Source organism: Pseudomonas cichorii (genome assembly GCF_003700275.1).
GTDB lineage: Bacteria > Pseudomonadota > Gammaproteobacteria > Pseudomonadales > Pseudomonadaceae > Aquipseudomonas > Aquipseudomonas cichorii_B.
Window position 1 is genome coordinate 57,672 of record NZ_RBRE01000103.1, and the last position, 86,617, is coordinate 144,288.

General features: G+C 58.6%; 78 protein-coding genes, 2 tRNA genes and 1 pseudogene (1 of these 81 running past the window's edge). 46 read left to right on the forward strand and 35 right to left on the reverse strand.

The window, feature by feature from the left end:
- The 7 genes from ALQ04_RS26250 to ALQ04_RS26280 form a co-directional block, all read right to left on the reverse strand.
- Positions 1-265: the 5' portion of a DUF4197 domain-containing protein gene (locus tag ALQ04_RS26250; RefSeq protein ID WP_122318696.1), read on the reverse strand. 425 nt of this gene lie to the left of the window's left edge; 265 of the gene's 690 nt are visible here — the first part of the coding sequence; it begins with the start codon at positions 263-265; the stop codon falls past the left edge of the window.
- A gap of 96 nt (positions 266-361) precedes the next feature.
- A complete protein-coding gene (gene plsB / locus ALQ04_RS26255; protein WP_122318697.1) occupies positions 362-2,860 on the reverse strand; it encodes a glycerol-3-phosphate 1-O-acyltransferase PlsB in 2,499 nt (832 codons plus the stop codon).
- A 166-nt stretch (positions 2,861-3,026) separates the two neighbouring features.
- Positions 3,027-3,404 carry a hypothetical protein gene (locus ALQ04_RS26260; RefSeq protein ID WP_122318698.1) on the reverse strand — a complete coding sequence of 126 codons (378 nt, stop codon included), beginning with the start codon at positions 3,402-3,404 and terminating at the stop codon, positions 3,027-3,029.
- 18 nt (positions 3,405-3,422) lie between these two features.
- Positions 3,423-4,232, reverse strand: a complete 810-nt coding sequence (locus tag ALQ04_RS26265; protein ID WP_122318699.1) for a putative RNA methyltransferase — start codon at positions 4,230-4,232, stop codon at positions 3,423-3,425.
- Entirely contained in the window at positions 4,232-5,383 is a 1,152-nt protein-coding gene (gene dapE, locus ALQ04_RS26270) for a succinyl-diaminopimelate desuccinylase (RefSeq protein ID WP_122318700.1), read from the reverse strand. Before dapE ends, ALQ04_RS26265 begins: the two co-directional genes overlap by 1 nt.
- A 135-nt stretch (positions 5,384-5,518) precedes the next feature.
- Complete coding sequence (locus tag ALQ04_RS26275; RefSeq protein WP_259645094.1) at positions 5,519-7,132, reverse strand: MFS transporter; 1,614 nt, start codon at positions 7,130-7,132, stop codon at positions 5,519-5,521.
- Positions 7,133-7,168: 36 nt separating this feature from the next.
- A complete protein-coding gene (locus ALQ04_RS26280) occupies positions 7,169-9,670 on the reverse strand; it encodes a glycosyltransferase (RefSeq protein WP_122318702.1) in 2,502 nt (833 codons plus the stop codon).
- A gap of 281 nt (positions 9,671-9,951) precedes the next feature.
- Between ALQ04_RS26280 and tcdA the strand changes: the two genes are divergently transcribed.
- A complete protein-coding gene (gene tcdA, locus ALQ04_RS26285) occupies positions 9,952-10,782 on the forward strand; it encodes a tRNA cyclic N6-threonylcarbamoyladenosine(37) synthase TcdA (RefSeq protein WP_122318703.1) in 831 nt (276 codons plus the stop codon).
- Here the strand turns inward: tcdA and ALQ04_RS26290 are convergent.
- The 8 genes from ALQ04_RS26290 to map all read right to left on the reverse strand — a co-directional run bounded on the left by ALQ04_RS26290 (position 10,773) and on the right by map (position 19,752).
- Positions 10,773-11,180 carry a SufE family protein gene (locus ALQ04_RS26290; RefSeq protein WP_122318704.1) on the reverse strand — a complete coding sequence of 136 codons (408 nt, stop codon included), beginning with the start codon at positions 11,178-11,180 and terminating at the stop codon, positions 10,773-10,775. The genes tcdA and ALQ04_RS26290 overlap by 10 nt on opposite strands.
- Positions 11,177-12,382: an aminotransferase class V-fold PLP-dependent enzyme gene (locus ALQ04_RS26295; RefSeq protein WP_122318705.1), complete on the reverse strand. Its 1,206-nt coding sequence runs from the start codon at positions 12,380-12,382 to the stop codon at positions 11,177-11,179. Before ALQ04_RS26295 ends, ALQ04_RS26290 begins: the two co-directional genes overlap by 4 nt.
- A gap of 59 nt (positions 12,383-12,441) precedes the next feature.
- Positions 12,442-13,476, reverse strand: a complete 1,035-nt coding sequence (gene dapD, locus ALQ04_RS26300) for a 2,3,4,5-tetrahydropyridine-2,6-dicarboxylate N-succinyltransferase (RefSeq protein WP_122318706.1) — start codon at positions 13,474-13,476, stop codon at positions 12,442-12,444.
- A gap of 35 nt (positions 13,477-13,511) precedes the next feature.
- Positions 13,512-13,883 carry an ArsC family reductase gene (locus ALQ04_RS26305; RefSeq protein WP_122318707.1) on the reverse strand — a complete coding sequence of 124 codons (372 nt, stop codon included), beginning with the start codon at positions 13,881-13,883 and terminating at the stop codon, positions 13,512-13,514.
- A gap of 155 nt (positions 13,884-14,038) precedes the next feature.
- Complete coding sequence (locus ALQ04_RS26310) at positions 14,039-14,893, reverse strand: hypothetical protein (RefSeq protein WP_122318708.1); 855 nt, start codon at positions 14,891-14,893, stop codon at positions 14,039-14,041.
- A 70-nt stretch (positions 14,894-14,963) separates the two neighbouring features.
- Positions 14,964-16,157, reverse strand: coding sequence for a succinyldiaminopimelate transaminase (dapC, locus tag ALQ04_RS26315; RefSeq protein ID WP_122318709.1), 1,194 nt, complete (start codon positions 16,155-16,157; stop codon positions 14,964-14,966).
- 54 nt (positions 16,158-16,211) lie between these two features.
- Positions 16,212-18,911: a [protein-PII] uridylyltransferase gene (locus tag ALQ04_RS26320; protein WP_122318710.1), complete on the reverse strand. Its 2,700-nt coding sequence runs from the start codon at positions 18,909-18,911 to the stop codon at positions 16,212-16,214.
- A 58-nt stretch (positions 18,912-18,969) separates the two neighbouring features.
- Entirely contained in the window at positions 18,970-19,752 is a 783-nt protein-coding gene (map, locus tag ALQ04_RS26325; RefSeq protein WP_122318711.1) for a type I methionyl aminopeptidase, read from the reverse strand.
- A gap of 321 nt (positions 19,753-20,073) precedes the next feature.
- Here map and rpsB point away from each other — a divergent pair, with 321 nt between their 5' ends.
- The 23 genes from rpsB (at position 20,074) to ispD (ending at position 46,243) form a co-directional block, all read left to right on the forward strand.
- On the forward strand, positions 20,074-20,817 hold the full coding sequence (gene rpsB / locus ALQ04_RS26330) for a 30S ribosomal protein S2 (RefSeq protein ID WP_122318712.1): 744 nt from the start codon (positions 20,074-20,076) through the stop codon (positions 20,815-20,817).
- A 191-nt stretch (positions 20,818-21,008) separates the two neighbouring features.
- On the forward strand, positions 21,009-21,878 hold the full coding sequence (tsf, locus tag ALQ04_RS26335) for a translation elongation factor Ts (RefSeq protein WP_122318713.1): 870 nt from the start codon (positions 21,009-21,011) through the stop codon (positions 21,876-21,878).
- Between the two features lie 204 nt (positions 21,879-22,082).
- Positions 22,083-22,826, forward strand: coding sequence for a UMP kinase (pyrH, locus tag ALQ04_RS26340; RefSeq protein ID WP_122318714.1), 744 nt, complete (start codon positions 22,083-22,085; stop codon positions 22,824-22,826).
- A complete protein-coding gene (frr, locus tag ALQ04_RS26345) occupies positions 22,823-23,380 on the forward strand; it encodes a ribosome recycling factor (RefSeq protein WP_122318715.1) in 558 nt (185 codons plus the stop codon). The genes pyrH and frr overlap by 4 nt, the downstream gene beginning before the upstream one ends.
- Before the next feature lie 16 nt (positions 23,381-23,396).
- On the forward strand, positions 23,397-24,152 hold the full coding sequence (gene uppS, locus ALQ04_RS26350) for a polyprenyl diphosphate synthase (protein ID WP_122318716.1): 756 nt from the start codon (positions 23,397-23,399) through the stop codon (positions 24,150-24,152).
- The gene (locus ALQ04_RS26355; protein ID WP_122318717.1) at positions 24,152-24,967 is read left to right on the forward strand and encodes a phosphatidate cytidylyltransferase; all 816 of its coding nucleotides are present in this window, start codon (positions 24,152-24,154) and stop codon (positions 24,965-24,967) included. Before uppS ends, ALQ04_RS26355 begins: the two co-directional genes overlap by 1 nt.
- Positions 24,964-26,151 (forward strand): 1-deoxy-D-xylulose-5-phosphate reductoisomerase, encoded by a 1,188-nt coding sequence (gene ispC, locus ALQ04_RS26360; RefSeq protein WP_122318718.1) that lies wholly within the window; start codon positions 24,964-24,966, stop codon positions 26,149-26,151. The genes ALQ04_RS26355 and ispC overlap by 4 nt, the downstream gene beginning before the upstream one ends.
- A 101-nt stretch (positions 26,152-26,252) precedes the next feature.
- Complete coding sequence (rseP, locus tag ALQ04_RS26365) at positions 26,253-27,605, forward strand: sigma E protease regulator RseP (RefSeq protein WP_122318719.1); 1,353 nt, start codon at positions 26,253-26,255, stop codon at positions 27,603-27,605.
- A 75-nt stretch (positions 27,606-27,680) separates the two neighbouring features.
- Entirely contained in the window at positions 27,681-30,053 is a 2,373-nt protein-coding gene (bamA, locus tag ALQ04_RS26370) for an outer membrane protein assembly factor BamA (protein WP_122318720.1), read from the forward strand.
- 44 nt (positions 30,054-30,097) lie between these two features.
- A complete protein-coding gene (locus tag ALQ04_RS26375) occupies positions 30,098-30,601 on the forward strand; it encodes an OmpH family outer membrane protein (RefSeq protein ID WP_122318721.1) in 504 nt (167 codons plus the stop codon).
- A gap of 3 nt (positions 30,602-30,604) precedes the next feature.
- The gene (lpxD, locus tag ALQ04_RS26380; RefSeq protein ID WP_122318722.1) at positions 30,605-31,660 is read left to right on the forward strand and encodes a UDP-3-O-(3-hydroxymyristoyl)glucosamine N-acyltransferase; all 1,056 of its coding nucleotides are present in this window, start codon (positions 30,605-30,607) and stop codon (positions 31,658-31,660) included.
- 110 nt (positions 31,661-31,770) lie between these two features.
- Positions 31,771-32,211, forward strand: coding sequence for a 3-hydroxyacyl-ACP dehydratase FabZ (gene fabZ, locus ALQ04_RS26385; RefSeq protein ID WP_122318723.1), 441 nt, complete (start codon positions 31,771-31,773; stop codon positions 32,209-32,211).
- The gene (gene lpxA / locus ALQ04_RS26390; protein WP_122318724.1) at positions 32,208-32,984 is read left to right on the forward strand and encodes an acyl-ACP--UDP-N-acetylglucosamine O-acyltransferase; all 777 of its coding nucleotides are present in this window, start codon (positions 32,208-32,210) and stop codon (positions 32,982-32,984) included. Before fabZ ends, lpxA begins: the two co-directional genes overlap by 4 nt.
- A gap of 2 nt (positions 32,985-32,986) precedes the next feature.
- The gene (lpxB, locus tag ALQ04_RS26395) at positions 32,987-34,126 is read left to right on the forward strand and encodes a lipid-A-disaccharide synthase (RefSeq protein ID WP_122318725.1); all 1,140 of its coding nucleotides are present in this window, start codon (positions 32,987-32,989) and stop codon (positions 34,124-34,126) included.
- A gap of 11 nt (positions 34,127-34,137) precedes the next feature.
- Positions 34,138-34,794: a ribonuclease HII gene (rnhB, locus tag ALQ04_RS26400; protein WP_122318726.1), complete on the forward strand. Its 657-nt coding sequence runs from the start codon at positions 34,138-34,140 to the stop codon at positions 34,792-34,794.
- A 66-nt stretch (positions 34,795-34,860) separates the two neighbouring features.
- Positions 34,861-38,382: a DNA polymerase III subunit alpha gene (gene dnaE, locus ALQ04_RS26405; RefSeq protein WP_122318727.1), complete on the forward strand. Its 3,522-nt coding sequence runs from the start codon at positions 34,861-34,863 to the stop codon at positions 38,380-38,382.
- Positions 38,383-38,496: 114 nt separating this feature from the next.
- Positions 38,497-39,444 (forward strand): acetyl-CoA carboxylase carboxyltransferase subunit alpha, encoded by a 948-nt coding sequence (locus tag ALQ04_RS26410; protein WP_122318728.1) that lies wholly within the window; start codon positions 38,497-38,499, stop codon positions 39,442-39,444.
- A gap of 103 nt (positions 39,445-39,547) precedes the next feature.
- Positions 39,548-40,870, forward strand: a complete 1,323-nt coding sequence (tilS, locus tag ALQ04_RS26415) for a tRNA lysidine(34) synthetase TilS (protein ID WP_259645095.1) — start codon at positions 39,548-39,550, stop codon at positions 40,868-40,870.
- 264 nt (positions 40,871-41,134) lie between these two features.
- Entirely contained in the window at positions 41,135-42,766 is a 1,632-nt protein-coding gene (locus tag ALQ04_RS26420) for a CTP synthase (protein WP_122318730.1), read from the forward strand.
- A gap of 15 nt (positions 42,767-42,781) precedes the next feature.
- On the forward strand, positions 42,782-43,627 hold the full coding sequence (gene kdsA / locus ALQ04_RS26425; protein ID WP_122318731.1) for a 3-deoxy-8-phosphooctulonate synthase: 846 nt from the start codon (positions 42,782-42,784) through the stop codon (positions 43,625-43,627).
- A gap of 141 nt (positions 43,628-43,768) precedes the next feature.
- Positions 43,769-45,058, forward strand: a complete 1,290-nt coding sequence (gene eno / locus ALQ04_RS26430; RefSeq protein ID WP_122318732.1) for a phosphopyruvate hydratase — start codon at positions 43,769-43,771, stop codon at positions 45,056-45,058.
- A 188-nt stretch (positions 45,059-45,246) separates the two neighbouring features.
- Positions 45,247-45,525, forward strand: coding sequence for a cell division protein FtsB (gene ftsB, locus ALQ04_RS26435; RefSeq protein ID WP_122318733.1), 279 nt, complete (start codon positions 45,247-45,249; stop codon positions 45,523-45,525).
- 10 nt (positions 45,526-45,535) lie between these two features.
- Positions 45,536-46,243, forward strand: a complete 708-nt coding sequence (gene ispD, locus ALQ04_RS26440) for a 2-C-methyl-D-erythritol 4-phosphate cytidylyltransferase (RefSeq protein ID WP_122318734.1) — start codon at positions 45,536-45,538, stop codon at positions 46,241-46,243.
- Here the strand turns inward: ispD and ALQ04_RS26445 are convergent.
- Positions 46,240-47,136: a LysR substrate-binding domain-containing protein gene (locus ALQ04_RS26445; protein WP_122318735.1), complete on the reverse strand. Its 897-nt coding sequence runs from the start codon at positions 47,134-47,136 to the stop codon at positions 46,240-46,242. The two genes, ispD and ALQ04_RS26445, sit on opposite strands and share 4 nt — an antisense overlap.
- Positions 47,137-47,241: 105 nt before the next feature.
- Here ALQ04_RS26445 and ALQ04_RS26450 point away from each other — a divergent pair, with 105 nt between their 5' ends.
- The 8 genes from ALQ04_RS26450 to rpoS all read left to right on the forward strand — a co-directional run bounded on the left by ALQ04_RS26450 (position 47,242) and on the right by rpoS (position 54,498).
- The gene (locus tag ALQ04_RS26450; protein ID WP_122318736.1) at positions 47,242-48,354 is read left to right on the forward strand and encodes an S-(hydroxymethyl)glutathione dehydrogenase/class III alcohol dehydrogenase; all 1,113 of its coding nucleotides are present in this window, start codon (positions 47,242-47,244) and stop codon (positions 48,352-48,354) included.
- A 94-nt stretch (positions 48,355-48,448) separates the two neighbouring features.
- Positions 48,449-49,294 (forward strand): S-formylglutathione hydrolase, encoded by an 846-nt coding sequence (gene fghA / locus ALQ04_RS26455; protein WP_122318737.1) that lies wholly within the window; start codon positions 48,449-48,451, stop codon positions 49,292-49,294.
- A gap of 79 nt (positions 49,295-49,373) precedes the next feature.
- Positions 49,374-49,847 (forward strand): 2-C-methyl-D-erythritol 2,4-cyclodiphosphate synthase, encoded by a 474-nt coding sequence (gene ispF, locus ALQ04_RS26460; protein ID WP_122318738.1) that lies wholly within the window; start codon positions 49,374-49,376, stop codon positions 49,845-49,847.
- Positions 49,844-50,902, forward strand: coding sequence for a tRNA pseudouridine(13) synthase TruD (gene truD / locus ALQ04_RS26465; protein WP_122318739.1), 1,059 nt, complete (start codon positions 49,844-49,846; stop codon positions 50,900-50,902). The genes ispF and truD overlap by 4 nt, the downstream gene beginning before the upstream one ends.
- The gene (surE, locus tag ALQ04_RS26470; RefSeq protein ID WP_122318740.1) at positions 50,890-51,639 is read left to right on the forward strand and encodes a 5'/3'-nucleotidase SurE; all 750 of its coding nucleotides are present in this window, start codon (positions 50,890-50,892) and stop codon (positions 51,637-51,639) included. The genes truD and surE overlap by 13 nt, the downstream gene beginning before the upstream one ends.
- A 41-nt stretch (positions 51,640-51,680) precedes the next feature.
- Complete coding sequence (locus ALQ04_RS26475) at positions 51,681-52,316, forward strand: protein-L-isoaspartate(D-aspartate) O-methyltransferase (protein ID WP_183142285.1); 636 nt, start codon at positions 51,681-51,683, stop codon at positions 52,314-52,316.
- A gap of 193 nt (positions 52,317-52,509) precedes the next feature.
- Positions 52,510-53,385: a peptidoglycan DD-metalloendopeptidase family protein gene (locus ALQ04_RS26480; protein ID WP_122318742.1), complete on the forward strand. Its 876-nt coding sequence runs from the start codon at positions 52,510-52,512 to the stop codon at positions 53,383-53,385.
- Between the two features lie 102 nt (positions 53,386-53,487).
- The gene (rpoS, locus tag ALQ04_RS26485) at positions 53,488-54,498 is read left to right on the forward strand and encodes an RNA polymerase sigma factor RpoS (RefSeq protein WP_122318743.1); all 1,011 of its coding nucleotides are present in this window, start codon (positions 53,488-53,490) and stop codon (positions 54,496-54,498) included.
- A 532-nt stretch (positions 54,499-55,030) separates the two neighbouring features.
- Here rpoS and fdxA read toward each other — a convergent pair.
- Together fdxA and mutS are read right to left on the reverse strand one after the other, a co-directional pair.
- Positions 55,031-55,354 carry a ferredoxin FdxA gene (gene fdxA / locus ALQ04_RS26495; RefSeq protein ID WP_122318745.1) on the reverse strand — a complete coding sequence of 108 codons (324 nt, stop codon included), beginning with the start codon at positions 55,352-55,354 and terminating at the stop codon, positions 55,031-55,033.
- Between the two features lie 236 nt (positions 55,355-55,590).
- Entirely contained in the window at positions 55,591-58,158 is a 2,568-nt protein-coding gene (gene mutS, locus ALQ04_RS26500) for a DNA mismatch repair protein MutS (RefSeq protein ID WP_183142286.1), read from the reverse strand.
- A gap of 148 nt (positions 58,159-58,306) precedes the next feature.
- Between mutS and ALQ04_RS26505 the strand changes: the two genes are divergently transcribed.
- The 4 genes from ALQ04_RS26505 (at position 58,307) to recX (ending at position 60,780) form a co-directional block, all read left to right on the forward strand.
- Complete coding sequence (locus ALQ04_RS26505; protein WP_122318747.1) at positions 58,307-58,558, forward strand: competence protein CinA; 252 nt, start codon at positions 58,307-58,309, stop codon at positions 58,556-58,558.
- Between the two features lie 86 nt (positions 58,559-58,644).
- A complete protein-coding gene (locus tag ALQ04_RS26510) occupies positions 58,645-59,145 on the forward strand; it encodes a CinA family protein (RefSeq protein WP_122318748.1) in 501 nt (166 codons plus the stop codon).
- 94 nt (positions 59,146-59,239) lie between these two features.
- A complete protein-coding gene (gene recA, locus ALQ04_RS26515) occupies positions 59,240-60,304 on the forward strand; it encodes a recombinase RecA (protein WP_122318749.1) in 1,065 nt (354 codons plus the stop codon).
- A gap of 8 nt (positions 60,305-60,312) precedes the next feature.
- Entirely contained in the window at positions 60,313-60,780 is a 468-nt protein-coding gene (gene recX / locus ALQ04_RS26520) for a recombination regulator RecX (protein WP_122318750.1), read from the forward strand.
- An 80-nt stretch (positions 60,781-60,860) separates the two neighbouring features.
- Here recX and ALQ04_RS26525 read toward each other — a convergent pair whose 3' ends face one another.
- Both ALQ04_RS26525 and ALQ04_RS26530 read right to left on the reverse strand, forming a co-directional pair.
- Positions 60,861-61,961 (reverse strand): LOG family protein, encoded by a 1,101-nt coding sequence (locus tag ALQ04_RS26525; RefSeq protein ID WP_122318751.1) that lies wholly within the window; start codon positions 61,959-61,961, stop codon positions 60,861-60,863.
- 266 nt (positions 61,962-62,227) lie between these two features.
- Complete coding sequence (locus tag ALQ04_RS26530) at positions 62,228-62,647, reverse strand: quorum-sensing-regulated virulence factor family protein (RefSeq protein ID WP_122318752.1); 420 nt, start codon at positions 62,645-62,647, stop codon at positions 62,228-62,230.
- A gap of 221 nt (positions 62,648-62,868) precedes the next feature.
- Here ALQ04_RS26530 and ALQ04_RS26535 point away from each other — a divergent pair, with 221 nt between their 5' ends.
- The 3 genes from ALQ04_RS26535 (at position 62,869) to ALQ04_RS26545 (ending at position 64,811) form a co-directional block, all read left to right on the forward strand.
- The gene (locus ALQ04_RS26535; RefSeq protein ID WP_122318753.1) at positions 62,869-63,579 is read left to right on the forward strand and encodes a tRNA-uridine aminocarboxypropyltransferase; all 711 of its coding nucleotides are present in this window, start codon (positions 62,869-62,871) and stop codon (positions 63,577-63,579) included.
- 144 nt (positions 63,580-63,723) lie between these two features.
- On the forward strand, positions 63,724-64,371 hold the full coding sequence (erdR, locus tag ALQ04_RS26540) for a response regulator transcription factor ErdR (protein WP_122318754.1): 648 nt from the start codon (positions 63,724-63,726) through the stop codon (positions 64,369-64,371).
- Between the two features lie 71 nt (positions 64,372-64,442).
- Positions 64,443-64,811: a diacylglycerol kinase gene (locus ALQ04_RS26545; RefSeq protein ID WP_122318755.1), complete on the forward strand. Its 369-nt coding sequence runs from the start codon at positions 64,443-64,445 to the stop codon at positions 64,809-64,811.
- 5 nt (positions 64,812-64,816) lie between these two features.
- Here ALQ04_RS26545 and ALQ04_RS26550 read toward each other — a convergent pair whose 3' ends face one another.
- Positions 64,817-65,743 carry a LysR family transcriptional regulator gene (locus ALQ04_RS26550; RefSeq protein WP_122318756.1) on the reverse strand — a complete coding sequence of 309 codons (927 nt, stop codon included), beginning with the start codon at positions 65,741-65,743 and terminating at the stop codon, positions 64,817-64,819.
- A 123-nt stretch (positions 65,744-65,866) separates the two neighbouring features.
- Between ALQ04_RS26550 and fpr the strand changes: the two genes are divergently transcribed.
- A complete protein-coding gene (gene fpr, locus ALQ04_RS26555; protein WP_007923929.1) occupies positions 65,867-66,646 on the forward strand; it encodes a ferredoxin-NADP reductase in 780 nt (259 codons plus the stop codon).
- 48 nt (positions 66,647-66,694) lie between these two features.
- Here the strand turns inward: fpr and tsaA are convergent, their stop codons facing one another.
- The 5 genes from tsaA to rimO form a co-directional block, all read right to left on the reverse strand.
- Positions 66,695-67,402 carry a tRNA (N6-threonylcarbamoyladenosine(37)-N6)-methyltransferase TrmO gene (tsaA, locus tag ALQ04_RS26560; protein WP_122318757.1) on the reverse strand — a complete coding sequence of 236 codons (708 nt, stop codon included), beginning with the start codon at positions 67,400-67,402 and terminating at the stop codon, positions 66,695-66,697.
- A 13-nt stretch (positions 67,403-67,415) separates the two neighbouring features.
- Positions 67,416-67,877: a DUF1456 family protein gene (locus ALQ04_RS26565; protein WP_122318758.1), complete on the reverse strand. Its 462-nt coding sequence runs from the start codon at positions 67,875-67,877 to the stop codon at positions 67,416-67,418.
- A 67-nt stretch (positions 67,878-67,944) separates the two neighbouring features.
- The gene (locus ALQ04_RS26570) at positions 67,945-68,655 is read right to left on the reverse strand and encodes an rRNA pseudouridine synthase (protein ID WP_122318759.1); all 711 of its coding nucleotides are present in this window, start codon (positions 68,653-68,655) and stop codon (positions 67,945-67,947) included.
- 198 nt (positions 68,656-68,853) lie between these two features.
- Positions 68,854-69,285: a GNAT family N-acetyltransferase gene (locus ALQ04_RS26575; protein WP_122318760.1), complete on the reverse strand. Its 432-nt coding sequence runs from the start codon at positions 69,283-69,285 to the stop codon at positions 68,854-68,856.
- A 96-nt stretch (positions 69,286-69,381) separates the two neighbouring features.
- Positions 69,382-70,728, reverse strand: coding sequence for a 30S ribosomal protein S12 methylthiotransferase RimO (gene rimO, locus ALQ04_RS26580; RefSeq protein ID WP_122318761.1), 1,347 nt, complete (start codon positions 70,726-70,728; stop codon positions 69,382-69,384).
- A 258-nt stretch (positions 70,729-70,986) separates the two neighbouring features.
- On the opposite strand from rimO, the gene ALQ04_RS26585 reads away from it, so the two are divergent.
- Positions 70,987-72,882, forward strand: a complete 1,896-nt coding sequence (locus ALQ04_RS26585; protein WP_122318762.1) for a potassium transporter Kup — start codon at positions 70,987-70,989, stop codon at positions 72,880-72,882.
- A 71-nt stretch (positions 72,883-72,953) separates the two neighbouring features.
- Here the strand turns inward: ALQ04_RS26585 and ALQ04_RS26590 are convergent, their stop codons facing one another.
- From ALQ04_RS26590 to ALQ04_RS26605, 4 genes are all read right to left on the reverse strand, one after another.
- A complete protein-coding gene (locus tag ALQ04_RS26590; RefSeq protein WP_122318763.1) occupies positions 72,954-74,285 on the reverse strand; it encodes a virulence factor family protein in 1,332 nt (443 codons plus the stop codon).
- On the reverse strand, positions 74,285-76,927 hold the full coding sequence (gene mprF, locus ALQ04_RS26595) for a bifunctional lysylphosphatidylglycerol flippase/synthetase MprF (RefSeq protein WP_122318764.1): 2,643 nt from the start codon (positions 76,925-76,927) through the stop codon (positions 74,285-74,287). Before mprF ends, ALQ04_RS26590 begins: the two co-directional genes overlap by 1 nt.
- A gap of 481 nt (positions 76,928-77,408) precedes the next feature.
- Positions 77,409-77,485 (reverse strand) — tRNA-Met (locus ALQ04_RS26600).
- Between the two features lie 197 nt (positions 77,486-77,682).
- A tRNA-Met gene (locus ALQ04_RS26605) sits at positions 77,683-77,759 on the reverse strand.
- A 244-nt stretch (positions 77,760-78,003) separates the two neighbouring features.
- Between ALQ04_RS26605 and dinB the strand changes: the two genes are divergently transcribed.
- On the forward strand, positions 78,004-79,065 hold the full coding sequence (gene dinB, locus ALQ04_RS26610) for a DNA polymerase IV (RefSeq protein WP_122318765.1): 1,062 nt from the start codon (positions 78,004-78,006) through the stop codon (positions 79,063-79,065).
- Between the two features lie 41 nt (positions 79,066-79,106).
- Here the strand turns inward: dinB and ALQ04_RS26615 are convergent, their stop codons facing one another.
- From ALQ04_RS26615 to ALQ04_RS26625, 3 genes are all read right to left on the reverse strand, one after another.
- Complete coding sequence (locus tag ALQ04_RS26615) at positions 79,107-80,069, reverse strand: hypothetical protein (protein WP_122318766.1); 963 nt, start codon at positions 80,067-80,069, stop codon at positions 79,107-79,109.
- A 67-nt stretch (positions 80,070-80,136) separates the two neighbouring features.
- Entirely contained in the window at positions 80,137-81,852 is a 1,716-nt protein-coding gene (locus ALQ04_RS26620; RefSeq protein ID WP_122318767.1) for a proline--tRNA ligase, read from the reverse strand.
- 175 nt (positions 81,853-82,027) lie between these two features.
- Positions 82,028-83,365, reverse strand: a complete 1,338-nt coding sequence (locus ALQ04_RS26625) for an OprD family porin (RefSeq protein WP_122318768.1) — start codon at positions 83,363-83,365, stop codon at positions 82,028-82,030.
- A gap of 145 nt (positions 83,366-83,510) precedes the next feature.
- Here ALQ04_RS26625 and ALQ04_RS26630 point away from each other — a divergent pair, with 145 nt between their 5' ends.
- The 3 genes from ALQ04_RS26630 to ALQ04_RS26640 all read left to right on the forward strand — a co-directional run bounded on the left by ALQ04_RS26630 (position 83,511) and on the right by ALQ04_RS26640 (position 84,868).
- The gene (locus ALQ04_RS26630) at positions 83,511-83,864 is read left to right on the forward strand and encodes a hypothetical protein (protein ID WP_147466634.1); all 354 of its coding nucleotides are present in this window, start codon (positions 83,511-83,513) and stop codon (positions 83,862-83,864) included.
- A 369-nt stretch (positions 83,865-84,233) separates the two neighbouring features.
- Positions 84,234-84,659 (forward strand): HIT domain-containing protein, encoded by a 426-nt coding sequence (locus ALQ04_RS26635; protein WP_122318770.1) that lies wholly within the window; start codon positions 84,234-84,236, stop codon positions 84,657-84,659.
- 2 nt (positions 84,660-84,661) lie between these two features.
- Positions 84,662-84,868 (forward strand): SlyX family protein, encoded by a 207-nt coding sequence (locus ALQ04_RS26640; protein ID WP_122318776.1) that lies wholly within the window; start codon positions 84,662-84,664, stop codon positions 84,866-84,868.
- 66 nt (positions 84,869-84,934) lie between these two features.
- On the opposite strand, the gene ALQ04_RS27770 is transcribed toward ALQ04_RS26640, so the two are convergent.
- Together ALQ04_RS27770 and ALQ04_RS27775 are read right to left on the reverse strand one after the other, a co-directional pair.
- Positions 84,935-85,156, reverse strand: coding sequence for a cold shock domain-containing protein (locus tag ALQ04_RS27770; protein WP_004667445.1), 222 nt, complete (start codon positions 85,154-85,156; stop codon positions 84,935-84,937).
- A gap of 108 nt (positions 85,157-85,264) precedes the next feature.
- Positions 85,265-85,534: pseudogene (locus ALQ04_RS27775) on the reverse strand (cold shock domain-containing protein membrane protein); the annotation flags it as partial.
- Between the two features lie 447 nt (positions 85,535-85,981).
- On the opposite strand from ALQ04_RS27775, the gene ALQ04_RS26650 reads away from it, so the two are divergent.
- Positions 85,982-86,455 (forward strand): Dps family protein, encoded by a 474-nt coding sequence (locus ALQ04_RS26650; RefSeq protein ID WP_122318772.1) that lies wholly within the window; start codon positions 85,982-85,984, stop codon positions 86,453-86,455.
- Positions 86,456-86,617: the final 162 nt, after the last annotated feature.

An 86,617-nucleotide genomic window follows, 5' to 3' on the forward strand; every position in this document is an offset into this window, starting at 1 on the left:
CCTGAGCGCCCATGCCGAACTGCTTCATCTTTTTCGCAACCTTGCCCAGATTGCCCGGTAACTCGATGCGCACTTCCTGATTGTTACTGAAGCCGCCTGGAACGCCCAGTTGCTTGACCGCAACCTGGGCGCCCTGGGTGAGGGCATCCTTGAGTCCGCCGGTGGCGTCCGACTGCGACAGGTCACTCAGCGACAGGGCAAATACGTTGGCCGACAGCAGCAGGCCTGCACACAGGCCGGCAAAGGTAAACGATGGGCGAAGCATGGCAGCATCCTTTTCAGTGGAGTCTTGGACGCCGCGCCGACATCAATATCAGCGCGGCCTTGCAATGAGGTTATCAGGGAACCGCAAAGGCGCAGCTCAATCTGCGCCGGTGTCGCTGGCAGGCGTCTCTTCGACCTCGTTATGCAGCGCCACCTGACGAATCGACAGGCGAATCTCTGCCGGTAGCACGCGCTTGGCGGCGCCTTCCGCCAGATCGCCGAGCAACGGATGATGGCTCAGCTTGCCGGAGCTGTCCTTGCGCAGTACGCCGAGGTCGAGCAAGGTCTGGATGAAGTGCCGGAACAGGCTCTTGTCGAAGAACTCCGGGGCATTGAGGCCGTGCAGGATCGACAGGCGTTGGGCCATGACCGTGCACAGGTCTTCCAGCTCTTCGGCGCTGAGGGTGTTCTGGCCATTGTTGAGCAACAGCGAGATGGCCATGTAGAAACGCTGCAGGGTCTGGGCAATGGCCCTGGACAGCAGGGTCAGCATGACGAACTCCCGAGAACTGGGTTCCGGGCGTACGTAGGCATCGTTCTTGAAGCGCAGCAGGCCTTGCTCGACGAAGGTCGCCAGCCATTGGTCGACGATCTCGTCCAGTTCTTCCAGTGACCAGCGAATGAACAGTTCCGACTGCAGGTACGGATACAGTGCGCGGGTGTAGCGCAGGATCAGTTCGCGACTCATGCGTGACGAGCTCTGGAAGAAGCTCGCCAGCAGCGAGGGCAGGGCGAAGATATGCAGCACGTTGTTGCGGTAATAGGTCATCAATACCGCGTTCTGTTCGTTCAGATACAGAATCTTGCCCAGCGCATCCTTCTGCTCGGCCAGCAGGTCCATGCCCTTGACATGCTCGATCAGCGCCCGGCCATCGCCTTCGGGCAATGTGGTATGCGGTGAATACGGCACTTTGCGCAGCAGCGTCAGGTACAGGTCCAGTACCCGCTCCATGGCCTGATCGTCCAGCGCCAGGCGTTGGGTGGAGAGCAGCGCCACGGCCACCAGATTCACCGGATTGACTGCGGCGGCTTCGTTCAGATGCCGGGCCACTCGCTCGCCCAGGCGGTTGGTGGCTTCATTGAGCCACGCCGGGCGGAACTGCGGCCCCAGCTCCTGCTTGCGCCAATCAGGCTGTTCGTTATCGAGGAACTGGGCCAGCTTGATCGGCTCGCCAAAGTTCACCGACACCTGCCCGAAACGTTGTTTGAGTGCGCCGATGACCTTGAAGATATCGAAGATCGATTCCTTCTTCTTGCTGGCACCGCGCAGTTCACCCAGGTAGGTGCGGCCTTCAAGCACGCGCTCATAGCCGATATACACCGGCACGAAGACGATCGGCATACGCGAGTTGCGCAGAAAGCTGCGCATGGTAATCGCCAGCATGCCGGTCTTGGGTTGCAGCATGCGCCCGGTACGTGAACGGCCACCTTCGACGAAGTATTCGACCGGGAAGCCTTTGGTGAACAGGGTATGCAGGTATTCGTTGAACACCGCGGTGTACAGCGGATTGCCCTTGAAGGTACGGCGCATGAAGAACGCGCCGCCGCGGCGCAGCAAACCGCCGATCACCGGCATGTTCAGGTTTATGCCCGCCGCAATGTGCGGTGGCGTCAGGCCGTTGCGGAACAGCAGGTAGGACAGCAGCAGGTAATCGATATGGCTGCGGTGGCAAGGCACATAAATCACTTCATGGCCCGGCGCGACATTCTGCACGCCTTCGATATGACTGACCTTGATGCCGTCGTAGATCTTGTTCCAGAACCAGCTCAGCACCACTTCCAGGAAGCGGATGGCGGAATAGGTGTAGTCCGAAGCGATCTCGTTGCCATAGCGCAAGGCCTGCTCTCTGGCCTTCTCGGGCAGGATCTTCTCGCGCTCGGCCTCTTCGATGATGGCCTGCTGGACCATTGGTTCGTCCAGCAGCCCCTTGACCAGGTTGCGACGGTGCGAGACATCGGGGCCGATCACTGCGCTTTTCAGGTTGCGAAAGCGTACCCGCAGCAAGCGCTGGCTCATGCGCAAGGTCAGTTCAGGGCTCTTGTTCTCATTGACCATGTCACGCATGTGGATGGGCTCTGAAAACTGTACCCGGGTCTTGCGGCCCAGAATCAGGATGCTGACCAGTCGTCGCAGACGTCCGGTTACTGCCCAGCTGTCGGCGAACAACAGCTTCCAGGCGCTGGATTCACGGTCCGGCGATTGTCCCCAGAACACACTGACCGGAATCACCTGCGCATCTTCCGTCGGGTTCTGGCTGACAGCCTCCAGCAGTCGCTCCAGCGTCGGCGGCGCACCGCGCTTGTCCTGGCGGCCCAGCCAGTCGGGCTCGGGGGTCAGGTAAAAGAAGGCGGCAGGCTCCATCAGGCTGCCCACCGAGACGGGCAGCACCGGGCGCGGCAGGCCGGCCTTGCGGCATTCGGTATCGATCACCGCCAGATCGCTCAGGGAAGGCGACTGCAGCACATAGAACACCGGACGACTGCGATCCAGGTTGAGGGTGAAAGACGACTGGTTGATGGTTTCCGAGCGAACCCAGAGATACAGCAACCGGCGCAGAGTGCCGAATACAAGACGACGGAACGGGGAGCGAGTCATACGGCTTCTGCTGAATGAGGAGGAGTAGGGGCGTGGACGCCAGTGTGCCGTATCTGCCCGGGATCGGCAAAGTGGACGATCCCGGGAAACAATGTGGGAAGGGGCTTGCCCGCGATGGCGTATTTACCCGTGATTGCGGATCGATACGCCGTGCTGGCGGAATGTCTTACGAGGTGCGCCAGGTAATCTCTTCTTCTCCGTCGGCACTGATACGCATCCAGCGATCGGCTGCGTCGTCGCTTTCCTCTTCGACCCAGGTGCCCGGCGCGCAGCGAACCTCGACATTCAGCGCGGCGAAAGCGGCGCGGGCGCAGGCTATGTCGTCTTCCCAGGGCGTCTGCTCGCTTTCCAGGTACAGGCTGTTCCATTTGCCGACAGCCTTGGGCAGCCAGGTTACCGGGACATTGCCGGCCTTGCATTTCCAGGTCTGGCCTTTCTGGGTCCAGTCGCTGCAAGGGCCGAGCGCGGTCCCGAGCCAGTGGGCGATGGCCTTGTGATCGACGTCTTCGTCTTTCAGGTAAATCTCGATATCGGGTTGGCGCATGGGGGCCTCACTTGAATGCTATTGCAGCACGAAATAATCGTAGCGCATGGAAACGGTGACCTTGAACGGTCCGGGTTGCTCAATGACGGCAGTGCGACGCTCGGCGCTGGCACGCCAGCCGTGAGGTGTCATGGCCAGCAGGTCGGCGCGTGACTGGCCATCGATCAGCTTGAGGGTGTAGCGCAGGGTTTCACTGTGTTGCAACTGCATGCCTTCCGGCACCAGGGCCAGATGCTTGTCGTCGGCGTAGTCGCGAACTTCATCGTAAAGCCGCTGGCGCAGTTCCATCAGGTGTTCGCTGGTCGGTCCGACACGCATCAGGCCGCCACCGGGCGTCAGCAGGCGCTTGGCCTCCTTCCAGTCCAGCGGGCTGAAGACGCTGGCCAGAAACTGACAGCTGGCATCCGGCAACGGCACGCGGGCCATGCTGGCGACCATCCAGGTCAGTTTCGGGTTGCGGCGGCAGGCGCGCTTGACCGCTTCGCGGGAAATATCCAGCGCGTAGCCGTCGGCGTGGGGCAAGGCCTCGGCGATCTGAGCGGTGTAATAGCCTTCGCCGCAACCGATGTCCAGCCAGTGCGCCGGGGCACGTTCGGCAGCCAGTTCGGCAAGACGTTGCGCCACCGGTGCGTAATGCCCGGCATTGAGGAAGTCACGGCGGGCTTCGACCATCGCCTGATTATCACCGGGGTCGCGGCTGTTCTTGTGCTGCACGGGCAGCAGGTTCAGATAACCCTGGCGCGCACGGTCGAAGCGATGATTGGCGGGGCAGACCACGCCATTGTCGGCGGCGCTCAGCGGCGCCGCACAGATTGGGCAGGTCAGCATCAGGCGAGCAACTTGACCATGGTCTGGTAGTAGATCTCGGTCAGAACATCGAGATCGCTGGCCAGGATACGTTCGTTGACCTGGTGGATGGTCGCGTTGACCGGACCCAGCTCGACGACCTGAGTGCCAAGGGTCGCGATGAAGCGCCCGTCCGAGGTGCCGCCACTGGTGGATGCCTTGGTTTCACGCCCGGTAACTTGCTTGATGCTGGCCGAAACCGCATCCAGCAGTGCGCCGGGTTCGGTGAGGAAAGGCAGGCCCGACAGTGCCCAGTCCACATGCCAGTCCAGGCCATGCTTGTCGAGAATTGCCGCGACACGCTGCTGCAGGCCCTCAACGGTCGATTCGGTAGAGAAGCGGAAGTTGAACACGGCGACCAGATCGCCGGGAATCACGTTGGTCGCGCCCGTACCCGAGTTGAGGTTGGAAATCTGGAAGCTGGTTGGCGGGAAGAAGGTATTGCCGTCGTCCCAGTGTTCGGCGGCCAGTTCGGCCAGTGCCGGAGCGGCGAGGTGAATCGGGTTTTTCGCCAGATGCGGATAGGCCACATGGCCCTGGATGCCGCGCACGGTCAGTTTGGCGCCCAGCGAGCCGCGACGACCGTTCTTGACCACGTCGCCCACCAGCGTGGTGCTCGATGGCTCACCGACGATGCACCAGTCCAGACGCTCCTTGCGGGCGGCCAGACGTTCCACTACTGCCTTGGTGCCATGGTGTGCCGGACCTTCTTCGTCGCTGGTGATCAGGAACGCTACCGACCCCTTGTGATTCGGGTAGTCGCTGACGAAGCGCTCGGACGCCACCAGCATCGCTGCCAGGCTGCCTTTCATGTCGGCCGCACCGCGACCGCAGAGCATGCCGTGTTCATCGATCAGCGCATCGAACGGATCGTTCTGCCAGGCCTGCACCGGGCCGGTCGGGACCACATCGGTATGACCGGCGAAACACAGGACCGGACCGTCGCCGGTGCCATGGGTGGCCCAGAAGTTGTCGACATCTTCGATGCGCATGGGCTCCAGCCTGAAGCCGGCATCGCCCAGGCGCTGCATCATCACGGTCTGGCAATCGGCATCGACCGGCGTCACCGAAGGACGGCGGATCAGGTCGCAGGCGAGTTGAAGCGTGGGCGAAAGGTCGGCTGGGGCCGTCATGAACAGAACTCCGGTAGCAAGGCTTGGGGCGCGAAAAGGCGGATATCTTAAAGCAAAACGAAGTGCAACGGCGGTCATGACCGCCGTTCGTTACCCGGACTTTCCACAGACCTTGGTGCCACGCTCTTTCCTGGCTCATTTGCGCATGCAGACTGCGCCTGCCAGCGCAGCTACAAGAGACAGCGTGCCTGCGAGCAGGAAGGCCACGCCATAACCGTCACCCAAGGCTGCAAGTGCCGGGGACCCGGCGGCTACCAGTCGTTCGCTGTAATGTGCAGCCAGGCTGCTGATGATCGCCAGACCCAGCGCTCCGCCCATCATGAATGAAGTGTTGACGATGCCCGAGGCGATGCCTTCCTCGCCGGGCTGCACATCGTCCATGGCGGCAACCAGTATGGGGTTGAAGCCCATTCCGGCCCCCAGCCCGATCAGCAGCATGCCGGGCAGGATATCGAGAAGAAAACTGCCGTTGACGGGTATCCTGCCGAGCAGGAAAAGGCCCGTGGCGGCGATTGCAAGCCCCAGCACCAGCGGCAGTTTTACGCCATGGCGGATAATGAGTCGGGAAGACAGGATCAGCGAACAGATGGCCATTACCAGATTGGCCGGCAGAAAGGCCAGGCCGACTTCCAGGGGTGAATAGGCCAGCACCTGTTGCAGGTAGAGCGCGCAAAGAAAGAACCAGGCAAACATGGAGGTTGCCCAAAGTACTGCAATCAGATTTGCAGTGGCCAGATTTCTCAGGCGCAATAGCCGTAGAGGAATCAACGGCTCTTTCGTGCGAACTTCTATGCCTATGAATAATATGAACAGGCCAACAGCCAAAGCCAGCAAGCCAGTGGTAGTCGCAGAGCTCCAGCCAATATGGTTGCCATTCATGACTGCATAAACGGCCAGCATCAAGGCTGACATTACGCTGATAGCGCCTGCCATATCGAGAGTACCTGTTCTGGATACTTGGGCGGCAGGCAGCAGCCGCAGCGTCAAGACGAGAACAAGGATGCCTATCGGCAGGTTGATCAGGAAAATCGCATACCATTCATACAGGTCGGTCAGGATGCCGCCCAGCAGTACCCCGATACTGCCGCCACCGGTACACACGAAGCTATAGGCGCCAATGGCTTTTGCCCGCTCCTTCGGATCGCTGAACAGGCGGATGATCAGCGACAGTGCCGTGGCGGTTAGCAACGCGCCGCCAAACCCCTGGAATGCACGGGCTGCGATCAGTGTTCCTTGTGTCTGGGCAATGCCGCAGGCCAGCGATGCAAGGGTAAACAGGCTGGTGCCCCAGATGAAAACCGCCCGCTGCCCGTATAGATCGCCGAGACGACCGCCGAGCAGCAGGAACCCGCCAAAGGTCAGTAGATACACATTGATGACCCAGGCCAGGGAAACTTCATCGAACCCCAGGTCCAGTTTGATCGAGGGAAGAGCGACATTCACAATTGTCGTATCCAGCACAATCATCAATGTGGCCAGACAGATAACAGTCAGCGCTTGCCAGCGTTTTCTCTGGAAGGAATCTTCTTTCAGGGTGACGTCCGTTGATTGAGTGTTGCAATGACTCATTAAGAAATATCCGTTTTCAAGGTTTTCTGGTGAACAGGTTTGAATAGGTCGAGATGGAGCAGGTTTTGCTCGAATTCTTATTGTCGATTGTGATTTGTAAGCAAGATTGGCGGTTGTAGGATGTGTCTTGATATGGCTGTAGTTTTTCTTTGGTTTGCCAGGAAGTTGCTTCTCTGACACCTGTTTCAGAAATTTGTAAACGCCGCACTGATGTTGTTACTGCATGGCGCGAGCACTGTGTGCCGAGAGAAACGCCATGATCGTGGCTGCCAGAAAGGGCAGCGAGTGGGCGAACAGCATCGCAATCCAGAATCCGAGGTCGATGTCTGGCTCTCGGGTCATCAGCAGGCCCAGGATTGCCAGCCACGAAAGTAGCAGAAGGCACAGCTCCTCCCGGGCTTCGAGCAGGAGTGGTCGGTAACGATTGTCGTGGGTGTGTTTTGGCGTGCGGAAAAAGGGCAGTCTTGACGTGAATATGCCAGTCAGTACCGCCTTGCCGATAGTGGGATATAGCGCGATGCCTGCCAGTGTTGCGGCCAGGGCTTCCCGGATATCTGTGTTGACCAGTTTTCCATAGAGCGAAAGGGTCTTGAGCGTTCTCAAGGTGAACATCAGGAGCAATGAAGTTGAAAAGATCCACGGCAAAGGGGCGAAACCTTCAGGCGTCAGGATCATCGCCATGGACCACAGTAGTGTCGCAAGTGTCAGTAGATAATTCACACCTTCTGCGAGCCAGGGAGTCCAGCCTGCCAGAAAGTGATACCGCTGCATCCTGCTCAGGGATGTGGAACTGCCTGTAAACAGACTGGCAGCATGCTTCTTGATGATCTGGATGGCGCCGTATACCCAGCGATGGCGTTGCTTCTTGAAGTCCGTGAAGCTATCGGGAGTCAGACCCTGGCCGTAGCTGACCGGTGCGTAGCCCGTGGAGAAGCCGCTCTCCAGCATTCGCAGACCCAATTCTGCATCTTCGCAGATACACCATTGCGCCCAGCGCAGAGACTCCAGCGCAGAGCGGCGGATCAGAGTCATGGTGCCATGCTGAATGATCGCATCATGTTCGTTGCGAAGGACCATGCCAATGTTGAAGAACCCCCGGTACTCGGCCTGGCAGCAACGTTTGAACAGGCTCTGATGAGCATCACGATAATCCTGCGGGACCTGAATGACAGCGATTGCCGGGTTACAGAAATGAGGGACCATATGTTTGAGCCAATGACGATTGACGCAGTAATCGGCGTCTATGACTGCCACTATTTCAACGTCCGGCGCCATGTGGTCCAGGAGGTAATTCAGTGCGCCCGCCTTGAAGCCCGGCAGCACATCAACATGAAAGAACCTGAAGTGTGACCCCAGTAGTCGGCAGTACTGTGCAATCGGTTGCCATAGCGTTTTGTCCCGGGTGTTATTGTCGATGATCAGTACTTCAAAATCCGGGTAATCCAGACCCCGCAGCGCATCGAGGGTCTTTTTCAGCATGTCTGCCGGTTCGTTGTAGCACGCGATCTGCACACTGACCTTGGGTGGATGTTCCATGCCTTTGCGCAAGGGATGGAACGGGCGGGTATTCTCGGCTCCCCAGCAAGCCTCGAAGAATTCGTGGCTTTCCACTGCGAGACCGATCAACACGTAGGCGGCCCAGAACAGGCTCAATATCAGTGCCACCCACCAGGGAAGTGACTGGGCGTAATGCATTCCTGCCCATACCAGCAGGCAATATGCGCCAGCAGGTAGCGCAATCGCCGTAAACAGCGATTCAGGCCGCATGGCGGCAATGATTTTCCGCAGTCCGGATCGCCAGTTGACCGGCCTTTTCAACGGGCCGTAAAGCTGTAGTTTTATCTGCCGTTGTGCATCGAAGAAACCCCAATGAGGTCCCGCAATACCCTCATCGACCTTCCATGGCTGGTCGAATGCCTCTATGACAAAGTAGCGATAGCCACATTGATTGAGATGAGAGAGTTGCGTGCGCAGATAAATGGATTGCTCTTGAGGGGATATTCCCAGGCCTCTTGATCTATTGCCTTTGCTGGGCCAGCCAATTTCAGAAAGTATCAGGGGTTTATCAGGAAAACGTTGTTGTAACTCTTTTGCCCGTTCCAGTACAAACGAACTTCCCTCTCGAACGGACAGACCTTCCCAGAAAGGTAATATATGAGCAGCTATAAAATCCGAGTGATTTGCCAGTTCCGGCGTCTCCAGCCATTGTCCCCATATTTCGGAGGCGGCTACCGGTACTTTCACCCGTTGGCGCACATGGTGAATGTAAGCGATAAGTTGCCCGACAGAAACATCTCCACGAAACAGTACTTCGTTGCCAACGATCAAGTGAGTCACACAGGGCAGCCGGTTGGCAAGTTCTATGGCGATTGCCATTTCCTCACGGTTTTTCTCGCCATCGTCGCTGATCCATATGCCCAGGGCGACCTGCATGCCCAGTTCTTCAGCAATTTCCGGAATATAAGCCAGGGTTCCCTCGACCGAGTAGGTCCTGATATTCATGCTGAACGGTCTGATGAGCAGAAGGTCTTCGCGAATTTGCTCACGAGTGGGATAAGTTTTCTTGAGCGGGGTCTGATCGGGGCGAAAAGGCGAATAAGAAAAGCCCGAGACATTGGCTGGCCAGTCGGGTATGTCAAGTAGAGGCTTTCGACGAAAATAGCCGGACAGTGGCGGGCCGGTCTGTGCAGGGAATAATCGGGATAATAATCTGGGCATTGAGTTTTATAGTCAAACGGATGTTCGATGTATTTATTTTAGAGGGTTTTAAGCACCTCGCTGTTTATGTGCCCATTTTTTATGTATGTACGGGCTGCTTTTTAGTTGTTAATTAAAGGTCGGCCGTTAGTGACAGGACGTCCGGATGTTTATACCTGTTTTCCTGTGTGTTCAGGGCGATGGCCGGCAATCGAGTTGCATGGGCTGGCTGGGTGGAACAAGAGGGGTGTCGCGCCTCTGGCAAACCTCTATAATGCGCGCCGGTTTTCGGGGTAACAGACATGAGCACAGAAGATCCACGTTTCGCAGGCATCGCCCGTTTGTATGGCATCGAGGGCCTGGCACGCCTGCGTGCAGCCCACGTGGCAGTGGTCGGTATCGGCGGCGTGGGTTCGTGGGCGGCCGAGGCCATGGCTCGTTGTGGAGTGGGTGAGATTTCCCTGTTCGATATGGACGATGTCTGTGTCAGCAACAGCAATCGCCAGTTGCATGCCCTGGACAGCACGGTGGGACGTCCCAAGGTCGAGGTCATGGCTGAGCGCATCAAGGCGATCAACCCGGCGTGCACCGTGCATGCGGTAAGCGACTTTGTGACTCGCGAGACCATGGCGGACTACATCACCCCGGACCTGGATTTCGTCCTCGACTGCATCGACAGCGTCAACGCCAAGGCGGCGCTGATTTCCTGGTGCAAGCGCCGCAAGATCCAGATCGTGACCACCGGCGGCGCGGGCGGGCAGATCGATCCGACCCAGATCCAGGTCTGCGATTTGAACCGTACCTTCAACGATCCGCTGGCTTCCAAGGTTCGCTCGACCCTGCGTCGCGAATACGGTTTCTCCCGTACCCCAAACCGCCATTACAGCGTGCCTTGCGTGTTTTCCAGCGAGCAGTTGCGCTATCCCAAGCCCGATGGCGGCATCTGCCTGCAGAAAAGTTTTGTCGGGGATGGCGTCAAGCTCGACTGCGCCGGAGGTTTTGGCGCGGTGATGATGGTTACGGCGACCTTCGGCATGGTCGCGGCTACCCGGGCGATCGACAAGCTGGTCGCGGGAACGCGCCGCCCTTCGGAGCGCGCCAGACCGGTTTCGGTTCCGCCCGCTCAGGCGTGAGCCAGTTGCCGCATTCTTTGCAGCACGGCATTCAGGCCGTTGCTGCGTGAGGGTGACAGTTGGCGACTCAGGCCCAACTGGTTGAACCAGTCGGGCAGGTCCACTTCCAGCAACTCCTGCTCCGACAGACCGTTGACCCGCTCCAGCAGCAGCGCTACCAAGCCGCGAATCAACCGTGCATCGCTGGCTGCGCGAAACTGCCAGTGGCCATCGCTGACCGTGCCCAGCAGCCAGACTTTGCTTTCGCAGCCATGCACTCGATGCTCTTCGGATTTCTCCTCGTCGCTCAAGGCCGGCAGTCGCTCGCCCCATTGCATCAGCAGACGTGCGCGCTGTTCCCAGCCTTGAAGCTGGCTGAAGCTTTGCAGTGCCGTTTGCGCGTTTGGTGACAGACTCATCGCAGCAGCTCCAACGCCTGATCCAGGGCACTGAAAAAGCGCAGTAGATCATCCGAATCGTTGTACAGGCCGAGGGAGACGCGAATGGCGCCCGACAATCCCAGGCTCTTGAGCAGCGGCATCGCGCAATGATGGCCGGCGCGTACGGCAATCCCCTGTTCGGTCAACAGATGCGCCAGATCGGCGTTATGCACACCTTCGACCACGAAACTGACCAGTGCCAGCTCCGGCGAGCCCAGTACCCGAATGCCGTCGCGTTGTTGCAGGCCTTCCAGCAAGCGCTGATGCAGCCGTGCCTCGTGCTCGGCTACTGCCTGATGATTCAGGCTTTGCAGATAGCCGAGAGTCGCGCCCAGACCGATCACGCTGGCAATCGCCGGGGTGCCGGCCTCGAAACCCAGCGGCGCCGGACGGAAACTGGCCTGCTGATAATCGGCATCGAGCACCATTTCGCCGCCGTATTGCCAATGTTTCAGGCAGGACAAGGCCTCGTTGCGGGCATACAGCACGCCGAGCCCGTCGGGGCCGTAGAGCTTGTGGCTGGAAAATACATAGAAATCGCAGCCCAGGGCTTGCACATCATGGCGGCCATGGACCACGCCCTGGGCGCCATCCACCACCGTCAATGCACCGTGCGCCCTGGCCAGCTCGAACAGGCGCGGCAAGGGTTGCCAGGCTCCCAGTACGTTGGAGAGCTGGCTGACCGCTAGCAGACGGGTGCGCGGACCGATCAGGGCGGTGGCAGCCTGCAGGTCGATCAGGCCGTGGCTGTCGAGCGGCAGGATCACCAGTTTCAGGTTGCGGCGCCGGGCCAGTTGTTGCCAGGGCAACAGGTTGGCGTGGTGTTCCAGCGCGCTGATGACGATCTCGTCGTCGTCGGCAAACTCATGCTCCAGCCCGTAAGCCAGCAGATTGAGCGCCGAGGTTGCGCCGTGGGTGAAAATGATCTGCCCGGACTCATGGCCATTGAGCCAGTGGGCGATCTTGTGGCGGCTGTCCTCGAACGCCTGGGTGGCATGGGCGCCGGGCAAATGCTGCGCACGATGCACATTGGCGGCACCGTTTGCATAGTAATGGGTCAGGGCATCGATCAATGCCTGAGGTTTTTGCGTGGTTGCGGCGCTGTCCAGATAGGTCTGGCCTTGCCGCTGAAGGGCGTCGATGGCAGGAAAGTCAGCGCGCCAGGGCGAAATGAGGGGCATTGGTCATCCTGCTCGGTGGAATCGGGTACAGGACGGGAGTCCTGTACCCGGACACGGCATCAGTTATGCGCGTGCAGTGCTTCGTTCAGCTCGATGGCCGACTTGTGAGTCTTGCATTCCACCGCGCCGGTCTGCGAGTTGCGACGGAACAGCAGGTCGGTCTGGCCTGCCAGATCGCGTGCCTTGACGACTTTGACCAGCTCGTTGTTTTCATCGAGCAGGGCGACCTTGGTGCCAGCAGTGATGTACAGGCCGGCTTCGACGGTATTGCGATCGCCCAGCGGGATGCCGATGCCGGCGTTGGCGCCGATCAGGCAGCCTTCGCCAACCTTGATGACGATGTTGCCGCCACCGGACAGGGTGCCCATGGTCGAGCAACCGCCGCCCAGGTCCGAGCCCTTGCCGACGAAGACGCCAGCCGAGACACGGCCTTCGATCATGCCTGGACCTTCGGTGCCGCCGTTGAAGTTGACGAAACCTTCATGCATTACGGTGGTGCCTTCGCCCACGTAGGCGCCCAGGCGAACACGTGCGCTGTCAGCGATACGCACGCCGCTCGGCACTACGTAGTCGGTCATTTTCGGGAATTTGTCTACCGAGAAGACTTCCAGCAGTTCGCCTTTGAGGCGTGCTTCGAGTTGACGCTCGCCCAGCTCGGCCAGGTCGACAGCGCCGTGGCTGGTCCATGCCACGTTTGGCAGCAGCGGGAAGATACCGGTCAGGTTCAGACCGTGTGGCTTGGCCAGGCGATGGGACAGCAGGTGCAGCTTCAGGTACGCCTCTGGCGTGGAGGTCAGTGGCGCATCTTCGGCCAGCAGCGTGGCGACCAGCGGCTTGTGGCTTTCAGCCAGACGGGTCAGCAGGGCTGCCTGGGCTGCGTCGACAGGCTTGACTGCATCGGCCAGTTTCGAGGCCAGGTCGGTGCTGAACGCAATGGCCTGGTTGCCACTGGTGTAGCCCAGAACTGGAGCGATTGCGGCAACCAGCTCGGCCGACGGGTTGATCAGCGGCTGGGCGTAAAAGACTTCCAGCCATGCGCCTTGACGGTTTTGAGTGCCGACACCGAAGGCCAGGCTGAACAGAGTAGTGGACATGCAATTTCCTCTTGCGAATTAAAGGGCCATCTCAATCAGGCGATGGCCGCTGCATACAGGTCGGGTTTGAAACCAATCAGGGTCTTGTCGCCAAGATCGAGCACCGGGCGCTTGATCATCGACGGCTGCGCGAGCATCAGCTCGATTGCCTTGGCCTGGTCGAGATCGGTCTTCTGTCCGTCATCGAGCTTGCGAAAGGTGGTTCCCGCGCGGTTCAGCACCACTTGCCAGCCGTGTTCATCGCACCACTGCGTCAGGTGCTCACGGTCGATACCAAGTGTCTTGTAATCATGAAACTCGTAACTCACGGCATGCTCATCGAGCCAGGTACGAGCTTTTTTCATCGTGTCGCAGGCTTTGATGCCATATAGACAAATGCCTTTGCTGCCATCGGCGGAGTTTCCCATTGCCAAAGTGCCTCATGCATACCGAAAAAACAGCCGGTGATTATGCCACGCCCAAGCGTCCTGTGCCCGGCCTGTCGCGATATCTGTCGGACAATCCGGGCGCAGTGAAAGGGTAGTGCAGTGTCTATACATCGGCGACGGTTACAAACAGGCTATCAGGAGGCCGTGCTGGCTGGCGTTGCAGTGTCCGAAGCGTTGGCGCTGGATGGGTTGCTGGCGGGTTTGGCTCCAGGGGCTTGCTGCTCTTCTTCCTCTTCCCGGAGCTGTTCGCTATTTATCTCGGCCAGCATCTCGAACAGGGTCTTGGGGATTTCGGGTTTTTCTTCTTTCCTGAGGGCTGCGATGCCTGCTTCGAGGTTCATGTGCTGTTGCAGCCATGCGACCGAGCCTTTTTCTTCGGGGCTGACGCTATTCAGAAAGGCCAGGCCCGCCTCATAGGATCTGACTGGATTGGCAGTAAAGGTGCTGGCGGCATGGCTGTCGTAAAGGCCCATGGCAATGCCTTGTTGCCGGTTCATGGCGTCGGTGGCGGACTGTTGCTCTGCCTTGCTGAACAGTCCGTCCTTGTTGCTGCTGACGGCATACAGTGATCGGCGGTCGAGATCGCCGATCAGGGAGTTGGTATCGCGGCCTTCATAACTGCTGTGGTCATAAGGCGTGCCGCTGGCCTTCATCTGCGCATATTTGGCATCCATGCGCGCCCGGGCGTCGGTGGCGACTTCGGAAAATGTCAGGTTTCTGGAACTGGTGGCCAGCCCTGGATTGGCCGGGGCCATTATCAAGGCGGTGGTGCTCATGCCGGGACGGGCAGGAAACAATGAGCTGGCAGAAGAGGTTGTCTGGCTGAGTTGCAGGGCAACGCTGGAAAATGTGGTCTGATCTGCATTTGTCGAAGTGGCTGTAGCCGCCGGGTTTGTGGGCTGAGCGCTTCTGGCGGTTGCAGTGCTTGTGCTATCGAGGCCGCTATAAGTGGCAATGGCCGTGTTCGACAGGGTCGATACGAGGTTCATATGCTCTTCCATGACATGAGTATGCGAACTGTATCGACTCTGTAGCCTGTTTCTATAATGAGTGCGGGGCTTAACGAGTAATGAACGCGCGAATCCGCTCGGCAGCCTCGATGCATTCGGCCAGCGGCGCGACCAGCGCCATGCGTACCCGGCCAGCGCCCGGGTTGAGGCCGTTTACTTCACGCGACAGGTAGGAGCCCGGCACGACTGTGACATGCTGCTCGACGAACAGGTCGCGGCAGAATTCGGCGTCGTCCTTGCCCACGTTCGGCCACAGGTAGAAGCCGCCGTCCGGGCGCTGAACATCCAGCACCGGAGCCAGAATTTCCAGTACTGCGTCGAATTTCTCGCGATACAGCGCGCGGTTGGCGCGTACGTGTTCTTCGTTATTCCAGGCCGCGATACTGGCCAGTTGAGTCTGAACCGGCATGGCGCAACCGTGGTAGGTGCGATATAGCAGAAAGGCCTTGAGGATGTCGGCGTCACCGGCGACAAAGCCTGAGCGCAGGCCCGGCAGGTTGGAGCGCTTGGACAGGCTGTGGAAGACCACGCAACGCTTGAAGTCCTTGCGGCCCAGTTCGGCGCAGGCGCTGAGCAGGCCCGGTGGCGGTGTCTGCTCGTCGAAATACAGCTCGCTGTAACACTCGTCCGCGGCGATCACGAAATCGTACTCGTCGGCCAGGGCAATCAGTTTCTTCAGGGTCGGCAGTGGAATCAGTGCGCCAGTCGGGTTGCCGGGCGAGCACAGGAACAGGATCTGGCAACGTTTCCAGATATCTGGCGTGACCGCGTCGAAATCCGGGTTGAAACCGTTTTCGCTCAGGCACGGCAGGTAATGCGGCTGGGCACCGGCGAGAAACGCTGCGCCTTCATAGATCTGATAGAACGGGTTGGGGCTGACTACCAGGCCATCATCGCTGCGATTGACCACGGTCTGAGTGAAGGCAAACAGTGCTTCGCGGGTGCCATTGACCGGCAATACATTGCGCGCCGGGTCTATCCAGCCTTCGGGTACGCTGAAACGGCGGTTGCACCAACCGGCAATCGCTTCGCGCAGGGCGGGGATACCCAGGGTCGTGGGATATACCGCCATTTGGTCGAGGTTGTCGGCCAGGGCCTTGGCGACGAACTCGGGTGAACGATGCTTCGGCTCGCCGATGGACAGCGCGACCGGGTGTTTGTCCGGGTTGGGCGTCACGCTGCCGAGTAGGGCGCGGAGCTTCTCGAACGGGTAAGGCTGAAGCTGTTGCATGGCGTTATTCATGGGGCGGGTTCTCAATGAGCTGGGCGCCTGCGAAGGCGCCGTTGAGTCGATTCGTCAAATGCTGATCCGCAGGTTGCCGTCCGGCTCTGAGTTGACGCTCAGTTGCCTGGTGATGGCTTCCTGCAAGCGACTGCATAGCTGGGGGTCGGATAGCGGTTGATTGTTGGCATCGGTAATGAAGAACACGTCTTCCACGCGCTCGCCCAGGGTCGCGATCTTGGCGTTCTGCAAGGACAGGTCGAACTCCAGGAAAATCTTGCCGATCCGTGCCAGCAGTCCCGGACGGTCTGGCGCCAGCAGCTCCAGCACCGTCACCGGGCGTTGCGCGTCGTTGTGAATGGTGACCTGCGGCGCAAAGGCAAAGTGCTTGAGCTGTCGCGGCACACGACGCTTGATGATGGTCGGGTAGTTGTCCGGGTTGCGCAGTGCTTCGGTGAGGCCGTCACGAATCTGCCGGGTGCGCTCGGGATCGTCGCCGATTGCGCCGCCATCGTTGTCCAGCACGATATAGGTATCGAGGGTGAACTTGCTGCTGGAAGTGATGATGCGTGCGTCGTGAATGTTCAGGTTCAACTGGTCCATCGCCGCCACGGTCACGGCGAAGAAGTCGTGCTGGTCCGGGGCATAGATGAAGATCTGGGTGCCACCCTCGAACTCGCGCTGAGTGGTTTCCTTGATCAGGACCAGCGGACCGCCATCGGCAGGTTGCTGCAGGATGGCATCGCTGTGCCAGGCCACGTCACCGGCGGTATGGCGCAGGAAGTAATCATCCCCCAATGCAGACCAGAGCTGTTCCACGTCGTCCGGGTCGATGCCGTTGCGTACCAGAATGTCCAGCGCGGCAATCTGTGTGCGGCGAATCTGCTCTTCGCGATCGACCGGATTCTCCAGGCCGCGGCGCAAGGCCCGCTTGGTTTCGGTATACAGCTGGCGCAGCAGGCTGGCCCGCCACGAGTTCCAGAGCGTCGGATTGGTGGCATTGATGTCCGCGACAGTCAGCACATACAGGTAATCCAGATGCACTTCATCGCCGACGAACTGCGCGAAGTCATGGATGACCTGAGGGTCGGACAAGTCCTTGCGCTGCGCGGTGGTCGACATTACCAGGTGATGGCTGACCAGCCATACGATCAGGCGGGTGTCCCAGGCTGGCAGGTGGTGGCGCACGCCGAAGGCCTGGGCATCCACGGCGCCCAGTTCCGAATGATCGCCGCCGCGGCCTTTGCCGATGTCGTGATACAGGCCGGCCAGATAGATCAGTTCCGGCTTGGGAATGCGCGCCATGATCTTGCTGGCCAGCGGGAATTTCTCGGCCACGTCGGCATATTGCAGCCTGCGCATGTGCTTGATCAGGTTCAGCGTATGCGCATCCACGGTATAAATGTGGAAAAGGTCATGCTGCATTTGCCCGACGATATGCCCGAACTCGGGCAGGTACAGGCCAAGGATTCCGTAGCGGTTCATCCTGCGCAGGTTGCGGTGGATGCCGAGTTCGCACTTGAACAGCTCGATGAACAGGCTGGTATTACGGATATCGTTGCGGAATTCGTCGTTGATCAGGTGCCGATGCTCGCGCAACAGGCGAATGGTATCGGCACGAACGCCCTTGATCTCCGGATGCTGGGCCATCAGCACGAAAATCTCGAGCATGGCGAACGGCGTGCGCTTGAATACGTGCGGGTTGGTTGCTTCTATATAGCCGTCATGCAACTGGAAGCGCGAGTTGATCGGCTGCGTGCTGCTGCCGTCATCCTTGGCGAGAATGACTTCTTCAAAGTGCTGGATGATCAGGTCGCTCAGTTCGGCGATGCTCATGACCACGCGATAGTACTTCTGCATGAAGCGTTCGATGGCCAGCTTGGCATCGCTGTCCTGATAGCCCAGCAGGCTTGCGATCCTGATCTGGTAATCGAACAGCAGCCGGTCTTCGGAGCGTCCTGCCAGCATGTGCAGGGCATAACGCACCTTCCAGAGGAATTCCTGGGAGGAGGCCAGCAGGTTGTTCTCGCTTTCCAGCAGGAAACCTTCGCCGGCCAGGGCGCGCAGGTTCAGGGTGCCATACTGGCGACGGGCGACCCAGAGGATGGTCTGGATGTCGCGCAGGCCACCGGGCGAGCCCTTGACGTTGGGTTCAAGGTTGTATTCGGTGTCATTGTACTTGTGGTGCCGGGTCTTCTGTTCGGCGCGCTTGGCCAGGAAGAAGTCCTTGCTCGGCCACATGTGTTGCGTGCTGGTAACTTCCAGCATGCGCTGGCGCAGACGCTCCGGTCCGGCGATGGTGCGGCTTTCCATCAGGTTGGTGATCACGGTCAGGTCGGCCAGGCCTTCCTGTACGCATTCGTCCACCGAGCGCACGCTTTGCCCGACTTCCAGGCCGATATCCCACAGCAGGGTCAGAAAACGCTCTATGGATTCGCGAAAGACTTCGTGATCGGCGCTGTCCAGCAGGATCAGCAGGTCGATATCCGAATAAGGGTGCAGTTCGCCACGACCATAGCCGCCAACCGCCAGCAAGGCTATGTCGGCGTCCTCGTTCCAGTCGAACTGACCCCAGGCCTGTTGCAGGATGTTATCCACGAACCAGGCTCGATCCTCGATCAGGCGACGTATGTTACGGCCTTCGCAAAAACGCGCGTCGAGCACGTCACGGGCATTGCGGATGGCTTTCTTGAAAGCGGCGATGGGGCTTGCCTTCAAGGCCAGTTCAGCCTGGAACTGGCCGCGGTCGAACAAATCGGGATCCACCTGCGGCATGGAACAGCTTTCCTTTATATCGAACGGTGCGGTCTTGGTGTCGGGCGAACAGGCCGGGTCAGGCCGATGTACGCGCGATAGTGTCGTCGCTGCGCAGGGTGAAAATCTCGTAGCCGTCGGCAGTCACCAGAATCGTGTGCTCCCACTGTGCCGAGAGCTTGCGATCCTTGGTAATGGCGGTCCAGCCGTCGCCGAGAATCTTGGTGTCGGCGCGACCCTGATTGATCATCGGTTCGATGGTGAAGGTCATGCCTTCAAGCAGTTCGATACCGGTGCCAGCCTCGCCATAATGCAGCACCTGCGGCTCTTCGTGAAAGACCTTGCCGATGCCGTGGCCGCAGAATTCACGAACGACGGAAAAACCGTTCTTTTCGGCGTGCTTCTGGATCACTGCGCCGATATCCCCGAGGCGGGTGCCCGGACGCACGATCTCGATGGCCTTGTACAGGCATTCCTGGGTGATTTTCGACAGGCGTTCGGCCCACTCCGGCACCTTGCCGACATGGAACATCTTGCTGGTGTCGCCGTGATAGCCGTCCTTGATGACGGTGATGTCGATATTCAGGGTGTCGCCATTCTTGAGCTGCTTCTCGCCTGGAATGCCGTGGCAGACCACGTGGTTGATCGAGGTGCAGATCGACTTGGGGAAGCCTTTATAGTTGAGAGGCGCCGGAATCGCTTGCTGCTCGTTGACGATGTAGTCGTGGCAGATGCGGTCCAGTTCTTCGGTGGTGACACCGGCCTTGACGTGCGGCGTGATCATTTCCAGGACTTCGGCGGCCAGGCGACCGGCGATACGCATCTTTTCGATGTCTTCGGGAGTTTTGAGGGTAACGGTCATGCAATATCTCTCTGCGTGGTTGCACGCGGCCAAATACGGAAAGGCACGATTCTATCAGACCCGGGCTGATGACTAGCGCTTCCTTCCATAAAGGAAACATGAGGGAATCTGTCTGTTTTCAAAAGGATGGAGAAACAAGCGCGTAATTCGGGTTTCGCTGGCTTTCCTTTTGTGATATAAAATGCGCCGCTTTCCAAGGTCCGTCCTGGAAGCCTAAACCCACACACGTGTCGACACGATGACCTGGGTGCCTTTGGCGACAAGCCTCTGGTTGGTCATTGGGATACGTGGAGGCCTAACCCGACTTATCAAGGAACTATCATGTCCCAAGTCAATATGCGCGATATGCTGAAGGCCGGTGTGCACTTCGGTCACCAAACCCGTTACTGGAATCCGAAAATGGGTAAGTACATTTTCGGCGCGCGTAACAAGATTCACATCATCAACCTTGAAAAAACCCTGCCAATGTTCAACGAAGCTCTGACTTTCGTTGAGCGCCTGGCTTCGGGCAAAAACAAGATTCTGTTCGTCGGCACCAAGCGTTCCGCTGGCAAGATCGTTGCTGAAGAAGCAGCACGTTGCGGTTCCCCGTACGTCGATCACCGCTGGTTGGGCGGCATGCTGACCAACTTCAAGACCATTCGTCAGTCGATCAAGCGTCTGCGCGAGCTGGAAGTACAGGCAGAAGACGGTACTTTCGCCAAGCTGACCAAGAAAGAAGCGCTGATGCGCACCCGTGATCTGGAAAAACTGGATCGCAGCCTGGGTGGTATCAAGGACATGGGCGGTCTGCCAGACGCACTGTTCGTTATCGACGTTGATCACGAGCGCATCGCGATCACCGAAGCCAACAAGCTGGGCATCCCGGTTATCGGCGTAGTCGATACCAACAGCAGCCCGGAAGGCGTTGACTACATCATCCCAGGCAACGATGACGCAATCCGCGCTATCCAGCTGTACATGGGTTCGATGGCTGACGCTGTTATCCGTGGTCGCAACAATGTTGCTGGCGGCACCGACGTTTACGTCGAAGAAGCTCCAGCTGCAGCAGCTGTAGAAGGCTGAGTAACAAACGCTTAGCGTTTACTCAGTACGCGAAAAGGGGGCTTGGCCCCCTTTTTGCCACCTCGAGAATGATCTGTTGGCGTTACCGTGGCCTGGTTGTCATGTGTTGCTGCCACCCTGATTTTTCAAGAATTTGAACGCCCGTTTACCCCGGGTGGAATGGTTGAAAACCTATCCAAGAGGATTTTGAAATGGCAGAGATTACTGCAGCGTTGGTCAAAGAACTGCGCGAGCGTACCGGCGAAGGCATGATGGATTGCAAAAAGGCCTTGACCAAGGCTGGCGGCGACATCGAAAAAGCCATCGACGACATGCGTGCTTCCGGCGCCATCAAGGCTGCCAAGAAAGCAGGCAACGTTGCTGCTGAAGGCGCTATCGGCGTCAAGGTTGCTGAAGACGGCAAATCGGCTGTCATCATCGAAGTCAACTCGCAGACCGACTTCCTGGCTCTGCAGGACGACTTCAAGAACTTCGTCAACAGCAGCATCGAAAAGGCATTCGCCGACAAACTGACCGACGCAGCTCCGCTGATCGAAGCTCAGGAAGTCGAGCGTACTGCTCTGGTTGCCAAAGTCGGCGAGAACGTCAACATTCGTCGCCTGACCCGCATCGAAGGCGACGTTGTAAACGCTTACCTGCACGGCAACAAGATCGGTGTAGTCGTGGCTCTGAAAGGCGGTGACGCCGAGCTGGCCAAAGACATCGCCATGCACGCTGCTGCAAGCAACCCTGAATTCCTGCTGCCTTCGGAAGTTTCTGCCGAAGCGATCGAGCGCGAGAAGGGCGTCTTCCTGCAACTGAACGAAGACAAGATCAAAGGCAAGCCTGCTGAAATCGTCGAGAAAATGGTGAGCGGTCGTATCACCAAGTTCCTGGCCGAAGCCAGCCTGGTCGAGCAAGCTTTCGTCAAGAACCCGGAAATCACCGTGGGTGCTCTGGCGAAGAAAGCTGGCGCTGAAATCGTATCGTTCACCTACTTCAAGGTAGGCGAAGGTATCGAGAAGCCAGTCGACAACTTCGCTGAAGAAGTAGCTGCCCAGGTAGCTGCAAGCAAGAAGTAAGACGGTTTCTCAACTGTCGCCCCAAAGAGGCTGCCCGCTCACGCGCGCGGCCTCTTTGTCAAAAAAGAAAGGGAATTTCCCTTTGAGAATTGGCCCATAAGGCTGCATTCTCCAGACGCTCTTTTAGCGTCAAGCTAGAGTAAGCGCAGGCCTGAGATGGCCCGCACAGATTTTTTTCAGAAAACGCCGCAGGAGAGATTCGCAATGGCTCAGCAGGGCAGTGGTTATCAGGCTCGCTATAAACGCATTCTACTCAAGCTTAGCGGCGAGGCCCTGATGGGCTCGGAAGAGTTCGGTATCGATCCCAAGGTACTGGATCGCATGGCGCTGGAAGTCGGCCAGTTGATTGGTATCGGCGTTCAGGTCGGGCTGGTTATCGGTGGTGGCAACCTGTTCCGTGGCGCGGCCTTGAGTGCTGCGGGCATGGATCGGGTGACGGGCGATCACATGGGCATGCTGGCCACTGTGATGAATGCCCTGGCAATGCGTGATGCGCTGGAGCGAGCTAATATTTCGGCAATAGTGATGTCCGCCATTTCGATGATGGGCGTGACCGATCATTACGATCGTCGCAAGGCCATGCGTCACCTCAGCTCCAAGGAAGTGGTCATCTTTGCAGCCGGCACCGGTAATCCGTTTTTCACTACCGATTCGGCTGCGTGCCTGCGCGCGATCGAAATCGATGCCGATGTCGTCCTCAAGGCGACCAAGGTCGATGGCGTCTACACCGCAGATCCGTTCAAGGACCCGAATGCCGAGAAGTTCGATCATCTGTCTTACGATGAAGTACTGGATCGCAAGCTGGGTGTAATGGATCTGACGGCTATCTGCCTGTGTCGCGACCACAAGATGCCGTTGCGCGTCTTCAACATGAACAAGCCCGGCGCCCTGCTGAATATCGTACATGGCGGCGCTGAAGGAACCCTGATCGAGGAAGTTCAACAATGATCAACGAAATCAAGAAAGACGCTCAGGCACGCATGCAGAAAAGCCTCGAGTCCCTGGCGCACGCCTTCAGCCGCATTCGTACCGGTCAGGCTCACCCGAGTATCCTGGGTGGCGTGATGGTGCCTTACTACGGTGCCGATACCCCGCTGAACCAGGTCGCCAACGTGACCGTCAAGGATGCACGCACCCTGCAGGTCGTGGCATTCGAGCGCAACATGCTGGCTGCGGTCGACAAGGCTATCCAGAGTTCCGGCCTGGGCTTCAACCCGACCAACCTTGGCGAACTGCTGCTGATCAGCATGCCGGCCCTGACCGAGGAAACCCGCAAGGGCTTCACCAAGCAGGCGCGTGATGCGGCTGAAGACGCCCGTGTTGCTGTACGCAACATCCGTCGCGATGCATTGGGCCAGTACAAGGATCTGGTCAAGGAAAAGGAAATCAGCGAAGACGAAGAGCGTCGCGCTGCTGACGAGATCCAGAAGCTGACCGACAAGTTCGTGGCTGACATCGAAGTGGCTGTGAAGCAGAAAGAAGCAGACCTGATGGCCGTATAAGGTTCGGGGCGCTTTCATGGAAAAGATAAAACCGGCCGCACTGTCTTCGGTGCCACGCCATGTCGCGATTATCATGGACGGTAATAATCGTTGGGCCAAGAAACGCCTGTTGCCAGGCGTTGCAGGTCACAAGGCAGGCGTGGATGCCGTGCGTGCAGTCATTGAGGTGTGCGCCGAAGCCAAGGTCGAGGTGCTGACGCTGTTCGCATTCTCCAGTGAAAACTGGCAGCGCCCGGCCGAAGAGGTCGGGGCTCTGATGGAGCTGTTCTTCACGGCCCTGCGGCGCGAAACCCGTCGCCTGAACGAGAATGGCATCAGCCTGCGCATCATTGGTGATCGCTCGCGCTTCCATCCCGAACTGCAGGCGGCCATGCGCGAAGCGGAAATGCAGACGGCTGGCAACAGCCGCTTCGTTCTGCAGATCGCGGCCAACTACGGTGGGCAATGGGATATCGCCCAGGCTGCCCAGCGCTTGTCTCGCGAGGTTCAGGCCGGACATCTGCAGCCTGAAGACATCACGCCCGAACTGTTGCAGACCTGTCTGGCAACTGGCGATCTGCCGTTGCCGGATCTGTGCATCCGGACGGGTGGCGAGCATCGCATCAGTAACTTTCTGCTTTGGCAGCTGGCTTATGCCGAGCTGTATTTTTCCGACCTGTTCTGGCCGGACTTCAAACACGATGCCATGCGCGTTGCGCTGGCCGATTTCGCTTCGCGCCAACGTCGCTTCGGTAAAACCAGCGAACAGGTCGAAGCTGGAGCCCGGGTTTAATGCTGAAACAACGGATCATCACTGCACTCATCTTGTTGCCGGTCGCTCTTTGTGGGTTCTTCCTGCTCAAGGGCGCCGAATTCGCCCTGTTCATCGGACTGGTCGTAGTGCTGGGTGCCTGGGAATGGGCGAGACTGGCAGGGCTTGTGTCTCAGGTCATGCGCGTGGCTTATGCCGTTGCGGTCGGCGTTCTGCTGTTCCTGATGTATCTACTGCCGGGGCTGGCGCCCTGGATTCTGGTCGCGGCGGTTCTCTGGTGGGGGGTAGCGACCTTTCTGGTGCTTACTTTCCCCGCTTCCAGCGAATACTGGGCGAGCGCTGCCTGCAAGCTGGTCATCGGCCTTTTGATTCTGCTGCCAGCCTGGCAAGGTCTCGTGCTTATCAAGCAGTGGCCGCTGGGTAACTGGCTGATCCTGTCGGTGATGGTGCTGGTATGGGCTGCCGATATCGGTGCCTATTTCTCCGGCAAGGCATTCGGCAAGCGCAAGCTGGCGCCCAAGGTCAGTCCGGGCAAAAGTTGGGAAGGCGTTTATGGTGGCCTGGTAGTCAGTCTGGGGATCACCGCTGCCGTAGGTGTTTCCCGTGACTGGTCGGTGTCACAACTGATCGTCGGTCTGTTGGGCGCTGCCGCCATCGTGCTGATTTCGGTGGTGGGTGACTTGACCGAAAGCATGTTCAAGCGTCAGGCCGGTATCAAGGACAGCAGTAACCTGTTGCCCGGTCATGGTGGTGTTCTGGACCGTATCGATAGCCTGACGGCCGCGATTCCCGTGTTCGCCGTGCTGCTCTGGGCTGCTGACTGGGGTGTGCTGTGAAACCGCAACAGATAACCATCCTTGGGGCCACCGGATCGATTGGCCTCAGTACGCTGGATGTCATCGCTCGTCATCCGGCTCTTTATCAGGTCTTTGCCCTGACCGGCTTCAGTCGCCTGAAGGAATTGCTGGCGTTGTGCGTCCGGCATACGCCGCGTTTCGCCGTGGTACCCACCCAGGATGTCGCACGCAAGTTGCAGGATGACCTTGCCGCTGCCGGGCTCGATACCCGTGTGCTGGTAGGGGAGGGTGGCCTGTGTGAAGTGGCTGCACATCCCCAGGTCGATGCGGTCATGGCTGCGATTGTCGGGGCTGCCGGTCTGCGGCCGACCCTGGCGGCGGTCGAGGCGGGCAAGAAGGTCCTGCTGGCCAACAAGGAAGCCCTGGTCATGTCCGGCGCCTTGTTCATGCAGGCGGTGCGTCAGAGCGGTGCCGTGCTGCTGCCCATCGACAGTGAGCACAATGCAATCTTTCAGTGCCTGCCGGGCGACTTCTCTCGTGGCCTGAGTGCCGTGGGTGTCCGGCGTATTCTGTTGACTGCTTCGGGCGGACCGTTTCGTCGGACGCCGCTGGCGCAACTGCACGACGTTACGCCGGAGCAGGCCTGTGCCCATCCCGTCTGGTCGATGGGGCGCAAGATTTCCGTGGATTCGGCGACCATGATGAACAAGGGGCTGGAGCTGATCGAGGCCTGTTGGCTGTTCGATGCCCGTCCGGCCCAGGTCGAAGTGGTGATTCATCCGCAGAGCGTGATCCACTCCATGGTGGATTATGTGGATGGTTCGGTATTGGCCCAGCTTGGCAATCCCGACATGCGCACACCGATCGCCAATGCGCTGGCCTGGCCTGCACGCATGGACTCTGGCGTCTCGCCGCTGGATCTGTTCCGTATCGGCCAGCTGGACTTTGAAGAGCCTGACGAGGAACGTTTCCCGTGCCTGCGTCTGGCCCGTCAGGCAGCGGAAGCCGGAGGCAGTGCACCGGCCATGCTCAATGCTGCCAATGAAGTGGCTGTGGCAGCATTTCTTGACCGACGCATTGGTTATCTGGAAATCGCGGGTATGATCGAGGACGTGCTGAATCTTGAGCCCGCCGTTGCGGTCGAAGAGCTCGGTGCGGTATTTGCAGCAGATGCAAGGGCGCGCGTTCTGGCAGGGCTTTGGCTGGAACGAAACGGACGATGATTGAACATGGATGATAGGGTTGATGTGATGTATCGCGAGCAGGCTTCTGGCGCTGCGATGATAAACACAGTTGCCGGCATGCCGGCACCCGGAGAAGGTTGATGAGCGCGCTATATATGATCATTGGCACCCTGGTTGCCCTGGGTGTACTGGTTACCTTTCACGAATTTGGTCACTTCTGGGTTGCCCGGCGCTGTGGTGTCAAGGTCCTGCGCTTTTCGGTGGGCTTCGGTACGCCGCTGATTCGCTGGCATGACCGCCAGGGCACCGAGTTCGTCGTTGCGGCGATTCCTCTGGGCGGCTACGTCAAGATGCTCGACGAGCGCGAAGGCGATGTACCTGAGCATCTGGCCGACCAGTCCTTCAACCGCAAGACCGTGTACCAGCGCATCGCCATCGTCATTGCCGGTCCTGCGGCCAACTTTCTGCTGGCGATCGTCTTCTTCTGGGCGCTGGCCATGCTCGGCAGCCAGCAGGTTCGCCCGGTCATCGGCGCAGTGGAGGCGGGCAGCATTGCCCAGCAGGCCGGCCTGAGCGCCGGTCAGGAAATCGTTTCGGTCGACGGCGAGGCGACATCGGGTTGGTCTGCCGTCAATCTGCAACTGGTTCGTCGTCTCGGCGAGAGCGGCACGATTGCGCTGAAGGTGCGCGATCAGGGTTCGAGCGTCGATACGGCGCATAGCCTGGCTCTGGATAACTGGCTCAAGGGTGCCGAAGAGCCCGATCCGATTCGCTCCCTGGGGATTCGCCCATGGCGTCCGGCCCTGGCTCCGGTATTGGCAGAGCTTGATCCGAAAGGCCCGGCACAGGCCGCTGGCCTTAAAACCGGTGATCTGTTGCTGGCAATCGATGGCAAGCCGCTCAACGAGTGGCAGCAGGTTGTCGACTGGGTTCGCGAGCGTCCGGATGCGCGAGTCCAGTTGCGCATCGAACGTGATGGCGCACAACTCGATGTACCGCTGACTCTGGCGGTGCGCGGAGAGGGTAAGGCAGCGACCGGTTATCTGGGCGCTGGCGTCAAAGGTGTCGATTGGCCGCCAGAGATGTTGCGTGAAGTCAGTTATGGTCCTCTGGCCGCTGTGGCCGAGGGCGCGAAGCGCACCTGGAACATGAGCGTGCTGACACTGGATTCACTCAGGAAAATGTTGTTCGGCGAGCTCTCGGTAAAAAACTTGAGTGGACCGATAACCATTGCTAAAGTGGCGGGCGCTTCAGCCCAGTCGGGCATTGGTGATTTCCTGAACTTCCTGGCCTATCTGAGCATAAGCCTGGGGGTTCTGAATCTATTGCCGATCCCGGTGCTGGATGGCGGGCATTTGCTGTTTTATCTGATCGAATGGGCACGTGGTCGCCCTCTTTCGGAAAAGGTACAAGGTTGGGGAGTTCAGATCGGTATCAGTCTGGTGGTGGGCGTCATGTTGCTCGCGCTGGTCAACGATCTGGGACGACTGTAAGCCCTTGCTGTATTGCGAAATCTGCCGCATTTTGCGGCAGTTTGTTTATTGCCAGTTGGAATAAGAAAGGACTTCATGAAACGTCTGCTGCTAACTGCGGTTCTTGCCGTACTGATGATCGCCGAAGTTCACGCCGAGTCCTTCACCATCTCCGATATCCGTGTCAACGGCCTGCAGCGGGTATCCGCCGGCAGCGTCTTTGGTGCGTTGCCGCTCAACGTGGGCGAGCAGGCGGATGATGGTCGTCTGGTTGACGCTACTCGTGCGTTGTTCAAAACCGGTTTCTTTCAAGATATCCAGCTGGGACGTGATGGCAATGTTCTTGTCATTACGGTGGTTGAGCGTCCTTCCGTTGCCAGCATCGAAATCGAAGGCAACAAGGCGATTTCCACTGAAGACCTGATGAAAGGGCTGAAGCAGTCCGGCCTGGCCGAAGGTGAGATCTTCCAGCGTGCGACCCTCGAAGGTGTGCGTAACGAGCTGCAACGCCAGTACGTTGCCCAGGGCCGTTACTCTGCCGAGGTTGCTGCCGAGGTCGTTCCTCAGCCGCGCAACCGTGTCGGCCTGAAGATCAACATCAATGAAGGCACCGTTGCTGCCATTCAGCACATCAACGTGGTGGGCAACACGGTTTTCCCCGATGAAGACCTGATCGACCTGTTCGAGCTCAAGACCACCAACTGGCTTTCCTTCTTCAAGAACGACGACAAGTACGCCCGTGAAAAGCTTTCCGGCGACCTGGAGCGTCTGCGTTCCTACTACCTGGACCGCGGCTATATCAACATGGATATCGCCTCGACCCAGGTTTCGATCACGCCTGACAAGAAGAACGTGTACATCACGGTCAACGTCAACGAAGGCGAGAAATACAGCGTCAAGTCGGTCAAGCTCAGCGGTGACCTGAAAGTGCCTGAAGACCAGGTCAAGTCCCTGCTGCTTGTGCAGCCGGGCCAGGTGTTCTCGCGCAAGGTCATGACCACCACTTCCGAACTGATCACCCGTCGCCTGGGTAACGAAGGCTATACCTTCGCCAACGTCAACGGCGTACCGACACCGAACGACGAAGACCACACCGTCGATATCACCTTCGTGGTAGATCCGGGCAAGCGTGCCTACGTCAACCGTATCAATTTCCGTGGCAACACCAAGTCTGCGGACGAAGTACTGCGTCGCGAAATGCGCCAGATGGAAGGCGGCTGGGCTTCGACCTACCTGATCGACCAGTCGAAAACCCGTCTGGATCGCCTGGGCTTCTTCAAGGAAGTGAACGTCGAAACGCCAGCAGTTCCAGGCACCGACGACCAGGTAGACGTCAACTACGCGGTTGAAGAGCAGGCTTCCGGTTCGATCACTGCCAGCGTCGGTTTTGCACAGAGTGCCGGCCTGATCCTCGGTGGCTCGATCAGCCAGAACAACTTCCTGGGTACCGGTAACCGCGTAAGCATCGGCCTGACCCGTAGCGAATACCAGAGCCGTTACAACTTCAGCTATGTCGATCCGTACTGGACTGCCGACGGTGTGAGCCTGGGTTACAACGCTTTCTACCGTACGACCAACTATGACGAGCTCGATGTCGATGTTGCCAGCTACGCGGTCGACAGCCTGGGTGCCGGTATCAACCTGGGTTACCCGATCAGCGAGACTTCGCGTCTGACCTATGGTCTGACCATGCAACAGGACAAGATCAAGACCGGTACCTATACCGTTGACGAGATTTTCGACTTCATCAACCAGGAAGGCGACAGTTTCCTGAACTTCAAGGGCTCCGTAGGCTGGTCCGAGTCGACCTTGAACAAAGGTGTTCTGGCCACCCGTGGTCATTCGCAGAGCCTCGTGTTTGAAACCACTCTGCCGGGCAGTGACCTGTCGTTCTACAAGCTGGACTACCGCGCACAGTATTTCCATCCGATCACGGATAACTACACGCTGCGCCTGCACACTGAACTGGGTTACGGTGACGGATACGGCTCGACCTCCGGTCTGCCGTTCTATGAAAACTACTACGCCGGTGGCTTCAACTCGGTACGTGGCTTCAAGGACAGCACCCTGGGTCCGCGCAGTACGCCAAGTAGCGGCAGAAACCCGGGCACTGCTGCAGACCCGGATCAGGATCCGCTGCCGTTCGGTGGTAACGTTCTGGTGCAAGGTGGCGTAGAAGTCATGTTCCCGCTGCCGTTCATCAAGGATCAGCGTTCCCTGCGTACCTCCCTGTTCTGGGACGTGGGTAACGTATTTGACACAAATTGCGATTCCAACAGGACGCTCAATGGTCAGAGAGTCGAATGTAACAACATCGACTTCTCCGGCATGGCGAGCTCTGTAGGTGTCGGTGTTACCTGGATCACTGCTCTCGGTCCTCTGAGCTTCGCCCTGGCGATGCCGGTCAAGAAGCCTGACAACGATGCAGAAACGCAGGTTTTCCAATTCTCCCTGGGCCAGACGTTCTAAGCGTCTGATCCTTGATAACGAAACGAATTCTGTAGGAGTGTATTGTGCGTAAGTTGACTCAATTGGTAATGCTGGCAACTGTCCTTGTAGCCGGTCCTGCATTTGCAGACATGAAAATTGCCGTGCTGAACTATCAGATGGCGCTGCTGGAATCCGATGCCGCGAAGAAATACGCCGTTGATGCCGAGAAGAAGTTCGGTCCGCAACTGACCAAGCTGAAAACTCTGGAAAGCAGCGCCAAGGGCATCCAGGACCGTCTGGTAAGTGGTGGCGACAAAATGGCTCAGCCTGAGCGCGAGCGTCTGGAGCTTGAATTCAAGCAAAAGGCCCGTGACTTCCAGTTCCAGTCCAAGGAACTGAACGAAGCCAAGGCTGTTGCTGACCGTGAAATGCTCAAGCAGCTCAAGCCAAAGCTGGATCAGGCTGTGGAAGAAGTCATCAAGAAAGGTGCCTTTGACCTGGTGTTCGAGCGCGGTGCAGTGATTGATGTCAAACCTCAGTATGACGTCACTCGCCAGGTCATCGAGCGCATGAATCAGCTGAAATAATCCATGAGCACAATTATCAAGCTCGGCCAGTTGGCCGAGTTCCTTGGCGCCACGCTACGTGGCGACCAGGACAAGAACATTACGGGGCTGGCCACTTTACAAGAGGCCGGCCCTGATCAGCTCAGCTTCCTGGCAAATCCACAGTATCGCAAGTTCCTGGTGGATGCCCGGGCTGCTGCCGTGCTGTTGAAGCCTGCAGATGCCGAAGGCTACGCGGGCGATGCCTTGCTGGTGCCGGATCCTTATCTGGCCTATGCGCGAATCTCGCACTTGTTCGATCCCAAGCCCAAGGCACCTGCCGGCGTGCATGCGACGGCGGTCATCGCCGATGATGCCCAGGTCGATCCGGCAGCGAGTATCGGTGCTTTCGCGGTGATCGAGAGCGGTGCGCGGATTGGTGCAGGCGTGACCATCGGTGCCCATTGCTTCATCGGTGCCCGTTGCGAGATTGGCGAAGGTGGCTGGCTGGCGCCGCGTGTGACGCTCTATCACGATGTTCGCATCGGCAAACGGGTGGTCATCCAGTCGGGTGCCGTGCTCGGCGGTGAAGGTTTCGGCTTTGCCAATGAGAAGGGTGTCTGGCAAAAGATTGCCCAGATCGGCGGTGTCACCCTGGGTGATGACGTGGAAATCGGCGTCAATACTGCGATTGACCGCGGTGCCCTGGCGGATACCCGGATCGGCAATGGCGTGAAGCTCGACAACCAGATCCAGATTGCCCACAACGTGCAGATCGGTGATCACACTGCCATGGCCGCCTGTGTCGGCATTTCCGGCAGCACGAAAATCGGCAAGCATTGCATGCTCGCTGGTGGCGTCGGGCTGGTCGGGCATATCGAGATCTGTGATGGCGTATTCATCACCGGCATGACCATGGTCACGCATTCGATTACCGAACCCGGCTCTTATTCTTCCGGTACGGCGATGCAACCGGCTGCCGAGTGGCGCAAGAGCGCCGCCCGCATTCGCAAGCTTGATGACATGGCGCGGCGACTGCAGAAGCTGGAAAAGATCGTAGAGACAGTGACCTGTAACGGTAATGTTTCATCTGATGGCTGATACCTTTTTCATATCAAGCATGCACAGTCGATAAACTGCCATCCTTGATGCAGAGGAGTGCTGCGAAGTAGCGACGCACTCCCAATCTTTACTACAGGCTTCCCCTCGAAATGATGGACATTAAAGAAATTCGCGAATACCTGCCTCATCGTTACCCGTTCCTGCTGGTGGACCGTGTGACAGAGCTGGATATCGAGAGCAAAAGCATTCGCGCCTACAAGAATGTCAGCGTCAACGAGCCTTTTTTCAATGGTCACTTTCCTGATCATCCCATCATGCCGGGTGTCCTGATCATCGAAGCAATGGCCCAGGCTGCCGGCATTCTTGCCTTCAAACTGCTCGACTCGAAACCGGCCGACGGCACTCTTTACTATTTCGTGGGTTCGGACAAGTTGCGCTTCCGCCAGCCAGTGCTGCCGGGCGATAAACTGGTCCTCGAGGCGAAGTTCCTGAGCAGCAAGCGCCAGATCTGGAAGTTTGAATGTCAGGCCTCGGTCGACGGTAAACCTGTATGCTCCGCAGAAATCATTTGTGCGGAACGCAAGCTATGAGTTTGATTGACCCTCGCGCAATCATCGATCCGACGGCCATCCTGGCCGATGATGTTGAGGTCGGCCCCTGGTCGATCGTCGGAGCCGGTGTGGAAATTGGCGAGGGTACGGTTATCGGTCCTCATGTCATCCTCAAGGGGCCGACACGAATCGGTAAGCACAACCGCATCTACCAGTTCTCCTCGGTAGGTGAGGACACGCCCGATCTCAAGTACAAGGGCGAAGACACTCGTCTGGTGATCGGCGACCACAACGTGATTCGCGAAGGCGTGACGATTCATCGCGGGACCATTCAGGACCGCGCCGAAACCACGCTGGGTGACCATAACCTGATCATGGCCTATGCCCATATCGGGCATGACAGCGTCATCGGCAATCACTGCATTCTGGTCAACAACACGGCGCTTGCCGGACACGTGCATGTGGATGACTGGGCGATCCTTTCCGGATTCACCCTGGTCCACCAGTTCTGCCATATCGGTGCCCACAGCTTTTCAGGCATGGGTACTGCCATTGGCAAGGATGTTCCGGCTTTTGTCACCGTGTTTGGCAACCCTGCCGAAGCGCGCAGCATGAACTTCGAGGGCATGCGTCGTCGCGGCTTTTCCGAGGAAGCCATTCATGCTCTGCGCAAGGCGTACAAGACCGTCTATCGTCAGGGACTGACCGTGGATCAGGCGATTGCCGAGCTGGCCGAGCCTGCTGCCCGGTTCCCGGAGGTCGCGATCTTCCTCCAGTCCATCCAGACTTCGACCCGCGGCATTACCCGCTGATCATGGGCGGCTTACTGCGCGTCGCTCTGGTCGCTGGAGAGGCATCCGGCGATATTCTCGGCTCGGGCTTGATGCGTGCCATCAAGGCGCGCCATCCGAATGTCGAATTCATTGGCGTCGGTGGTCCATTGATGGAAGCCGAGGGCATGACTTCCAGCTTCCCGATGGAGCGTCTGTCGGTCATGGGGCTGGTAGAGGTGCTGGGTCGCCTGCGCGAGCTGCTGGCCCGGCGCAAGCTGCTGGTCCAGACGCTCATCGCCGAAAAGCCCGATGTCTTCATCGGTATCGATGCACCTGATTTCACCCTCAATATCGAACTCCAGCTCCGTCGTGCCGGGATCAAGACCGTGCATTACGTCAGCCCTTCGGTATGGGCGTGGCGGCAGAAGCGGGTCCTGAAGATCCGTGAAGGCTGCGATCTGATGTTGACTCTGTTGCCTTTTGAAGCCCGTTTCTATGAAGAAAAGGGCGTGCCGGTGCGTTTCGTCGGGCACCCGTTGGCCGATACCATTCCTCTGGAGTCTGATCGTCCCGCAGCCCGCGCCGAACTCGGCCTTGCTGATGGCCCGGTGATTGCGCTGATGCCCGGCAGTCGTGGCGGTGAAGTCGGTCGTCTGGGAAGCCTGTTCTTCGATACTGCCGAACGTCTTCTGGCCCAGCGTCCGGGCCTGCGCTTCGTTCTGCCTTGCGCCAGCCCGCAACGGCGTGCACAGGTCGAGCAATTGCTGCAAGGCCGTGACCTGCCGATCACGCTGCTCGACGGGCGTTCTCATGTGGCGCTGGCAGCCTGCGACGCAGTGTTGATCGCATCCGGGACGGCGACTCTGGAAGCCTTGCTGTACAAGCGGCCGATGGTGGTTGCCTACCGTCTGGCGCCGCTGACTTTCTGGATACTCAAGCGGCTGGTCAAGAGCCCCTACGTTTCCCTGCCGAACCTCCTGGCACGGCGTCTGCTGGTGCCTGAGCTGCTGCAGGATGCGGCAACTCCCGAAGCGCTGGCCAGTACGCTGCTGCCGTTGCTCGACGATGGGCAGGTGCAGACCGCGGGCTTTGACGAGATTCACCGCACCCTGCGCCGGGATGCCTCCAATCAGGCTGCCGATGCGGTGTTGAGCCTGCTTGGCCATTCGTCTTCACTGTGAGTGCTCGATCAATGCAAATAGGTTTGGATTTCAATCTGGTCGAGGATCTGGTCGCTGGTGTCGATGAAGTCGGTCGTGGTCCGCTGTGCGGCGACGTGGTGACCGCGGCGGTTATTCTCGATCCGGCGAGGCCTATCCTGGGCCTCAATGACTCCAAGAAGCTGACCGAGGCCCGTCGCGAGAAGCTTTTCGACGAAATTCGCGAAAAGGCCCTGTGCTGGTTTGTCGCCCGTGCAGAAGTCCATGAAATCGACGAACTGAATATTCTGCATGCCACGATGCTGGCCATGAAGCGCGCCGTCGAGGGCTTGAGCATTACGCCCAGGCTGGCGTTGATCGATGGCAATCGTTGTCCGCAACTGTCGGTGCCCTGCGCGCCGGTGGTGCAGGGCGATGCAAAGGTCCCGGCGATAGCCGCGGCATCGATTCTGGCCAAGGTCACTCGTGACCGGGAAATGGCCGCTTTCGAGCTGATGTACCCCGGCTACGGCATGGGCGGGCACAAGGGTTATCCGACGCCCGTTCATCTGGAAGCCCTGGCCCGCCTCGGGCCGACGCCGATTCATCGGCGCTCCTTCGCGCCGGTACGTGCGGCCTGGGAAGTCCGTGAGTCGATGTCGAATGTCGCGTCCTCCATTCCGGTCGGTTTCGGATTGTTGCAGGACTGACGTTTCGGCCCGGGATCGCTACAATCCCGACCTTCGTTTTTTGTGTTTTCGCGCTATAGGATCACCATGCCGGCTTCTTTCGTTCATCTACGCCTGCACACCGAATACTCACTGGTCGATGGTCTGGTCCGGGTCAAGCCACTGATCAAGGCCCTGGCCGGCATGAACATGCCTGCTGTGGCGGTGACCGATCAGAACAACATGTGTTCGCTGGTCAAGTTCTATAAGGCGGCACAGGGCGCAGGTATCAAGCCGATCTGTGGCGCAGACCTGTGGTTGTCGGGCAGGGACGAGGATGCTCCGCTCAGCCGTATCAGCCTGCTGGTGATGAATCCCCAGGGCTATCGCAACCTGACCGAGCTGATTTCCCGTGGCTTCATCGAGGGCCAGCGCAACGGACAGATCATTGTCGAGCGTGAATGGGTCGCGCAAGCCAATGAGGGATTGATTGCCCTGTCGGCGGCCAAGGAGGGCGAGATCGGCATGGCCCTGCTCGGCGGCAATCCTGGCGAGGCTGACGTTCTGTTGCGTGAATGGATGGCGATCTTTCCTGATCGCTTCTATATCGAATTGCAGCGCACCAACCGCACCAACGATGAAGAGCACCTGCATGCTGCGGTTGCCCTGGCCGATCGGCATGGCGCGCCGCTGGTGGCGACCAACGATGTGCGCTTCATCAAACAGACCGACTTCGAGGCCCACGAGACGCGGGTGTGCATCGGTGAAGGGCGGGCGCTGGACGATCCGCGCCGTTCGCATAATTACAGCGATCAGCAGTACCTCAAGAGCTCCGAGGAAATGGCCGAGCTGTTCAGCGACCTGCCCGAGGCGCTGGCCAACACGGTCGAGATCGCCAAGCGCTGCAATATCGACGTCAAGCTGGGCACCCACTTCCTGCCCAACTTCCCGATTCCCGATGGCATGACCATCGATGAATATTTCCGCAAGGTTTCGTTCGACGGGCTTGAGGAGCGCCTTGAGGTCCTGTTGCCCAGGGACACCACTGAAGATTACGAGGCCAGGCGCCAGGTCTACGTCGACCGGCTGAATTTCGAGCTGGATATCATCATCCAGATGGGATTCCCCGGTTACTTCCTGATCGTTATGGACTTTATCCAGTGGGCCAAGAGCAACGGCGTGCCGGTAGGTCCCGGTCGTGGATCGGGTGCCGGGTCGCTGGTGGCCTATGTGCAGAAGATCACCGACCTTGACCCGCTGGAATACGACCTGCTGTTCGAGCGCTTCCTCAACCCGGAACGGGTATCGATGCCCGACTTCGACGTCGACTTCTGCATGGATGGTCGCGACCGGGTGATCGATTATGTGGCCGAGAAATATGGCCGCAACGCGGTAAGCCAGATCATTACCTTCGGTTCCATGGCCGCCAAGGCGGTGGTCCGCGACGTGGCGCGGGTTCAGGGCAAGTCCTACGGTCTGGCTGACCGCCTGTCGAAGATGATCCCGTTTGAAGTCGGCATGACTCTTGAGAAAGCCTACGAGCAGGAAGAGATCCTGCGCGACTTCCTCAAAGTCGATGAAGAAGCGGCCGAAATCTGGGAAATGGCCCTCAAGCTCGAAGGCGTTGTGCGTAACGTCGGCAAGCACGCCGGGGGCGTGGTCATTGCGCCGACCAAGCTGACCGACTTCTCGCCGATCTATTGTGACGAGGCCGGTGATGGCCTGGTAACCCAGTTCGACAAGGATGATGTCGAGGCTGCGGGTCTGGTGAAGTTCGACTTCCTCGGGCTGCGGACTCTGACCATCATCGACTGGGCACTGAAGACCATCAACCGCGACCGCGCCAAGGTCGATGAAGAGCCGCTGGACATCGCTTTCATCCCGCTCGATGACATGCCGACCTACCAGTTGTTGCAACGGGCCGAAACTACCGCGGTATTCCAGCTTGAATCCCGGGGCATGAAGGAGCTGATCAAGAAGCTCAAGCCCGACTGCCTGGAAGACTTGATCGCACTGGTGGCGCTGTTCCGTCCCGGGCCGCTGCAGTCCGGGATGGTGGACGACTTCATCAACCGCAAGCATGGTCGCGCCGAGCTGTCCTACCCGCACGTCGACTACCAGTATGAAGGCCTCAAGCCGGTACTGGCGCCAACCTACGGCATCATCCTGTATCAGGAACAGGTGATGCAGATTGCCCAGGTCATGGCCGGTTATACCCTTGGCGGCGCCGACATGCTGCGCCGCGCAATGGGTAAGAAAAAGCCCGAGGAAATGGCCAAGCAACGCGGCGGTTTCATCGAAGGTTGCAAGACCAACAATATCGACCCGGATCTGGCGGGTAACATTTTCGACCTGGTGGAGAAATTCGCCGGTTACGGCTTCAACAAGTCTCACTCGGCGGCATACGGTCTGGTGTCGTACCAGACCGCCTGGCTGAAAACCCACTACCCGGCGCCGTTCATGGCCGCCGTGTTGTCTGCGGATATGCACAACACCGACAAGGTCGTGACCTTGATCGAGGAAGTGCGGACCATGAAGCTGCGCCTCGATGCGCCGGACGTGAACATCTCGGAGTTCAAGTTCACGGTCAGCGACGATGGCCGGATTCTCTATGGTCTGGGCGCGATCAAGGGCGTGGGCGAGGGGCCGGTGGAGGCCATCACCGAGGCGCGTGCGTCCGGTCCTTTCAAGGATCTGTTCGACTTCTGTGCCCGTGTCGATCTCAAGCGGGTCAACAAGCGGACCCTGGACGGCCTGATTCGCAGCGGCGCACTGGATCGCCTGGGGCCTTACTTCGAGCTGGAGCCCAAGGCCTACCAGGCCAATATCGACCGTAACCGCTCGGTATTGCTGGCCGCTCTCGAAGAGGCGATTCAGGCTGCCGAGCAAACGGCGCGCAGCCGCGACAGCGGTCACTCGGACCTGTTTGGCGGGCTGTTCGTCGAAGAAGATGCCGATGTCTACGCCAACCATCGCAAGACCCGCGAGCTGAGCCTCAAGGACCGGCTGCGTGGCGAGAAGGAAACTCTGGGTCTGTACCTGACCGGACACCCCATCGATGAATACGAAGGGGAAATCCGCCGCTTCGCCCGGCAGCGGATCATCGACCTCAAGCCGGCACGCGATACCCAGACCGTCGCGGGGCTGATCATTGCCCTGCGGGTCATGAAGAACAAGAAGGGCGACAAGATGGGGTTCATTACCCTGGATGACCGCTCGGCCCGTATTGAAGCCTCGCTGTTCGCTGAGGCCTTTCACTCGGCACAATCGCTTTTGCAGACCGATGCTATGGTGGTGGTTGAAGGGGAAATCAGTAATGACGATTTCTCCGGCGGTCTGCGCTTGCGCGCCAAGCGGGTCATGAGCATCGAGGATGCGCGCACCAATCTGGCCGAAAGCCTGCGCCTGACCGTGCATTGCGATGCGCTCAAGGGCGACCGGCTGCGCTGGCTCGGTGATCTGTGCAAGCGTCACCGGGGAGCGTGCCCGATTACACTGGACTACACCGGGCCTGATGCCAGGGCGTTGTTGCAGTTTGGCGAAGCGTGGCGAATCGATCCGGCAGACAGCTTGATTCAAGCTCTGCGTGACCAGTTCGGACGTGAGAACGTCTTCCTGCAGTATCGCTGAACGATTAGGCTCAGCCTGAACTTTTAATCTCGACCGGAAAGCGCTCTTTCTCAGGACTGCGCGCTGACGGATCAACCGGCCGGCCTCTTGGCCGTCGACCCAAGACGGATGCCTATGAACCCGAATTTTCTTGATTTCGAACAGCCTATCGCTGACTTGCAAGCCAAGATCGAAGAACTGCGTTTGGTCGGTAATGACAACTCGCTGAACATCAGCGATGAAATCTCCCGCCTGCAAGACAAGAGCAATACGCTCACCGAAAGCATTTTCGGCAATCTGACCAGCTGGCAGATCGCGCGCATGGCGCGTCACCCACGTCGTCCTTACACCCTGGACTACATCGAGCACATTTTCACCGAGTTCGATGAACTGCACGGTGATCGTCATTTCTCCGACGATGCCGCGATTGTGGGCGGTATTGCCCGCCTGGACGATCAGCCAGTGATGGTGATCGGTCACCAGAAAGGCCGTGAAGTACGTGAAAAGGTTCGTCGCAACTTCGGTATGCCGCGTCCTGAAGGCTATCGCAAGGCTTGCCGCCTGATGGAAATGGCCGAGCGTTTCAAGATGCCGATCCTGACCTTCATCGACACGCCGGGTGCCTATCCGGGCATCGACGCCGAAGAGCGCAACCAGAGCGAAGCAATCGCCTGGAACCTGCGCGTCATGGCGCGCCTGAAGACGCCGATCATCGCTACCGTTATCGGTGAAGGCGGTTCCGGTGGTGCATTGGCGATTGGCGTCTGCGACCAGTTGAACATGCTGCAGTATTCGACTTATGCGGTTATCTCTCCGGAAGGCTGTGCGTCGATCCTGTGGAAGACTGCCGAGAAGGCTCCGGATGCTGCAGAAGCGATGGGCATCACCGCCGAGCGCCTGAAAGGTCTGGGGATCGTCGACAAGGTAATTGCCGAGCCTCTGGGCGGCGCGCACCGTGACCCGGCTGCTGCCTCTGCCACCATTCGTGCAGAACTGAGCAGCCAGTTGGCGATGCTGAAGAAGATGGACAACGATGCGCTGCTGAATCGTCGTTACGAGCGTCTGATGAGCTACGGCGTCTGAGTCTTTGTGGGAGCGAATTCATTCGCGAAGACGGTTTAACTGCCTCTTCGCGGATGAGTCCGCTCTCGCTTCGCGGATGAATCCGCTCCTACGGGGCTCCTCTGTGTACAGAGACGATCTTCCCGCCAGGCTTCTCCAGGCCCTGGCTCCCTGGCGCAACGCGCCGGTCTGGCATGTCGGTTTCTCCGGCGGGCTCGATTCCACGGTATTGCTGCACCTTCTGGCCGAACTCGCCACGCGCGCAAGCCTGCCACCCCTGAATGCCATTCATATCCATCACGGTCTGCAGAGCGCTGCCGATGCTTGGCCGGATCATTGTCGGCAAGTGTGTCTGAAGCTGGGCATTGCCTTGCAGGTCGTGGCGGTGCAGGTCAGGCCGGGTGCCAGTCTCGAGCAGGCTGCCCGTGAGGTGCGCTATGGCGCCTTCACAAAAGCGTTGCGGGAGGGCGAGCTGTTGCTGACTGCGCAGCATCGTGACGATCAGGCCGAAACCTTGCTGTTTCGTCTGCTGCGCGGTGCCGGTGTGCGTGGCCTTGCCTGCATGGCGCCGTCCCGGCCTCTTGGGGCAGGACAACTGCTGCGCCCGTTGTTATCGGTTTCCCGTGCCGAGCTGGAAGCCTATGCGCAGCGGCATGCCTTGAGCTGGATTGAAGACCCCAGCAATGACCATCAACAGTTTTCCCGCAACTTCCTGCGTCGGCAGGTCATGCCCTTGTTGACGTCCCGTTGGCCGCAGGCGTCCGCCAGCATGGCCCGTACCGCCGAACACATGGGCGAGGCAGAGCAACTGCTGAGTGAACTGGCCACGCAGGATCTGGCGAGTGCGAAACCGGCTACCGATTTTGCCTGGTTGGGCATGCCGGTACTGGCCCTCGCGCCGCTTGCCGGGTTGTCACTGGCTCGCCAGCGCAATGCGTTGCGTCACTGGCTGGCTGCGCTGACCCGCTTGCCGGATAGCGATCACTGGGCAGGCTGGGAAAGCTTGTGTCATGCAGTCGAGGGCGCACGGCCCGTATGGCGGCTGGCCGACGGTGAACTGCATCGTGGCGAAGGGCATATCTGGTGGCTGTCGGGAAGCTGGTTGCAGGCTCCTGGCGCGCTGCCGACATGGCCTGAGGCAGGCGATAAATTGACTCTGCCAGGCAACGGTCAGCTGAGCATCGAGGGCGAAAGGCCTCTCGGGCCTTTGCAGATCCGCTATCGCCAGGGCGGTGAAATCATGCAGCTACAGGGTCGTGGTCATCGCGACCTCAAGCGTCTGCTCAATGAACAGGGTGTGCCGCTGTTCGTGCGCGGCAGATTGCCGCTGCTCTATCGCGGCGATGAGCTGCTGGCCGTCGCCAACCTGCCGGGACTCGACGGTTTGCGCCATGGAAACTGGCGATTGCACTGGCTTGCACCGACGAGCGACCAAAGTTTGAGCTGAAAGGCCCTTTCAGGTAGACTACGCTCCCTTCTTGATACAGCTTCTGTTGGTTCTTTTGAATCAACGCAAGTTGCCGGTTACCAACCAGTGTTTACTGGGCGATTCTTAAAATGTGGCGCCAAATAGGCAGGCTTCTGGCCAGTCGGTTCAAACGCAGCAGTTTCGGGAGTGCACCGTGAATTTTGTCGGTAATCGGGGGCTTCGGCCTTCCTTCGCTTTCCCCGGCGGCTCTGACCGCTTTAACGCAGACTTCTAGGGTTTTTCATGACGCGCTACATCTTCGTCACGGGCGGTGTTGTTTCTTCATTGGGGAAAGGCATTGCCTCGGCTTCATTGGCGGCCATCCTGGAGGCGAGGGGACTTAAGGTCACCATGCTCAAGCTGGACCCCTACATCAACGTGGATCCAGGGACCATGAGTCCTTTCCAGCACGGTGAAGTGTTCGTCACCCACGACGGCGCCGAAACCGACCTGGACCTTGGCCACTATGAGCGGTTCATCCGCACCACCATGACCCAGAACAACAACTTCACCACTGGCCGTGTGTACGAACACGTCCTGCGCAAAGAGCGCCGTGGTGATTATCTGGGCGCGACCATCCAGGTCATTCCGCACATCACCGACGAAATCAAGCGCCGCATCATCAAGGGCGCCGGCGATGCCGACGTCGCGCTGGTCGAGATCGGCGGTACGGTTGGCGACATCGAATCGCAACCGTTCCTCGAAGCCATCCGCCAGTTGCGCGTCGAGATCGGTGCCAAGCGCGCGATGCTGATGCACCTGACGCTGGTTCCGTACATCGCCACCGCTGGCGAAACCAAGACCAAGCCTACCCAGCACTCGGTCAAGGAACTGCGCTCCATCGGCCTGCAGCCTGACGTGCTGATCTGCCGCTCCGACCATCACGTCGATGTGTCTTCGCGTCGCAAGATCGCGCTGTTCACCAACGTTGAAGAGCGTGCGGTGATTTCCCTGGAAGACGCCGACACCATCTACAAGATCCCGGGCATGCTTCACGCCCAGGGCCTGGACGATTTCGTCGTCGAGCGTTTCGGTCTGCAATGCAATGGCGCGGACCTGTCCGAATGGGACAAGGTGGTCGATGCCAAGCTCAACCCTGAGCACGAAGTCACCATCGCGATGGTCGGCAAGTACATGGAACTGCTCGACGCCTACAAGTCGTTGATCGAAGCCATGAGCCACGCCGGTATCACCAATCGCACCAAGGTCAACCTGCGCTATATCGATTCCGAAGACATCGAGAACCAGGGCACCAGCCTGCTCGAAGGCGTCGACGCGATCCTGGTTCCTGGCGGTTTCGGCCTGCGCGGTGTCGAAGGCAAGATCACTGCCGTGCAATTCGCTCGCGAGAACAAGGTTCCTTACCTGGGTATCTGCCTGGGCATGCAAGTGGCGGTCATCGAGTTCGCGCGTAACGTGCTGGGCTGGAAAGACGCCAACTCCACCGAGTTCGATCGTACCAGCGCGCATGCCGTGGTCGGTCTGATCACCGAGTGGGAAGATGCTACCGGTGCAGTTGAAACCCGTACCGAAAGCTCCGACCTGGGCGGCACCATGCGTCTGGGTGCACAGGAATGCCAGCTCGAAGCCGGTTCCCTGGTTCACGATTGCTACGCCAGCGACGTGATCGTCGAGCGTCATCGCCATCGTTATGAAGTGAATAACAGGTTGCTGCCGCAACTGATCGAAGCCGGCCTGAAAATTTCCGGTCGCTCCGGTGACGGCGCGCTGGTCGAAGTGGTCGAGGCTCCGGATCATCCATGGTTCGTGGCTTGCCAGTTCCACCCTGAGTTCACCTCGACGCCTCGCGACGGCCATCCGCTGTTCAGCGGCTTCGTCAAGGCGGCACTGGCTCAACATCAGAAGAACGCCTGACGGGGATATCAGAACATGGCTCAGAAAATCATCCGTGTAGGCTCGATCGAGATTGCCAACGACAAGCCAATGGTCTTGTTCGGCGGCATGAACGTCCTCGAATCCCGGGACATGGCCATGCAGGTCTGTGAGGAATATGTGCGGGTTACCGAAAAACTCGGTATCCCGTATGTGTTCAAGGCCAGCTTCGACAAGGCCAACCGCTCTTCGGTCACGTCCTATCGCGGGCCGGGCCTGGAAGCAGGCATGCGGATCTTTGAAGAAATCAAGAAGACCTTCAATGTCCCGCTGATCACTGACGTGCACGAGCCCGAGCAGGCTGCGGTGGTCGCCGAAGTCTGCGACATCATCCAGTTGCCGGCATTCCTGTCGCGCCAGACGGACCTTGTCGTTGCCATGGCGAAGACTGGTGCGGTAATCAACATCAAGAAAGCCCAGTTCCTTGCGCCTCAGGAAATGAAACACATCCTGAACAAGTGCGAAGAGGCCGGTAATGATCAATTGATCCTGTGCGAGCGTGGTTCCAGCTTCGGTTACAACAACCTGGTAGTGGACATGCTCGGCTTCGGCATCATGAAGCAGTTCGAGTACCCGGTATTCTTCGACGTGACCCATTCCCTGCAGATGCCGGGTGGCCGCGCCGACTCCGCCGGTGGACGTCGGGCCCAGGTTCTGGAACTGGCCAAGGCCGGTATCAGTCAGAATCTGGCCGGACTGTTCCTCGAAGCGCATCCCGATCCGGACAACGCCAAATGCGATGGCCCTTGCGCCTTGCGTCTGGACAAGCTGGAGCCGTTCCTGGCCCAGCTCAAGTCCCTGGATGAGCTTGTTAAAAGTTTTCCGGCTGTCGAGACCGCTTGAGTCCGGTTCTCCGGTAAAGTGCCGTTCCCCCGACCCGGTGTCGGGGGTTGTCTCGTTCAGGCCTGCCCTGTTTCTCGCCTGACAGCGATAATCGTTTTTCCCAGCTGCGTCGTTTTCGTCAATCTTGGAGTGTTTACAACAATGGCAAAAATCGTCGACATCAAAGGTCGTGAAGTTCTCGACTCCCGTGGCAATCCCACCGTGGAAGCAGATGTGCTCCTCGATAACGGCATCATCGGCAGTGCATGCGCGCCGTCCGGTGCTTCAACCGGCTCGCGCGAAGCGCTCGAGCTGCGTGATGGCGACAAGAGCCGTTACCTGGGCAAGGGTGTTCTCAAGGCAGTAGCCAACATCAATGGTCCGATCCGCGATCTGCTGCTGGGCAAGGACCCGGTTGACCAGAAAGCGCTGGATCAGGCAATGATCAAGCTGGACGGTACCGAGAACAAGGCAAGCCTGGGCGCCAACGCAATCCTCGCTGTGTCCCTGGCTGCCGCCAAGGCCGCTGCACAGGATCAGGACCTGCCGCTGTACGCTCACATCGCCAACCTCAATGGCACACCGGGCGTCTACTCGATGCCGGTCCCGATGATGAACATCATCAACGGTGGCGAGCATGCCGATAACAACATCGACATCCAGGAGTTCATGGTTCAGCCGGTTGGCGCCAAGACCTTCTCCGATGCGATGCGCATGGGCACCGAGATTTTCCATCACCTCAAGGCTGTCCTGAAGGCCCGTGGCCTGAACACTGCAGTCGGCGACGAAGGTGGTTTCGCACCTAACCTGGCTTCCAACGAAGACGCTCTGGGCGCCATCGCTGAAGCTGTGGCCAATGCCGGTTACAAACTGGGCACCGACGTGACTCTGGCACTGGACTGCGCTGCCAGCGAGTTCTACGAAGACGGCAAATACAACCTGTCCGGTGAAGGCCATTCCTTCGACTCGGCCGGTTTTGCCGACTACCTGGCCGGTCTGACCCAGCGCTACCCGATCATCTCCATCGAAGACGGTCTGGACGAGTCCGACTGGGCTGGCTGGAAAGTCCTCACCGACAAGATCGGCGACAAGGTGCAACTGGTTGGCGACGACCTGTTCGTGACCAACACCAAGATCCTGAAAGAAGGCATCGACAAGAACATCGCCAACTCGATCCTGATCAAGTTCAACCAGATCGGCACCCTGACCGAAACCCTGGAAGCCATCCAGATGGCCAAGGCTGCCGGTTACACTGCAGTGATCTCGCACCGCTCCGGTGAAACCGAAGATTCCACCATTGCCGACCTGGCAGTGGGTACTTCGGCTGGCCAGATCAAGACCGGTTCGCTGTGCCGCTCCGACCGCGTTTCCAAGTACAACCAATTGCTGCGTATCGAAGAGCAACTGGGCGCCAAGGCCGTGTACCGTGGTCGCGAAGAGTTTCGCGGCTGAGTCGTAGATGGTAAAAGACAACGGGTGCTGCAGAAAAAGCCGGCCATGCCGACATATCTGCAGCCCTGATGCGGACGCTCCGCTGTAATCAGGAGTGATTGAGCCTGGCTTATGTCAGGCTCAATGCCCTCAGTCGATTGTTCATATTGTTGGCTCTGCAGTCTTTTTTACTGGGTACCTGATATTTCATGCGCAGTCCTAACTGGTTGTTCCTCATCCTGATCCTGCTGCTTGGTGGTCTTCAGTATCGCCTGTGGGTGGGTAATGGAAGCCTGGCGCAAGTGGCCAGCCTGACCGAGCAAATTGCCGAGCAGCATGCCGAAAACGAAATCCTGCTTGAGCGAAACCGCGTTCTGGATGCTGAGGTCATGGAACTGAAAAAGGGCCTTGAAACCGTTGAAGAACGTGCCCGCCATGAGCTTGGCATGGTCAAGGATGGCGAAACCCTCTATCAGTTGGCGCAATGACGTTGGTGCAATGAAAGAATTCCTTCCTGCCTTCTGGGCAGTGATTCCTGCAGCGGGCATTGGTGCTCGCATGGCAGCGGACCGTCCCAAGCAATATCTGCAACTGGGCGGCCTGACCATTCTTGAACACAGCCTGCTCTGTTTTCTCGATCACCCCCGGCTCAAGGGCCTGGTGATCAGTCTGGCTGTGGACGATCCCTATTGGCCAACCCTGCCTTGCGCCCTGGACTCACGCATTCAGCGTGTGGATGGCGGCAAGGAGCGTTCGGACTCGGTACTCAATGCCTTGTTGCATCTGCATGCCCATGGCGCAAGCGATGACGACTGGGTGCTGGTCCACGATGCTGCACGGCCCAATCTGGCGCGCAGCGATCTGGACAACCTGCTGGGTGAACTGGCGGACGATCCGGTGGGCGGCCTGCTGGCGGTGCCGGCCCGCGATACCCTCAAGCGTGCGGACGAACACGGCCGTGTTGCGCAAACAGTTGATCGCAGCCTGATCTGGCAGGCCTATACGCCGCAGATGTTTCGTCTGGGTGCCTTGCACCGGGCGCTGGCCGACAGTCAGGTATCGAACGTCAGTATTACCGACGAGGCCTCGGCCATCGAGTGGGCAGGGCAGTCGCCGCGTCTGATCGAAGGTCGCTCCGACAACATCAAGGTCACCCGCCCCGAAGACCTTGAATGGTTGCGTCAGCGCCGTTCGTTGGGCAACTAAGTCTGGTATTCGCTGCGCATCGCCAGTCCGTCCTTCAGATAGTCGACCAGCTTGCGCACCTTGGGTGACAAGTGGCGCTGTTGCGGATACAGCGCCCAGACGGCGGTATTGGGTGGTTGATGAGCTTCGAGCAGCGAAACCAGCGCTCCGCTTTTCAGATGCTCCAGCACGTAGTAGTCCGGCAGCTGGCACAGGCCAACGCCATGCAGCGCTGCGTCCAGTACGGCCTGCCCGCTGTTGCAGCGCCAGTTGCCCTGCACCCGCTGGGAAATCTCTCTCCCGTCCTGGCGCAGCAGCCAGGTGTCACTGCCGCCGATCAGGCAATTATGGCGACTCAATTCCGACAGGCTATGAGGCCGGCCATAACGCTCCAGATAGGACGGCGAGGCACACAGGTACATACGCCGTGGCGCCAGCCGGGTGGCGACCAAACGTGAATCCTGTAGCCGACCCAGGCGAATTGCCAGGTCCATCCCTTCGTGAACCAGATCCAGAGTGTGATTGCTCAGTTCTATATCCACACGCAGGTGCGGATACAGATCCATGAAGCGCGTGACCAGTGGCGTGATGAAACGCTCGCCATAGGCCACGGCACAGGTCATGCGTAACAGGCCTTTCGGTTCGCTGGTCAGATCGCCCACCGCGCGCAACGCTTCTTCGCGGCCATCCTGCAGGCGCTGACAATGATGCAGAAAGGTCTGGCCGGCTTCGGTCAGGGCTACGCGCCGGGTGCTGCGATACAGCAAGCGGGTTTGCAGGCGCTCTTCAAGGCGCACGATCTGTCGACTGATGTGCGAGGAGGAAACGCCCAGGCGTTGCGCTGCTGCCGTGAACTGCCCGCATTCGGCGACCGCGACGAACTCATCCAGACCTTCCCAGCGATTGGTGTACATCGATTATCCCTGTACGGCAATAATGTTTTGCTTTTGCTCGGATTACTCGTCGCAAGGCACTGTACTACACTCCAGACCTTGTTTTTATCTCGCTGGAGAAGATCGATGATCAAGTCGCGTGCTGCTGTTGCCTTTGAAGCCAAGAAGCCATTGGAAATCGTCGAAATCGATGTCGCCATGCCCAAGGCTGGGGAAGTGCTGCTGCGCGTCGTGGCTTCAGGCGTTTGTCACACGGACGCCTACACGCTGTCCGGCGCCGACCCGGAAGGCATCTTCCCGGCGATCCTCGGCCATGAAGGCGGGGCGATTGTCGAGGCTATCGGCGAAGGCGTTACCTCGGTTGCGGTCGGTGATCATGTGATCCCGCTGTACACGCCGGAGTGCCGTCAGTGCAAATTCTGCCGGTCGGGCAAAACCAACCTCTGCCAGTCGATCCGTGCGACTCAGGGCAAAGGCCTGATGCCGGATGGTACTGCACGCTTTTCCTACAACGGTCAGCCGATTTTCCACTACATGGGTACTTCGACCTTTTCCGAATACACCGTGCTGCCAGAAATCTCGGTCGCCAAGATCCAGAAAGACGCGCCGCTGGAAAAAGTCTGCCTGCTGGGTTGCGGTGTCACCACCGGGATCGGCGCGGTACTGAATACCGCCAAGGTGAAACCGGGTGATACCGTAGCGATCTTCGGTCTGGGCGGCATCGGTCTGTCGGCCGTCATCGGTGCTGTCAAGGCCAAGGCTGCGCGGATCATCGCCATTGACATCAACCCGGCCAAGTTCGAGATCGCCAAGCAGTTGGGTGCAACCGATTGCGTGAACCCGAAAGACTTCGATCGCCCGATCCAGGACGTGATCGTCGACATGACCGATGGCGGTGTTGATTTCTCCTTCGAGTGCATCGGCAATGTGCAACTGATGCGCGCCGCTCTCGAGAGCTGCCACAAGGGCTGGGGCGAGTCGGTAATCATCGGCGTGGCCGGTGCCGGCCAGGAAATCGCTACCCGTCCATTCCAGTTGGTGACCGGTCGCGTCTGGCGCGGTTCGGCATTTGGTGGTGTTCGCGGTCGTACCGAGCTGCCGAGCTATGTCGACATGTCGCAAAACGGCGAAATCCCGCTGGATACTTTCATCACCCACACCATGGGCCTGGAAGATATCAACAAGGCATTCGACCTGATGCACGAAGGCAAAAGCATTCGTTCCGTCATCCATTTTTGAGTGATAGCAGCAAGCTGCAAGCCATAAGCGGCAAGAGAGCGTACGACTTTCTTGCCGCTTGAAGCTTGCTGCTTGAAGCTGGGAGCTAATATCTATGCCTCTGGAAAATCTTTCCTGCCAGAAAAGCTTCGGCGGCTGGCTCAAGCGTTACAAGCATCACTCGGCAGTCCTGGGCTGCGACATGGTGTTTGCGGTCTACCTGCCACCTCAGGCTGAGCAGGGCGGCAAGTTGCCGGTGCTGTACTGGCTGTCCGGTCTGACCTGCAACGACGAGAACTTCATGCAGAAAGCGGCGGCCCAGCGGGTTGCTGCCGAGCTGGGGTTGATTCTGGTTGCACCCGATACCAGCCCGCGTGGCGCGGATGTCCCCGATGATGCTGATGGCGCCTGGGACTTTGGCCTTGGCGCAGGCTTTTACCTGAATGCCACGGCGCAACCCTGGGCCGAGCATTATCGGATGCACGACTATGTGGTGAATGAACTGCCAGCTCTGGTCGAGGAGCACTTTCCTGCGTCTCAGGCGCGCGGGATCAGCGGTCATTCGATGGGTGGGCATGGCGCGCTGGTGTGTGCCTTGCGCAATCCAGGGCGCTACCAGTCGGTTTCGGCATTTTCGCCGATCAGCAATCCGATGGATTGTCCCTGGGGGCAGAAGGCTTTCTCGCATTATCTGGGTGAGGATCGTTCACGCTGGCGCGAGTGGGATGCGACGGTGTTGATTGCCGACGCGAGCGAAAAGCTGCCGATCCTGGTGGATCAGGGCGACCGCGATGACTTCCTGGTCAATCAACTCAAGCCCGAAGCGCTGGTGCAGGCCGCCAAAGCCGCGCAGCATCCGCTGACCCTGAGAATGCAGCCTGGCTATGACCACAGCTACTTTTTCATTGCCAGCTTCATCGAGGATCATCTGCGCCATCATGCGGCGGCCCTGCAGGCATGACTGTCAGTTTTTCGGACAGGCCCTAACTTGCGCCAAAGCAGGTAGAATCACGCCCTGACTTTTTTCAGGGCGTTTTTCTATGCGTATTGGCCATGGCTATGATGTGCACCGTTTCGCCGAGGGCGATTTCATTACCTTGGGCGGCGTGCGGATTGCACACGGTTTCGGCCTTCTGGCGCACTCCGATGGCGACGTCCTGCTGCATGCGCTGAGCGATGCGCTGCTGGGCGCTGCCGCGCTGGGCGACATCGGCAAGCACTTTCCCGATACCGACCCGCAGTTCAAGGGCGCAGACAGCCGGGTGTTGCTGCGCCACGTGCTCAAGCAGGTACAGGGCAAAGGCTGGAAAGTCGGCAACGTAGACGCCACCATCGTCGCACAGGCGCCCAAGATGGCACCGCATATCGATTCCATGCGGGCTTTGATTGCCGCGGATCTTCAGGTTGAGTTGGATCAAGTGAACGTAAAAGCCACCACCACTGAAAAGCTCGGCTTTGTCGGCCGTGAAGAAGGCATCGCGGTGCATGCCGTCGCGCTGTTGCTGCGCGCATGACCGAACTGGAACTCCTGGGCCCACGGGCCAGCGGCAATGCGCTGGGGAGCGCGGTTCTCAAGGCTACGGCCGAAGATTTTCAAGTCGACGAAGTGCTCGATATTCCACTCTCCGGGGATGGCGAGCATCTCTGGCTGTGGGTCGAGAAACGCGGCCTCAACACCGAGGAAGCGGCGCGTCGCCTGGCGCGTGCCGCCGGTGTGCCGTTGCGCACGGTCAGCTATGCCGGCCTGAAGGACCGCCAGGCACTCACTCGCCAGTGGTTCAGCCTGCAATTGCCGGGCAAGGCCGATCCTGACCTTGCCGCAGCGCAGGACGAGACGCTGCAAATTCTCAAGGCCAGCCGCCACAAGCGCAAACTGCAGCGCGGCGCCCATGCGGCCAACGGCTTTACCTTGCGCCTGACTCAATTGAACGCTGACCAGGACGCGCTGAATCAGCGTCTGGAATCCATTGCCCGCAAGGGAATCCCCAACTACTTCGGCGCCCAGCGTTTTGGCTATCAGGGCGGCAATCTGGGGGAGGCCCGTCATTACGCCGGGCGCCAGGCCTTGCCGGAACAGCGCAATGTCCGCTCACGGCTGTTTTCGACCGCCCGCAGCTATCTGTTCAACCGGGTGCTGGCCGAGCGTGTTGCCGATGGCAGTTGGGAGCGTGCGCAGGTCGGCGATCTGCTGGCATTTACCGACAGCCGCAGCTTTTTCCCGGCAGGTATTGCCGAATGCAGCGATCCGCGACTCGACATTCTGGACCTGCACCCCACCGGCCCGCAGTGGGGGGCAGGTGCTTCTCCGGCAGCCGGCGCGACCGCGGAGCTGGAAAACCGTATTGCCGCTGAAGAGTCTGCTCTGTGCGAATGGCTGATAAAGGCGGGAATGGAGCACGAACGTCGCATACTGCGGCTGCCCATTGAACGTTTGACGTGGCATTATCCCGAGCCTGACATTTTGCAACTGGAATTCGTCCTTCCGCCCGGATGCTTTGCCACTGTATTGGTGCGCGAACTCGTTGATCTGGTGCCGGTTGGGCAGACGGACAGCCCATGCGTATTCTGATTTCAAACGATGATGGGGTAACTGCACCCGGTCTCGCGGCGCTGCATGCGGCGCTGGCGGATTATGCCGAGTGCGTGGTGATCGCTCCCGATCAAGATAAAAGCGGCGCGAGCAGCTCGCTGACGCTCGACCGTCCGTTGCACCCGCACACGCTGCCCAATGGTTTCATCGGCCTCAATGGCACGCCGACCGACTGCGTGCACCTGGGCCTCAATGGCCTGCTGGAGCGCGAGCCGGACATGGTGGTTTCGGGAATCAACCTGGGGGCCAACCTCGGCGATGACGTGCTGTATTCCGGTACGGTTGCCGCGGCGCTCGAAGGGCGCTTTCTGCAACGTCCTTCGTTTGCCTTTTCGTTCCTGTCACGCCAGCCGGATAACCTGGCCACGGCGGCGCATTATGCGCGTCTGCTGGTCGAGGCCCATGAACAACTGGATCTGCCGCCGCGCACAGTGCTGAACGTCAATATCCCGAATCTGCCGCTTGCGAATATTCGCGGTATTCAACTGACCCGCCTGGGCCATCGGGCCCGCGCTGCGGCTCCGGTGCGAGTCGTCGATCCGCGTGGCCGGGCCGGCTACTGGATAGCTGCCGCCGGCGACGCGGAAGATGGCGGTGCCGGTACCGATTTTCATGCGGTCATGCAGGGCTATGTCTCGATTACCCCGTTGCAACTGGATCGAACCTATCAGGACGGTTTCACTAGCCTGAACACCTGGCTGGAGGGACTGGTCTGATGTCACGCGAGCAAGATGATCTGTTACGCCGCGGGATCGGGATGACCTCGCAACGTACTCGTGAGCGGCTGATCCAGCGCTTGTATGAAGAAGGCCTGTCCAATACCCGGGTGCTGGACGTGATCCGCAAGACGCCTCGACACCTGTTCGTCGATGAAGCGCTGGCGCACCGTGCCTATGAAGACACGGCGTTGCCGATTGGCCACAACCAGACCATTTCCCAGCCTTACATGGTCGCGCGCATGAGCGAGCTGCTGCTGGCGGCTGGCCCGCTGGACAAGGTGATGGAGATCGGTACCGGCTCGGGCTACCAGACAGCGGTGCTGGCACAACTGGTCGAGCGGGTGTTCTCGGTCGAGCGCATCAAGGTGCTGCAGGACCGGGCCAAGGAACGTCTGGTCGAGCTTAACCTGCGCAACGTGGTCTTTCGCTGGGGCGATGGCTGGGAGGGCTGGCCCGCGCTGGCGCCTTATAACGGCATTATCGTGACCGCCGTGGCAACCGACGTACCGCAGGCCTTGCTCGATCAACTGGCACCGGGCGGAAGGCTGGTGATTCCGGTCGGTTCCGGTGAAGTTCAGCAATTGATGTTGATCGTACGCGAAGAAAATGGATTTTCCCGGCATGTGCTGGGCGCTGTGCGATTCGTGCCACTGCTCAACGGGCCTCTGGCCTGAGGCATAAATGAAAGAGGAAGTGAATTCTGGCTGTCCTCATCGGTCTACTCACCCTGCTGATCAGGGCGATATATGGCAGCATGGCATCATTTGCTCATGACAACGGCTTTGCACAGTTAATCACTGGCTGCCCGCCGTTCTTGCGGCACAATAGGCATCTTTTGAATTCAGTCACCAGTAAAGGGAGTGGCGGGTGAGTCACACAGTCATTCGGCAGCTAAAGTTTTCAACAAGTTATCAGCGTCTGGTGATTGGCATTGCACTCAGTGTCCTCTTGGTCGGCTGCGCCAGTTCACCTTCGGGCGGTGTTCGTGTTGTCGATCGTAACGGCAACGTAGAGTCGCGTCCTGCTGTCACCACCGGCCAATATGTCGTGCGGCGTGGCGACACCCTGTTTTCCATTGCATTTCGTTACGGCTGGGACTGGAAGGCACTGGCTGCCCGCAACCAGATTCCAGAGCCCTACACGATCAAACCCGGTCAGACGATTCGCTTTGACGGGCGTTCAAATTCAACATCCGAGTCTGTAGTCTCGGCTCCGGCCACGGCGCGTCCGGGGCCGGTCACTGCGACGACATCCACGCGGAGCAGTGGCTCTGGCTCGGTCAAGACGACGGTTATTTCCAAACCGGTGGCCGTTGTACCTGTGGTAATACCTCCGGCTGGCGATAGTCCGGTCGGTGTTGCCGGGAAGTCCCCGACAGGTTGGGCCTGGCCTGCAAGTGGCATTTTGATAGGAAAATTTTCCTCAAACGGTAGTTTGAATAAAGGAATTGATATCGCAGGTGATTTGGGACAGCCTGTTTTGGCCGCGTCTGATGGATCAGTTGTATACGCCGGAAGTGGATTACGGGGCTACGGCGAATTGATAATCATCAAACACAGCGATACCTACGTCAGCGCCTACGGTCACAACCGCAGGCTCTTGGTACGGGAGGGGCAACAGGTCAAGGCGGGGCAGACAATTGCCGAGATGGGGTCAACAGGAACTGACCGGGTGAAACTGCATTTTGAGATTCGCCGACAAGGAAAGCCTGTAGATCCACTGCAGTTTTTGCCACGTCGTTGATTGTTGTCAGCCTGTTCCTGACGCAGAGGGAATGGGCTCAAGTGTTGCCACGGATATAGGCGACTCTGAGCTTGAGGTCGAACTCACCAAAGGACTATAACAATGGCTCTTAGCAGCGAAGCGCCGGAGTTTGACATCGATGATGAAGTGCTCCTCATGGAAACCGGCATTGTCCTGGAGGACAACTCGAACGAGCGGCAGCCGTCTACTGCCGCCTCGGAACGAACGAAAGCCAAGCACTCCTCATCGCTCAAACAACATAAATATATTGATTACACTCGGGCGCTCGATGCTACCCAGTTGTATCTCAATGAAATAGGGTTTTCTCCCCTGTTGTCCCCGGAAGAGGAGGTCCACTTTGCGAGATTGTCGCAACGTGGGGATCCGGCTGGACGCAAGCGCATGATTGAAAGCAATCTGCGGCTGGTGGTTAAAATTGCCAGGCGCTATGTCAATCGTGGGTTGTCATTGCTTGATCTGATCGAAGAAGGCAACCTGGGCTTGATCCGGGCTGTGGAAAAATTCGATCCGGAGCGCGGTTTCCGTTTCTCGACTTACGCGACATGGTGGATTCGTCAGACCATCGAGCGTGCCATCATGAATCAGACCCGGACCATCCGGTTGCCGATTCATGTCGTCAAGGAACTGAATGTCTATCTGCGTGCGGCTCGTGAATTGACGCAGAAGCTCGATCATGAACCTTCCCCGGAAGAGATCGCCAATCTACTGGAAAAACCCGTAGGAGAGGTCAAGCGCATGCTTGGGCTTAACGAGCGTGTTTCCTCCGTGGATGTCTCTCTTGGGCCTGATTCGGACAAGACGCTGCTCGATACCCTGACTGACGATCGTCCTACAGATCCTTGCGAGCTTCTGCAGGATGACGATCTTTCCCAGAGCATCGATCAATGGCTGTCTGAACTGACTGACAAGCAGCGTGAGGTGGTGATTCGCCGCTTCGGTTTACGCGGGCATGAAAGCAGTACGCTTGAGGATGTAGGCCTGGAAATTGGCCTTACCCGTGAGCGTGTCCGGCAGATTCAAGTCGAAGGTCTGAAGCGTCTTCGTGAAATCCTCGAAAAGAATGGTCTTTCGAGCGAGTCCCTCTTCCAATAAACCTCCCCCTGCGTGCGAAAGGCCGATGTAAACATTAAATGTTTGCGTCGGCCTTTTACATGATCCCCATCTTATAAACATGGCCGGCCTTGTCCGGTATTCCCTCTCGCGGGTAACGCTGCGTGATGCTCCAGGTTGTTTGCGTGCCTGCGTAAGCCTTTGCTTACCCGTGTCGTAAGTTATCTGGGGCTGGGGAGGCGGGATAAAAGATTCTTTCAGGTATACCATCTTTCAATTGTTTGAATTGGAACGGGTTTTATTTTCTGCGCGCCAAGGCAGGAAATATTCAGGGGTATTTTCGGGTGTTGCCCCCGTCCTGAAAATCACTAATATCGGAACTGTGCCAACGGACAGGCACAGGCAATCAAGGAAGACTGCCAAGGACATCGCAGGACGCGATTCATCAGGATGATGAAAAGGATTACAGGGAATAGGGAAAAAATGTGGGCGGGTCATACCGCCCCTTTTTTTGCCTGTAATTTACCCGCCCACGAAAAAGGCCCCGAAGGGCCTTTTCTGGTAGTGCCTGAATTCAGCGTTCCAGATCTGCGATCTTGCCGGTCTTGCCGTCCCATTCTTCTGCGTCGGGCAAAGCATCTTTTCTTTCGGTGATGTTGGGCCAGACGTCCGCGAGTTCGGCATTGAGCTCGATGAAGTTTTCCATGCCAGCAGGAATCTCATCTTCGGAGAAGATGGCTTGCGCAGGGCATTCAGGCTCACAAAGAGCGCAATCGATGCACTCATCCGGGTGAATCACCAGGAAGTTCGGGCCTTCGTAAAAGCAGTCCACCGGACAGACTTCTACGCAGTCGGTGTACTTGCACTTGATGCAGTTGTCGGTGACGACGAAGGTCATTTCTAATTTTCTCCTCAGGCGGCTGCGGCATGGCCCTTCCAGACAGGGTTGCCAGGTTCGGGGAGTTTCCCGGCCTTATGAAAACACGTGCATGGGGTGAGCGGTCTTAGGCAGATTGCCTGCCGCTCGACCCTTGGTTCGCTGCGTTTTCACGCGGCTCGACTAGCTGCCAACCAGGCTAAAAGCTGAGAGCATCCCAAACCGCGCGGGATTCTAACAGCTTGTAGGCCTTTACGTCAGATCCGAGTTTGCAATGAATACAGCAACTCTAGAGCCTGGCGCGGTGTCAGGTCGTCGACTTTTACTTTCGACAGTTCTTCCAGCACCGGATGTGGCAGGCTCGCAAACATGTCGCTTTGCATCGGCGCTGCCGGTTTTCCGGGTTTGGGCCGTGGTTGTTCATGGGGCAGGCTGGTGGTTTCAAGGCGCTGCAAGTGTTCCTTGGCGCGAGTGATCACCTTGCCCGGAACCCCCGCCAACTGGGCCACTGCCAGGCCATAGCTCTGGCTTGCCGGCCCAGGCAGAACCCGGTGCAGGAACACGATCCGCTCGTTGTGCTCGGTGGCGTTGAGGTGCACGTTGGTAACCAGCGGCTCGCTCTCGGGCAGTACCGTCAGCTCGAAGTAGTGCGTGGCAAACAGGGTGTAGGCGCGCAACTGGGCGAGACATTCCGCCGCAGCCCAGGCCAGCGAAAGGCCGTCGAAGGTACTGGTGCCGCGTCCGACTTCGTCCATCAGGACCAGACTGCTGTCGGTTGCGTTATGCAGGATATTTGCGGTTTCGCTCATTTCCACCATGAATGTCGAGCGTCCGCCCGCCAGATCGTCGCTGGAGCCGATACGGGTGAAGATCCGGTCGACCAGGGACAGTTCGCAACTGGCTGCCGGGACAAAGCTGCCGATGTGGGCGAGCAATACGATCAATGCGGTCTGACGCATGTAGGTCGACTTACCGCCCATGTTCGGGCCGGTGATCACCAGCATGCGCGTGTTGTCATCCAGAGCCAGGTCATTGGCCACGAATGGCGTCGACAGCACTTGCTCGACCACCGGATGACGGCCTTGCTCGATGCGCATGCACGGTTCGCTGACGAAGCGCGGGCAATTGAGGTCCAGGTTCAGCGCTCGTTCGGCCAGGTTGCTCAGTACATCCAGCTCGGCCAGCGCGGCAGCGGTGTCCTGCAATGGCGCCAGATGACCGATCAGGTCTTCGAGCAGGGCTTCGTAGAGCATTTTTTCCCGGGCCAGGGCGCGGCTCTTGGCCGATAGCGCCTTGTCCTCGAACTCTTTCAGTTCCGGGGTAATGAAGCGCTCGGCACCTTTGAGGGTCTGGCGCCGGATGTAGTCGGCGGGAGCCTGTTCGGCCTGCTTGCTGGGCAGCTCGATAAAGTAGCCGTGAACCCGGTTGTAGCCGACCTTGAGGTTGGCCAGTCCGGTGCGTGCCTTTTCCCGGGCTTCCAGATCGATCAGGAACTGACCGGCGTTCTCGCTCAGCGCCAGCAGCTCGTCCAGTTCGGCATCGTAGCCGGTCTTCAGCACGCCGCCGTCGCGAATCACTGCCGGTGGGTTATCAATGATTGCCCTTTGCAGCAGGTCGGCCAGCTCCGGGTAAGTGCTGGTTGTGCGGGCCAGTTGCTGCAGGTGCGGCGCTTCCAGGCTGGTCATGGCCTGTTGCAGTGCCGGCAGGGCGCCCAGCGCATCGCGCAGGCGTGCCAGATCGCGTGGACGGGCGTTGCGCAGGCCGATACGCGCGAGAATGCGCTCGATATCGCCGATTTCCTTGAGCTGCGGTTGCAGGTTCTCGAAGCGGTAGTTTTCCAGGAAGCAACTGATCGAGGTCTGGCGAGCCTGAAGCACCGTCAGGTCGCGCAGAGGGCGATTGAGCCAGCGAGTCAACAGGCGCGTGCCCATTGCGGTCTGGCAGCGATCCACGACCGATTGCAGGGTGTTGTCGCGCCCGCCCGCCAGGTTGGTGTCCAGCTCCAGATTGCGGCGGCTGGCGGCGTCCAGCACCACGGTATCGTCCAGACGCTCGTGACGCAGGCTGCGCAGGTGCGGCAATGCCGTGCGCTGGGTTTCCTTGGCGTAGCTCAGCAGGCAGCCTGCTGCGCCAATGGCCAGGGTCAGGGTTTCACAGCCAAAACCCTTGAGGTCCTGGGTCGAAAACTGCTGGCACAGGCTCTTGTGGGCCGAATCACGCTCGAAATCCCACGGCGCACGACGCCGTGAGCCGCGACGCTTTTCAGCCGGAAGGCCCTGCGGCCAGTCATCGGGAATCAACAGTTCGACAGGATTGATACGTTCCAGCTCGGCCAGCAGGTTTTCCCAGCCCTTGATTTCCAGCACGCTGAAATTGCCGCTGGTGATATCCAGGACCGCGAGGCCGAACAGGCGCTCGTCGCCCAGAACGGCAGCGAGCAGGTTGTCCCGGCGCTCGTCGAGGAAAGCTTCATCGCTGATGGTGCCGGGCGTGATGATACGCACGACCTGACGCTCGACCGGCCCCTTGCTGGTCGCCGGGTCGCCGGTCTGTTCGCAGATCACCACCGACTCGCCGAGTTTGACCAGCTTGGCCAGATAACCTTCGGCGGCATGGTAGGGAATGCCGCACATGGGAATGCTTTGCCCAGCCGACTGGCCGCGCGCGGTCAGGGTGATGTCCAGCAGCTTGGCGGCCTTCTTGGCGTCTTCGTAGAAGATTTCATAGAAGTCGCCCATGCGATAGAACATCAGTTGGTCGGGATGCTGGTTCTTCAGCTTCCAGTACTGCTGCATCATCGGGGTGTGCGAAGAAAGATCGGAAATTGCTTTATTCATCAGTCGCTTAGGCAAGTTCGTTGGAAAGGGGAGGCAAATGACGGCGGATGACGTGTAATCCCTCTCATGCCGAGGGCTGTCTGCCGTGTGTTTGCGATGGGCGCAAGGTTACCACGCACACCTTCGCCGCGCAGGCATGGCCGACACTTCCTGTATCGTCACCGAAAGTTTCGGCACGGGCATGGATGTGGTTTCGCTGTATAGACTTCAGGCGTTGCCGCTCAATCCCGAGCAGCACCTTATAAAAAAGGACTTTTATATGGCTAACAAACGAGCACGAGATTCCGGGAGCGGACGCTTCATTCCTGTCGAGGAAGCCAGGCGCCGCCCCAAAGAGACGACCGTTGAGACGATCCGCAAACCCTGTCCCAAGAAAAAAGAGTCATAGTTGAAGCGCAACAGAGCGGTTGCCGATGCAGCCGCTCTGGCTTTTCTGTAGCCTTTTCAAGGTTTCTGTCTGGACAGGAAAAGATCGTGGATGAAATTACCCGGCTTGCCGCATCGCTCGGCAAGCATCTGCAAGCCATCAACGCTCAGGTTACGACTGCCGAGTCCTGTACGGGCGGCGGGATTGCCGAAGCAATCACCCGTATCGGCGGTAGCTCTGCCTGGTTTGAAGCCGGCTATGTGACGTACTCCAACACCCAGAAAACCCGCCAGCTCGATGTGCCGGGCGAATTGTTCGCCACGCATGGTGCGGTCAGCCAGCCCGTCGTCGAAGCCATGGTCCGGGGCGCGCAAGCCGGAAGTGGTGCACGTTTCGCGGTTGCCGTCAGCGGCGTGGCGGGGCCTGGCGGAGGTTCGGTTGAAAAGCCGGTAGGCACGGTATGGCTGTGCTGGGGCGCGGCAGAGCAACTGATTGCTCAACGTCGGCAGTTTGACGGTGATCGTGATGAAGTGCGCCGACAAACGGTGAAGGCCGCGCTAGAGGGGCTGATCCGGCTCGCTGTTGGAGAAATGCCAAAACAGGGGTAGGCGAGCGCTCATCGCTGTGGAATAATACTGTCTACTTATACAGGTGTTGTGGCCAGTCAGGCCCTAAATTGAATTTGATTACGTGAGGACTTCAATGGACGACAACAAGAAGAAAGCCTTGGCTGCGGCCTTGGGTCAGATCGAGCGTCAATTCGGTAAAGGTGCCGTAATGCGCATGGGTGACCATGACCGTCAGGCTATTCCTTCTATTTCTACCGGTTCGCTGGGTCTGGATATCGCACTGGGTATCGGCGGTCTGCCTAAAGGCCGGATCGTCGAAATCTACGGTCCGGAATCTTCCGGTAAAACCACGCTGACCCTGTCGGTCATCGCTCAGGCGCAGAAAATGGGCGCAACCTGTGCGTTCGTCGATGCCGAGCATGCGCTGGATCCCGAGTACGCTGGCAAGCTGGGCGTCAACGTCGACGACCTGCTGGTTTCGCAGCCGGACACCGGTGAGCAGGCGCTGGAAATCACCGACATGCTGGTACGTTCCAATGCCGTCGACGTCATCGTCGTCGACTCCGTTGCCGCTCTGGTGCCCAAGGCTGAAATCGAAGGCGAAATGGGTGACATGCACGTAGGTCTGCAGGCACGTCTGATGTCCCAGGCGCTGCGCAAGATCACCGGTAACATCAAGAACGCCAACTGCCTGGTTATCTTCATCAACCAGATCCGTATGAAAATCGGCGTGATGTTCGGCAGCCCGGAAACCACCACCGGTGGTAACGCTCTGAAGTTCTACGCATCGGTACGTCTGGATATCCGCCGCACCGGCGCAGTGAAAGAAGGCGACGAAGTGGTTGGTAGCGAAACCCGCGTCAAGATCGTGAAGAACAAGGTGGCCCCGCCATTCCGTCAGGCAGAGTTCCAGATTCTTTACGGCAAGGGTATCTACCTCAACGGTGAAATCATCGACCTGGCTGTTCTGCATGGTTTTGTCGAGAAGTCCGGTGCCTGGTACAGCTATCAGGGCAGCAAGATCGGTCAGGGCAAGGCCAACTCGGCCAAGTTCCTGGCAGACAACCCGGAAATCGGCGCAGCGCTCGAGAAGCAGATTCGCGACAAGCTGCTGACTCCTGGCGTTGATACCAAGGCGGTAGGTTCCCGTGAACCAGCCGATGCAGATGACATGGCTGAAGCTGACGCAGATATCTGATAAGCCTCATGTCTGCTGTGCTCGATACACCAGTCGCCGTACGGCGAACCGCAATGGACCTGCTCGCGCGACGCGAGCATGGTCGTGTCGAGCTGACGCGCAAGCTGCGTCAGCGCGGCGCTCCTCCCGAACTGATCGAATCTGCCCTTGACCGTCTGGTCGATGAAGGGCTGCTCTCTGAATCTCGCTATCTTGAAAGCTTCGTTTCCTCCCGGGCGCGTTCTGGCTATGGTCCTTTGCGTATTCGTGAAGAACTGGGCCAGCGTGGCCTGCAACGTGCGGACATCGAGGAAGCACTCAGGGAGTGTGGTGTCGACTGGCAAGTCCGTCTGCAGGAAACCTGGCAGCGCAAGTATGCCGGCAGGCTGCCTGCCGATGCACGTGAGCGTGCCCAGCAAGGCCGTTTCCTGGCTTATCGCGGCTATTCGCTGGATATGATCGGCCGCCTGTTGAGTGGCCGTGGCGGGGATGATTGAGCTGAGCAGGGTTCGCGGATAAACCCGCTCCCGCGCAAAGTGGCGCAGGGGCGAATTCATTCGCGAAAACCCCGGTCACATCAGGCTTTCTCGCGAGAACGCAGTTCCAGGGACTGGGCACTGTTCTCCGGCAGGTTGATGTAGTCGATCAATTCGCGAAGCCGACCCTGATTACGTCCAGTAAAAGCAAAGGCAAGGCGTGTCAGGTGGCTGAACTGAGCTTCGTCGTGTTCTTCTCCCTGATAGCTGTGCTGATGGAAATCCTCGCTGCTGCATATGTCGGCAAAGGTTGTCTGGATATGCTCCAGCGCCTGTTCGCTGAGCGGGTGATGCATGCGGATCACGAACTTGTTCTTCAGCCAGCGGCTGGAGTGGAAGTTGCTGTAGAACCGGTTTATCTCTTCCACAGCCTCGTCGGTGCTGTAGACCAGCCGCATCAGCTTCATGTCGGCCGGCAGAATGTAGTGGTTGGCTTCCAGCTGGTTGCTGATGAAGTCCAGCGCACCTTGCCAGAAGTTACCGCCGGGCGTATCCAGCAGCACGATAGGCACCAGCGGGCTTTTGCCGGTCTGGATCAGCGTCAGCACTTCCAGTGCTTCGTCCAGGGTGCCGAAACCGCCCGGGCAGAGCACCAGCGCATTGGCTTCCTTGACGAAAAACAGCTTGCGGGTAAAGAAGAAGTGGAACGGCAAGAGGTTTTCCGTGCCTTCCACGGTCGGGTTGGCATGCTGCTCGAAGGGGAGAGTGATATTGAAGCCCAGGCTGTTTTGACGCCCCGCGCCCTCATGAGCCGCAGCCATGATGCCGCCACCGGCGCCGGTGATTACCATCATGTCGGAGCGCGCCAGTTTCTCACCCAGATCCCTGGCCTGGGCATACAGAGGGTGCTCCACCGGAGTGCGTGCCGAGCCGAACACGGTCACCTTGCGGCGTCCCTTGAAACGTTCCAGCACCCGGAAGGCGCCGTCCAGTTCGCGCAGGGTCTGCAGGGTGATCTTGGCGTTCCAGCGGTTGCGGTCATCCTCGGCCATACGCAGGACGGTCAGGATCATGTCGCGGTACAAGGGCAGGTTGGGGCTGGCGGGAGCTACCTGATTGATGTGCTCCTCTATCTTGCTGGTGATATCCAGGCCATTGCTCTGAAAGTGTTGCGATAGAACATCGTTAGGTACATACGGCATTCAAGATTTCTCCTCCTGCAGAATCATTTGACCCCGGCCAGACTCACGCCGGAATCACAAGGCATCGTACTGTGCCGATGATGAAAGCCTCTTTTCAGGTTATATGATGGCTCGATAATGTCCCGGTTTTATCTAAAAAACCATCGATTATCTACCGGCAGCAGCAGGTAAGGCGGGAAGGGAATATCTGCCTGGGGAGACGGAGCAACGCGGTCTGGATGTGCGCACCGCATGCAGGGCGGCGCGCAGCGAGGGAGGCAGTCGGCTTACTTGTTCGGTTTTTTTACCGAGCAATCCGAAGCCTGGAAGGTCTGGGTGACGATCGGACGGTTGGTCTTGTATTCGCTGAACTGATACTTGAGTACGGCGCCCTTGGTCATCAACTGGCGGTAGCCGTTGTTGTGGCAAACGCTGTTGCCCAGTTGATTGCGCACGGCATCCGGGTTGCCGCGCATTTGTCGGGCCTGGCCTTCGCGTACGCTCAGGTGGTTGATCAGTTCGTTGCCATTGACGGTGTAGCCCTGGTCCAGAATGTCTTCGTTGATTGCCCGGGGCGTGCCGACGCTGCTTTCCTGGGCAACTTTTTCCAGCATCTTGCTGAGCTCGAATTCCTGCTTGGACGCCGCCTGAGCGCCCAGCGGGGCAAGAAACAACAGCGTAAGGGTTGGGACGGTGAGGCGCAGCATCAAACTCTCCTGATTCAGTGGCTGGCGGTTTTGACCAGCAACTTCAAAGTGTGTTCCGGATAACCTGCCCACGGCGCGGTTTCAATGGCGCGCCAGTATAGGATAGGTCCATACAGGTCGAAAGCAGGTTGAAGCGTCGGGGCTCTGGTAAACTGCCCGGACTTTTACCCCTGTCGAGTTCTTGCTGTGTCGATGCCTTTCTTCAGTGGGCGTGTCTTTCAATGAGCCATGCTGTTTCCCGCCTGCGCGATCAGCGCCTGGCCCGTAGCACCAAACCCTTTATTGCCCGTGGTTCCCGAGCGCCGCGCTGTGCCGATTGCCGGGTGATTTCCAGTTATTGCCTGTGTGCCTGGCGGCCCACGGTGGCTGCAAAGTCAGGCATGTGCCTATTGATGTATGACACCGAACCGCTGAAGCCGACCAATACCGGCTGGCTGATCGCCGATGTGATTCAGGACACGCATGCCTTTGGCTGGTCGCGGATCGAGGTCGACGAGCAACTGCTGGCCTTGCTGGATGATCCTCAATGGCAGCCTTATATCGTGTTTCCCGGCGAGTTCGTCGCCAGGGAGCGGGTGGTGACCAAGGTTACTCATGAAGAGGGCAAGCGCCCGCTGTTCATTCTGCTGGATGCGACCTGGACCGAAGCGCGCAAGATGTTCCGCAAAAGTCCGTACCTGGAGCGTTTCCCGGTGCTGAGTCTGGAGCCGGAGCAGATCTCGCGTTACCGGTTGCGGCGTTCCCGGCGCGATGATCACTTCTGTACTGCCGAAGTCGCTGCGTTGTGCCTGGAACTGGCCGATGATGTCAGTGCCAGTGGCGTGCTGGATGCTTATCTGGATGTTTTCAGCGCTCATTATCTGGGCGCCAAGTTCCAGCGACCGATCGACCCTGACGATGCGGCGCACAGTCATTTGAAGGCTTTTCTGTGACGACTTGCGCGTCTGTAAACCGTTTGCCCGGCCATAGCGGAATCGAGGCGGTATCAGGCTTGACCACCCGTGCCGGGCTGGGCATGCTTGGCGCCGCTTGAACGCTGAACCTGTCGGCGCTCACTATAAGAACAGGATCAAAAAATGACCTACGACATCCTGATCGCCGATGACCATCCGCTGTTTCGCAGCGCGTTGCATCAGGCGTTGAGCATCGGCCTCGGGCCGGATGCCCGGCTGGTCGAGGCAGACAGCATTGCCCGCATCGAGTCGCACCTGGCAGAGAAGACTGACTGGGATCTTGTCCTGCTGGATTTGAACATGCCGGGCGCCTATGGCTTTTCCGGGCTGGTATTGCTGCGAGGGCAGTATCCGCAGATTCCGGTAGTCATGATTTCGGCGCAGGAAGAAGCCTCGATCGTGGTCCGTTCCCGAGAGTTCGGTGCCAGTGGGTTCATTCCCAAGTCCAGCTCGCTGGAAACCATCCAGCAGGCGGTACGCACTGTTCTCGAGGGCGATGTCTGGTGGCCGCCGCAGGTCAATGAAATCATCAGTGTCTCGGAAGAGGCGCGGGTCGCCAGTGCCGGTCTTGCCAGCCTCACGCCGCAGCAGTTCCGGGTATTGACCATGGTCTGTGAAGGCTTGTTGAACAAGCAGATCGCCTATGAACTCAGCGTTTCGGAAGCCACCATCAAGGCTCATGTCACGGCTATTTTCCGCAAACTGGGTGTTCGCACGCGAACCCAGGCGGCGCTGCTGTTGCAGCAACTGGAATCGATTTCCGCTACCTGACAGACAGGTTCACGCTTTTTTGACCTGTCTTGCCTTAGCTTTCCTCATCTTTTCGACACAGTAGTCTCTCAATGCCTTCGCCCTTCAAAGGCCAGACCGGCCTGAAACGTATCTTCAATGCTGCAGGTTATTCCATTGATGGCCTGACGGCCGCCTTCAAAGGTGAAGCGGCTTTCCGTCAACTGGTGCTGCTCAATGTGGTACTGATTCCCTTGTCCTTTTTCGTCAACGTCACCAGATGCGAGCAGGCCTTGTTGATTGCCGTGTGTCTGCTGGCGCTGATCGTCGAGTTGCTCAACTCGGCCGTTGAAGCGGCCATTGACCGCATCTCTCTGGACCTGCACCCACTGTCCAAGAATGCCAAGGACATGGGCAGCGCCGCGCAACTGGTGGCGCTGAGCATGATCGCCGTGGTCTGGGGTGTGATCCTGCTGGGCTGATCCGTTCAGTACAGGCTGGGGATCACGATCTCGTCGCTGCGCTGGACCCCGGCGGTAAAGGCGCGGCACAGGTCGAGAAATTCACGCATCGCCGATGTCTGGTACTTCTGCTTGTGCCAGATGAAGTAGAACTGCCGCGACAGATCCAGCTCCGGTGTATCCAGTGCGACCAGGCTGCCACGCCGAAAGGCATCGCGCAGGGCCAGCCGGGAAATGCAGCCGATTCCCAGACCCGACTCCACGGCACGCTTGATGGCTTCGGTGTGCTCCAGCTCCAGGCGCACGTTCAGGCCGTTACGGTGATGACGCATGGCCTGATCGAAAGTCAGGCGTGTGCCCGAGCCTTGTTCGCGCAGGATCCAGGCTTCCTGGGTCAGTTCCTTGAGGCTGGCGTGACCGCGTTTGGCCAGGGGATGCTGCGGGGCGCAGAACACCACCAGTTCGTCCTCGACCCAGGACTGGACTTCTATATCCGGGTGGCTGCAATCACCTTCGATCAGACCCAGATCAATTTCGTAATGCGCCACCTGTTGCACGATATGCGCCGTGTTCTGGACATGCAGCTTGACCTGGCTTTCCGGGTGTCGCTGCATGAAACCACCGATCAGGAGGGTCGCCAGGTAATTGCCGATGGTCAATGTGGCGCCAACCGCCAGCGAGCCGAACCCCGACTTGCCGTTGAGCAGGTCTTCGATTTCCTTGGCCTGATCGAGCAGGGCAACCGCCTGCGGCAATAGCTGGCGTCCGGTCGCGTTGAGGCTCAGGCGTTTGCCGGCGCGATCGAACAACTGGCAACTGGATTGACGTTCCAGCTCGGTGATGGAGGTACTGGCTGCCGATTGCGAGAGGGAAAGCATGACCGCTGCACGCGACACGCTTTCCTGCTGGGCGACGGCGACGAAGACTTGAAGCTGACGGAGAGTAAATCGCATATCTATATAACCGATAACCCATATCTTGATAATTAATTTAACAGATATTGTGTCTGCCACTAGAATGTCGCGCAATAGCGCTTATGCCCAGCGCAGACGAATTTTTCAGGAGTTTCCACGTACATGAGCAACATGAACCACGAGCGTGTCCTCAGCGTCCACCACTGGAACGACACTCTCTTCAGTTTCAAGTGCACTCGCGATCCAGGTCTGCGTTTCGAGAACGGTCAATTCGTGATGATCGGTCTGCAGCAACCCAACGGTCGCCCGCTCATGCGTGCCTACTCGATTGCCAGCCCGAACTGGGAAGAGCATCTGGAGTTCTTCAGCATCAAGGTGCCGGATGGTCCGCTGACTTCGCAGTTGCAGCACTTGAAGGAAGGCGACGAGATCATCATCAGCAAGAAGCCTACCGGCACGCTGGTGCTGGATGACCTCAAGCCTGGCAAACACCTGTACCTGCTGAGCACCGGCACTGGCCTCGCTCCGTTCATGAGCGTTATCCAGGACCCGGAAACCTACGAGCGTTTCGAGAAGGTCATCCTGTGCCACGGCGTGCGCTACGTGAACGAAGTCGCCTATCGCGAATTCATCACCGAGCACCTGCCGCAGAACGAGTTCTTCGGTGAAGCGCTGCGTGAAAAGCTGATCTACTACCCAACTGTGACACGCGAGCCTTTCGAGAACGAAGGCCGTCTGACCGATCTGATGCGCAGCGGCAAGCTGTTCAGCGATATCGGTCTGCCGCCGATCAACCCTCAGGACGACCGTGCCATGCTGTGTGGCAGCCCGAGCATGCTCGATGAAACCAGCGAAGTGCTCAACAGCTTCGGTCTGACCGTTTCGCCGCGCATGCGTGAGCCAGGCGATTACCTGATCGAGCGTGCATTCGTCGAGAAGTAAGCCGGTTTGATGAAAACCGCCTCCCTCTTCATTGAGCGAGGCGGTTTTTTATTGGCCGGGATTTATCGCTGGAACCACTTCAAGCACCCGGATCAGACCCGGTTGCGGGTAGTGCCAGCGCACGTCCATATCCCAGAACTGCGCGCCATAGCGCCGCTCCGGGGCGGGCACCTGATAGGCCGGACGCGGGTCCTGGGCCAGACACTGTTCGATCAGCTCCACCAGTGGCTCGCCGAGGCGCTGTGCATGCTCACGGGCTTGCGCCAGGGCGCTGGCCTGCCAGTCTACCGGGATCAGCGCCGGGGCTGCGCTGGCGATGCTGTTGGTCGCCTCGGTCAGGGCGTCGGCATATGGCACGTAAGGCTTGATGTCCAGCACCGGCGTGCCGTCGAGCAGGTCGATCCCCGAAATCCACAGCCGCCCGGCCTCGACCTTGTCCAGTCTGACCACCGACTGGCCGATACCGTTGGGTCGATGCGTCGCACGGGTGGCGAATACCCCCATCGACTGATTGCCACCCAGGCGCGGCGGACGCACCTTGAGCCGTGGCTTGTCTTCCAGCGCCTGATGGAACAGGAACAGCAGCCAGACATGACTGACCTGTTCCAGCCCTTGTACCGCTTCGCCCTGATCGAAGGGCGCAACCAGCTCCAGGCAGCCACGGGCGGCGGGCGCCAGTTGTGGCTGGCGCGGTATCGCGAATTTCTCCTTGAAACAGGAGCGCACGAAGCCGACAGGGGAAACGTTATAGCTCATGGTAACGGCCGGATCAGCCGCGTACGCGCAGGGTCAGACCCTTGAGGAAGTTGCGCAGCAGTTGATCGCCGCACTCGCGGTAGTTGTTATGGCCAACCTTGCGGAACAGCGCGCTGAGTTCCGGTTTGGACACCGGGAAGTTCACCGACTTGAGGATGTCATGCATATCGTCTTCCTTGAGCTCGAAGGCGACGCGCAGTTTCTTGAGGACGATATTGTTGGTGATCGGCAGCTCGACGGCTTGTGGCGGACGGCTGTCGTCCTTGCCGCGCTTGAAAATCACCAGACCATCGAGGAAGTGCGCCATGACTTCATCGCTGCAATCGACATAGCCTTCTTCCTCTTCCTTCCTGGTGAAGGCGATCACTTCGTCCCGGGTGGTCTCGAAGCCTGTGAGCCGGGTGATCTCGACAATCTTGCTGTCGCTGATATCCAGCATATAGCGCACGCTGCGCAGTACATCGTTGTTCATCATGAGGCGTGGGTCCTGGCAAGTCGTTGTAACGGTGCACGAGCCATGTCGTGCACGCTGAAAGGGGGGATCAGAATTTTTCCTTGGCTGTCATGTAGCGCCACTGGCCTTCAGGCAGCTTGCCCATGGACACACCGCCGATACGCAGGCGCCGAATCGCCACGACTTTCAGGCCAACCGCTTCGCACAGTTGAGCGATGATGCCGGGCTGCGGGTTCTTCATGGCAAAGCGCAGGCGGTTCTCGTTCTGCCAGCTGGCTTTGACGGCAGGCAGCTCCTTGCCTTTGTAGCTCAGGCCGTGGTTCAGGCGATTGAGGCCGTGGGGCACCATCTCGCCGGAGATTTCCACGATGTATTCCTGCTCTATCTTGCTGCGGTCATCGGTGAGCTTGCGCAGGATTTTCCAGTCCTGGCTGAACACCATCAGGCCGCTGGCATTGGCCTGCAGGGTAGAAATTGCTTCCAGGCGCAGGAAGTGCCCTTTGAGCGGGCGTTTGCCGAAGCTGTGCTCCTGGGAAAGGCTGTCGGGCGTAATCAGTTGCAGAGCGCTTTCAACGCTGATCAAGGCCGGCTTGTGCAGGATGATCGTGACCGCTTCCGGGGTTTCGGCTTTCGCATCGGGGCTGAGCTCGACCTTCTGACTATCGATCTTGAACTGCGGCTCTTCGACAACCTCGCCATCCACGGTCACCCAGCCGCCCTCGATATACAGTTCAGCCTCTCGACGGGAGCAGCCGACCAGCTCGATAAGGCGTTTGGAAAGGCGAATGGGGTCTGTCATGACAAGAAGCCGTTACTGAGGAGAAAGACGCCATTGTACCTGTGATGCGATTGATTAGGTGGGACGGATCGGGCGGGGCTCTGCTTGTGCTTGAGGGGGGCGTCGTAAAGACGGAACCATTAGCAGCCCTGATACCTGTCTTCAGCCTGAAAAACCGCTTTCGCGAATAAATTCGCTACTACCCCGACGATGGTAGTTTTACAGGCTCATCCTCAGGATCGGATAGGGTTGTCCCAGTCCGTCGTTTTCGCTGCGGTGAATCACCTTGAAGCCGTGTTTGAGATAAAAACCCAGGGCCTGGGGATTCTGTTCGTTGACGTCCAGTTCGCAGATATGGAAATGGCTGATGGCATGTTCGAGCAATTGCCTGCCCAGGCCCTGGCCGCGGTATTCGGGTTCGACGAACAGCATTTCCAGCTTGAACCTGCTGATACCGGCAAAGCCGGTGATGTTCAGTCGGGCGTCGCGGGTGCAGAACAGAGTGACCGAACCCAGATACTGAGTGAGCAGCAGATCCTTGAGCATGCAGATGTAACTGTCCGGCAGAAAATCATGGGTCGCACGTACCGAGCGTTCCCAGAGATTGGCCAGTTGCAGGAAGTCGTTATTGTCTGGCGTATACAGGTCCATCTCGATTGGCTCTTGTAGTTGTTCTGCATGAGTAGACAGCCGCAGGTATAAAAAAGCCCCGCCGTTTTCAGGGGCGGGGCTGATTCGGCGTCAACCTCAAGCGAGGATTTCGGCCCACAGATCGTACTCGTCTGCGTCCGTCACGCGGCACATGATTTTGTCACCGGGTTTGACCGTGCTGTCGTCTTCCAGGCCGATATAGACGTTGCCGTCGATTTCCGGCGCATCGAAGAAGCAGCGGCCGACTGCGCCACGCTCGTCGACTTCATCGATCAGGACTTCGATTTCCTTGCCGATCTTCATCTGCAGGCGGGCTGCGCTGATGGCCTGTTGATGCGCCATGAAGCGGTCCCAGCGGTCCTGCTTGATCTCGTCCGGTACGACTTCGGCATCCAGCAGGTTGGCTGGCGCGCCTTCGACCGGCGAATACTGGAAGCAGCCGACGCGGTCGAGCTGGGCTTCGGTCAGCCAGTCCAGCAGGTACTGGAAGTCTTCTTCGGTTTCGCCGGGGAAGCCGACGATGAAGGTGGAGCGGATGATCAGGTCCGGGCACTGCTCGCGCCAGTTCTTGATGCGGGCCAGAGTCTTGTCCTCAAAGGCCGGACGCTTCATCAGCCTGAGCACTTTCGGGCTGGCGTGCTGGAACGGGATATCCAGGTACGGCAGGATCTTTCCGGCCGCCATCAACGGAATCAGCTCGTCGACGTGCGGATACGGATAGACATAGTGCAGGCGCACCCAGACGCCCAGGGAACTGAGAGCCTGGCACAGCTCGGTCATGCGGGTCTTGACCGGCTGGCCGTTCCAGAAGCCGGTTCGGTACTTGATGTCGACGCCATAGGCGCTGGTGTCCTGGGAAATCACCAGCAGCTCTTTCACGCCGGACTTGACCAGACGCTGGGCTTCGTCGAGCACATCGCCCACCGGACGGCTGACCAGCTTGCCGCGCATCGACGGGATGATGCAGAAGCTGCAACTGTGGTTGCAGCCTTCGGAAATCTTCAGGTATGCATAGTGCCGCGGCGTCAGCTTGATGCCTTGTGGCGGGACCAGATCGATCAGCGGGTTGTGGTCGAGCTTTGGCGGCACGACTTCATGCACGGCATTGACCACCTGCTCGTACTGCTGTGGACCGGTAACCGACAAAACACTCGGGTGCACTTTACGGATGACGCTTTCGTCGACACCCATGCAGCCGGTCACGATCACCTTGCCGTTTTCGGCAAGGGCTTCGCCAATCACTTCCAGCGATTCAGCCTTGGCGGTATCGATGAAACCGCAGGTGTTGACGACAACGACGTCCGCGTCCTCGTAGGTCGGAACGACTTCATAACCTTCCATGCGCAGTTGGGTCAGGATGCGCTCGGAGTCGACCAAGGCTTTTGGGCAACCCAGGGAAACGAAGCCAACCTTTGGGGCGGCAGGCGTGGTGACGGTGGACATGGCAAACCTCGGCGTGAAGGGTGCCTGGCTCAATACGCGGGCACCGAATGGGCGCTTGGTGCGCCTCTGATCAAAAAGTGCGCAATTCTAGCGATGAGTGCACGCGATGACCAGTGGTAAACAGAGAATTACGACGAGTGCTGCGCTATGCTTCGCGGCGTTGCCCCCAGGCATGTCAATAATTGGCGTGATCTGAATTGTTACGTGGTGTGAAGTTCAAAGTGCTTTGAGCCTCAAGTCTGGTTTCTGGAGTATTGGATGAGTCAAGCAAGCAGTCATGCTGAGACTGGAAGCACTGCAAAACCCTTGGGGTTGCTGATCGCGGCCGTGGGTGTGGTGTATGGGGATATCGGTACGAGCCCGCTGTATACGCTCAAGGAAGTGTTTCAGGGAGGTTATGGTGTCGAAGTCACCCATGACGCGATCCTGGGCATCCTGTCGCTGATCTTTTGGTCGTTGATCTGGGTCGTCTCGTTCAAGTACATGGTCTTCATCCTGCGTGCCGACAATCAGGGCGAAGGCGGGATCATGGCCCTGACTGCACTGGCCCGGCGCGCCACGACCCAATATCCGCGCCTGCAGATGCTGATGGTGGTGTTCGGCCTGTTCGGTGCCGCGCTGTTCTACGGCGACAGCATGATTACCCCCGCGGTATCGGTGCTGTCGGCGATGGAAGGGCTGGAGCTGGCGTTTGACGGGCTTGAGCACTGGATCGTGCCGATGGCGCTGATCGTGCTGGTTGGCCTGTTCCTGATCCAGAAACACGGCACTGCACGCATCGGCGTGCTGTTCGGGCCGGTGATGGTGACCTGGTTCGTGGTGCTGGGCGCGCTGGGTATCTACGGCATCATGCATACACCCGAGGTTCTGCGGGCGGTGAACCCGACCTGGGCGCTGCAGTTCTTTATCCTGCATCCGGGAATCGGTGTTGCCATTCTCGGCGCGGTAGTGCTGGCGCTGACCGGTGCCGAGGCCCTGTATGCCGACATGGGGCATTTCGGGCGCAAGCCGATCTCGCGGGCCTGGTTCATCCTGGTGCTGCCGGCGCTGCTGCTGAATTACTTCGGTCAGGGTGCGCTGGTGCTGGAAAACCCGGAGGCGGTGCGCAACCCGTTCTATCTGCTGGCGCCGGGCTGGGCTTTGTTGCCGCTGATCGGCCTGTCGACCATGGCGACGGTCATCGCTTCCCAGGCAGTCATCTCCGGTGCGTTCTCGATGACCCTGCAGGCCATCCAGCTCGGTTACATCCCGCGCATGTACATCCAGCACACCTCCAGCGATGCGCAGGGCCAGATCTACATCGGCGCAGTCAACTGGGCGTTGATGGTCGGCGTGGTACTGCTGGTAATCGGCTTCGAGTCTTCGGGGGCACTGGCTTCCGCTTATGGCGTGGCCGTGACCGGGACCATGCTCTGCACCACGATCCTGGTGTCCTCGGTGATGCTCCTGCTCTGGAAGTGGCCGGCGATTCTGGCAGTGCCCTTGCTGCTGGGGTTGTTACTGGTGGATGGTCTGTTCTTTGCCGCCAACGTGCCGAAAGTCGTGCAGGGCGGCGCCTTTCCGGTATTGGCCGGTGCTGCGTTGTTCATCCTGATGACGACCTGGAAGCGCGGCAAACAGCTGCTGGCCGAGCGCATCGATGAAGGTGGCCTGCCGTTGCCGATCTTCATCGGCAGCATTCGCGTACAGCCGCCGCATCGCGTGCAGGGCACTGCGGTGTTCCTGACCGCGCGCAGCGATGCCGTGCCCCATGCGCTGCTGCACAACATGCTGCACAACCAGGTGCTGCATGAGCAGGTGGTGCTGCTGACGGTGGTTTATGAAGACCGGCCACGGGTGCCTGCCGATCAGCGTTTCGAGGTCGAGGCCTACGGGGATGGTTTCTATCGGGTGATCCTGCACTTCGGCTTTATCGATGAGCCGGACGTACCGGCGGCGCTGACTCTCTGCCATCTGGATGATCTGGATTTCAGCCCGATGCGCACCACTTACTTCCTCAGCCGCGAAACCGTCATTCCTTCCAAGATGGTCGGCATGGCGCGCTGGCGTGAAGCCCTGTTCGCCTTCATGCTCAAGAACGCCAACGGCAACCTGCGCTTCTTCAAGCTGCCGTACAACCGGGTGATCGAGTTGGGTACCCAGGTGGAAATGTAAGCAACGCCCTGATGAAAAAAATCCCGGTCACCTTGCGGTGCCGGGATTTTTTCATGTCTGCCGATCAGTGTTTATTGAGCGGCAGGCTTGCCTTGCCACTTGTTGATTGCATTGATCAGGCGCTTGGCCAGTGCCGGATAGTCTTCATCGAAGTGATGACCGCCCGGTAGCTCGATCACTTCACCCACTGCTGTGGTGTCGGTGCAGCCGCTGGTTTTCTTTTCTTCCAGGCCGTACACGCAAAGCACTTTTGCAGCCGGCAGTTTGGCCATTTCCGGACCGGTAGTGGCTTCCTTGCCCGCGTTGCCGAGCCAGCCGTCTACGTGAATCTCGAAGCTGCCGGAGCGGGCGAAGGCCAGCAGGATGATGCCGTCGATGCGATTCTGGTCATCCACTGCCAGGCGGTTGTACACCGCAGGCATGACATCGGCGCCAAACGAATAACCGGCCAGAATGAAGCGTTTGGTGCCCCATTTCTGGCGATAGTGATTCATCAGGTCGGTAAGGTCGATGGCCGTCTGTTCCGGGGTCTTGTGCTCCCAGTAGTAGCGCAGCACGTCGATGCCGACCACCGGATAACCCATCTTCGCCATGTCGCCAGCCACGACCTTGTCCAGGTCGCGCCAGCCGCCATCACCGGACATGAACAGGGTCACGGTGTCGGCATTTTGCGTGGCAGGCACTTCAACGGTCGGAATGCCCAGGCCGCCCGCGTCGTTCTCACCGAGCAGCAGGTGGCGCAGTTCGGTGTTGAGCACTTGTGGCAGCTTGATGTCGTAATCGCTGATGCTGGTTTCGGCATTGGCCTGATCGCGCACGAAGGCTGCGCTCGGATCGTCCGGCGCATCGTTCCAGGCGGCCAGCCAGTGACCGTGCGGGGCCTTTTGCGGCAGCGGTACGTCGCAGATCTGCGGCGGGGTTTCATCCTGCTCCAGCACCGGAGGAGGGTTGGATACATGCTCCAGGGCAAAGCCGACCGAGATGGCTTGCGCCTTGTCGTCGCTCTGGCCGGCCAGCCAGCGCCAGGCCAGCGTCGCGCCCGGACCGATGCCGCCGACGACCAGAGGTGCAGCGTCGAGCTGTTGCAGGGCAGCCTGGAAGGTCTTCTGCTGCAGGACACAGTCATCCTTGGGCAGCACCACTTGAATGATGCGCGCCGAAGCGTCCTTGCTGATGGCCAGCAGTTGCTTGTCGCTCAGCAGGTCTTCAGCGGTGACAGCCAGGGCGATCCGGGTCTTGACCTTGGTAGCCGGGGTCACGCTGGTCAGTGGCGCACCATCGTCAAGCGTCAGGTGTTCGAGGCTGGCAGGTGGAGCGGGGCGATTCCATAACCAGAGTCCTAGTGCCACCAGCAGTACAAAACCCAGAGCAGCAAGCAAATAGCGCGAAAAGCGTCGGATCATCAGCGTTTCACCAATCCAGTCAGGCCGCCCGCAATCAGGGCGGCGGTGTCAGCCAGTGCCACAAGCGGATCGAGTCCGGCAGGCACGGCCATATAGCGAGGTTCCCAGTCCGGTTGGAACTTGTCCTTGAAGCGGCGCAGGCCCTGGAAGTTGTAAAGCTGTTCGCCACGGCGGAACACCATCGAACCCAGGCGCTGGGTCAGCGGTGCGCCGCGGCGTGGCTGCAGGCCTGACAACGGCACCATGCCCAGGCTGAAACGTGCATAACCCTGCTGTTTGTAGTGCAGGATCAGGCCGACCATCATGAACTCCATGGTCAGCTTCGGTGCATCCGGATGCGAGCGCATCAGATCCAGGCTGGCCAGTTCCAGGTTGTTGGTTTCCAGCAGGTTGGCAAAGGCTACCGGTTTGCCCTCGAAGTGGATGATGGCAATGCGGAAATACTTCAGGTACTCGGGGCTGAAACGGCCCAGAGAGAAGCCTTTTTCGCGAACGTTCTTGCCGGTCAGCCAGGCATCGGAAATGGCTTTCAGCTCATCCAGGGGGGCCTGGCCGGCCTCGTAAATCTCCAGCGACAGACCATCGCGGCCACCCCGGTTCCAGGTATAGCGCAGGTCCTTCATTTCCTTGCCCTTGGCGTCGATGTCGAAGCGTCGCAGGTCGACCCTGGCTTCCTCGCCAAGCTTGATCGCTGTCAGGCCGATGTCCATGTAGTACGGCAGGTTCTCTGCGCGCACCTGATAGAACACCGGACGGGCGTGGTGGACGTCGCACAGGTCACGGAATTGCCAGATCAGTTCGGCGCGCTGCTGGGTCGGGCCGATCGGGTCATACAGCGCTACCAGACTGCGTCCGCGATGGGAGTACATCAGGAAGGCGTTGTTGTCAGGGTGGAACAGGATCGCCTTGTCGCCGGTCAGCACCAGTCCGCCATCGGGCTGCTTGGAGGCCTTGAGGATCGCGGCGGCCTTGTCCAGGTCCTCGGCGTTCGGCAGCTTGATCACCGGGCGAGCGGTGCGCAACAGCCAGGTCAGAGACACCACGACCAACAGAATCGCGCTGCCCAGGGCGGAGCGCAGACCACGTGGAGCGTCGGCGTCGAGGGTGAATTGCCACCAGAGTTGATGGCTGTAAGGCACGTCCTGATAGGCAAACAGCAGCAGCCAGATCGATGCGCCGACCACGCAGGCGCTGGCGATCAGATAGAGCGGCGAGAATGGCAGTTCAAGCAGGCGGCTTGGGCGATAGAACGAGCGACGGAAAGTGGCCAGCAGACCGGCCGTCAGCAGCAGCAGGCTGGCTTCTTCCCAGTCGAAGCCCTTGAGCATCGACAGCACCGCGCCAACCAGCAACAGAATGACCGTCAGCATCCACGCCGCCGACAGGCGCCGCCGCAGGCCTTGAGCCAGCAGCAGACACAATACGCCCACCAGACTTGCGCCAAAGTGCGAGGCATTGATCAGGCGGTGGGGAATCATGAAACCGACGTTTTCCAGGCGGGTGTCGATTTCCGGTGTCGCACCGGAGAACAGCAACACCACGCCCGAGAGGAATACCAGCAGCGCCAGGATCGGCGCAGCCAGCCCCGAGGCAACGCGCATTGCCTGGCGGGTCGGCAGCAGGCGCTGGGCTTCAGTAAACAGCAGCGTCAGGCAGGCCAGCAGCAAAGGCAGTACGACATAAATCAGTCGGTACAGCAGCAAGGCCGCCGCCAATGGCGCCGCGCCCAGTTCGTTGGCGAAGGCTGCCAGCAGAATCGCCTCGAACACACCAACACCGCCCGGTACATGGCTGAGCACGCCTGCGGCCAGTGCCAGCAGGTAGATCAGCATGAAGGCGCCCAGTGGTGGCGCTTGGGGCAGCAACAGATAAAGCACCAGAGCGGCAGCGGCCACATCCAGGGCGGTGATGACCAGCTGGATCAGGGTCAGGCGCAGGTCGGGAAGGCGCAGGGTGCGTCGGCCGGCCCTGACCAGAATATTGTGTGCGATGGTCTGTTCCGGCAGGCGCCGGCGATATACCGCTACTGCCAGCAAGGCGCTTGCGATCAGTACCACGATGGCCAGTACGGCCAATACTTCGACCGGCAGTTTCAGTGCCAGGGATGCACCCGACAGGTTGCTCAGGGTCGCCACGGCAGCCAGTGGCGGCAAGGCGCAGCCCAGCGAAAGGCTGGCGAACAGGGTCATGCGGGCGATTTCCATCGCTCCGATCCCGTGACGCGAATACAGCCGGTAGCGTACCGAGCCGCCGGAGAGCATCGACAGGCCCACGGCATTGCCAATCGCAAATGACGTAAAGCCGCCGAGCAGCAATGTGCGGGTCGGCAGGTTCACGTTTGCATAGCGGCTGGCGGACAGCTCATAGCCCATCAGAATGATGTAGCCGATTACCGCTGCCAGCAGGGCGCCGCCCAGAGAAGGCAAGGGCACGGCGAACAGCGAGTCGCGCAGCGCATAAAAGTCCATCTCGATCAGCATGTGACGACAGGCGATCAAGGCCATGCCGAACAGCAGCAGCATGATCGCCAACCCGATGGGTTGACGGTACTTGCTCAGCAGTTCCAGCCAGCGGAGGCGGACAGGTTTTATCGAATTATTTGCAGCAACTGCTTCGTTGGTATCTGACGGGTTGTCGCGCATCAATCACTCCTTGGATCGTGCGCGACAGGATGGAGGTATGCAGCCAAGTTACCAATCCCTACGCAAAAAATATTTCGAGATGTTATCGCGTCAACGTCTCATGGGCGAACTGCGAATGGCCTGAGCGGGTGCCGTTCAGCTTTGATTCAGCTTAGGCGCATGTAACAAAAATGACTACGTTCTGCCATTGCGTTTTGAAAGTGCTTCAGCGCTGACAGGTCAGATACACGTTGGCCTGCTGCGCCTTTAATCGTTGCGTATGACAGCCTTTCGTCGCTTTTCGTACAACCACTCGTAAGGATTCTATCGGCAGCACATTTAAAAACTGTCGGAAGCTGAAACATTACGTTACGTACGTGATGATAGGGTTTCAGAGGGCGGGGGAAATAGTCTTTTTTATCAGGCTGTTAGCATTGCTGCATGAATGCTTTTTCATCAGGCACAAAAAAGGCCAATCTTTCGATCAGCCTTTTTTGATGTTTGGTTGCGGGAGCCGGATTTGAACCGACGACCTTCGGGTTATGAGCCCGACGAGCTACCAGACTGCTCCATCCCGCGTCTGTGGGGCGGCATTCTACAGAGAAGTTCGGGGGTGTCAACCGTTAATGTCGGAAACCTGAAATTAATCCTGTTTCCTGCCGGTTGCCCGAATGCATGACTCTCGATAGACAGTGAGCTATCGGATCTGCGATCCCGGTATTGCGCCACAATGCAAAAGGCCCGCTTTATGGGCGGGCCTTCTACGGTACTGCATTTGGTTGCGGGAGCCGGATTTGAACCGACGACCTTCGGGTTATGAGCCCGACGAGCTACCAGACTGCTCCATCCCGCGTCTGTGTGGCGGCATTCTACAGAAGAAGTCAGGGGTGTCAATCATTAGTTTGAAAAAATGCTTTTTTCTTCAAATGCTTAGCGATGTAAGGCGGATGAGACGCGACGGTGCGCGAGGCTCTCGCGAGCTAAAGAGGAGGGCCAGGTGCTGATGCGGGTTTTTGATGCGCGCCTGAAGCATCATGAGTGTCACTTCTTGACACCAATGCGATACTGCACGGCCATTGAATGCAAAATCGCCTTTCATGACTCAGCGCAAAATCATCCACATCGACTGTGACTGCTTCTATGCAGCCATCGAAATGCGAGACGACCCGAGCCTGGCGGCAAAGCCGCTGGCTGTTGGTGGGTCGGCGGACAAGCGTGGGGTGATTGCGACCTGCAACTATGAAGCACGGGCCTATGGAGTACGCTCGGCGATGTCCTCGCGACATGCCTTGAAGCTGTGCCCGGACCTGACCATCGTCAAGCCGCGCATGGATGCCTATAAAGAAGCATCTCGGGAAATCCACGGCATCTTTCGCGATTACACCGACCTGATCGAGCCGCTATCGCTGGACGAGGCTTTTCTGGATGTGTCCGACGCCAGCCATTTCTCCGGCAGTGCGACCCGGATAGCCCAGGATATCCGGCGCCGGGTCTCGAACCAGTTGCATATCACTGTCTCGGCTGGCGTGGCGCCCAACAAGTTTCTGGCCAAGATCGCCAGTGACTGGAAAAAGCCCAACGGGCTGTTTGTGATCACCCCCGATCAGGTCGAGGATTTTGTCGCAGAACTGCCGGTCAGCAAGCTGCACGGTGTCGGCAAGGTGACCGCCGACAAGCTGGGGCGGCTGGGAATTATCAATTGTGTGGATCTGCGCCGCTGGAACAAACTGGCGCTGGTGCGTGAATTCGGCAGTTTTGGCGAACGGCTGTGGAATCTGGCGTTCGGTATCGACGAGCGCCCTGTGCAGAATGACAGCAGGCGCCAGTCTGTGAGTGTCGAGAATACCTACGATACGGATTTGCCAGATCTGGCCAGTTGCCTGGAAAAACTGCCTGCCTTGCTGGAGACGCTGGCCGTGCGCATGGAGCGTATAGCCGGTCAATATCGACCCGGCAAGCCGTTCGTCAAAGTCAAATTCCATGACTTTACCCAGACCACGCTTGAGCAATCGGGTGCGGGGCGGGACTTGGGCAGTTACCAACAATTGCTGACCCAGGCTTTTGCCCGCGGTGGCAAGCCGGTCCGGTTATTGGGGATTGGAGTGCGGTTGCATGATTTGCGCGCCGCTCATGAGCAACTGGAACTGTTCGCTCGATAGTTGCAGGCTCCGTCTCGGGAGCCTGCTTGTTGTTCGCTGTCTTATTCGCTATCCGGGTCGGTAGCTGGCGCAACGAGGCGTCCGGCGTCCTTGGCCAGCGACTTGAGAAACTCGTTTTGCAATTGTGGATCGTTGCGAGTCAGCTCGATCAGGCTCTGCTCCAGCTCGCTGGCTTCTTCTTCAAGGCCCAGTTCCGAAAGGCGCTTGACCCGATGAACCCACTGTTTGACTTCATCGTCTTCCAGATCGTCGTAGATCAGCTCATGCGCTTCCAGCAGCTTGCCGCGCAGTGACTGGCTGATCGGCAGGCTGGCATTGGCGTGCGCGTTGTCCTGATCGTCCTCGATATTGAGATACAGGCGAGTGACCCGGCTCAGGTCCTGTTCGGCAAACGGGCTGTCGAGCAGGTTGAGACGCAGAATCCCGTTACGGTCGGTATTCAGTTCGTGGGTTTCGTTGCCGGCCTTGACCATGACCGGGCGTTCATTCCAGGGCAGGGTGGAGTTCTCGATGCGCTTGTCCTTCTGGACTTCATCGATACTTGCCAGGTTCTGCTGGGCGCGGCCATGGGAAGGGGCGTTCATGAATGGGTTGAGGCCGGCCACGCCGTAATTGATCCAGTCCTTGGTAACGCTGTCCGGCAAACTGCCCAGCGTGAACACATTGACCACGTTGGCTCCGACGCCAGCAACCACGGCGACGGCGCCCAACGGAATCTCGTAGATTTCACGCCAGGGTTGATAGGGGGTGTAGCGGTCGTAATGGCGGGTCACTTCAAAGTCGGTGACCTCGAAGGATTTGTGCTCGTGGATCCGCACCCGGCGCTGTGGCAACTCAAGGGTCTTGGGCTCGCCGATATCGATCTGCAGCGTGTGTTCGAGCAGTTTGCGCTCTACGCGCTCCTCGTGCTCGCTGCGCTGTGACAACTGATTGGCACAACCGCTGACGAGGAACGTGCCGCATAGAACGGCGCTGCCGAGGCTTAGGGGGCTTCGTCTGAACATGGGATCTCTTGATGCGGATTGGGCGGGTGATGAGGGGTGCGCCCGCATGGACGGGCGCACCTGTCACTCAGCGCTTCACACGGCCCTGGATGAACGACAGCACGTCGGCAACCGCAATGGCTTGTGGCTGCGACTCGACTCGGCTCTTGTATTCCAGATTGCCTTCGGCCAGGCCACGATCACTGACCACGATGCGATGCGGAATACCGATCAGCTCCATGTCGGCGAACTTGATGCCCGGGCTGGTTTTCTTGTCACGGTCATCGAGCAGGACTTCAAAACCTGCAGCGGTCAACTCGGCATACAGTTTGTCTGTCGCTTCGCGAACGGCTTCCGTTTCATAGCGCAGTGGAACCAGTGCGATATGGAAAGGTGTCAGGGTGTCGTTCCAGATGATTCCGTTTTCGTCGTTGTTCTGCTCGATGGCAGCCGCAACGACCCGCGAAACACCGATACCGTAGCAACCCATGGTCAGGTTGACCGGCTTGCCGTTCTCGCCCAGGACCTGGCACTTCATCGCTTCGCTGTACTTGGTGCCCAGCTGGAAGATGTGGCCGACTTCGATGCCACGCTTGATTTCCAGGGTGCCCTTGCCATCCGGGCTCGGATCGCCGGCAACCACGTTGCGCAGGTCGGCAACGGTCGGAACCGGCAGGTCGCGTTCCCAGTTGACGCCGAAGTAGTGCTTGTCGTCGATGTTGGCGCCGACGGCAAAGTCGCTCATCAGTTCGACCGAGCGGTCGATGATGCACGGCAGCGGCAGATTCAGCGGGCCGAGAGAACCAGCGCCAGCGCCGATGGCGTCACGCAGCTCTGCTTCGGATGCCATGACCAGCGGACTGGCGACCTGCTCCAGGTTGGCGGCCTTGATCTCGTTGAGTTCGTGGTCGCCACGAATGATCAGCGCGACCAGCTTGCCTTCTTCGGCAGCGTGGACAACCAGGGTCTTGACGGTCTTTTCGATCGGCAGGTTGTGGCCTTCGACCAGTTGCGCGATGGTTTTTGCGTCAGGCGTGTCGATCAGGCGCAGTTCTTCGGTGGCTGCGCCGCGAGTCTTCTCGCGTGGCACGGCCTCGGCTTTCTCGATGTTGGCGGCGTAATCGGAGCTGTCGCTGAAAACGATATCGTCTTCACCGGAGTCTGCCAGCACATGGAACTCGTGCGAACCGGCACCGCCGATGGAGCCGTTGTCGGCCTCGACCGGGCGGAAGTTCAGGCCCAGGCGGCTGAATACGTTGCTGTAGGCCAGATGCATGCGGTCGTAGGTTTCCTGCAACGAGGCATGATCGGCGTGGAACGAGTAGGCGTCCTTCATGACGAATTCACGGCCGCGCATCAGGCCGAAGCGTGGGCGGATCTCGTCACGGAATTTGGTCTGGATCTGGTACATGTTGATCGGCAACTGCTTGTAGCTGTTGAGCTCGTTGCGGGCCAGATCGGTAATGACTTCCTCGTGGGTCGGGCCCAGGCAGAAATCACGGTTGTGGCGATCGACCAGGCGCATCAGCTCGGGGCCGTACTGCTCCCAGCGGCCGGATTCCTGCCACAGTTCGGCGGGCTGGATGCCCGGCATCAGAATTTCGAGCGCGCCGGCAGCGTCCATTTCTTCACGAACGATGGCTTCTACCTTGCGCAGTACGCGCAGGCCCATGGGCAACCAGGTGTAGAGGCCGGAAGCCAGTTTGCGGATCATGCCAGCACGCAGCATCAGCTGATGACTGACCACGACTGCATCGGAAGGGGTTTCTTTCTGTGTGGCGAGCAAAAATTGACTGGTGCGCATGGTTGGCCGTTGTCGGTTGCTTGGACTGGAAATGACCCGGCATTGTACGGCGGTGTGTCGGTCGCGTACAGGGCGCGGCGGGCGTGGAGCGCATGGCGGCATTTTTCGGGCCGCATGAAAAAGCCCGGCATTTGGCCTGCCGGGCTTTTTCGGGTAGCAGATACCTGAGTTGCGGTTACAGAACCGAAATCGGGTAGTCGACGATCAGGCGGAACTCGTTGACGTCGCCGTCGAAGCTGTTGCCAGCGTTGGCGCGGTGCCATGCCTGACGCAGACGGAAAGACAGATCCTTGGCTGGACCGCTTTGCATCACGTACTTGGCTTCGAAGTCGGTTTCCTGATGTTTGCCGTTGTCGCCATACATGCCAACGTATGCGCTGCCAGCCGGTGTCTTGGTGCCATCAATGTCGTAACCACGAACGTGACGAGTCATGAAGCTCAGGCCTGGAACGCCATAAGGAGTCATGTTCAGGTCGTAGCGCACTTGCCAAGACTTCTCGTTAGGTGCGTTGAAGTCAGAGTACTGAACGGAGTTGTTCAGGAAGATCGAGTCGCCACCACGGTTGTTGTCGCCGATACCGATGTAGTCGAACGGAGTGTTGCCGTCGACCTTCTGGAAGGCCAGGGTCACGGTATGGGCTGCTGCGAAGGAGTACGCAACGGAACCCGAGGCAGTGGTGTTATTGATCGAACCAGCGTTGGCGTTGCCTTCGTCTAGTGTGCGATAAAGATTGGCATCGAACGCCAGAGACTGGTCGCCGCCCAGAGGCAGTGCGTAGTTCACGTTGGCGTAGTATTGATTCCAGATATCTTCGAGTTTGGCGCCGTAGAAAGCGACACCCAGATTATCGGTGATGGCATATTTGCCACCAACGAAGTCTGCACTATTGGCCTCTACGCCATTGCCGTTTCTGGCGTAGTTGGCAAAAATCTTGCCGCTACGATTGGTGTCATCCTGGCTGGTGCCGGAGTAATAGTGACCTGCTTCCAGATCCAGACCTTTGATCTCGCTGCTTTGCAGGCTGAAACCGCTGGCTGTCTGAGGCAGTAGGCGGCTGCCGCCCACGGCAAATACGGGGCTGGTAGGCTGCATGTCGCCGACTTTCAACTCCGTTTTGGAGATGCGGAATTTGACGGCGCCACCGAGCTTGCCCTGAGTGTCTTCGTTGTCACCCAGTCTGTTGGTCACCAAGTTGCCGGAGCCAGAGTACTTGTCTGGACCCCAGAGTTTCAGGCCGAAGTAGCCGAACGCATCTACGCCGACGCCGACGGTGCCTTGGGTGTAACCCGAGCTGTAGTTGGCCCAGAGGCCCTGAGTCCAGTCGCGATCGTCCTGAGAGGTTTCTTTCTTGTCACGGTTGTAATAGTAGTTGCGCAACTTCAGGTTAAGAGTGCTGCCCTCGACAAAGCCCTTGGCTTCAGACTGGTCACTGACGAACGGTGCTGCTGTTGCCATTTGGACGCTGGCTGCCGTAACGGCCAGTGCGATTGCGCTCCACTTCATCACTCTCATCGTGATTGCTCCTTTGGTTTTAAGAAGATTCAGGCCGTCCCACCTGTTTTTTTATCTGGGCGGCTCTTTCTTTTTTTGTCTGCGAAAATCTATCTCACGCTGACAGTGGTTACGATAGTTGCTGACCTGTCTTTACGTAATCTTTATGGCGATGTCGCTAAAAGTTTCGCGCAGGTCGCAAACGCCTCATTTCCTTGTTGAACTCTCAGCTTCGGGTGTGTGCTCCAAGCTGTTGACCGCTATTTCCCTTGATCACGACAGCCCTGTTTCCGCATGGGGCATCGTGACCATGGATGTGTTGAAGCAACAACCGTGCACAAAGTTCAAAATAATTGAAAAAAAATGTGAAATTTCAGTTTTTACCTGGAGTTTCACTCATAACCTCATGATTTTGTTTGGGTTGTTTTTCAGCACGAAAAGCACGCTGCGCAGGCCGGTTAATGGCCGCTTGAGGGTGGCAAAGCAAAAAATGTTACTGATGGCACCGGCGTTTGAGTAAATCGCAGCCCTGCGCGCGCTTTTGGTATACCAAGGTGTTTCGTTTTGGTGCACAGCATCAGGTGGCTGCCATAGCTTGGGGTCGTGGCTTCGTCTTGACGTATGGTGTGCACGGCGCTGTTTCATTTTTATGTCCAGATCTCGGTTTTTGCCGATTTTCGCCTCCCGAAGGCTAGCGCTTGCGGATGATTGGTAAAGGGGGCGACGGGATCAAATTGGTGCGATGTCCCTGAAAAGCGGTGCAGGGTGGTGCGCAGGTGTTTTTGGCGCTGAGTTGCAGCGTGCTGAGGAAATGTGTTTTGCCGGGTGAAGCGCTGCCCGATCCTGCGTATCCTGCCTGGCATTCAACCGGACAATCAGGAGTCTTATCGTGTTCGTTCTGGATTCACGTCTCAAGCAGGACACTTTGCCGGTCGGCGACTTCCCGTTGTGCCGACTGTTGCTGTCCAATGACTCGCGCTACCCATGGTTCATTCTGGTGCCGCGCCGTCCTGATATCAGTGAGGTGTTTCAGCTTGAAGCGCAGGAACAATTGCAGCTATGGCTGGAGACTACAGCCCTGTCGCAAATACTGAAGGGCGTATTCGACGCTGATAAACTCAATGTCGCGGCGCTGGGCAATGTCGTCAGCCAGCTTCATATGCATGTCATCGTTCGCAAGCGTGATGATGCTGCATGGCCAGCGCCTGTATGGGGCAAGCATCCGGCTCTTCCTTACACGGACGAGCAGTTCGCCGCCGTTGTCGAGCGTTTGCGGCCGGTGTTGCCGAACGATTTCCGGTTTGAGGGTGAATGATCATGAGTCTTGAAGAACGAATCATGGAGCTGGAAACCCGCCTGGCCTTTCAGGAAGATACGATTCAGGCGTTGAACGATGTGCTGGTTATACAGCGGCGTGAGCTGGATCGGCTGCAACTGCAAATGGCTGCGATGCTCAAGCGCCAGGAAGAAATGGGCAGTCAGTTCGATACCTTTGTCGAGGACGCGCCGCCTCCTCATTACTGAGGCTGCACGCATAAAAAAACCGCGCTTCTCATCGCTGAGGAGCGCGGTTTTTTATTGCCGCACAGATCAGCGGCGCGGCAGGGCCGCAATCACGTCTTCAGCCTGCAGGCCTTTGTCGCGGTTCATCACGGAAAACTCCACGCGCTGGCCTTCGACCAGAACACGATGACCTTCACCGCGAATGGCGCGGAAGTGCACGAAGATATCGTCGCCGGAATCACGCGAAATGAAACCGAAACCCTTGGAAGTGTTGAACCACTTCACGGTGCCGGTATCGCGATTGCCCAGATCGTGGCTTTGCGATACGGGCGAAGGAGAGGACCTGTAGAAACTGACGCCCAGGTGCAGTGCAACAGCAGCCATGGCGGCAATCATGCTGACCATGATGGCCGGTTGACCCGCGATGGTCTGTAGTGGAACGAGCAGGGTGAGGATTTGTACGATGACAGCAATAACAAGCAGTGCGCTGACCAGATTTTGCAGGTTATGACGTGGTCCCCGGTTCCAATAGGGAATCACTGGAGCAAGAAGCAGATTGAGCAGCCCGAAGAAAACCAGATAAAGCGCATCGGGTTGTAGCAGGGACGTAGCCTCGCTACGCAGGCTGGGTATGAAGGAAAGCAACAAAGCTGCTGCTCCCGTTACCAGGTGGACGATTTTCAACATTTTAAAAAGCTCACATTAAGAAGGATCACAAGGAAATAGCGGGTAACGCCCGGTACGCTTCTGAAAAAGTGGAGGCGTGCTGCACGAGCGATGGTCCAGCCTATGCGCTACAGCCGGATGGCAGGATTGGTAGCGACACGCTGTCTATTTAACAGCAAAGCCGAAGTCTACTCAAATCAAGTACCTGCGTGGCTTCGCCCGATTTGCTGGCGCCAGTAAAGCGTCTTCCGAAAAGACCCTTGATAGCCCTGAGCTAGAGCCATTGCGCACGCGGGAACCGGTTCTGGCGGCAGAGGGTCTGACAGGGTTGACGGTTCAGGCGCAGCCTTGCTGCATGGCTGTGCCTGTTTGAGTGCGTGTACCAATAGAAGGCTGCACTCGCAGGCTATCTCTTGATAGAGTAGTACGGTTACTGCTTTCCAATCCTCATCTAAAAGGGCATGAAACATGGCAATCGATATCGGTATCAGTGAAGAGGATCGCAAATCGATCGTAGACGGTCTTTCGCATCTGCTTGCAGATACTTATGTACTTTATCTCAAGACTCACAACTTTCACTGGAATGTCAGTGGGCCGATGTTTCGCACACTGCACTTGATGTTTGAAGAGCAATATAACGAACTGGCACTGGCTGTCGATTCCATTGCCGAGCGTATTCGTGCTCTTGGGTTCCCGGCGCCGGGCACCTATTCGACTTATGCTCGCCTGTCTTCGATCAAGGAAGAAGAGGGTGTGCCAAGTGCTGAAGATATGATCAAAAGTCTGGTTCAAGGCCAAGAGGCTGTTGTCCGTACAGCACGTAGTCTTTTTCCTCTGCTGGATACAGTCAGTGACGAACCGACTGCGGACTTGTTGACCCAGCGTATGCAGGTTCACGAAAAGACTGCATGGATGCTGCGTTCGATGCTTGAGTCCCGGTAACAAAACCCTGGAGCAGTTTGCTCCTGTTCCGGTCGGGGTGCGTTGCCGTTTCAGGCGGCAACGCGCTTCTGCCCCGGCAGTGCCGGGGCGTCTTGTCCGCAGGTCTGCGCTGATAAAAGTGTTGGATAAACGTAAAATATAAATATTAAACACATTTTATGA

Excerpts from the sequence above, each read along its gene's own strand:
- plsB (WP_122318697.1), bottom strand. The coding sequence starts at position 2,860 with ATGACTCGCTCCCCGTTCCGTCGTCTTGTATTCGGCACTCTGCGCCGG.
- ALQ04_RS26260 (WP_122318698.1), bottom strand. The coding sequence starts at position 3,404 with ATGCGCCAACCCGATATCGAGATTTACCTGAAAGACGAAGACGTCGAT.
- ALQ04_RS26265 (WP_122318699.1), bottom strand. The coding sequence starts at position 4,232 with ATGCTGACCTGCCCAATCTGTGCGGCGCCGCTGAGCGCCGCCGACAAT.
- dapE (WP_122318700.1), bottom strand. The coding sequence starts at position 5,383 with ATGACGGCCCCAGCCGACCTTTCGCCCACGCTTCAACTCGCCTGCGAC.
- ALQ04_RS26280 (WP_122318702.1), bottom strand. The coding sequence starts at position 9,670 with ATGCCCAGATTATTATCCCGATTATTCCCTGCACAGACCGGCCCGCCA.
- tcdA (WP_122318703.1), top strand. The coding sequence starts at position 9,952 with ATGAGCACAGAAGATCCACGTTTCGCAGGCATCGCCCGTTTGTATGGC.
- ALQ04_RS26290 (WP_122318704.1), bottom strand. The coding sequence starts at position 11,180 with ATGAGTCTGTCACCAAACGCGCAAACGGCACTGCAAAGCTTCAGCCAG.
- ALQ04_RS26295 (WP_122318705.1), bottom strand. The coding sequence starts at position 12,382 with ATGCCCCTCATTTCGCCCTGGCGCGCTGACTTTCCTGCCATCGACGCC.
- dapD (WP_122318706.1), bottom strand. The coding sequence starts at position 13,476 with ATGTCCACTACTCTGTTCAGCCTGGCCTTCGGTGTCGGCACTCAAAAC.
- ALQ04_RS26305 (WP_122318707.1), bottom strand. The coding sequence starts at position 13,883 with ATGGGAAACTCCGCCGATGGCAGCAAAGGCATTTGTCTATATGGCATC.
- ALQ04_RS26310 (WP_122318708.1), bottom strand. The coding sequence starts at position 14,893 with ATGAACCTCGTATCGACCCTGTCGAACACGGCCATTGCCACTTATAGC.
- dapC (WP_122318709.1), bottom strand. The coding sequence starts at position 16,157 with ATGAATAACGCCATGCAACAGCTTCAGCCTTACCCGTTCGAGAAGCTC.
- ALQ04_RS26320 (WP_122318710.1), bottom strand. The coding sequence starts at position 18,911 with ATGCCGCAGGTGGATCCCGATTTGTTCGACCGCGGCCAGTTCCAGGCT.
- map (WP_122318711.1), bottom strand. The coding sequence starts at position 19,752 with ATGACCGTTACCCTCAAAACTCCCGAAGACATCGAAAAGATGCGTATC.
- rpsB (WP_122318712.1), top strand. The coding sequence starts at position 20,074 with ATGTCCCAAGTCAATATGCGCGATATGCTGAAGGCCGGTGTGCACTTC.
- tsf (WP_122318713.1), top strand. The coding sequence starts at position 21,009 with ATGGCAGAGATTACTGCAGCGTTGGTCAAAGAACTGCGCGAGCGTACC.
- pyrH (WP_122318714.1), top strand. The coding sequence starts at position 22,083 with ATGGCTCAGCAGGGCAGTGGTTATCAGGCTCGCTATAAACGCATTCTA.
- frr (WP_122318715.1), top strand. The coding sequence starts at position 22,823 with ATGATCAACGAAATCAAGAAAGACGCTCAGGCACGCATGCAGAAAAGC.
- uppS (WP_122318716.1), top strand. The coding sequence starts at position 23,397 with ATGGAAAAGATAAAACCGGCCGCACTGTCTTCGGTGCCACGCCATGTC.
- ALQ04_RS26355 (WP_122318717.1), top strand. The coding sequence starts at position 24,152 with ATGCTGAAACAACGGATCATCACTGCACTCATCTTGTTGCCGGTCGCT.
- rseP (WP_122318719.1), top strand. The coding sequence starts at position 26,253 with ATGAGCGCGCTATATATGATCATTGGCACCCTGGTTGCCCTGGGTGTA.
- bamA (WP_122318720.1), top strand. The coding sequence starts at position 27,681 with ATGAAACGTCTGCTGCTAACTGCGGTTCTTGCCGTACTGATGATCGCC.
- lpxD (WP_122318722.1), top strand. The coding sequence starts at position 30,605 with ATGAGCACAATTATCAAGCTCGGCCAGTTGGCCGAGTTCCTTGGCGCC.
- fabZ (WP_122318723.1), top strand. The coding sequence starts at position 31,771 with ATGATGGACATTAAAGAAATTCGCGAATACCTGCCTCATCGTTACCCG.
- lpxA (WP_122318724.1), top strand. The coding sequence starts at position 32,208 with ATGAGTTTGATTGACCCTCGCGCAATCATCGATCCGACGGCCATCCTG.
- lpxB (WP_122318725.1), top strand. The coding sequence starts at position 32,987 with ATGGGCGGCTTACTGCGCGTCGCTCTGGTCGCTGGAGAGGCATCCGGC.
- rnhB (WP_122318726.1), top strand. The coding sequence starts at position 34,138 with ATGCAAATAGGTTTGGATTTCAATCTGGTCGAGGATCTGGTCGCTGGT.
- dnaE (WP_122318727.1), top strand. The coding sequence starts at position 34,861 with ATGCCGGCTTCTTTCGTTCATCTACGCCTGCACACCGAATACTCACTG.
- ALQ04_RS26410 (WP_122318728.1), top strand. The coding sequence starts at position 38,497 with ATGAACCCGAATTTTCTTGATTTCGAACAGCCTATCGCTGACTTGCAA.
- ALQ04_RS26420 (WP_122318730.1), top strand. The coding sequence starts at position 41,135 with ATGACGCGCTACATCTTCGTCACGGGCGGTGTTGTTTCTTCATTGGGG.
- kdsA (WP_122318731.1), top strand. The coding sequence starts at position 42,782 with ATGGCTCAGAAAATCATCCGTGTAGGCTCGATCGAGATTGCCAACGAC.
- eno (WP_122318732.1), top strand. The coding sequence starts at position 43,769 with ATGGCAAAAATCGTCGACATCAAAGGTCGTGAAGTTCTCGACTCCCGT.
- ftsB (WP_122318733.1), top strand. The coding sequence starts at position 45,247 with ATGCGCAGTCCTAACTGGTTGTTCCTCATCCTGATCCTGCTGCTTGGT.
- ispD (WP_122318734.1), top strand. The coding sequence starts at position 45,536 with ATGAAAGAATTCCTTCCTGCCTTCTGGGCAGTGATTCCTGCAGCGGGC.
- ALQ04_RS26445 (WP_122318735.1), bottom strand. The coding sequence starts at position 47,136 with ATGTACACCAATCGCTGGGAAGGTCTGGATGAGTTCGTCGCGGTCGCC.
- ALQ04_RS26450 (WP_122318736.1), top strand. The coding sequence starts at position 47,242 with ATGATCAAGTCGCGTGCTGCTGTTGCCTTTGAAGCCAAGAAGCCATTG.
- fghA (WP_122318737.1), top strand. The coding sequence starts at position 48,449 with ATGCCTCTGGAAAATCTTTCCTGCCAGAAAAGCTTCGGCGGCTGGCTC.
- ispF (WP_122318738.1), top strand. The coding sequence starts at position 49,374 with ATGCGTATTGGCCATGGCTATGATGTGCACCGTTTCGCCGAGGGCGAT.
- truD (WP_122318739.1), top strand. The coding sequence starts at position 49,844 with ATGACCGAACTGGAACTCCTGGGCCCACGGGCCAGCGGCAATGCGCTG.
- surE (WP_122318740.1), top strand. The coding sequence starts at position 50,890 with ATGCGTATTCTGATTTCAAACGATGATGGGGTAACTGCACCCGGTCTC.
- ALQ04_RS26475 (WP_183142285.1), top strand. The coding sequence starts at position 51,681 with ATGACCTCGCAACGTACTCGTGAGCGGCTGATCCAGCGCTTGTATGAA.
- rpoS (WP_122318743.1), top strand. The coding sequence starts at position 53,488 with ATGGCTCTTAGCAGCGAAGCGCCGGAGTTTGACATCGATGATGAAGTG.
- fdxA (WP_122318745.1), bottom strand. The coding sequence starts at position 55,354 with ATGACCTTCGTCGTCACCGACAACTGCATCAAGTGCAAGTACACCGAC.
- ALQ04_RS26505 (WP_122318747.1), top strand. The coding sequence starts at position 58,307 with ATGGCCGACACTTCCTGTATCGTCACCGAAAGTTTCGGCACGGGCATG.
- recA (WP_122318749.1), top strand. The coding sequence starts at position 59,240 with ATGGACGACAACAAGAAGAAAGCCTTGGCTGCGGCCTTGGGTCAGATC.
- recX (WP_122318750.1), top strand. The coding sequence starts at position 60,313 with ATGTCTGCTGTGCTCGATACACCAGTCGCCGTACGGCGAACCGCAATG.
- ALQ04_RS26525 (WP_122318751.1), bottom strand. The coding sequence starts at position 61,961 with ATGCCGTATGTACCTAACGATGTTCTATCGCAACACTTTCAGAGCAAT.
- ALQ04_RS26530 (WP_122318752.1), bottom strand. The coding sequence starts at position 62,647 with ATGCTGCGCCTCACCGTCCCAACCCTTACGCTGTTGTTTCTTGCCCCG.
- ALQ04_RS26535 (WP_122318753.1), top strand. The coding sequence starts at position 62,869 with ATGAGCCATGCTGTTTCCCGCCTGCGCGATCAGCGCCTGGCCCGTAGC.
- erdR (WP_122318754.1), top strand. The coding sequence starts at position 63,724 with ATGACCTACGACATCCTGATCGCCGATGACCATCCGCTGTTTCGCAGC.
- ALQ04_RS26545 (WP_122318755.1), top strand. The coding sequence starts at position 64,443 with ATGCCTTCGCCCTTCAAAGGCCAGACCGGCCTGAAACGTATCTTCAAT.
- ALQ04_RS26550 (WP_122318756.1), bottom strand. The coding sequence starts at position 65,743 with ATGCGATTTACTCTCCGTCAGCTTCAAGTCTTCGTCGCCGTCGCCCAG.
- fpr (WP_007923929.1), top strand. The coding sequence starts at position 65,867 with ATGAGCAACATGAACCACGAGCGTGTCCTCAGCGTCCACCACTGGAAC.
- tsaA (WP_122318757.1), bottom strand. The coding sequence starts at position 67,402 with ATGAGCTATAACGTTTCCCCTGTCGGCTTCGTGCGCTCCTGTTTCAAG.
- ALQ04_RS26565 (WP_122318758.1), bottom strand. The coding sequence starts at position 67,877 with ATGATGAACAACGATGTACTGCGCAGCGTGCGCTATATGCTGGATATC.
- ALQ04_RS26570 (WP_122318759.1), bottom strand. The coding sequence starts at position 68,655 with ATGACAGACCCCATTCGCCTTTCCAAACGCCTTATCGAGCTGGTCGGC.
- ALQ04_RS26575 (WP_122318760.1), bottom strand. The coding sequence starts at position 69,285 with ATGGACCTGTATACGCCAGACAATAACGACTTCCTGCAACTGGCCAAT.
- rimO (WP_122318761.1), bottom strand. The coding sequence starts at position 70,728 with ATGTCCACCGTCACCACGCCTGCCGCCCCAAAGGTTGGCTTCGTTTCC.
- ALQ04_RS26585 (WP_122318762.1), top strand. The coding sequence starts at position 70,987 with ATGAGTCAAGCAAGCAGTCATGCTGAGACTGGAAGCACTGCAAAACCC.
- ALQ04_RS26590 (WP_122318763.1), bottom strand. The coding sequence starts at position 74,285 with ATGATCCGACGCTTTTCGCGCTATTTGCTTGCTGCTCTGGGTTTTGTA.
- mprF (WP_122318764.1), bottom strand. The coding sequence starts at position 76,927 with ATGCGCGACAACCCGTCAGATACCAACGAAGCAGTTGCTGCAAATAAT.
- dinB (WP_122318765.1), top strand. The coding sequence starts at position 78,004 with ATGACTCAGCGCAAAATCATCCACATCGACTGTGACTGCTTCTATGCA.
- ALQ04_RS26615 (WP_122318766.1), bottom strand. The coding sequence starts at position 80,069 with ATGTTCAGACGAAGCCCCCTAAGCCTCGGCAGCGCCGTTCTATGCGGC.
- ALQ04_RS26620 (WP_122318767.1), bottom strand. The coding sequence starts at position 81,852 with ATGCGCACCAGTCAATTTTTGCTCGCCACACAGAAAGAAACCCCTTCC.
- ALQ04_RS26625 (WP_122318768.1), bottom strand. The coding sequence starts at position 83,365 with ATGAGAGTGATGAAGTGGAGCGCAATCGCACTGGCCGTTACGGCAGCC.
- ALQ04_RS26630 (WP_147466634.1), top strand. The coding sequence starts at position 83,511 with ATGGCGATGTCGCTAAAAGTTTCGCGCAGGTCGCAAACGCCTCATTTC.
- ALQ04_RS26640 (WP_122318776.1), top strand. The coding sequence starts at position 84,662 with ATGAGTCTTGAAGAACGAATCATGGAGCTGGAAACCCGCCTGGCCTTT.
- ALQ04_RS26650 (WP_122318772.1), top strand. The coding sequence starts at position 85,982 with ATGGCAATCGATATCGGTATCAGTGAAGAGGATCGCAAATCGATCGTA.